The sequence below is a fragment of the Paenarthrobacter sp. JL.01a genome, assembly GCF_025452095.1.
Taxonomy (GTDB): Bacteria; Actinomycetota; Actinomycetes; order Actinomycetales; family Micrococcaceae; genus Arthrobacter.
This window is the reverse complement of record NZ_CP104877.1, coordinates 4,053,402-4,162,792: the sequence shown is the minus strand read 5'-3', so window position 1 is coordinate 4,162,792 and position 109,391 is coordinate 4,053,402. Positions and strand designations below refer to the sequence as shown.

At 63.7% G+C, this 109,391-nt stretch carries 116 protein-coding genes and 1 riboswitch (1 of these 117 only partly in view); of the genes, 59 read left to right on the top strand and 57 right to left on the bottom strand.

Going from position 1 to position 109,391, the window contains the following annotated elements; translation table 11 throughout:
- Nucleotides 1-102: 102 nt before the first annotated feature.
- From N5P29_RS19795 to N5P29_RS19785, 3 genes are all read right to left on the bottom strand, one after another.
- Nucleotides 103-1,917, bottom strand: a complete 1,815-nt coding sequence (locus tag N5P29_RS19795; RefSeq protein ID WP_410007886.1) for an HNH endonuclease signature motif containing protein — start codon at nucleotides 1,915-1,917, stop codon at nucleotides 103-105.
- A 205-nt stretch (nucleotides 1,918-2,122) separates the two neighbouring features.
- Nucleotides 2,123-2,980, bottom strand: a complete 858-nt coding sequence (locus N5P29_RS19790; protein WP_262276475.1) for a class II glutamine amidotransferase — start codon at nucleotides 2,978-2,980, stop codon at nucleotides 2,123-2,125.
- 32 nt (nucleotides 2,981-3,012) lie between these two features.
- Complete coding sequence (locus N5P29_RS19785; protein WP_262276474.1) at nucleotides 3,013-4,413, bottom strand: glutamate decarboxylase; 1,401 nt, start codon at nucleotides 4,411-4,413, stop codon at nucleotides 3,013-3,015.
- A gap of 236 nt (nucleotides 4,414-4,649) precedes the next feature.
- Between N5P29_RS19785 and N5P29_RS19780 the strand changes: the two genes are divergently transcribed.
- Nucleotides 4,650-4,832: a hypothetical protein gene (locus N5P29_RS19780; protein ID WP_262276473.1), complete on the top strand. Its 183-nt coding sequence runs from the start codon at nucleotides 4,650-4,652 to the stop codon at nucleotides 4,830-4,832.
- Between the two features lie 131 nt (nucleotides 4,833-4,963).
- Here N5P29_RS19780 and N5P29_RS19775 read toward each other — a convergent pair whose 3' ends face one another.
- Entirely contained in the window at nucleotides 4,964-6,814 is a 1,851-nt protein-coding gene (locus tag N5P29_RS19775; RefSeq protein WP_262276472.1) for a glycoside hydrolase family 15 protein, read from the bottom strand.
- Between the two features lie 135 nt (nucleotides 6,815-6,949).
- On the opposite strand from N5P29_RS19775, the gene N5P29_RS19770 reads away from it, so the two are divergent.
- The 4 genes from N5P29_RS19770 (at nucleotide 6,950) to N5P29_RS19755 (ending at nucleotide 8,938) form a co-directional block, all read left to right on the top strand.
- Complete coding sequence (locus N5P29_RS19770; RefSeq protein WP_262276471.1) at nucleotides 6,950-7,846, top strand: SDR family oxidoreductase; 897 nt, start codon at nucleotides 6,950-6,952, stop codon at nucleotides 7,844-7,846.
- 119 nt (nucleotides 7,847-7,965) lie between these two features.
- Entirely contained in the window at nucleotides 7,966-8,196 is a 231-nt protein-coding gene (locus tag N5P29_RS19765; RefSeq protein ID WP_262276470.1) for a DUF6458 family protein, read from the top strand.
- A gap of 107 nt (nucleotides 8,197-8,303) precedes the next feature.
- Nucleotides 8,304-8,588 carry a hypothetical protein gene (locus N5P29_RS19760; protein WP_262276469.1) on the top strand — a complete coding sequence of 95 codons (285 nt, stop codon included), beginning with the start codon at nucleotides 8,304-8,306 and terminating at the stop codon, nucleotides 8,586-8,588.
- 116 nt (nucleotides 8,589-8,704) lie between these two features.
- A complete protein-coding gene (locus tag N5P29_RS19755; protein ID WP_262276468.1) occupies nucleotides 8,705-8,938 on the top strand; it encodes a hypothetical protein in 234 nt (77 codons plus the stop codon).
- Here the strand turns inward: N5P29_RS19755 and N5P29_RS19750 are convergent.
- A complete protein-coding gene (locus N5P29_RS19750) occupies nucleotides 8,929-9,522 on the bottom strand; it encodes a histidine phosphatase family protein (RefSeq protein ID WP_262276467.1) in 594 nt (197 codons plus the stop codon). The genes N5P29_RS19755 and N5P29_RS19750 overlap by 10 nt on opposite strands.
- A gap of 225 nt (nucleotides 9,523-9,747) precedes the next feature.
- Between N5P29_RS19750 and N5P29_RS19745 the strand changes: the two genes are divergently transcribed.
- The gene (locus N5P29_RS19745) at nucleotides 9,748-11,247 is read left to right on the top strand and encodes a serine/threonine-protein kinase (protein WP_262276466.1); all 1,500 of its coding nucleotides are present in this window, start codon (nucleotides 9,748-9,750) and stop codon (nucleotides 11,245-11,247) included.
- Nucleotides 11,248-11,260: 13 nt separating this feature from the next.
- On the opposite strand, the gene N5P29_RS19740 is transcribed toward N5P29_RS19745, so the two are convergent.
- The 9 genes from N5P29_RS19740 to N5P29_RS19700 form a co-directional block, all read right to left on the bottom strand.
- Nucleotides 11,261-12,490 (bottom strand): GAF domain-containing sensor histidine kinase, encoded by a 1,230-nt coding sequence (locus N5P29_RS19740; RefSeq protein ID WP_262276465.1) that lies wholly within the window; start codon nucleotides 12,488-12,490, stop codon nucleotides 11,261-11,263.
- A 69-nt stretch (nucleotides 12,491-12,559) separates the two neighbouring features.
- Nucleotides 12,560-12,889 carry a hypothetical protein gene (locus tag N5P29_RS19735; protein ID WP_262276464.1) on the bottom strand — a complete coding sequence of 110 codons (330 nt, stop codon included), beginning with the start codon at nucleotides 12,887-12,889 and terminating at the stop codon, nucleotides 12,560-12,562.
- A complete protein-coding gene (locus tag N5P29_RS19730; RefSeq protein WP_262276463.1) occupies nucleotides 12,886-13,491 on the bottom strand; it encodes an Asp23/Gls24 family envelope stress response protein in 606 nt (201 codons plus the stop codon). Before N5P29_RS19730 ends, N5P29_RS19735 begins: the two co-directional genes overlap by 4 nt.
- Nucleotides 13,488-14,117: an RNA polymerase sigma factor gene (locus N5P29_RS19725; RefSeq protein ID WP_410007885.1), complete on the bottom strand. Its 630-nt coding sequence runs from the start codon at nucleotides 14,115-14,117 to the stop codon at nucleotides 13,488-13,490. The genes N5P29_RS19730 and N5P29_RS19725 overlap by 4 nt, the downstream gene beginning before the upstream one ends.
- A 36-nt stretch (nucleotides 14,118-14,153) precedes the next feature.
- Complete coding sequence (locus tag N5P29_RS19720) at nucleotides 14,154-14,759, bottom strand: hypothetical protein (protein ID WP_262276461.1); 606 nt, start codon at nucleotides 14,757-14,759, stop codon at nucleotides 14,154-14,156.
- 13 nt (nucleotides 14,760-14,772) lie between these two features.
- Nucleotides 14,773-15,354: a hypothetical protein gene (locus N5P29_RS19715; RefSeq protein WP_262276460.1), complete on the bottom strand. Its 582-nt coding sequence runs from the start codon at nucleotides 15,352-15,354 to the stop codon at nucleotides 14,773-14,775.
- A complete protein-coding gene (locus N5P29_RS19710) occupies nucleotides 15,351-15,746 on the bottom strand; it encodes a hypothetical protein (RefSeq protein ID WP_262276459.1) in 396 nt (131 codons plus the stop codon). Before N5P29_RS19710 ends, N5P29_RS19715 begins: the two co-directional genes overlap by 4 nt.
- Nucleotides 15,743-15,934, bottom strand: coding sequence for a DUF2273 domain-containing protein (locus N5P29_RS19705; protein ID WP_018779796.1), 192 nt, complete (start codon nucleotides 15,932-15,934; stop codon nucleotides 15,743-15,745). The genes N5P29_RS19710 and N5P29_RS19705 overlap by 4 nt, the downstream gene beginning before the upstream one ends.
- Nucleotides 15,931-16,413 carry an Asp23/Gls24 family envelope stress response protein gene (locus tag N5P29_RS19700; protein ID WP_262276458.1) on the bottom strand — a complete coding sequence of 161 codons (483 nt, stop codon included), beginning with the start codon at nucleotides 16,411-16,413 and terminating at the stop codon, nucleotides 15,931-15,933. Before N5P29_RS19700 ends, N5P29_RS19705 begins: the two co-directional genes overlap by 4 nt.
- Before the next feature lie 190 nt (nucleotides 16,414-16,603).
- Here N5P29_RS19700 and N5P29_RS19695 point away from each other — a divergent pair, with 190 nt between their 5' ends.
- From N5P29_RS19695 to N5P29_RS19680, 4 genes are all read left to right on the top strand, one after another.
- The gene (locus tag N5P29_RS19695) at nucleotides 16,604-16,873 is read left to right on the top strand and encodes a hypothetical protein (RefSeq protein WP_262276457.1); all 270 of its coding nucleotides are present in this window, start codon (nucleotides 16,604-16,606) and stop codon (nucleotides 16,871-16,873) included.
- Between the two features lie 118 nt (nucleotides 16,874-16,991).
- On the top strand, nucleotides 16,992-17,177 hold the full coding sequence (locus tag N5P29_RS19690) for a hypothetical protein (RefSeq protein WP_262276456.1): 186 nt from the start codon (nucleotides 16,992-16,994) through the stop codon (nucleotides 17,175-17,177).
- 129 nt (nucleotides 17,178-17,306) lie between these two features.
- Complete coding sequence (locus N5P29_RS19685) at nucleotides 17,307-18,107, top strand: DUF1206 domain-containing protein (RefSeq protein ID WP_262276455.1); 801 nt, start codon at nucleotides 17,307-17,309, stop codon at nucleotides 18,105-18,107.
- Nucleotides 18,108-18,188: 81 nt separating this feature from the next.
- Nucleotides 18,189-19,124, top strand: a complete 936-nt coding sequence (locus N5P29_RS19680) for an SDR family oxidoreductase (RefSeq protein ID WP_262276454.1) — start codon at nucleotides 18,189-18,191, stop codon at nucleotides 19,122-19,124.
- A 226-nt stretch (nucleotides 19,125-19,350) separates the two neighbouring features.
- On the opposite strand, the gene N5P29_RS19675 is transcribed toward N5P29_RS19680, so the two are convergent.
- The gene (locus tag N5P29_RS19675; protein ID WP_262276453.1) at nucleotides 19,351-19,611 is read right to left on the bottom strand and encodes a hypothetical protein; all 261 of its coding nucleotides are present in this window, start codon (nucleotides 19,609-19,611) and stop codon (nucleotides 19,351-19,353) included.
- On the bottom strand, nucleotides 19,604-19,873 hold the full coding sequence (locus N5P29_RS19670; protein ID WP_262276452.1) for a GlsB/YeaQ/YmgE family stress response membrane protein: 270 nt from the start codon (nucleotides 19,871-19,873) through the stop codon (nucleotides 19,604-19,606). The genes N5P29_RS19675 and N5P29_RS19670 overlap by 8 nt, the downstream gene beginning before the upstream one ends.
- Nucleotides 19,874-20,081: 208 nt before the next feature.
- Here N5P29_RS19670 and N5P29_RS19665 point away from each other — a divergent pair, with 208 nt between their 5' ends.
- Entirely contained in the window at nucleotides 20,082-20,498 is a 417-nt protein-coding gene (locus tag N5P29_RS19665) for a hypothetical protein (RefSeq protein ID WP_262276451.1), read from the top strand.
- Nucleotides 20,499-20,562: 64 nt separating this feature from the next.
- On the opposite strand, the gene N5P29_RS19660 is transcribed toward N5P29_RS19665, so the two are convergent.
- Nucleotides 20,563-21,267, bottom strand: coding sequence for an alpha/beta fold hydrolase (locus N5P29_RS19660; protein WP_262276450.1), 705 nt, complete (start codon nucleotides 21,265-21,267; stop codon nucleotides 20,563-20,565).
- 153 nt (nucleotides 21,268-21,420) lie between these two features.
- Here N5P29_RS19660 and N5P29_RS19655 point away from each other — a divergent pair, with 153 nt between their 5' ends.
- From N5P29_RS19655 to N5P29_RS19620, 8 genes are all read left to right on the top strand, one after another.
- Entirely contained in the window at nucleotides 21,421-22,917 is a 1,497-nt protein-coding gene (locus N5P29_RS19655; protein WP_262276449.1) for a fumarylacetoacetate hydrolase family protein, read from the top strand.
- Nucleotides 22,910-23,575 carry a GntR family transcriptional regulator gene (locus N5P29_RS19650; protein WP_262276448.1) on the top strand — a complete coding sequence of 222 codons (666 nt, stop codon included), beginning with the start codon at nucleotides 22,910-22,912 and terminating at the stop codon, nucleotides 23,573-23,575. Before N5P29_RS19655 ends, N5P29_RS19650 begins: the two co-directional genes overlap by 8 nt.
- 27 nt (nucleotides 23,576-23,602) lie before the next feature.
- On the top strand, nucleotides 23,603-25,114 hold the full coding sequence (gene hpaE, locus N5P29_RS19645) for a 5-carboxymethyl-2-hydroxymuconate semialdehyde dehydrogenase (protein ID WP_262276447.1): 1,512 nt from the start codon (nucleotides 23,603-23,605) through the stop codon (nucleotides 25,112-25,114).
- A 31-nt stretch (nucleotides 25,115-25,145) separates the two neighbouring features.
- A complete protein-coding gene (hpaD, locus tag N5P29_RS19640) occupies nucleotides 25,146-26,234 on the top strand; it encodes a 3,4-dihydroxyphenylacetate 2,3-dioxygenase (protein ID WP_262276446.1) in 1,089 nt (362 codons plus the stop codon).
- A 4-nt stretch (nucleotides 26,235-26,238) separates the two neighbouring features.
- On the top strand, nucleotides 26,239-27,024 hold the full coding sequence (gene hpaH / locus N5P29_RS19635; protein WP_262276445.1) for a 2-oxo-hept-4-ene-1,7-dioate hydratase: 786 nt from the start codon (nucleotides 26,239-26,241) through the stop codon (nucleotides 27,022-27,024).
- Nucleotides 27,009-27,812, top strand: a complete 804-nt coding sequence (locus tag N5P29_RS19630; RefSeq protein WP_262276444.1) for an HpcH/HpaI aldolase family protein — start codon at nucleotides 27,009-27,011, stop codon at nucleotides 27,810-27,812. The genes hpaH and N5P29_RS19630 overlap by 16 nt, the downstream gene beginning before the upstream one ends.
- Before the next feature lie 86 nt (nucleotides 27,813-27,898).
- On the top strand, nucleotides 27,899-28,708 hold the full coding sequence (locus N5P29_RS19625; protein ID WP_262276443.1) for an aldolase/citrate lyase family protein: 810 nt from the start codon (nucleotides 27,899-27,901) through the stop codon (nucleotides 28,706-28,708).
- A 45-nt stretch (nucleotides 28,709-28,753) separates the two neighbouring features.
- The gene (locus tag N5P29_RS19620; RefSeq protein WP_262276442.1) at nucleotides 28,754-29,188 is read left to right on the top strand and encodes a serine hydrolase family protein; all 435 of its coding nucleotides are present in this window, start codon (nucleotides 28,754-28,756) and stop codon (nucleotides 29,186-29,188) included.
- Here the strand turns inward: N5P29_RS19620 and N5P29_RS19615 are convergent, their stop codons facing one another.
- Together N5P29_RS19615 and N5P29_RS19610 are read right to left on the bottom strand one after the other, a co-directional pair.
- A complete protein-coding gene (locus tag N5P29_RS19615; RefSeq protein WP_262276441.1) occupies nucleotides 29,189-29,548 on the bottom strand; it encodes a nuclear transport factor 2 family protein in 360 nt (119 codons plus the stop codon).
- A 31-nt stretch (nucleotides 29,549-29,579) separates the two neighbouring features.
- Nucleotides 29,580-30,080, bottom strand: a complete 501-nt coding sequence (locus tag N5P29_RS19610; protein WP_262276440.1) for a hypothetical protein — start codon at nucleotides 30,078-30,080, stop codon at nucleotides 29,580-29,582.
- Between the two features lie 286 nt (nucleotides 30,081-30,366).
- On the opposite strand from N5P29_RS19610, the gene N5P29_RS19605 reads away from it, so the two are divergent.
- Together N5P29_RS19605 and N5P29_RS19600 are read left to right on the top strand one after the other, a co-directional pair.
- Complete coding sequence (locus N5P29_RS19605; protein WP_262276439.1) at nucleotides 30,367-31,575, top strand: aspartate transaminase; 1,209 nt, start codon at nucleotides 30,367-30,369, stop codon at nucleotides 31,573-31,575.
- 22 nt (nucleotides 31,576-31,597) lie between these two features.
- Nucleotides 31,598-32,272, top strand: a complete 675-nt coding sequence (locus N5P29_RS19600; RefSeq protein WP_144662078.1) for a 4-carboxy-4-hydroxy-2-oxoadipate aldolase/oxaloacetate decarboxylase — start codon at nucleotides 31,598-31,600, stop codon at nucleotides 32,270-32,272.
- A gap of 194 nt (nucleotides 32,273-32,466) precedes the next feature.
- Here N5P29_RS19600 and N5P29_RS19595 read toward each other — a convergent pair whose 3' ends face one another.
- Together N5P29_RS19595 and N5P29_RS19590 are read right to left on the bottom strand one after the other, a co-directional pair.
- The gene (locus N5P29_RS19595; protein WP_144662079.1) at nucleotides 32,467-32,688 is read right to left on the bottom strand and encodes a hypothetical protein; all 222 of its coding nucleotides are present in this window, start codon (nucleotides 32,686-32,688) and stop codon (nucleotides 32,467-32,469) included.
- A gap of 126 nt (nucleotides 32,689-32,814) precedes the next feature.
- A complete protein-coding gene (locus N5P29_RS19590) occupies nucleotides 32,815-33,759 on the bottom strand; it encodes a LysR substrate-binding domain-containing protein (RefSeq protein ID WP_262276438.1) in 945 nt (314 codons plus the stop codon).
- A gap of 265 nt (nucleotides 33,760-34,024) precedes the next feature.
- On the opposite strand from N5P29_RS19590, the gene N5P29_RS19585 reads away from it, so the two are divergent.
- From N5P29_RS19585 to N5P29_RS19565, 5 genes are all read left to right on the top strand, one after another.
- Nucleotides 34,025-34,813, top strand: coding sequence for a LamB/YcsF family protein (locus N5P29_RS19585; RefSeq protein WP_262276437.1), 789 nt, complete (start codon nucleotides 34,025-34,027; stop codon nucleotides 34,811-34,813).
- A gap of 1 nt (nucleotide 34,814) precedes the next feature.
- Nucleotides 34,815-35,561, top strand: a complete 747-nt coding sequence (locus N5P29_RS19580; protein WP_262276436.1) for a 5-oxoprolinase subunit B family protein — start codon at nucleotides 34,815-34,817, stop codon at nucleotides 35,559-35,561.
- Nucleotides 35,558-36,571, top strand: coding sequence for a 5-oxoprolinase subunit C family protein (locus N5P29_RS19575; RefSeq protein ID WP_262276435.1), 1,014 nt, complete (start codon nucleotides 35,558-35,560; stop codon nucleotides 36,569-36,571). Before N5P29_RS19580 ends, N5P29_RS19575 begins: the two co-directional genes overlap by 4 nt.
- Before the next feature lie 55 nt (nucleotides 36,572-36,626).
- Nucleotides 36,627-37,967: an MFS transporter gene (locus tag N5P29_RS19570; protein WP_262276434.1), complete on the top strand. Its 1,341-nt coding sequence runs from the start codon at nucleotides 36,627-36,629 to the stop codon at nucleotides 37,965-37,967.
- Between the two features lie 65 nt (nucleotides 37,968-38,032).
- A complete protein-coding gene (locus N5P29_RS19565; RefSeq protein ID WP_144662085.1) occupies nucleotides 38,033-38,782 on the top strand; it encodes an SDR family oxidoreductase in 750 nt (249 codons plus the stop codon).
- Between the two features lie 136 nt (nucleotides 38,783-38,918).
- On the opposite strand, the gene N5P29_RS19560 is transcribed toward N5P29_RS19565, so the two are convergent.
- The 4 genes from N5P29_RS19560 to purB all read right to left on the bottom strand — a co-directional run bounded on the left by N5P29_RS19560 (nucleotide 38,919) and on the right by purB (nucleotide 42,485).
- Complete coding sequence (locus N5P29_RS19560) at nucleotides 38,919-39,353, bottom strand: acyl-CoA thioesterase (RefSeq protein ID WP_144662086.1); 435 nt, start codon at nucleotides 39,351-39,353, stop codon at nucleotides 38,919-38,921.
- A gap of 60 nt (nucleotides 39,354-39,413) precedes the next feature.
- On the bottom strand, nucleotides 39,414-39,917 hold the full coding sequence (locus N5P29_RS19555; protein ID WP_262276433.1) for a GNAT family N-acetyltransferase: 504 nt from the start codon (nucleotides 39,915-39,917) through the stop codon (nucleotides 39,414-39,416).
- Between the two features lie 184 nt (nucleotides 39,918-40,101).
- Nucleotides 40,102-40,758, bottom strand: a complete 657-nt coding sequence (locus N5P29_RS19550; protein ID WP_262276432.1) for a histidine phosphatase family protein — start codon at nucleotides 40,756-40,758, stop codon at nucleotides 40,102-40,104.
- A 320-nt stretch (nucleotides 40,759-41,078) separates the two neighbouring features.
- Entirely contained in the window at nucleotides 41,079-42,485 is a 1,407-nt protein-coding gene (gene purB, locus N5P29_RS19545) for an adenylosuccinate lyase (RefSeq protein ID WP_144662089.1), read from the bottom strand.
- A gap of 477 nt (nucleotides 42,486-42,962) precedes the next feature.
- Here purB and N5P29_RS19540 point away from each other — a divergent pair, with 477 nt between their 5' ends.
- Nucleotides 42,963-44,309 (top strand): alpha/beta fold hydrolase, encoded by a 1,347-nt coding sequence (locus tag N5P29_RS19540; RefSeq protein ID WP_262276431.1) that lies wholly within the window; start codon nucleotides 42,963-42,965, stop codon nucleotides 44,307-44,309.
- Between the two features lie 3 nt (nucleotides 44,310-44,312).
- Here the strand turns inward: N5P29_RS19540 and N5P29_RS19535 are convergent, their stop codons facing one another.
- Complete coding sequence (locus N5P29_RS19535; RefSeq protein ID WP_262276430.1) at nucleotides 44,313-44,741, bottom strand: phage holin family protein; 429 nt, start codon at nucleotides 44,739-44,741, stop codon at nucleotides 44,313-44,315.
- 90 nt (nucleotides 44,742-44,831) lie between these two features.
- On the opposite strand from N5P29_RS19535, the gene N5P29_RS19530 reads away from it, so the two are divergent.
- From N5P29_RS19530 to N5P29_RS19510, 5 genes are all read left to right on the top strand, one after another.
- Nucleotides 44,832-45,950 carry a histidinol-phosphate transaminase gene (locus N5P29_RS19530; RefSeq protein WP_262276429.1) on the top strand — a complete coding sequence of 373 codons (1,119 nt, stop codon included), beginning with the start codon at nucleotides 44,832-44,834 and terminating at the stop codon, nucleotides 45,948-45,950.
- A gap of 151 nt (nucleotides 45,951-46,101) precedes the next feature.
- On the top strand, nucleotides 46,102-47,295 hold the full coding sequence (pdhA, locus tag N5P29_RS19525; RefSeq protein WP_410007884.1) for a pyruvate dehydrogenase (acetyl-transferring) E1 component subunit alpha: 1,194 nt from the start codon (nucleotides 46,102-46,104) through the stop codon (nucleotides 47,293-47,295).
- Entirely contained in the window at nucleotides 47,295-48,275 is a 981-nt protein-coding gene (locus tag N5P29_RS19520; RefSeq protein ID WP_262276428.1) for an alpha-ketoacid dehydrogenase subunit beta, read from the top strand. The genes pdhA and N5P29_RS19520 overlap by 1 nt, the downstream gene beginning before the upstream one ends.
- Before the next feature lie 58 nt (nucleotides 48,276-48,333).
- A complete protein-coding gene (locus N5P29_RS19515; protein WP_262276427.1) occupies nucleotides 48,334-49,866 on the top strand; it encodes a 2-oxo acid dehydrogenase subunit E2 in 1,533 nt (510 codons plus the stop codon).
- Nucleotides 49,867-49,903: 37 nt separating this feature from the next.
- Nucleotides 49,904-50,500: a phosphatase PAP2 family protein gene (locus N5P29_RS19510; RefSeq protein ID WP_262278621.1), complete on the top strand. Its 597-nt coding sequence runs from the start codon at nucleotides 49,904-49,906 to the stop codon at nucleotides 50,498-50,500.
- Nucleotides 50,501-50,527: 27 nt separating this feature from the next.
- On the opposite strand, the gene N5P29_RS19505 is transcribed toward N5P29_RS19510, so the two are convergent.
- The 3 genes from N5P29_RS19505 to N5P29_RS19495 form a co-directional block, all read right to left on the bottom strand.
- Nucleotides 50,528-50,839: a hypothetical protein gene (locus tag N5P29_RS19505; protein WP_262278620.1), complete on the bottom strand. Its 312-nt coding sequence runs from the start codon at nucleotides 50,837-50,839 to the stop codon at nucleotides 50,528-50,530.
- 172 nt (nucleotides 50,840-51,011) lie between these two features.
- The gene (locus N5P29_RS19500; protein WP_262276426.1) at nucleotides 51,012-51,440 is read right to left on the bottom strand and encodes a universal stress protein; all 429 of its coding nucleotides are present in this window, start codon (nucleotides 51,438-51,440) and stop codon (nucleotides 51,012-51,014) included.
- Complete coding sequence (locus N5P29_RS19495) at nucleotides 51,437-52,744, bottom strand: aminotransferase-like domain-containing protein (protein ID WP_262276425.1); 1,308 nt, start codon at nucleotides 52,742-52,744, stop codon at nucleotides 51,437-51,439. The genes N5P29_RS19500 and N5P29_RS19495 overlap by 4 nt, the downstream gene beginning before the upstream one ends.
- 110 nt (nucleotides 52,745-52,854) lie before the next feature.
- Here N5P29_RS19495 and N5P29_RS19490 point away from each other — a divergent pair, with 110 nt between their 5' ends.
- The 3 genes from N5P29_RS19490 (at nucleotide 52,855) to N5P29_RS19480 (ending at nucleotide 55,335) form a co-directional block, all read left to right on the top strand.
- Nucleotides 52,855-53,703 (top strand): isocitrate lyase/PEP mutase family protein, encoded by an 849-nt coding sequence (locus N5P29_RS19490; RefSeq protein WP_262276424.1) that lies wholly within the window; start codon nucleotides 52,855-52,857, stop codon nucleotides 53,701-53,703.
- Between the two features lie 92 nt (nucleotides 53,704-53,795).
- Nucleotides 53,796-54,815, top strand: a complete 1,020-nt coding sequence (locus N5P29_RS19485) for a hypothetical protein (RefSeq protein ID WP_262276423.1) — start codon at nucleotides 53,796-53,798, stop codon at nucleotides 54,813-54,815.
- Nucleotides 54,796-55,335 (top strand): hypothetical protein, encoded by a 540-nt coding sequence (locus N5P29_RS19480; RefSeq protein WP_262276422.1) that lies wholly within the window; start codon nucleotides 54,796-54,798, stop codon nucleotides 55,333-55,335. The genes N5P29_RS19485 and N5P29_RS19480 overlap by 20 nt, the downstream gene beginning before the upstream one ends.
- A gap of 103 nt (nucleotides 55,336-55,438) precedes the next feature.
- Here the strand turns inward: N5P29_RS19480 and N5P29_RS19475 are convergent, their stop codons facing one another.
- From N5P29_RS19475 to N5P29_RS19465, 3 genes are all read right to left on the bottom strand, one after another.
- A complete protein-coding gene (locus N5P29_RS19475) occupies nucleotides 55,439-56,029 on the bottom strand; it encodes a GNAT family N-acetyltransferase (protein ID WP_262276421.1) in 591 nt (196 codons plus the stop codon).
- A 34-nt stretch (nucleotides 56,030-56,063) separates the two neighbouring features.
- Nucleotides 56,064-56,867 (bottom strand): GerMN domain-containing protein, encoded by an 804-nt coding sequence (locus tag N5P29_RS19470; protein WP_262276420.1) that lies wholly within the window; start codon nucleotides 56,865-56,867, stop codon nucleotides 56,064-56,066.
- Nucleotides 56,868-57,067: 200 nt separating this feature from the next.
- Complete coding sequence (locus N5P29_RS19465; RefSeq protein ID WP_262276419.1) at nucleotides 57,068-57,637, bottom strand: NAD(P)H-dependent oxidoreductase; 570 nt, start codon at nucleotides 57,635-57,637, stop codon at nucleotides 57,068-57,070.
- A gap of 123 nt (nucleotides 57,638-57,760) precedes the next feature.
- On the opposite strand from N5P29_RS19465, the gene N5P29_RS19460 reads away from it, so the two are divergent.
- The 11 genes from N5P29_RS19460 (at nucleotide 57,761) to N5P29_RS19410 (ending at nucleotide 68,604) form a co-directional block, all read left to right on the top strand.
- Nucleotides 57,761-58,375 (top strand): TetR/AcrR family transcriptional regulator, encoded by a 615-nt coding sequence (locus tag N5P29_RS19460; RefSeq protein WP_262276418.1) that lies wholly within the window; start codon nucleotides 57,761-57,763, stop codon nucleotides 58,373-58,375.
- Between the two features lie 303 nt (nucleotides 58,376-58,678).
- Nucleotides 58,679-59,662, top strand: coding sequence for an ABC transporter permease (locus N5P29_RS19455; RefSeq protein ID WP_144662108.1), 984 nt, complete (start codon nucleotides 58,679-58,681; stop codon nucleotides 59,660-59,662).
- Nucleotides 59,662-60,630 carry an ABC transporter permease gene (locus tag N5P29_RS19450; protein ID WP_262276417.1) on the top strand — a complete coding sequence of 323 codons (969 nt, stop codon included), beginning with the start codon at nucleotides 59,662-59,664 and terminating at the stop codon, nucleotides 60,628-60,630. Before N5P29_RS19455 ends, N5P29_RS19450 begins: the two co-directional genes overlap by 1 nt.
- On the top strand, nucleotides 60,627-62,792 hold the full coding sequence (locus N5P29_RS19445; RefSeq protein ID WP_262276416.1) for a dipeptide ABC transporter ATP-binding protein: 2,166 nt from the start codon (nucleotides 60,627-60,629) through the stop codon (nucleotides 62,790-62,792). The genes N5P29_RS19450 and N5P29_RS19445 overlap by 4 nt, the downstream gene beginning before the upstream one ends.
- A gap of 79 nt (nucleotides 62,793-62,871) precedes the next feature.
- Nucleotides 62,872-64,599, top strand: coding sequence for an ABC transporter family substrate-binding protein (locus N5P29_RS19440; RefSeq protein ID WP_144662111.1), 1,728 nt, complete (start codon nucleotides 62,872-62,874; stop codon nucleotides 64,597-64,599).
- Nucleotides 64,600-64,776: 177 nt separating this feature from the next.
- On the top strand, nucleotides 64,777-65,046 hold the full coding sequence (locus N5P29_RS19435) for a type II toxin-antitoxin system Phd/YefM family antitoxin (protein ID WP_144662112.1): 270 nt from the start codon (nucleotides 64,777-64,779) through the stop codon (nucleotides 65,044-65,046).
- Nucleotides 65,043-65,300, top strand: a complete 258-nt coding sequence (locus N5P29_RS19430) for a type II toxin-antitoxin system RelE family toxin (RefSeq protein WP_262276415.1) — start codon at nucleotides 65,043-65,045, stop codon at nucleotides 65,298-65,300. The genes N5P29_RS19435 and N5P29_RS19430 overlap by 4 nt, the downstream gene beginning before the upstream one ends.
- 14 nt (nucleotides 65,301-65,314) lie before the next feature.
- Nucleotides 65,315-66,385 carry a Gfo/Idh/MocA family protein gene (locus tag N5P29_RS19425; RefSeq protein WP_262276414.1) on the top strand — a complete coding sequence of 357 codons (1,071 nt, stop codon included), beginning with the start codon at nucleotides 65,315-65,317 and terminating at the stop codon, nucleotides 66,383-66,385.
- A 116-nt stretch (nucleotides 66,386-66,501) separates the two neighbouring features.
- The gene (locus N5P29_RS19420) at nucleotides 66,502-67,206 is read left to right on the top strand and encodes a hypothetical protein (RefSeq protein ID WP_262276413.1); all 705 of its coding nucleotides are present in this window, start codon (nucleotides 66,502-66,504) and stop codon (nucleotides 67,204-67,206) included.
- 88 nt (nucleotides 67,207-67,294) lie between these two features.
- Nucleotides 67,295-67,846 carry an RNA polymerase sigma factor gene (locus tag N5P29_RS19415; RefSeq protein WP_262276412.1) on the top strand — a complete coding sequence of 184 codons (552 nt, stop codon included), beginning with the start codon at nucleotides 67,295-67,297 and terminating at the stop codon, nucleotides 67,844-67,846.
- Entirely contained in the window at nucleotides 67,843-68,604 is a 762-nt protein-coding gene (locus tag N5P29_RS19410) for a hypothetical protein (RefSeq protein WP_262276411.1), read from the top strand. Before N5P29_RS19415 ends, N5P29_RS19410 begins: the two co-directional genes overlap by 4 nt.
- 120 nt (nucleotides 68,605-68,724) lie before the next feature.
- Here N5P29_RS19410 and ald read toward each other — a convergent pair whose 3' ends face one another.
- On the bottom strand, nucleotides 68,725-69,843 hold the full coding sequence (gene ald / locus N5P29_RS19405; protein ID WP_262276410.1) for an alanine dehydrogenase: 1,119 nt from the start codon (nucleotides 69,841-69,843) through the stop codon (nucleotides 68,725-68,727).
- Between the two features lie 208 nt (nucleotides 69,844-70,051).
- Between ald and N5P29_RS19400 the strand changes: the two genes are divergently transcribed.
- Nucleotides 70,052-71,266, top strand: coding sequence for a PucR family transcriptional regulator (locus N5P29_RS19400; RefSeq protein ID WP_262276409.1), 1,215 nt, complete (start codon nucleotides 70,052-70,054; stop codon nucleotides 71,264-71,266).
- A gap of 195 nt (nucleotides 71,267-71,461) precedes the next feature.
- On the opposite strand, the gene N5P29_RS19395 is transcribed toward N5P29_RS19400, so the two are convergent.
- Nucleotides 71,462-72,556: a hypothetical protein gene (locus N5P29_RS19395; protein WP_262276408.1), complete on the bottom strand. Its 1,095-nt coding sequence runs from the start codon at nucleotides 72,554-72,556 to the stop codon at nucleotides 71,462-71,464.
- Nucleotides 72,557-72,571: 15 nt separating this feature from the next.
- A riboswitch (cyclic di-AMP (ydaO/yuaA leader) is annotated at nucleotides 72,572-72,722 on the bottom strand.
- Between the two features lie 207 nt (nucleotides 72,723-72,929).
- Here N5P29_RS19395 and N5P29_RS19390 point away from each other — a divergent pair.
- Nucleotides 72,930-73,988 (top strand): ATP-dependent DNA ligase, encoded by a 1,059-nt coding sequence (locus tag N5P29_RS19390; protein WP_262276407.1) that lies wholly within the window; start codon nucleotides 72,930-72,932, stop codon nucleotides 73,986-73,988.
- A gap of 95 nt (nucleotides 73,989-74,083) precedes the next feature.
- Here N5P29_RS19390 and N5P29_RS19385 read toward each other — a convergent pair whose 3' ends face one another.
- From N5P29_RS19385 to ptsP, 6 genes are all read right to left on the bottom strand, one after another.
- Nucleotides 74,084-74,347: a DUF6480 family protein gene (locus N5P29_RS19385; protein WP_262276406.1), complete on the bottom strand. Its 264-nt coding sequence runs from the start codon at nucleotides 74,345-74,347 to the stop codon at nucleotides 74,084-74,086.
- A gap of 135 nt (nucleotides 74,348-74,482) precedes the next feature.
- On the bottom strand, nucleotides 74,483-75,268 hold the full coding sequence (locus N5P29_RS19380) for an alpha/beta fold hydrolase (RefSeq protein ID WP_262276405.1): 786 nt from the start codon (nucleotides 75,266-75,268) through the stop codon (nucleotides 74,483-74,485).
- A gap of 68 nt (nucleotides 75,269-75,336) precedes the next feature.
- On the bottom strand, nucleotides 75,337-75,588 hold the full coding sequence (locus tag N5P29_RS19375) for a hypothetical protein (protein ID WP_262276404.1): 252 nt from the start codon (nucleotides 75,586-75,588) through the stop codon (nucleotides 75,337-75,339).
- 80 nt (nucleotides 75,589-75,668) lie between these two features.
- A complete protein-coding gene (locus N5P29_RS19370) occupies nucleotides 75,669-76,076 on the bottom strand; it encodes a helix-turn-helix domain-containing protein (protein WP_262276403.1) in 408 nt (135 codons plus the stop codon).
- Between the two features lie 32 nt (nucleotides 76,077-76,108).
- Nucleotides 76,109-76,387 (bottom strand): HPr family phosphocarrier protein, encoded by a 279-nt coding sequence (locus N5P29_RS19365; RefSeq protein ID WP_039243297.1) that lies wholly within the window; start codon nucleotides 76,385-76,387, stop codon nucleotides 76,109-76,111.
- A 24-nt stretch (nucleotides 76,388-76,411) separates the two neighbouring features.
- Entirely contained in the window at nucleotides 76,412-78,112 is a 1,701-nt protein-coding gene (ptsP, locus tag N5P29_RS19360; RefSeq protein ID WP_262276402.1) for a phosphoenolpyruvate--protein phosphotransferase, read from the bottom strand.
- A 129-nt stretch (nucleotides 78,113-78,241) separates the two neighbouring features.
- On the opposite strand from ptsP, the gene N5P29_RS19355 reads away from it, so the two are divergent.
- From N5P29_RS19355 to N5P29_RS19345, 3 genes are all read left to right on the top strand, one after another.
- Complete coding sequence (locus N5P29_RS19355; protein WP_144662142.1) at nucleotides 78,242-78,964, top strand: TetR/AcrR family transcriptional regulator; 723 nt, start codon at nucleotides 78,242-78,244, stop codon at nucleotides 78,962-78,964.
- Nucleotides 78,965-79,028: 64 nt separating this feature from the next.
- A complete protein-coding gene (locus N5P29_RS19350) occupies nucleotides 79,029-81,053 on the top strand; it encodes a PTS mannitol transporter subunit IICBA (RefSeq protein WP_262276401.1) in 2,025 nt (674 codons plus the stop codon).
- The gene (locus N5P29_RS19345) at nucleotides 81,053-82,201 is read left to right on the top strand and encodes a mannitol-1-phosphate 5-dehydrogenase (RefSeq protein ID WP_262276400.1); all 1,149 of its coding nucleotides are present in this window, start codon (nucleotides 81,053-81,055) and stop codon (nucleotides 82,199-82,201) included. Before N5P29_RS19350 ends, N5P29_RS19345 begins: the two co-directional genes overlap by 1 nt.
- Before the next feature lie 114 nt (nucleotides 82,202-82,315).
- Here N5P29_RS19345 and cycA read toward each other — a convergent pair whose 3' ends face one another.
- The 5 genes from cycA to N5P29_RS19320 form a co-directional block, all read right to left on the bottom strand.
- Entirely contained in the window at nucleotides 82,316-83,776 is a 1,461-nt protein-coding gene (cycA, locus tag N5P29_RS19340; protein WP_262276399.1) for a D-serine/D-alanine/glycine transporter, read from the bottom strand.
- 155 nt (nucleotides 83,777-83,931) lie between these two features.
- Nucleotides 83,932-84,693 carry an ABC transporter permease gene (locus tag N5P29_RS19335; RefSeq protein WP_262276398.1) on the bottom strand — a complete coding sequence of 254 codons (762 nt, stop codon included), beginning with the start codon at nucleotides 84,691-84,693 and terminating at the stop codon, nucleotides 83,932-83,934.
- On the bottom strand, nucleotides 84,690-85,472 hold the full coding sequence (locus tag N5P29_RS19330) for an ABC transporter ATP-binding protein (protein ID WP_262276397.1): 783 nt from the start codon (nucleotides 85,470-85,472) through the stop codon (nucleotides 84,690-84,692). The genes N5P29_RS19335 and N5P29_RS19330 overlap by 4 nt, the downstream gene beginning before the upstream one ends.
- Nucleotides 85,469-85,834: a DUF1048 domain-containing protein gene (locus N5P29_RS19325; protein ID WP_262276396.1), complete on the bottom strand. Its 366-nt coding sequence runs from the start codon at nucleotides 85,832-85,834 to the stop codon at nucleotides 85,469-85,471. The genes N5P29_RS19330 and N5P29_RS19325 overlap by 4 nt, the downstream gene beginning before the upstream one ends.
- Nucleotide 85,835: 1 nt before the next feature.
- Entirely contained in the window at nucleotides 85,836-86,165 is a 330-nt protein-coding gene (locus N5P29_RS19320; RefSeq protein ID WP_144662159.1) for a PadR family transcriptional regulator, read from the bottom strand.
- A gap of 103 nt (nucleotides 86,166-86,268) precedes the next feature.
- On the opposite strand from N5P29_RS19320, the gene N5P29_RS19315 reads away from it, so the two are divergent.
- The 3 genes from N5P29_RS19315 to N5P29_RS19305 all read left to right on the top strand — a co-directional run bounded on the left by N5P29_RS19315 (nucleotide 86,269) and on the right by N5P29_RS19305 (nucleotide 88,612).
- Entirely contained in the window at nucleotides 86,269-86,775 is a 507-nt protein-coding gene (locus N5P29_RS19315) for a GNAT family N-acetyltransferase (RefSeq protein ID WP_262276395.1), read from the top strand.
- A gap of 122 nt (nucleotides 86,776-86,897) precedes the next feature.
- Nucleotides 86,898-87,341 carry a MarR family winged helix-turn-helix transcriptional regulator gene (locus N5P29_RS19310; protein WP_262276394.1) on the top strand — a complete coding sequence of 148 codons (444 nt, stop codon included), beginning with the start codon at nucleotides 86,898-86,900 and terminating at the stop codon, nucleotides 87,339-87,341.
- 32 nt (nucleotides 87,342-87,373) lie between these two features.
- A complete protein-coding gene (locus tag N5P29_RS19305) occupies nucleotides 87,374-88,612 on the top strand; it encodes an MFS transporter (RefSeq protein WP_262276393.1) in 1,239 nt (412 codons plus the stop codon).
- Between the two features lie 53 nt (nucleotides 88,613-88,665).
- On the opposite strand, the gene N5P29_RS19300 is transcribed toward N5P29_RS19305, so the two are convergent.
- The 3 genes from N5P29_RS19300 to rraA form a co-directional block, all read right to left on the bottom strand.
- Entirely contained in the window at nucleotides 88,666-90,138 is a 1,473-nt protein-coding gene (locus tag N5P29_RS19300) for a sugar porter family MFS transporter (protein ID WP_262276392.1), read from the bottom strand.
- 332 nt (nucleotides 90,139-90,470) lie between these two features.
- On the bottom strand, nucleotides 90,471-92,123 hold the full coding sequence (locus N5P29_RS19295) for an MDR family MFS transporter (RefSeq protein WP_262276391.1): 1,653 nt from the start codon (nucleotides 92,121-92,123) through the stop codon (nucleotides 90,471-90,473).
- A 129-nt stretch (nucleotides 92,124-92,252) separates the two neighbouring features.
- Nucleotides 92,253-92,726, bottom strand: a complete 474-nt coding sequence (rraA, locus tag N5P29_RS19290) for a ribonuclease E activity regulator RraA (protein ID WP_262276390.1) — start codon at nucleotides 92,724-92,726, stop codon at nucleotides 92,253-92,255.
- A gap of 156 nt (nucleotides 92,727-92,882) precedes the next feature.
- On the opposite strand from rraA, the gene N5P29_RS19285 reads away from it, so the two are divergent.
- Nucleotides 92,883-94,184 carry an MFS transporter gene (locus tag N5P29_RS19285; protein ID WP_262276389.1) on the top strand — a complete coding sequence of 434 codons (1,302 nt, stop codon included), beginning with the start codon at nucleotides 92,883-92,885 and terminating at the stop codon, nucleotides 94,182-94,184.
- A gap of 2 nt (nucleotides 94,185-94,186) precedes the next feature.
- Here N5P29_RS19285 and N5P29_RS19280 read toward each other — a convergent pair whose 3' ends face one another.
- The 3 genes from N5P29_RS19280 to N5P29_RS19270 form a co-directional block, all read right to left on the bottom strand.
- Nucleotides 94,187-95,347: an FG-GAP repeat domain-containing protein gene (locus tag N5P29_RS19280; protein WP_262276388.1), complete on the bottom strand. Its 1,161-nt coding sequence runs from the start codon at nucleotides 95,345-95,347 to the stop codon at nucleotides 94,187-94,189.
- A 226-nt stretch (nucleotides 95,348-95,573) separates the two neighbouring features.
- Nucleotides 95,574-96,719 (bottom strand): FG-GAP-like repeat-containing protein, encoded by a 1,146-nt coding sequence (locus N5P29_RS19275; RefSeq protein WP_262276387.1) that lies wholly within the window; start codon nucleotides 96,717-96,719, stop codon nucleotides 95,574-95,576.
- A 50-nt stretch (nucleotides 96,720-96,769) separates the two neighbouring features.
- A complete protein-coding gene (locus tag N5P29_RS19270) occupies nucleotides 96,770-97,897 on the bottom strand; it encodes an FG-GAP repeat domain-containing protein (protein ID WP_262276386.1) in 1,128 nt (375 codons plus the stop codon).
- Between the two features lie 202 nt (nucleotides 97,898-98,099).
- Here N5P29_RS19270 and N5P29_RS19265 point away from each other — a divergent pair, with 202 nt between their 5' ends.
- The 3 genes from N5P29_RS19265 (at nucleotide 98,100) to N5P29_RS19255 (ending at nucleotide 100,786) form a co-directional block, all read left to right on the top strand.
- Complete coding sequence (locus N5P29_RS19265; protein WP_262276385.1) at nucleotides 98,100-98,708, top strand: TetR/AcrR family transcriptional regulator; 609 nt, start codon at nucleotides 98,100-98,102, stop codon at nucleotides 98,706-98,708.
- A 282-nt stretch (nucleotides 98,709-98,990) separates the two neighbouring features.
- Nucleotides 98,991-100,181 (top strand): NAD(P)-dependent malic enzyme, encoded by a 1,191-nt coding sequence (locus N5P29_RS19260; RefSeq protein ID WP_262276384.1) that lies wholly within the window; start codon nucleotides 98,991-98,993, stop codon nucleotides 100,179-100,181.
- Between the two features lie 95 nt (nucleotides 100,182-100,276).
- Nucleotides 100,277-100,786, top strand: coding sequence for a DUF456 domain-containing protein (locus N5P29_RS19255; RefSeq protein WP_262276383.1), 510 nt, complete (start codon nucleotides 100,277-100,279; stop codon nucleotides 100,784-100,786).
- 83 nt (nucleotides 100,787-100,869) lie between these two features.
- On the opposite strand, the gene N5P29_RS19250 is transcribed toward N5P29_RS19255, so the two are convergent.
- On the bottom strand, nucleotides 100,870-101,817 hold the full coding sequence (locus tag N5P29_RS19250) for a polysaccharide deacetylase family protein (protein ID WP_262276382.1): 948 nt from the start codon (nucleotides 101,815-101,817) through the stop codon (nucleotides 100,870-100,872).
- Nucleotides 101,814-103,358 carry a purine-cytosine permease family protein gene (locus tag N5P29_RS19245; protein WP_262276381.1) on the bottom strand — a complete coding sequence of 515 codons (1,545 nt, stop codon included), beginning with the start codon at nucleotides 103,356-103,358 and terminating at the stop codon, nucleotides 101,814-101,816. Before N5P29_RS19245 ends, N5P29_RS19250 begins: the two co-directional genes overlap by 4 nt.
- A 108-nt stretch (nucleotides 103,359-103,466) precedes the next feature.
- Between N5P29_RS19245 and N5P29_RS19240 the strand changes: the two genes are divergently transcribed.
- Nucleotides 103,467-104,945 carry a PucR family transcriptional regulator gene (locus tag N5P29_RS19240; RefSeq protein WP_262276380.1) on the top strand — a complete coding sequence of 493 codons (1,479 nt, stop codon included), beginning with the start codon at nucleotides 103,467-103,469 and terminating at the stop codon, nucleotides 104,943-104,945.
- An 89-nt stretch (nucleotides 104,946-105,034) separates the two neighbouring features.
- Here N5P29_RS19240 and purU read toward each other — a convergent pair whose 3' ends face one another.
- The 4 genes in view from purU to N5P29_RS19220 are tightly spaced (at most 2 nt apart) and all read right to left on the bottom strand, a layout consistent with a single transcriptional unit that may run on beyond the window.
- Nucleotides 105,035-105,934 carry a formyltetrahydrofolate deformylase gene (gene purU, locus N5P29_RS19235; RefSeq protein ID WP_262276379.1) on the bottom strand — a complete coding sequence of 300 codons (900 nt, stop codon included), beginning with the start codon at nucleotides 105,932-105,934 and terminating at the stop codon, nucleotides 105,035-105,037.
- Nucleotides 105,935-105,936: 2 nt separating this feature from the next.
- Nucleotides 105,937-107,328, bottom strand: coding sequence for an L-serine ammonia-lyase (locus N5P29_RS19230; RefSeq protein ID WP_262276378.1), 1,392 nt, complete (start codon nucleotides 107,326-107,328; stop codon nucleotides 105,937-105,939).
- Nucleotides 107,328-107,966 (bottom strand): sarcosine oxidase subunit gamma, encoded by a 639-nt coding sequence (locus tag N5P29_RS19225; RefSeq protein ID WP_262276377.1) that lies wholly within the window; start codon nucleotides 107,964-107,966, stop codon nucleotides 107,328-107,330. Before N5P29_RS19225 ends, N5P29_RS19230 begins: the two co-directional genes overlap by 1 nt.
- Nucleotides 107,959-109,391, bottom strand: partial view of a 2Fe-2S iron-sulfur cluster-binding protein gene (locus N5P29_RS19220; protein ID WP_262276376.1) — the 3' end only. Its footprint extends 1,513 nt past the window's final position; the window shows 1,433 of its 2,946 coding nt (coding positions 1,514-2,946); its start codon lies beyond the right edge, outside the window — the gene reads right to left on this strand; its stop codon occupies nucleotides 107,959-107,961. Before N5P29_RS19220 ends, N5P29_RS19225 begins: the two co-directional genes overlap by 8 nt.

The following is a 109,391-nucleotide window of genomic DNA, read 5'->3' as shown; positions in this document are numbered from 1 at the left end:
CCGGCGCATTGTCTATTTGGGCGCTCCATGCTGCCTGCGCCCCTGCCCGGCTCGTCGTACCGCATGATCCGGCCGTGCGCTGATGCCTGTTCCTGCTCTTGTTTATGTTCGTTGTGGTGTGTGGTGGTGGTTGCGGCGGGGTGTTTGGTGGGGGTCGATGTGGGGTGGGGGGATGAACCGGGGTGTGCCGGTGTCGATGGTGATGCGCCATTGTTCTTTGTGGATGAGGTGGTGGTGGTGGGAGCAGAGGAGGGTGCCGTTTTCTGTTCCTGTGGTGCCGCCGTGTGACCAGTAGGTGATGTGGTGGGTTTCGCACCAGGGTGCGGGCATGGTGCAGTCGGGGAAGGCGCAGCCTTGGTCGCGGGCGGTGATGGCTTTGCGGATGTGGGGTGGGAAGAGGCGGGTGGCGCGGCCGATGTCGAGGATTTGGGAGTCGGTGCCGAGCAGGACGGGGATGATGTCGGCGTCGCAGGCGATTTTGCGGATGGTGTTTGGGTGCAGGGGGCCGGTGAACGTCGCTGTCCCGGTGCTGATGCCGGGGTTGCTTGGTGAGCCGGTGTGGTTGTAGCGCTCGATGGTGTTGAGGAGGTCGCGGTGGTCGATGGTGACGGTGAGTTGGGGTCGGAGTCCGCCGTTGGTGGGTAGTTTTCCGGTGGTCATGGCCACGGCGCAGGCTCCGACGAGTCCGTCGAGGAGTTTCTGGGCCCGGGAGCGCCGGTCCAGTACCGGACCGTGGTTGGCTTCGGGGGCAGTGTCTGGGTCTGCTGTGCCGGTGCTGGTGCCGGGTTCTGTGGTGTCGGCCCCTGTGGTGGTGAGTCGGGGGTTGGTGGCGGTGTTCATGGCGGTGGTGAGGGTTTCGTATTGTTCGGCGGTGGCGAAGATTTCGAGGTGGTGGAGTCCGTAGCGGCGTCGGCGTCGCAGGAATGCGCCTTGGGTGTGGCGGAGGGCTTCTTCGGAGGGTTCGGGGCCGTCTTGGTCGATGCGATCGGTCCAGCGTCGGGTCATGGTGGTGACGAAGTCGGGGTCGGATTGGGTGGCTGTGCGGGTCAGGGCCTGTTCCATCCGGGTGATGGTGTCCTGGTCGGTGAGGTGTTGGATCTTCTCCAGGGCGGTGGCGATGATCGTGGCGGACCGGGAGGGTATCTGGGCTAAGGCGAGGGCTTGGGCGAGGTGTTCGCGCCGGGCGGGGACCTGTTGGCCGGTCATTCCGGTCCCGGGCAGGGCATCTGCTGAGAGAGCGAGCCTGCGCCGGGCTTCGCCGATGCCGATCCGCAACCGTGCCCGAAGGAACTCCGCCGCGTTCCGGTACCCGTCATCAAGAACACTGCCCGCACTAGCGCCAGCACCAGCACCCACGCCCGCCGCAAGGCCTGCACCTGCACCCAATCCGGATCCTGTTCCGACCACGGCACCCCGCCCGGGGGCGGTGGCCGATTCTGTCGCGGAATCCGTGGCGCGTTCGGCGGGTTCGGCCCAACCGGTCAGCCACGGGATTCCGGTCTTTTCCGGCGCGGCCGCCGCCGAGACCTTCCGGGGCTGTGCCAGTGATCGTTGCGCCTGTTGTTCCTGGTTCCGGGTCCGTTCCACGGCTTGGGCCGCAACGATCTGCACGTAATCCAGCGTCCGGGCCAGGTCCTCGACCCTGCCGGCGAAATCCGCCGCCTCCACAAACCCAAACAACAGCGCATCCGCCGCAGCAGAACCACGCAGACCGGCCAACGCCTCCGACGCATCATCAAGGAAAGAGACCGAATCCAAGGCAGACCCGCCGGGTGTCACGCTGCTGGCATCCCCGTCACCAAGCCGGGGCAGAACACGAGCACATAGTGGAAAATCCGCAGGCAGGAAGCCCGCAGAGTCATGGTCGGGCGCGAGCGGAATGGGGGAAGCCGTCTTAGGTTCCTGAAGCTGCCTCATCGACGGCGCTCCTCCTGGATCCGGAGACGTCGTCCCAAGTCCACCAAGCCGCGCAACCCCATCCATGGATCAAGCCTGTCACCGCAGCAAAAACCCCAGAAGCCCCCGCCCACCGTATGTGGACAAACCAACCTATGTGGACAAGCGGCGGCCCCCCAACGGCGGCAGGCCGCCGTCGTGCGTTGCTCGCCAGAGGCGCGGAGACTTACGGCGCCTGCGAAGCCGCCGCCGCTGGTTCGAGGCCGGCGAGGGTGAGGGGATGGGCCGGTGGATCGGGGAAAGCGACGCGGGACGTGACCTCCAGATCCGGTCCGACATGCACCAATTCGCCGGACGCCAGGGGTCGCCAGCCCGGGTTGTCGTCCATGGGTTCGGTGGCAAAGAGGACATGCGCGGACTGGGAGAGCTCGGCGCTGCGGGAGCGGATCCGTTCACTTCGCGCATCGAGCGGACTGGCTTGGGCGGGGCGCCGTTCCAGCATGAACAGATCGTGAGTGGCTGGGTACCTGAGAGCCCACATGTCGGTGGCTGTCGTCAGGATGAAATTGAGGCTGAACACCGGCAGTTCGTCGGCGATCCAACTGACGGCCCCCAATATTCCGGCGCGGACATCCCCACCTGCGGCCCGGGTCTCCGCCGTGATCAGCGCAAAAAGACGCTCGCTGTCCGACTGGCCCCGCACCAGGTCCATGGCCCCGCGCTCAACCAGCTGCGCATCAAGCTTTTCCAGGCCCCGGAGCACCCCGTTGTGGGCGAATAGCCGGCCGTCCTGCTCGAAGGGGTGCGTGTTGACCATGGTGAGGGCCCCGGTGCTGGCGTAACGGACGTGCGCCAGGAAGGTGGTGCTTTTCAGGTCGCGGGCCTCGCGGGCGAAGGCGTGGTCTTCCCATGCGGCCAGCGGTTGCTTGGCCACATGAGGATTCCCCGCGGCATCGAAAGTCCCTATCCCTGCACCATCAGGTTCCCGCCGGCTCTGGACCGAGAGGCTGTCCGGCGCGTTCAACAACCAGAACGTTGCCCGCACTGGTTCGGCACCGGCATGCAGCCCGAAGAGTCGGCACATTGCGGCCTCCTGTCGCAAGAGTCAGAGGTGAATCAGTGGTGGAAGCCCTCAGGCTGTTTGTCGGTGGGCATGGGCGAGGTGAGACTGTCCAGGTAGCCCACGGCTTTGGTGAGGTCGGCCAGGAAGCTGGATGCGAGGTCGCGGGTGAAACCGTTCCTGACGACGATCCTCTGGACTGTCACCTCGCTCAATCCATCCGGCAAGGGGTAGGCCGGCACCAACCACCCGTTCATGCGCAAGCGTTCGGACAGGTGGTGGAGGTTCCAATGCTCTGTGTAACCCTCGGTGAGCTGCCAGGCGAATACGGGGATGTCCGAGCCGTCGCTCCACAGGGTGAAGGCGTCCATGGCCCCGATTTCGCTGGAGAGGTAGAGCGCCACGTCGCGGGACGTGGCCTGGACGGACCTGTACCCGGCAAAGCCGAGCCGCAGGAACAGGTAGTACTGCAGGAGAACCTGTGCGCCCGGCCGGGAAAAGTTCAGGGCGAAGGTGGGCATGTCTCCGCCCAGGTAGCTGACATGGAAAATCAGGTCCTCCGGGAGGGCCTCCGCATCACGCCACACCACCCAGCCCAGGCCCGGGTACACCAAGCCGTATTTGTGGCCGGAGGTGTTGATCGACGCTACGCGGGGAAGCCTGAAATCCCACACCATTTCGGGCTGCAGGAACGGTGCCACCATGGCGCCGGACGCCCCATCGACGTGGATGGGGATGTCCAGGCCGCGGCGCGCCTGGATGTCGTCCAACGCTTCCGAGATGAGCTTTACAGGCTCATAGAACCCTGTGTAGGTGACGCCCAGGATGGCGACGACGCCGATGGTGTTCTCGTCGACGTACTGGTCCAGGTCGTGACCGTCCAGCGTGGGATGTTCGTTGGACACCGGAACAAAACGGGGTTCGACTTCCCAGTAATTGCAGAATTTTTCCCAGCACACCTGGACTGCGGAGCTGAGCACGAGATTGGGTTTGTCCGTTGGCTTGCCTGCTGCGCGGCGTGCGTGTTGCCAGCGGCGTTTCAGGGCCAAGCCGCCCAGCATGCATGCTTCCGAGGATCCGATGGTGGACGTGCCGATGCTTTTCGAAGGATCCGGCGCGTTCCACAGGTCAGCGAGCATTCGCCAGCACCGTGTCTCGATGAGTGCCGTTTGGGGGTATTCGTCCTTGTCGATCATGTTCTTGTCGAACGTTTCCGCGTACAGGGCGGACGCTTCGGTTTCCATCCACGTCCCCACGAACGTTGCCAGGTTCAGCCGGGAATTGCCGTCCAACATCGCTTCGTCGTGGACAACCTGGTAGGCGGTGGCCGGCAGGGATTCGCCCTCGGGCAGGGTGAAGCGGGGAAAGATGGTGGACTCTCCAGGCCTGCTGAACAAAGGATTGAGTTCGACGGCGGTGTCCGGCTCGTGGTGGGTCGTGCGGTGGGCTCTGCTCATGGGCCAGCTCCTTGGATTCGTTCGCGCGGGGCTACTCGTCTGCCGCTCACGCTACCCGGCGTGGGTCGCTCACCCAAGCTTTCCGAACGTTCAACGGCTGCACCTCCAAGAATCCTGGGAAACGGCTCGGAAAGCGGCTGGGACGGCCTTCAGCCATACCTGGGAATTTCCGAAAAGAAATCCTTAAAGCTGACGGGTTGAAGCTTCCCCGTATAAGCGACTGGAAACCATGCCTGGTGATGCGGTCCGCTTGGCTGGACGACGTCGAGGTGGAGGAAGAGGTTCGCAAGGAACGCGCCGACGTCAACCCGCACGCGGTGACTGGAACCGCGGCCCGCGAAGCAATTGCCGCTATCGCAAACGCAGTGACGATGGGACGATCATCGTATGGGCGAACAAGAGAAGCACCAGCCCGCTGAGCCGGCAGGCGTTGCGTCAGAGGATGCGGGAGCACCAACGACCCAACAGATGCGGACCGTCGGGCAACGCAGGCGCGAAGCCGAACGCAAGCTGGACATTCATCTGGAGGAATCCCGCCACAAGGGTGAGGCTACTGAAGACGGGGATCATTCCGAAGCGTAGAGCCGCTGGAGCGCCCGGCGCTGCCGAAGGGGGTGTCGCTCTTGTGTGCCTCCCCGTGATGCAGTTGCAAGGCGCTGTGGATCAGTGGGAAATGGCTGAACGCCTGAGGGGTGTTGCCGAGCTGCCTTCGGGCGCGGGGATCCCATTCTTCACTGAGAAGACCCACGTCATTTCGCAGGCTTAGCAGCCGCTCGAAGAGTTCTGTGGCTTCATCGCTTCGGCCGATACCCAGCAGCGCATCCACCAGCCAGAATGAACACGCCAGGAATACCCCTTCGTTCCCGGGCAGGCCGTCGTGGCCGGATTGGGTCCGGTATCTGAGAACCAGGCCGTCCTCCGTGAGTCCCCTTTGAATGGCATCCACCGTCCCGGCAACGCGCGGATGCCGGTGGGGCAGGAAGCCCACGCGGGGCACCAGCAGCAGGCTCGCGTCCAGTTCCTTGCTGCCGTAGGACTGAACGAAGCTGTTGAGGTCCTCATCGAAGCCCTTGGTCATGACGTCGTTATGGATTTCGCTGCGGAGTGCCGCCCAACGGTCATGCGGGCCGGGCAGTCCGGAGGTCCTCACTGCCTTGACCATGCGGTCCGCGGCGACCCAGGCCATGACCTTGGAATGGGTAAAGTGCTGGCGCGGCCCGCGCATCTCCCACAGTCCGTTGTCTGGCTGGTCCCAGGCCCCTTCAAGGTACTCCATCAACGCCACCTGGATGTCCCAGGAATTGTCCACGGTCCCGTCAGCGGACGCTGCCCGGGTCAGCGAGAGCCCGTCCAGGACTTCGCCCCAGACGTCCAGCTGCAGCTGCGGAGCCGCCGCATTCCCGGTGCGGACGGGTGCTGACCCTTCGTAACCGGACAGCCACGGTATGTCGGCCTCCGGAAGCCTCCGGGCGCCGTCGAGTCCGTACACGATCTGAAGCTGGGACGGGTCCCCGGCGATGGCCCTCAGCAGCCAATCCCGCCAAGCGGATGCCTCTTCCGTGTATCCGGCGGCGAGAAGCGACTGCAGCGTCAGTGTCGCATCCCGCAGCCAGCAGAACCGGTAATCCCAGTTCCGTGGTCCGCCGATCTGCTCGGGCAGGGACGTGGTGGCGGCGGCCACGATGCCGCCGGTGGGTTCGTAAGTGAGCGCTTTGAGGGTGATGAGTGATCTCTCTACCGGCTCCTTGTACTTGCCCACTATCTTGCTCCGGCCGATCCACTCCAGCCAGTACGACTCCGTCGCATTGAGCGCCCGAAGGGGATCGATCCTGCGGGGCTCGCGTTCATGGCTCGGAGCCCAGCGAAGGACAAAGGGGACCTTGTCTCCGGCGCGGACTGTGAAATCGCTGTAGGTCCGGTTGTCGCGCCCAACAAGCGGGGCATGGGTAGTGACGTACGCCGAATCAGGACCTGCCACCGCGCTGATGCCGTGCTTGCTGTGACGCACCCAGGGAATGACGCTGCCGTAGTCGAAGCGCAGGACCAGCTCCATATGCATGTCCACCTCGCCGGACACGCCCTCGACGATCCGCACCAGGTCCACGGCGTCGTCGCGGACCGGCATGAAGTCGATCACCCTCACCGAACCGCCCGCCACTTCCCACACTGTCTCAAGGATGAGGGTGTCGCCCCGGTACTGGCGGCGGGTGCAGGTGCCGCCGTCGGGAGTCCCGGCAGGTGCCAACAGCCACCGTCCCGCCTCGGGCTTGTCCAGCAACGCCGCGAAGCAGGCGGGCGAGTCGAACCGCGGGAGGCACATCCAGTCAATGGACCCGCTTTGTCCTACCAGGGCCGCTGTGTTCAAATCCCCGATGATTGCGTAGTCCTCGATCCTCGCCATGGGACAGATCCTAGTCTGCGTCGCTGGCAGCTGCGGGACAGGCTCGACGGCGGCACTCGGCCGGGCGTCTTGGGTCTGGTCTCCTTTCAGGGTGCGTGCTACCACTGACGTAGGAACAAACCCGGAGGAGATGTTGTGGCCGAAGATCTGCCTGTCCTTGTCGTTGGCGCTACCGGATTCCTGGGTGGCCAAGTGGTGGATGAGCTCCTGAAACGCGGCAAGAAGGTCCGGGCGTTGGTGCGTCCTGGATCGAAAGCCGCCAAGCTTGAGGCCAAAGGCGTGGAAATCGCCCGCGGAGACATGCTGGACACGGCCTCGCTGATCAAGGCCATGACGGGTGTTTCCGGAGCAATTTCGACGGCGGCCGGCTACACAAGGAATGACAGGAACGCCAAGCTCATCGACAGCTACGGAAACAGCAACCTGGCCGTCGCAGCCAAGTATGCCGCCGTCCCACGATTTGTGCTGATCAGTATCCTCACGTGCGACCAGACACCCCAGATCCCGCACTTTTGGAATAAAAAGCTGGCTGAAGACAAGTTCGAGGAGCTCGGGGTTCCGTTCGTCGCGCTGCGGCCGGGTGCCTTCTTTGACCAGGCCGTAGGCATGGGCGGCGATCCCTTCGCGAAGGGCCGTTTTGTGTGGCTTGGCTCCAAGAAGGCCGGGCTGACGTTCGTTTTGGCGAGCGACCTCGCCGCTTACCTGGCGGCCGCCATCGACGCCGACATCGTTGATGGTGAGCGCATCGACATCGGCTGGACGCGGCCCGTGAGCATGCAGGAAGCCGCAGAGCTTGCGGGCAGGCGGGCCGGCAAGCCGGTAAAAGTCATGTCCGTGCCCACTGGCGCAATTACAGGGCTCGGCAAGGCGACCGCCAAGGTCCTGCCGCTGGTGTCGGACATGGCCAGCATGGTGGCGTGGTTCGAGACGGGGAAGTACGTAGCGGACACTTCCCGGCAGGAGCAGGTGTTCGGGACAGTGCCCACTCCTGAGGATGCCATCGGCCGGGTGGCCGAGCGGTACGGCCACTGACGTACCGCCACTAACTGCTGCGGCCTGGCGGCTGGCGGGCAAGGTAAATCGTAAGTATCCTGATGACACGCACCGGCGCTGCCCCTGACCATGCGCCGGACAAACATGAGGAGCACGTTATGAGAATCGGTTCTTCCATTGCCCTGATTGCCATCGGAGCTATTCTGGCGTTCGCGCTCGCCCCGGGAATCATCCCCTTCCTAGACCAGGTCCTGGTTGGCTACATCCTGATCGCGGTCGGCATCATCGGCCTCATCATTTCGATTGCCATGTCCAACAGGACCCGCCGCACAGTAGTCGAGCGGCGCGGTGATCCACACACCGTTGTGGAGCGGCGCCCGGAAATCTAGCAGCCGCAAGCTACGGAGGAAACGCACGACGGCGGGCTATCGCCGTCGTGCGTTTCTTGCCTCAGGCGAGGTTCAGGCCCTGCTGCCCGACGGCGTAGGCTGCTTCCATGGAGCAGACATTCGACATCGAATTGGTGAATCAGAACGAGTACCTGGTGCGATGGGCATCGGAAGGGCAGTCCGGGGAATCGCTGGTCCACACGAATCCCGACTTCCTGGCGGAGGCCGGGCTTGCAGGCTTCGATGAGCAGCTGATTGTGGAAGAGACCGCCACGTACCTGGCCGAACACCAGCCTGTCATCGACTTTCCCCAGACCGTGGACCTGGAAGAAATTGCCGCCGCCTACACGGGCTACACCGAGCAGTTGAAGCAGCGCCTCCAAGCCCGGTAGCGCTTCCGCGTCACGATCGGGGGCTTTCCGCTACTTAACCTTCGTCCTGTCAGCCGGCGTTCGAGGGAGTAGCGGCCATCCACACCTACACACCTGAATCGGTCGCGGCTTGGGCGTTGTCCCTGCAGTCCAGGGCGGAGCTTTGCTTCGACATCGCAGGGATCCATCGCGGGAAGGTCACGATTTACGCCGGGCCCGGAAAAGATGGAAACCAGGCTGTCGCGGTCTTCGACATCCCCGGAGCCGGAACCTTCGTTGGCCGCCATCTCAGCGGCGCCATGGACGAATGGGTGTCCGGCCTGCTGGAGGAGGTCGGGAGGATCGCCCAGGGGAAGCCTGTTCAGGCCTGAAGGTCCGCGGTGATGCGCTCGCCGTTGAAGTATTCCAGCTGCCAACCGTCCGTCGGGTGATGGTGGGCAAGGTTCAGTACCGCGTTCTGGACGCTGTCCAGCGTGCGGCCAACCGCACGGCTAAGGGTCAGTCGGATCAGGGTGCCGTGTGCTACCACCAGCACCCGCTTGCCCGCGAACTCCTTCGCCAGTTCCTCGAGTGCGGCGATCCCCCGCTCCGCGGCGTCGTCGTCGCTCTCGCCGCCACGGAAGCCGCCGGGGATGCGCAGCGCTTCCAGCTCCGGCCCGGCCTGCAATCCCTCCGCCGGCCCGAAGCTGCGCTCAGTCAGGTTCGGGACGAGCCGTGCCACCGTGAGCCCCAGCCCTTCGGCGATGATTTCTGCCGTTTCGGCTGCGCGGCTGAGTGGCGACGCAACCACGGTGTCCCATTGCTGGCCCGACAGGAAGGCGACGGCGTCGCGCGCCTGGCCGCGGCCGACGTCGTTCAAGGGAATATCGGTGGACCCCTGCAACCGGCGCTCCGCGTTCCAATCGGTCTGGCCATGGCGGACGAGGGCGAAAGTCGTAAGGGTCATGCCTTCCATTGTGCCTTGCGGTCCGGCCGGGCGCAGTTCGCTGCGTCACGTAACGTGAACTGCCCATTGTCCTTCCTGTGATTTAATCAGTATCCTGATGACTTATCTGGTGACACCGGATGATGCTGTTTGAGCTGACTTGCTCAAGCCGCCAAGGCTGAAGCAATCGGTCAAGCGGCAATGTGAAATGTTATTGACGGCATTACTTGGTACCGACGGATGGTGTTTGGGTCCGTGACGCGCCAGGTAGTCCCAAAGGACGTGACAATCGTGGGCTACAACGACAAAACCGAGGGCGCAGGCGCTCCCGTTTCTGTGGACGGCGCGGGTGGCAGCGACGCACTTGATGGCCGCTACCAGCTGGGTCCGCTCCTGGGCAGGGGTGCAATGTCCACTGTCTACAGGGCGACGGACCTGGTCCTTGGCCGTGATGTGGCAGTCAAGATTTTCCTTCCCGGCTCGGGCGATGATTCCTTCCGGGCACGGCAGGACACCGAAATGCGGCTACTCGCCGCTTTTGACCACCCGGGTCTCGTTGCGGCCTTCGACGCGGGCGTCGATACGCGCAACGACGAAGAACGTGCCTACTTGGTGATGGAGCTCGCCGAGGGGCGGGATCTGCGTGCCATACTTTCCGGCGGCCCACTCACCGTTCCCGAAACCGCCCGCATCGGCATCCGGATCGCCGGAGCCCTTGGCCAGGTGCATGAACACGGCGTCATCCACCGTGACATCAAACCGGCCAACATCCTGGTGTCCGACGGCGACGGGCTGGCGGAGTCGGTCAAGCTGGCAGACTTCGGGGTTGCGTTGGTGATGAACGACAACCGCCTGACGGCAACGGGATTCACCGTGGGCACCGCCCAGTACCTCAGCCCTGAGCAGGCGCAGGGCTTGCACCTGACCCCCAAGAGCGACATCTATTCGCTGGGCCTGGTGCTCCTGGAATGCCTGACGGGCCATGCGGAGTACCCGGGAACGCCCGTGGAAACGGCCTCGGCCCGCCTGCACAGGGCCCCGCAGGTGCCCTGTGAACTGCCTGCTCCGTTGCGCACCCTCCTGGAGGCCATGACGGACATGGATCCGGAAAAGCGTCCCGCAGCCCAGGAAGTGGAGCAGGCGCTGTCGGAGGAAGGCGTCCAGTCCGGGCGCAGGACCGCGATACTTCCTCCCTTGCCGCAACGGACTCCGCTGAGTGCGACGACGGCCCGGACCCCCAGCGCCCGTGCCGCCCGCCCCGTGGCCATCCGGCCGCGGACCAGGAAGACGGCAACGCTGACCGGCATTCGCGACTTCAGCAAACGCCGGCCCAAGACGGCTCGTGGGGTTGCGGCCGCAGCAGTCGCTATCCCGCTTGCCTTGCTGGCTCTTACCCAGGGGCTCTCCTCGGCTGGCAGCACGACCGATCCGGTGCACTCTCCCAACGACGGCGTATCCCACGCCGACCCGCAGCCGGTGTCTCCGGTCCTGCCGGTGCCGGCTGCTACCTCGCCTGCAGAAGCAGTCGACCTACCTCAGGCGACCACGCCTGAGCAGGTTGCGCAGAACATCCCCGTCCAGAACATCCCCGTTCAGAATGTCCCGGCCCAGAACGGGGCCGTCCAGAACGTACCCGCCCAGAACCAGCCGGTCCTGCCTCCCTCCGATATGAAGGGGCCGGACATCGCCAAGACCAAGAGCGACGGCAAGAGCGGGAAGAAGCCAGAGAAGGGCCAGGACAAGGGCGGAAAGTAACCCCTCCCGGGCGCTATGTTCCGGCGGGGAAGCTCACCGCGATAGTGGTGCCGCCGCCAGCGGTTTCGGAGATGCTGAGGTCCCCGCCGTGGGCTTTGGCGATGCTGCTGCACGTGGCCAGCCCGAGGCCGGTGCCTGGGCCGTCCCCGTCGCGGCGCAGCCGCACCAAGGGTTCCAGGACCTTGTCCCGGTCCTCGGGTTTGATGCCCTTGCCGTTGTCCGCCACATACACCGTTGCGCCGTGGTAGTTCGAAATTCCGCTGACGCTGACCTTGAGGTCGCGCTCCGGGCTGCGGTAGTTCATCGCGTTGGAAATGAGATTCTGCAGGAGCGTCCGCAGCTGCCCGGGGTCGGCGTAAACGGTGATGTCGCGGACATCAACGCTGCCCTCGTTCTCTATCCCGAGGTCCCGGACAACTTCTTCGGTGACCTCACGCAGGGAGACGCGGGCTGGCTGGATGCCACCACCCACACGGGAGTAATTGAGGACGTCTTCCAGCATTCCCAGCATGCGCCGTCCGCTGGCACCGATGCGGTCGAGGTACCGTGCAGCAGGACTGCTGGGCTCGATATCGGGGTCGTCCTCCACCAGTTCCACGTATCCCAGGATGGTGGTCAGTGGAATGCGCAGGTCGTGGCTGACGCGGCCGGCGAATCCGGCAAGCTTGGCGTTGCTGGCCCTGAGTTCGGAGTAGGTGCGGTCCAGCTGGGCCGTGCGGTGCTGAAGTTCCAGGAGCTCAACCACCTGCTTGGCCAGGACTTCGAGCATTCCTACCTGCTCCTGGCTCAGCTCCTTGCTCTGGTCAGAAAAGACACACAGGGTTCCCGGCACGAATCCGGATTCCGTTTGCAGGGGCACAGAGGCATAGAACCGGACGTTGCCGATTTCGCCGGTCACAAAAGGGTTGTCGGCAAAGCGCGGATCCCGGGAGGCGTCCGCCACAACGGTCCGCTCGCGGGAGAGGAAGACCTTGGCGCACATGGAGTCCTCGCGGGAGCAGACTCCGGGTTCCACGCCCCAGGCGCCGATCTGGTGCTGGTACTTGGCGCTGATGATATTGACCACGCCGAACGGGGCACCACACAGCTCGGTGGCGAGCCGCACCAGGTTCTTCAGGGCATTCATGACGGCGTCGTTGGGAAGGAGCGTCGAGTCCACTGCAGGATCAAGGCCGTATTCCTGGAGCTCCCTGTCCCGGCCGAAGTCCGTCGTGAAAGACAGCTGTCCCTGAATTTCCGTCATTGAACCAACCCCCAAGCGTTGTGTGAATTCCCTGCCGATACTACCGGGAGGTCTGCGCTGCGGGTTTACCTACTGACTTATCTTCACCACCAGAATTTCGACGACGGCGCCCGCGTTTCGCAGGTGCCTGCGGACCGCGGCGGCTACTTCCCGGGCTACTTCCGGGGCGGGGCGAAGGATTCCTACGCCTATCCGGGCCTTGACCGCCACGTCGTCACCATGCCCGGAAAGACTGATAAGGGGCTGTGCTTCTCCGGTCACCGCCGCAACCGCCGCCCCGGCGATCGACTGCCACAGCGGCTGGGCAGGGTAGACGGTCGTGACCCCGTCAACGGCCTGGACAACGCCAAGCAGTTCCATGGCCAGGGCGGGAGAATTGCTTTCCATGTGCTCCGTCATGGCTGGTCCTCCTTGACCGCTGTGATGGCCGGGGCAGGAGGCTCCAGCACATCGGTGACCGTGATGTTGATGGCCTGGATGGTGAGTTCAGTCTGGACGGCAAGCACCTCCGCCAGTTCATTCCGCAGGGTCGCCGCGTGCTCTTCCATGGAGTATCCGTAGACCACCGCGATCTCCACGTCGACGTCGATCCCGGCTCCCGGCGTCGTGATGTCGCCTGCCAGGCGGCACTTACCGGCAGCTGTTCCGGGCATGGAGTCGACCACTGAGCGGATCAACGCTGACACGGATCCTTCGGTCTCCCAGAGGGAATCGAGCGGGTCCTCGGAACGCAGCGGGATGCTGCGGCCGGGACGCAGTTCCAAATGGAGGTTGTCCAGGATGTTCTGCATCCAGTCGTCGTTGCCGGATCCTGCCTCGGCCACGTCAGAGGCCAACAGTTCATGGCCCAGTTCGGAGAGCCTGCGCAGGGAAGCCAGGCCGGCCTGGCATTCAGGGCAGCCCTCCACATGTTCGGGATCAGCGATGTATCCCGTGTCCAAATAGGCGCTCAGTTCCGCGAGGCTGTGCCCGCATTCCAAAGCATCGCCGGGGGTTTTCATCGCCACTCCTCCATTGTGCGTGCCAGGGCAATCCGTGCCCTGGCAAGACGGCCACGGACGCTGTCAGGGCTGATGTTCAAGGTCAGGGCGATCTCCTCGTAGCTCAGGTCGTTGAATTCCTTGAGTACCCAACAGCGGCGCTGCTCCTCGGGGAGCCGTTGGAGCGCCGATTTCAACGCGTCAATTCTGGAGGCATTGACCGCAGTGCTTTCAGGATCCGGGATCCGCTGGCTGGAAGGAGCCCCCGCATGGTTCTCCAGCTCGTCCAAGGCAGCGTGGTTGCGCCGTTTTCGGAGGTGGTCAATGCTGCGCGTGCCAACGATGCGAAGCAACCAGCTTTTCACTGCGGCGGGGTCCCGTACAGTGTCCAATTGATTCCATGCCTGCACCAGGCTCTCCTGGACGACGTCGTCAGCGTCCGCCAGGGTGCCCGTCAAACGTCGGGCCGTTGCCCGCATCAAGGGCCCGTGACGCCGGGCGAGGGCTTCGAAAGCGGCAGTGTCGCCATCTGCTGCCCTGCCGGCCAGCAACGCGTCCGGCACCACGTCCAGGTGTTGCTGTGCTGCGGCGGAGGCCGCGGGTGAACCATTCACGTTTCCGCCTTTCCAGTGTTGTGAGTCGGGCATGTCATCCCAAAGGGCCAGGGACTTGGGGATGCCTTCTTACCGGGCCCGGCGCGATCCTGACACCCGGGTTCCGGGACCATTCGTGATTCGGACCAGGGCGGGTGCCGGATGGCCCAGCCAGGCGTCCAGTTCCTGGAGCAACTGGGCCGCCGTGTCGCCGAGCTCCCGGGGGCATGCCCCTTTGCGGGCTTCCAAGCGGAGCCGCAGAGCCGTGCCGCGCCGGGATTCCCACGCCGAGACAGAGGTGCCCAGCACGTCGGGGTGACCAGTGAGGGACTCCCTGACGGCTGCCGATACCAGTCCGGTGTCCACCACGGTTCGGCCTGCACTGCCTTCCGAGTCCTCCGCAAAGCGAGGTGTTTTGCCGCCTCCTTGGGAAGCGATCCAGGCCGCGCCCAGGATGGCGCCGACCAGCAGCACGGCGATTCCCAGCACCAACCACCAGCTCCGGACAGGGTCGGGAAGGGGTGCCGTGCCAACCAGATTGCGGAGTCCATCCCGTGCAGTCGATCCGGAAGTTTTCCAGAACTCTGCAACGCCTGGCAGGGTCCCGGCCGCGATCAGTGCGGCGCCGGCTCCCAGCAGGACGATCCCCAGGATGGTGAGCAGGATGCGGTTGAGCGCCCGATTCGTGTTTCTCATTGCCCCGCCTTTCTCATTGGCCCACAGTTCCTTCGTTCAGAATGCTGACGCTCGACCGCACTGGCCGATCCAGCGCGTAGGCTGCCAGTTCGCCGTCGACCGTTTCCTGGATGTCTGCCGCCTCAAGCGGTTCGCCCGACGTCGGACGCACCTGGACGCGGACGGAACGTCCACCGACGGTGGTGGTCACCTGCCCGGGGGCGAGGCCCGTTGCGTGCCGGACCTTGCGGGACACCGCTGCCGCAATCACCTCGTCATCCACCACGACGGCGGCGCGCTGGCTTCCGATCGCGCGGCGTGGCCGTCGCCCTCTCCCGAAGGCCAGTCCGAACAGCACCAGCGCCAGGATTCCCAGCCCTGCGCCTGATGCCACCATGCCTGCCGGCGTTGTGTTGGCCGGAAGCTCGATCAACCAGCGGAGCATCTGTGCCGGGCTGGCGAGCAAGGGCTGGTCTTTGAGCAGCCACAGCACGGATTCCAGTGCCAGCCAGAGGAAAACGGCTACCAGGAGGGAGGCGGCCACGATGGAGGGGACCGCCCTCGAGGAGTGCGTTTCGCGCCTGACCAAACGGCGGATGGCGGCATCCTCGCTCATTCGACTCTCCTTTCCTTAAGTCGCCCAGGCTTTCCGCCGGTGAGGCGGATGTCTACCCGGCCTATGGCCAAACCGGTGATGGCCGTACCTCGGGCCACGATTTCCTGCCGGGCGGCACGGGCTTGTTCGAAGACTGTGGCCGGACCGGGCTGCGGCTTCCGCGGCGTCGGGGACTGCTTCAGCAGCGGCGGGAGGGACAGCCGGATGGAAACCTTGACGCCAAGCCTTCCCGCGTCATCCTCCACCGTTGCTGAAACGTCTCCCGTACCAACGCGGAACGCCTGGGCAGTGACTGTTTCCACGGTTTTCCGGATCGCCGCGTGGGTGAGCCGGTTGTGTCCTATCCGGTCCGCCGTGTCCGGGAAGCGCTCTGTGGCGCCCGCGCTGCTCATGAGGAGGAGCGCTTGCCCCGCAGGGCATCAAGCACCCCGCGAAGGTCAAGCTTTCCTTCGGCGGAACGGCCCAACACCGCCCCGACTCCCATGAAGAGAGCGGTCAGCAGCAGGCCCCAGAACCCGAAGGCCAGTCCAGCCAGGGCGAGCACCGCTCCTATGGCCAGGCCTGCGATGGTGGGGCTCACGAGACCCTCGGTTCGCGGTCGGCGTCATCGGATTCGGAGTCCTCTGACGGGACGTGGATGTCGGTAATGGTCACGTTCACCTCGGTCACTTCCATGCCCACCAGGTCCTCGATGGCGGAATACACGGCGTCGCGGGCGTTGTCCGCCACCTCCTGGAGCGGGTGCGGGTATTCGACAACCAAGGTCACGTCGACCGCAACCTGGGTCTGGCCTACCTCCACGTTGACTCCTTGGGTGAGGTCCTTTTGTCCCACCTTTTCCCTCAGGCTGCCGATGGCGCGGGCCGCTCCGCCGCCCAGGGCATGCACTCCCGGGATCTCCTGGATGGCGATGCCGGCGATCTTGGCGACGACGCCGTCTGCGACGGTGGTCGCACCGCGGCCGTCCTTGCCCTTGTCCCGGGTGGGTGCGTCCACGACGGCGGCGTTCTGCTTGTTCTTGGCCGGTACGTCTGCCGGGGTGTGCGTTTGGATCGTCATGGCGATGGCTCCTGTCCGTTTGCTTGCGGCGCGTCCTTTACGCCGTCATGAATAAGACGTGCTGACCGGCTGATTCCTCACGCTGAAAATTATGTGATGTGAGTCACTTTCCTGCCGACACGCTGGCTTGCTTAGTTAGTTTGCCATATAACTAGTTTGTCGAGTTACATCTCCTGGAAAGGGCACCAAAATGACCGCAGTAGCTATGGCTGGGACGAAGATGGGGGCTCTGCCGGACACCGCAAAGGAGGTGCCGTCCACTCCGGCGAAGCGGACCGGCCTCTTGGATGTGGTGTGGACGGCGGCGGCCAGCGTGGAAGGACTCCAGTGGGAAATGGATGAAGCTGAAGAGTCCTTGGCCCAGGCGATGCGAAGCGCGATGGAAGCGGGAGCGGGACTCCCGGACCTCGCGATTGCTTCCGGGATGAGCTTCGCGGCCATTGAGAAGCTGATGGAGTAGCCCACCCAGGAAGCTTGAGCCAATCTTGAGATGACACGGCGTCGTTCTTGAGGGCCCTGCCCGATGGTTGAAACATCAGCCATTGGAGCTGATGGGAACTTTCAGGAAGGCGACCGAAATGACTGCTCACATCACCGCCCAGGCCAATGGCGCCAGCGCTGCGGACACGCGCTCCCCGGAGGCGGCAACCCACCCGGAAGACGTGCCGGGCCAGGCCCGTACGGGTGTGGCTGTACGTGAGCCGTTCAACCCCTTGGCCTCAGGACTGCGCAGTATTTGGCCCCAATCCGTCGTCGGATTCTAGGCCCCTTCCGATTGCTTCGGGCAGGCACCCAGGTGCTTGTCCGGCGTCGTTAATGGTCGTGGCTTTCGCGTGACTCCGGTGGGACGATGGTGTCCACCGGAACTAAGGAGGCTTGTCATAAAAGAGGAGATGAGGAAGGCCGCTGACGTGGCCGAGGAAGCCTCAAACTCACGCACTTTCGAGATCATTGCGCGCGCAGGGTACGCCGTCAGCGGCCTGCTGCATGTGTTGATCGGGGTTATCGCGCTTCAGCTGGCCTTCGGCCGCGGCGGCGAAGCCGACGTTTCGGGGGCGGTGGCCTCCCTTGCCAGCCAACCCGTGGGACCCGTGCTTCTGTGGGCCTGCTTTGGAGCCTGCGCGGCGCTCGCGCTGTGGCAATTGGGGAACGCCATCATGGGGGAGCGGACCGCGAGCAAGAAACTGACCAAGAGGCTTTCGGCTGCGGGCCAGGCGCTCGTGTTCGCTGCCCTTGCGGCCACCATTGTCTCGTTCATCATGGGCAAGGGAAAGAACAGCCGGGAGTCCAGCACCGACTTCACGGCCACCCTGATGAGTGCTCCGCTGGGAGTGTTCCTGCTTGTCGCCATCGGTGCGGGCGTGGCCATCACGGGTATTTTCTTCGCCGGGCGCGGCTTCCGGCAGACCTTCAAGCGTGACATCTCCCTGTCCTCGGAGGAAGCGGTCCGGAAGTTTCAAGTGGGCGTGGGCATGGTGGGGTACATAGCCAAGGGCATTGCCCTGTTCCTGGTTGGCCTGCTGGTGGTTATCGCCGCTGTGCGTGCCCAGCCGCAGCAATCCACCGGGCTGGATGGGGGCCTGAAGGCCCTGCGGGAACAGCCGTACGGACCGTACCTGCTGGCCGCGGTCGCCGTCGGGCTGATTGCCTACGGACTCTTCCTGATGGTCAAGGCAAAGTCCCTGCGGACCTGAATCTGCCTGGCCCAGCCGTTTGGGCGCCTTGAGGGGGGTACAGGGCAAACGAACCGTGCAGGCCATCTGAAGGGCAGAACCATGACACATGAAGATCCGCAACGGAACGACCAGCCGCAACCGGCCGGGCACCAGCTGGCCTCCGCGCCCTCGGACCCACGCAAGGGCTATTACGCGGAGGAATTCCCCCAGCAGGAACAGCAGCAGCCGGGCCTGACCAAGCCCCTTGAGCCGCAACCGGACCACGGCGAAAAGAGCTACGTGGGCCACGGCCGGCTGCAGGGAAAGACCGCACTGATCACCGGCGGCGACTCCGGTATAGGTGCCGCCGTGGCCATCGCCTACGCCCGCGAGGGCGCCAACGTAGCCATTAGCTACCTGCCGGAGGAGGAGGAAGACGCGCAGTCGACGGCGGAATGGATCCGTGAGTGCGGGGCGCGGGTTCTCCTGTTGCCCGGTGATGCGCGGGATGAAGGCTTCGCGGCGGACATCGTGGAACGTACCGTGCAGGAACTCGGTGGCCTGGACATCGTGGTGCTGAATGCGGCTTACCAAAAGAACCGGGAAGGCCTGGAAACCGTCCCCACGGAAGAGTTCGACCGCGTCTTCAAGACCAATCTGTACTCGCTCATCTGGACAGCCCAGGCCGCCATTCCCTATCTTCGGCCCGGAGCTTCCATCATCGTCACGGCCTCCATCCAGGCGTTCAACCCCTCGGCCCAGTTGGTGGACTACGCCATGACCAAGGCCGCCCAGGTGGCTTTCACCAAGGCCATGGCCCAAGAGCTTGGCCCCAAGGGTATCCGCGTCAACGCTGTGGCACCGGGCCCCATTTGGACGCCGTTGATTCCCGCAACGGAATGGCCCGACAAGTTGCCTTCCTTCGGCCAGGACACGCCCTTGGGCCGGGCCGGGCAACCTGCGGAACTGGCTCCCGCCTACGTTCTGCTCGCATCCGACGAAGGCTCCTACATTTCCGGAGCAGTGCTGCCCGTTACGGGTGGCAAGGGGCTCTAGATGATCGCGGTCCTGGTCATCGACATGCAGAAGCAGTTGGTACGGAAAATGCGGAAGCTGCGGAAACGGTTCTCAGGGTGTTGACGCGTGGGTACCGGCAGAATGAAATCTATCCGCTGTTGGCGTCGGTCCGGTCGTCCTAGGGCCCGTACCGCCGGAACCCGGAGGCTGCAGCGGCAGTCCTCCGGGTTCCTATGGTGTTCAGTTGTGTAGCCGTGCTTGCGGACTACGGGCGGCTTGAGCCTGATGCTTCCTCGTCCGGTTCGGAGGAGAAAGGCCGGTCCGGCGGTGTGTCCTCGGTGTTCTTGTCGTCCAGTTCGGCATCCGCTGAAGGGACCGTCTTCTCGGCGTAGTCCCCCTCGGTGTAGTCCCCGCCGGCGTCGTCCTTCAGGGTTTCCGGCGACACTCCCGTGTCTCCGTAGTCGCCCTCGGTGTATTGGCCGTCAAGCTCTTCGCTGTTGGCGTCGCGGTTCTGGTGATCAGCCATGGGTAGCCCTGCGGTTGGTGATCAGGCCATAGATCAGCAGCACGATGATCGAGCCACCGATTGCGAGCAGCCAGGTTGTGAGCGAGAAGAATTCCTGCAGGCCTGTGTTGAAGATCAGGCCGCCGAGCCAGCCACCCAGGAGGGCGCCGACGACGCCCAGGATGAGGGTGACGAACCAGCCACCACCCTGACGGCCGGGAAGGATAAGTTTTGCGATAGCTCCGGCCAAAAGACCGAGCAGAAGGAAACCAAAGAAACCCATTTTTGTTCCTGCTTTCTTGTCGTTGGACATCCTGCCGATTGGGTGTCGGTCCGGTACTTCATCTGCAACGCTAGCTGTTCCCAAAGCGAGTAGCAAGTAACCTGACTATTATCGGATGCATGCTGCTGCCGGGCCTGAACGTCCTCGTGACAGGTTCCGGCGCGCGGGATTAGGGTCAATAGCAAACACCTCGGAAGGAGTGGGTGGCGTGAAAGGGAAAGCATTGTTCGCCGTTGGCGTGGCTGTTGGCTACGTGTGGGGGTCGAAGTCCTGGCCGGAGGTATATCGGCGGATCCGCGGCGGTACTGAAAAGGTCATGCAGAATCCTGAGGTTAGGGAAAATGTCCATCAGGCTGCGGATGCGGTGCAGGAATCCGTTCCTGACATCCTCGACAATCTGTTTGCCGCAGGTAAGAAGCTCCTGGAAAGGGTCGAAACCGCGCTTCCGGGGATCCTGGATTCAAAGAACGGGCAAAACGGCGAGGACCGTCCTGCGACTGTGTCCACCGTGAAGGGCGATGTCGTGTCCGATCCCGCCCATGCCGACACCACGGGCGCCGATTGGACCAGTGAAGGCGGGGCTGCCCCCGAAGGCCCCGCAACCAACACGCCGCCAAAGGCGTGACGTAAGCCGACCGCGCGTGGTGCGTTCCGGCGTCGGGCATTAACGCTCGACGCCGGACCGCGCCCTACGCTGTACGGTCGACTGCCTTGAGGACCGCCTCGCCCAATTCGGCGGGTTTGGTGAACTGCGGCCAGTGTCCCGTGGGCAGATCCACGAGCTCCACGTCCTTGATGCGCGACAGTTCCTCAGTGAAGGGGTGGCCGGCGTCCATCATCTCGTTGAGCATCGATGATGGGAACTCGCAGGCGATGACCGTAGCCGGAACGTCGTAGCGCCGGACATCATGGAGGTGCTGCTGGTCGTAGGCGACCCCTCTGGGCTCGGGGATGGCGCGGGCGCGGAATTTTTCCCGCAGCTCCTCCGTCAGGTCCACGAGGTCCGCTTCCTCGAATCCCTCCCATGGCGGCAGCGGGATGTCATCGCCGTCGTCGGGCAGTTCGTCGTTGATCACGCCACCTTCACCCAGCGGCCCGCTGTCCACGTAGACCGCACGGGCAATCCGATCAGGCCGTGAATCAACCACGCCATGGATGATGGCGCCGCCACCGGAGTGGCCCACCAGGACCACCTTGCCCTCCAGCGAATCGACCTTTTCAATGACGGCGTCGATATGCGTCCGGAGGCCTATCCCCGCGCGCGGGCTCTCCCGTGCTTCAAGTCCGGGAAGAGTCAGCGGGTGAACCGTGTGGCCTGCCTCCACCAGGGCCGGCGTTACCTCCTCCCATGACGAAGCGTCCAACCAGAAACCGGGTACCAGGATGATGTCCATGCCGGTACCCTACGGGAGCCCTCTGACAAGATGAACCCTTTTGCTTGGAGGGGGTTGACGGACGTCACTTCACGCGCCATAGTTTTCGTATACGATTTCGTACTCGATAGCTGGGCGATCAGATATCAGGGTTTATTCAGGAGGGAGCGGCTCGTGACACTGGAGTTCCGACCGCAGGAGCTTGGCCAGGACGTACTGGACCGGACGCGCAAAGTCATCGCCGTCCACATCAACTACCCCAGCCGGGCCGCCCAGCGTGGGCGCACGCCCGCGCAGCCGTCCTACTTCCTGAAGCCTTCGTCCTCCCTTGCACTGGGTTCGGCCGAGGCTCCCGGCACGGTGGAACGCCCCGCAGGCTGTGAGCTGCTGGGCTATGAGGGTGAGATCGCGCTGGTCATCGGCAAGGCGGCCCGTCGTGTCGCTGTGGAAGATGCCTGGAGCCACGTCCAGTGGGTGACAGCTTCGAACGATCTCGGGGTTTACGACCTCCGTTACGCGGACAAGGGCTCGAACGTCCGGTCCAAGGGTGGTGACGGCTTCACTCCCGTTGGCCCGGTACTGCTCCCCGCCGACGCCGTCGACCCCACCCAGCTGCGGATCCGCACCTGGCACAACGGCGAACTGGTCCAGGACGACACCACCGAGGAACTGCTCTTTCCCTTCGCCCAACTCGTCGCCGACCTGTCCCAACTGCTGACCCTGGAAGAGGGCGACATCATCCTCACCGGCACCCCGGCGGGCGCGTCCGTCGCCAAGCCGGGGGACGTCGTCGAAATCGAAGTCACCGCTGGTGATTTCAGCACCGGCCGCCTCACCACCAAAGTGACGGAAGGTACGACGCCGTTCGCGGACTTTGGTGCCCAACCCAAGACTGATGACACGCAGCGGGAAGAGGCTTACGGTTCCCGCGCAGCCGCCGGACTGGCGCCCGCTTCCCCGGGTTTGTCGCCTGCGCTGAAGGCCAAGCTCGAGTCCGTTGCCACAGCGACCCTGTCTTCCCAGCTCCGCAAGCGCGGGCTGAACAACGTCAGTATCGACGGCCTGCAGGCCACCCGCCCGGACCGCAAGGTGGTGGGCCTGGCCCGGACCCTGCGCTACGTGCCCAACCGTGAGGACCTCTTCAAGACCCACGGCGGCGGCTTCAATGCCCAGAAACGAGCCATCGACTCGGTGAACGAGGGCGAAATCCTGGTCATGGAAGCCCGTGGCGAAAAGGGAACGGGCACGGTGGGTGACATCCTGGCCCTGCGCGCCCAGGTCCGCGGGGCAGCGGCGATCATCACCGACGGTGGTGTCCGCGACTTTTCCACCGTGGCCGATCTGGAGATGCCCACCTACTTCGCCAACCCTCACCCTGCCGTGCTCGGCCGGCGGCACATTCCCTGGGACACCGACATCACCATCGCCTGCGGCGGCGCCACCGTGCAGCCGGGCGACATCATCGTGGCCGACTCCGACGGCATCCTGGTCATCCCGCCGGCGCTGGCGGAGGAACTCGTGGACGACTGCATCGCCCAGGAGAAGGAAGAGATGTTCATCTTCCAGATGGTCCAGGAGGGTCACAGCGTCGATGGGCTGTACCCGATGAACGCCGAATGGCAGGCCCGCTACAAGGCCTGGGAAGCCACGGAAGGAGCCTACGGTGACTGAAACCGCCGTCGGGAGTTTCGCACAAAGCAAGTCCCAGCAGGCCTATGAAGCCGTGAAGGCGCGGATCGTGGGGGGCACCTACACGCCGGGTTACCGGCTGGTGCTCGCCAAGATCGCCGAGGACCTTGGCTTCAGCGTGGTCCCTGTCCGCGAAGCGATCCGCCGCCTCGAAGCCGAAGGCCTGGTGAAGTTCGAACGCAATGTCGGAGCCACGGTTTCCGGGATCGACCCAACCGAGTACCTCTACACGATGCAGACACTGAGCATCGTCGAAGGCGCGGCGACGGCGTTGTCGGCGCCGCTGATCGACCCCGCCACCATCGCAAGGGCGCGGGCCGTCAACGCCGCGATGCGCGAGTGCCTGGAACACTTCGATCCCGTGCGCTTCACCGCATTGAACCAGGACTTCCACAGCGTCCTCTTTGAACACTGTCCCAATCCGCACATCCTCGACCTCGTGCACCGGGGCTGGAACCGGCTGGCGTCGCTGCGCTCGTCCACGTTCCGCTTCGTGCCCGGCAGGGCCCAGGAATCCGTGCGCGAACACGAGGCCCTGCTCCAGCTCATCGAGTCAGGGGCCGACGCCGACACCATCGAAAAAGCAGCCCGCCAACACCGCGCCGCCACCCTCGACGCCTATCTCGCAACCACCAACTGAAGCTTCGGATCAAAAAGGAAGACAACGATGACGACCTCCGTGGAAACCACCAAGCATTACGTCCCCGAGGACCTGCCCACGCACATCCAGCACTACATCAACGGTGAGTTCGTTGACTCGGTCTCCGGGAAGACCTTCGACGTCTTGGATCCGGTCTCCAACCAGAACTACGCCACCGCCGCTGCAGGCCAGAAGGAAGACATCGACCTCGCCGTGGCTGCGGCCCGGGAAGCGTTCGTCAACGGTCCTTGGCCAAAGATGAAGCCGCGCGAGCGTGCCCGGGTGCTGAACAAGATTGCCGACGCCGTCGAGGCGCAGGAAGCGCGCCTGGCCGAACTCGAAACCTTCGATACCGGCCTGCCGATCACCCAGGCCAAGGGCCAGGCCTTGCGGGCTGCCGAGAACTTCCGGTTCTTCGCCGACCTGATCGTCGCCCAGTTCGACGACGCCATGAAGGTCCCGGGCTCGCAGATCAACTACGTCAACCGCAAGCCGATCGGCGTCGCGGGCCTCATCACCCCGTGGAACACCCCGTTCATGCTCGAGTCCTGGAAGCTGGCCCCGGCTTTGGCAACCGGCAACACCGTGGTCCTGAAGCCGGCCGAGTTCACGCCGCTCTCCGCGTCCCTGTGGGCGCAGATCTTCAAGGACGCCGGCCTCCCTGACGGTGTATTCAACCTGGTGAACGGCCTCGGCGAGGAGGCTGGCGACGCCCTGGTGAAGCACCCGGACGTCCCGCTGATCTCCTTCACCGGCGAGACCACCACGGGCCAGACCATCTTCCGCAACGCCGCGGCCAACCTCAAGGGCCTGTCCATGGAGCTCGGAGGCAAGTCCCCGTGCGTCGTGTTCGCCGATGCAGACCTGGACGCCGCCATTGATTCGGCGCTGTTCGGCGTGTTCTCGTTGAATGGAGAGCGCTGCACGGCCGGATCCCGCATCCTCGTGGAGCGGGCAATCTACGACGAATTCTGCGAGAAGTACGCCGCCCGGGCCAAGAACATCGTGGTGGGCGATCCCCACGATCCCAAGACCCAGGTCGGCGCGCTGGTCCACCCGGAGCATTACCAGAAGGTGGCTTCTTACGTGGAGATCGGCAAGTCCGAGGGTCGGCTCCTTGCCGGCGGCGGCCGACCCGACCACCTCCCCGAAGGCAACTACATCGAACCCACGGTGTTTGCCGACGTCGCGCCTGACGCGCGGATCTTCCAGGAGGAAATCTTCGGTCCCGTCGTGGCCATCACGCCGTTCGAGAACGACGCCGAGGCCCTCGCCTTGGCGAACAACACCAAGTACGGCCTGGCGGCCTACATCTGGACGCAGAACCTGACCCGGGCCCACAACTTCTCGCAGAACGTCGAGGCCGGCATGGTGTGGCTCAACAGCCACAACGTCCGCGACCTGCGTACCCCGTTTGGCGGCGTCAAGGCTTCGGGCCTTGGCCACGAGGGCGGCTACCGCTCGATCGACTTCTACACAGACCAGCAGGCCGTGCACATCACCCTCGGATCCGTCCACACCCCCAAATTCGGCGCCTAACCCTCCCAGCTTTCAACGAAGAGAGACCATCATGAGCAACTTCACCGGCCCCATCCCTACCCCGAGCGTTCCGGCTCCGGACATCGTCCGCTGCGCCTACCTGGAACTTGTGGTCACCGACTTGGAGAAGTCCCGCGCGTTCTACGTGGACCTCCTCGGCCTGCACGTCACCGAGGAAGACGAGAACACCATCTACCTGCGCTCCTTCGAGGAGTTCATCCACCACAACCTGGTGCTCCGCAAGGGCCCGGTCGCCGCAGCCGCCGCCTTCGCGTACCGGGTGAAGTCCCCGGCCGAAGTCGACGCCGCCGAGGCCTACTACCGCGAACTCGGTTGCCGGGTGGAGCGCCGCAAGGAAGGCTTCACCACGGGCGTGGGCGATTCGGTCCGCGTCGAGGACCCGCTGGGCTTCCCCTACGAGTTCTTCTACGACGTCGAACACGTCGAACGCCTCACCCAGCGCTACGACCTCTACTCCGCCGGCGAACTGGTCCGCCTGGACCACTTCAACCAGGTCACCCCGGACGTCCCGCGCGGCCGCAAGTACCTCGAGGACCTCGGCTTCCGCGTCTCCGAAGACATCAAGGATTCCGACGGCGTCACTTACGCCGCGTGGATGCACCGCAAGCAGACCGTGCACGACACCGCCCTGACCGGCGGCAACGGCCCGCGCCTGCACCACATCGCGTTCTCCACCCACGAGAAGCACAACATCATCCAGATCTGCGACAAGATGGGTGCCCTGCGCATCAGCGACCGCATCGAACGCGGCCCCGGACGCCATGGCGTCTCCAACGCGTTCTACCTCTACATCCTGGACCCGGACGGCCACCGCGTGGAGATCTACACCCAGGACTACTACACCGGTGACCCCGACAACCCCACCGTTACCTGGGACGTCCACGACAACCAGCGCCGCGACTGGTGGGGCAACCCCGTCGTCCCGTCCTGGTACACCGAGGCCTCCTTGGTCCTGGACCTCGATGGCAACCCCCAGCCGGTGATCGAACGCGAAGACAAGTCCGAAATGGCTGTCACCGTCGGCGCGGACGGCTTCTCCTACACCCGCCCCACCGAGGGGGCAGCAGCTGACGGCTTCAAACTGGGAGCGCAGGTCTAAAACAATGCTGGACGCGAAGACGATCGAAGCCATTGCCGACGAACTCCTTGAAGCCCACCGGAACCGCAAACCGGTGCCGCGCCTGACCGCCCGCTATCCGGGCATGACAGTGGAGGATTCCTACGCCGTGCAGCAGTTGTGGCGGCAACGGAACGAGGAAGCCGGACGCACGTTGGTGGGGCGGAAGATCGGCCTCACGTCCAAAGCCATGCAGGCCGCCACGGGCATCACGGAGCCGGACTATGGCGCGATTTTCGATGACATGGTCCTGGAAACAGGCTGCTCCGTGGAGTGGGACCAGTACACGCATCCCCGGGTGGAGGTTGAGCTGGCCTTTGTCCTGAAGTCCGGGCTGAAGGGCCCCGGCTGCACTATTTTCGATGTCCTCAACGCCACTGATTACGTGGTTCCGGCCCTCGAGATCCTGGACTCCAGAATCGAAATGGAGGGCCGGACCATCGTGGACACGATCTCGGACAATGCCGCGATGGGTGCCATGGTGGTCGGTGGACGGCCGGTAAAGCCGGACGCCGTCGACCTCCGCTGGGTCTCCGCGATCCTGTACAAGAACCAGACCGTGGAGGAGACCGGGGTGGCCGCCGGCGTGCTGGATCACCCGGCCAACGGGGTGCACTGGCTGGCCAACAAGATCGCCGCGCACGGGGATTCGATGAAGGCCGGCGACATCATCCTGGCCGGTTCCTTCACCCGGCCCCTGTGGGTATACAAGGGCGACACCGTGCACGCCGACTACGGACCCTTGGGAGTTGTGACATGCCACTTCAACTAGGCCCTACTTTCTACTCGGCCCTTGCTGCAGCAGGAAGGCCCCTGGCCGGCATGTGGGTGTGCTCCGGCAGCCCCCTGGTGGCGGAGATCTGCGCGGGTTCGGGCTTGGACTGGGTATTGATCGACGCCGAACACAGCCCCAACGGCCTCGAATCGATCCTGGCCCAACTCCAGGCGGTGTACGGCTACCCTGTCCAGGCCATGGTCCGGCCACCGGTCAACGACACCGTGGTGATCAAGCAATACCTGGACCTCGGAGTGCAGAACCTGCTCATTCCCATGGTCAACTCTGCCTTGGAGGCGGCCGCGGCTGTCGCTGCCGTGCGATACCCGCCGCACGGGGTGCGTGGGGTCGGCTCCGCGCTGGCCCGCGCATCGCGGTGGAACCGGGTCCCGGACTACCTTGCGACGGCGGGTGAAACCGTCAGCGTCACCGTCCAGATCGAATCCACCGCCGCCGTCGACGCCGTCGAGGAGATCCTGGCCGTCGACGGCGTGAACGGGATCTTCCTGGGCCCCTCGGACCTCGCCGCCTCCATGGGCCTGCTGGGACAGCAGGAACATCCCGAGGTGAGGGCCGCCGTCGAACGCTGTATCCATGCCGCCACGGCGGCTGGCAAGCCGGCCGGCGTCAACGCCTTCAACCCCGACACCGCCCGCGCGTATCTCGACGCCGGTGCCTCCTTCGTGCTGGTTGGGGCGGATGTCGCCGTGCTCGCCAGGGCCTCGGAAGCGCTGGCGGCCGAGTTCGTCCGGCCTGTGGATGGCGCCGTGAAACAGAGCTACTAAGGGCTGCGTCACGGTCTGTTTTGCCGGCCTGCAAGGGGGTACAACTGTGGTATCAGCATGCGGTTTCGGACTATGGGAGCTGAGCGATGTCGATCCGTCCAGTGCCACATCCCACGTTCTATTCAGTGCTGGAAACGGAGGAAAGACCCCTGGTGGGCATGTGGGTGTGCTCCGGTAGCCCGTTGGTCGCGGAGATTTGTGCCGGCTCGGGGCTGGACTGGCTGCTGATCGACGCCGAGCACAGTCCCAACGGCATCGAGTCGATCCTGGGGCAGCTCCACAGCGTCAGCGGTTACCCCGTGCAGATCATGGTCCGGCCGCCGGTCAACGATCCTGTGGTCATCAAGCAGTACCTGGACCTCGGCGTGCAGAACCTGCTGGTGCCGATGGTGAATTCGGCGTTGGAGGCCGAGGCCGCTGTGGCAGCTGTCCGGTATCCGCCTTTCGGCGTCCGCGGAGTCGGTTCGGCGATGGCGCGTGCCTCGCGGTGGAACCGCATCCCCGACTACCTTGCCCAGGCCGACGACACCGTGAGTGTCACCGTCCAAGTGGAATCCGAAGCAGCGGCGGCAGCGGTGGAGGAAATCCTCGCCGTGGACGGAGTCGACGGGATCTTCCTCGGCCCGGCGGACCTCGCCGCCTCCATGGGCCTGCTGGGACAGCACGAGAATCCCTTGGTTCGCGCCGTCGTCGAGCATTGCCTCGCTGCCGCGAGCGCCGCCGGCAAGCCCGCCGGAGTCAACGCCTTCAATGAGGAGATCGCGCGGGCGTATCTCGACGCCGGAGCGGCCTTTGCGTTGGTGGGGGCGGACGTGGTGGTGCTGGCGAGGGCTTCGGAGGCTTTCGCGGAGAAGTTCATCGCGGTCTCGGAGAAGGCGGAGCGGGAGAGCTACTGATCCTCCGATAGGCTCAATGAATCTACAGCCTGAGGGGGCAGAGCTATGAAGAGCCGTGTGTTGGTGGTTATTGCGTTGCTGGGGGCGCTGGTTGCCTGTACCCCGGAGCCCGCAGGGCCGAAGGTCCTGGACCGGGAGGCGACGGCGGAAGACAAGTTGCCGGAGTCGGTGGGTCTTAGCGGTGTGGATCTGAACGTTGAGCCGGGGTCGACCCGGCTGTTGGCAATCCACGACGACGTGCAGTACTTCGCGGCCCGGAGTACTACTGCAGGGACAGCCTGCTTGATCGTGGTGCCTGTCGGGCTGACGGATCGGTGGAGGGTGGGCTGCGCAGGGGTCGTCACACGGGACCGGATCGTTACCGTTTCCGGCGCGGACGGTTCAGAAGCGACCTTGATTAACGACGACGTGGACACCTCCCGACCCGAGTACAAAGGACTCGTCAAGATCCACGACAACGTCCTGGTCAGCAGCCGCTGACTACTTCCGGGCCATGTACCACTCCGTGAATTCGCGGGCCCGGCCGTCCTCGGCGAAGCGGATGACCCACAGGTTGTCATACGTGGGCTGGCCGTTGAGGTACGTCGTCAAACCCTGGACGAACGCGGTGTCGCCATCCCTGCCCAGGAGCGTCCACTCGAAGGTCCAGTCCTCGGGCTTGTCGGAGGAGTCGCCGGACCACTCCTTCACGATCTCCTCGTGCCCGCGCCATGCGTTGGGATCATCGGGCCGGGTGTTGTAGACGGCGTCCTCGGTGAATAACGCGCGGATGTCCTCGGGCTGGTTCGAGGTCCACGCGCGTTCGTAGTTGTCCATCCAGGCGTTCACGTCGTTGCTCATGTACCCGTTCTACCGTGCGCCGCGCGAGGGTTCAACGGTGGCCGCGGCCTGCATGGCGGATGTGTTCCGGGGTGAGGCCGGTCAGCGATGCGAGCTCCAGGTCATCGCAGACCTGCGCCCGCAGGGCCATGACGATGAGGGACTCCCGGCGTTCCGTGATCTGCCCGCGATGGCGTTCCGCAGCTTTCAGCTCGTCACTCTTGGCCTTCAAGGCGTCCAATTGTGCCTGCCGGGGGAGGCCGCTCAGGTGGAGATCGTCATAAGCCAACGCGATGGTTCGGACCGTGCGGAGGTTTTCGCCGGTTACCGCTGCAATGGTGGCCAACGTGAGCCCGTCTTCCACGGCTTGGGCGATCAGGTCGTTCCTTGCCGCGGTCAAGGTCCTGATGGAGCTGGCGGCGTGGCTAAGGAGTTGGCGATGAACGCCCAGCGCGTGGACCAGTTTGGCGTGCTCTCCGTCCGAGGCCGCTGCGGGGCGTGCGGGGGAGTTGGCCCGGTACGCGTAGCGTCCGGTGGCTGACCGGGTTTGCATGGGCTCCCTTTCGGTTCGGATGGGCAGTGCTGGTCACTCGAATCTAGGCATCGTTCAGGTGGCCGTGGAAATACCAAAACCGCGTGAACCCATAAGCAAAGCGCATGGATGGTCCTCAGAAAGCTTTCTTGCGGGCCCCATCCGAGGTGAGTTGGACCTAAGTCATAAGACCCCCTTATGGATCCACGCACATTAGGTCTTATCCAGAGCACCCCGGCCCTACTTAGTCTCGAACAAAGGGATCCGCGAATCCGCGCGTCCCGAGTTCCACATTCCTGGAGGAGACATGTCCGAGTTCCTGCCGGCGTCGAGGGTTACCCGCATCAAAGCCTCAGCCAGCGTCGCCGCGGCCGCCCGCGTCCGCGAACTAAAAGCTGAAGGCATCCGGATCATCGACCTCACCGTCGGAGAGCCGGACTTCGACACCCCGGACCACATCAAGGCAGCGGCCATCGAGGCGATCAAGGCCGGGGAGACCAAGTACACCTCGGTCACGGGCACTCCAGAGCTGCAGGCCGCAATCCTGAACAAGATCGAGCGCGATGCAGGCCAGCGTTACGAAGGCAAGCAACTGACCATCGGCGGCGGTGCCAAGCAGGTGCTGTACGTGGCACTGATGGCCTCGCTCAACGAGGGCGATGAAGTCATTGTTCCCGCACCGTACTGGGTGTCCTACCCGGACATGGTCCTGGCAAACGATGGCACTCCGGTGATCGTCGCGTGCGGAGAGGACACAGGTTTCAAGCTCACCCCCGCGGCGCTGGAGGAAGCCATCACGCCCAAGACCAAGTGGCTGATCCTCAACGCGCCATCCAACCCCACGGGAGCCGTCTACTCCCGCGATGAACTCCAGGCGTTGGGGGCAGTGCTGGCCGAACACCCGCAGGTCTTTGTCCTCACCGACGAAATCTATGACGAGGTCCATTTCGGCGAGGGCCGCGTCACCAGCCTGGTCACGGCAGCGCCGGCGTTGAAGGACCGGATCCTGCTGGTCAACGGGGTTTCCAAGGCTTACGCGATGACGGGTTGGCGCCTGGGCTACGGCGTCGGGCCGGCCCCGCTGATCGCGGCGATGAACAAGCTGCAGTCGCAGACCTCCTCCTGCCCGTCGTCGATCAGCCAGGCGGCCGCCGCTGCGGCCCTGAACGGTGACCAGTCCTTCGTCCGCGACAGCGTGGAGGTTTACCGCAAGCGGCGGGATGCCGCCGTCGAGGGTTTGAACTCCATCGACGGACTGTCCGTGGCCCCGGCGGAGGGCGCGTTCTACGCCTACGTGAACTGCGCCGGCGTCATCGGCAAGACCGCACCGGACGGCCGGGTCATCGAAAACGACCAGGATTTCACGCTTTACCTGCTGGACGCCGCGCGCGTCGCCGTCATCCAGGGTTCGGCCTACGGCCTGGGCCCGTACTTCAGGATCTCCTTCGCGACCTCGCTGGAGACCATCAACGACGGCGTGGACTCCATCCGCGATGCCGTCAACGCCCTCTCCTAAGCCCTCACAGAAGGAACCTGAAATGATCCACGTCAAAACCAAATTCGAGCGCCCGGACGCAGATGTCGTCGCGCGCCTCGCCGCCTTTTCCTCCGCTACGATCCACGAGGCCCAGGGCCGTAGGGGTGCGTTGAGCTCAAGGATCAAGCCGATCGACCGCTCCATGTCCTTCTGTGGACCCGCCGTCACCGTGGCTTGTGCCCCGCAGGACAACCTCATGCTTCAGGTTGCCATCCACTACGCGCAGGCAGGTGACGTGGTGCTGGTTGGTGCGCAGGAAATGGCGGAGGCCGGCACCTTCGGCGACGTCCTGGGCAACGCCATGAAGGCCAAGGGGATCGCCGCCATGGTCACCGACTCCGGCGTACGCGACACCCAGGACCTGATCGAACTCGGCCTGCCTGTCTTCTCCGGCAGCGTTTCCATCAAGGGAACTGTCAAGGAAACCCTCGGCCCGATCAACCACCCGATCGTCTTCGGTGACGAAATCATCTACCCGGGCGACATCCTGCGCGGCGACGCTGACGGCGTCGTCGTCGTCCGCCGCGAAGAAGCCGAGGAAGTCATTGCCCTGTCCCAGGCGCGCGACGACCACGAGCGCGAACTCATCAAGCTCTACCACGACGGCGGCAACACCATTGAGCTCTGCGGCCTGACGGAGAAGCTGAAGGAGAAGGGCCTGCTTGTGGAGGACTAGTTCCGTAGCTGAGGGCCGGTCGTCCGTCTGGGAAAGACGTGCGGCCGGCCTTTTGGTGTGGCCTGGGTACAGAAAAGCGCCTTGCCTCGTGCGGTTGCTACGAGGGCAGGGCGCCTTGTGGGTGCTGCGGCTGGGATGGAGGTACGACGGCGGAGGGCCGGGTTGCGTGGTCCTCTCGCCGCAGGAGGTGCGGGTCAGTCGAGGCCGGAGTGCCCGGGGCGGGTGTCCACCAGGTGCCACTCGATGCTGTTCCCGGAGTGTGCCGGCATCAGGGATCCTTCAAACACGAACAGCGGTTCACCAATGCCGCCGACCGGCCGCCAAAAGCCGTTTCGGGGGCAGTGAAAGCCGGTACGTGCGCTGACCGTTCCACGGGTTGGATTAGAGACCCATCCGGAAGTGCTGATCTTTTTCACCGTTCTGTCCTTTGAACAGGCCCGCGGTGTTCCGTGGGCTGTATTTCGAATTTCTTCTTAATTCGATATTAGGAAAGTAAAACGGCTTTGAATAAGACCAATGCTGTCTGTCCGGATAAGACTTTGTTATGGATGCGCCGGCAGCTGCACAGGGTCCGTTCCGTACTTTGAGATGAGCTGTTGGTGCAGCATTTCCTTGACCACCAGGAGCACGGCCGATGCTGCTTCGGACAGGGGCTCGTGGTCCGGGGTGCAGAGGGCGATCTTGCTCTGCAGCCCGGGCTCAACGATCCGCAGGACCTTGAAGTCCTGGTCCGGGAAGAGGGCGTCCGCGGCCGACTTGGGCAGCACCGTGCCGCCGAGGTTGGCGCGGATCAGCCTGGTCAAAGAAGGTACGGATTCCACCTCGCCCACCAGTTTGAGTGGAAGGTCCTGGTCCGCGAGGCCCTTTTCGATGATCTGGCGCAGCGTGTGGTTCTTCTCGGGCAGGAAGAGGCCCACAGTGCTTGCTTCGGCAAGGGTGACAGTGTCCTTGCCGTGGCCCACATCGAGGTCGGGGTGGACCACCAGGTGCAGGTCCTCCACGATCATGGTGGTGAACTGCACCCCGCGGATCTTTCCGGGCTCGTAGATCAGCGCCATGTCCAAGCGCCCGTTCTTGATGGCTTCACTGAGGACACCGCCAAAAATCTCGGTCAGGTGGACCACGATGTCCGGGTAACGGCGGCCGACTTCCCTGATGATCTGGGGTGTGAGGCTGGAGGCCATGCTGTAGGGCGCGATAGCGATGGACACCCTCCCGGATGGCGCAGCGCCGGACGTCGCAACGTCCTGCCGTGCCTGCTCCACCAATCGAAGAATGGACTGCGCATGCCGGTACAACGTGTGCCCGGCGGCAGTGGGTTCAACGCCTTGCTTGCTGCGGATGAGGAGCCTCTGCTTGAGGTCGTTTTCAAGCGCGGAAACCTGCTGGCTCAGGGCCGGTTGGGCGACGTGGAGTGCCGCGGCAGCTTTGGTGATGCTTCCCGAATCGACGATCTGGACGAAGTATGCGAGCTTTCGAGTGTCCATGCTTCTGCCTTCCTGGAGAGCCACGTCCCCGGGTGGCGTGCGTAGGAAAATTCTAGTCGCGTGGTGGATGCGACCCCTGCCACAGTACAGGGTGGCGCAGGTCATAACGGAGAGCTATTACGGGATAGCTAATAGGTCTTTGTGCCGCATGGATGAACGGTGCGAGACTTTTGGAAAGAACTTCAGGCAACACTTTGGAATCGCCAGGCGTTCACCATTTACCCGGAATTAAATTCCCCTGCATAATCCATGGAAAGAGAACCACGTGAACCCGATTATTGATCTTGTAGCGGATCTTGGAGAGGGATTTGGCGCCTACACCATTGGCGACGATTCCGAACTCCTGGAGATCGTCACAAGTGCAAATATCGCCTGCGGGTTTCATGCCGGCGACCCTGACATCATGGCGGCCACTGTGGCTGAATGCGTTCGACGCGGAGTAGGCATTGGGGCCCACCCCAGCTTCCCGGATCTGCGTGGATTCGGCCGCCGGGACATGGGTCTTTCTGCAGGCGAAATCCAGAACGATGTCCTGTACCAGCTGGGTGCGCTGAATGGCTTTGCCGGATTCCACGGCACCAGGGTCACACACCTGGCACCCCATGGCAGGCTCGGCAACCTCGTTGCCGTTCGCCCCGACTACGCACGGGCAGTAGCGGAAGCGGCGGCCCGAGTGGACCGTGAGCTGATTGTCGTGGCCCAGGACGGCGAACTGGCTTCGGCGTCGCGGGAGGCAGGGCTGGACGTAGCGATCGTGGGGATAGTGGACCGCGCCTACCAGGAAGATGGCACGCTGGTTCCCCGCAGCCAGCCCGGCGCGGTTCTGCACGATCCCGCGGAAATCATCGACCGTACCCTCCGCATGGTGGTCGACGGCAAGCTCCGCTGTGCCAACGGCGTGGATATGGATATCGACGTCGACACACTACTCCTGCACGGCGACAACCCGGGGGCTGTTGAACTGGCCCGTCGGATCCGAACGGAACTCACCTCCGCCGGTGTGCGTGTCGCCCCTCTTGCCCAAGTCATGGACGCGAAGAAGAAGGCGGCCTGACATGTCCGTGCTCTCAACGGCCCCCACAGAGGTCTACGAATCCGGTGACTCAGCACTGCGCGTGGTGGCCATTTCCGAGGCCAGCGAAGACAATTGGCTGACGGTCCACCGCCTGGCGGATTGGCTCGAAGGCTGCGGCGCCGAAGGTCTTCACGGCGCCGTGCCAACGTACGATTCCGTCCTGGTGGAGTTCGATCCCGTCCTGGTATCGGCCCGCCAGGTCCGAGCCTTCGTCAAACTCGGGCTCCTTGAACTCGCCCACGCAGACGAGTGGACACAAGCACCCCGGGAGTTCGATGTTCCCGTGGTCTACGGAGGCCAGTACGGTCCGGACCTGGAACGCGTCGCAGAGCACCAGGGAATCTCCGTCGAGGAAGTCATACGGCTCCATAGCGAAAAGACCCACACTGTGCGCTGCCTTGGCGCCCCGGCTGGCTCACCCATGATGGACGGGCCAGCCTTCCCCAAACCCGTACCCAGGCTGAAGGATCCCCGCCTGAGCGTTCCGGCGGGTGCGGTCTCCGTGGCCGGCCGACAGGCAGTGATCGCCCCCGCGGTCGCCCCCGGCGGCTGGTGCGTCATTGGTCAGACACCCTTGTCCGTCCTGAACATCCGGCGTGAACCCCTGGTCCCGTATAAGCCAGGCGACATCATCAGGTTCAGGCAGATCAGCGCTCAGGACTTCGGTGCCTACGCCGGCCGGGATCTGGAGCCACTGGCCTTGGAAAACCTGGAGCCGCAGCCGTGAGCGCCGGGATCCTGGTTCAGCAGCCTGGCAACTCCGTGGTCACGGACCTCGGCAGGACCCGGGGCCCACGCTTCGGTCTCCCCGTTAACGGTGCGCTCGACCAGTACTCCGCCAGGGCAGCCAACATCCTGGCCGGAAACCTGGACAATGACCCCTTGGTGGAGATCACCGCGCTCGATTTCCGCATGAAAGCAAACACCGACCTTCTGATCGCCGTGACGGGTGCGCCCCTTACCCTCACGGTGGGTGGACGGCCCTGCAGCCAGTGGGAACCGGTCTCTGTACGAGCAGGCGAGTCGGTTTCCATCCGCGGAATCAACCGGGGCCTCCGCGCCTACCTGGCTGTCCATGGCTCGCTCGAGGCAGAGACGCTGCTTGGCAGCGCAGCTCCGGATACCGTTGTGGGCTTCGGGCTTCAGCTGAGGGAAGGCACCGCACTGGCCACCCGGCGCAGCGTCGGTCCTGTACGCCAGCCGTACTTCGACCTGCCCCTTTTCCGGCTTGGCCTTGAACGGCCAAGCATGGGCTCAGACTTGTCGGTCGATGTGACCGACGGGCCGGACGTTGCCGAGTTCGGCGCCTCCGGTGATCTGCTCTTCACTTCCGAGTACACCGTCAGCGGACGCAGCAACCACATCGGCCTGCGGCTCGGTGGGGAACTACCGGAAAGAACCTCCAGCGGTGAGGTGCTTTCCCGCGGCGTGCCAGTGGGCGCCGTCGAGGTCCCCTCAAGGGAAGAGCTGCTGGTACTGCACCGGGGACGCGGCGTCACCGCCGGGTATCCCGTTCTCGCAGTGGTTACCAGCACCGGACTGGATGTCCTGGCCCAAGCGCGGCCAGGGGACAAAGTCCGTTTTCGGAAAACCACAGTGGCAGAAGCAACTGCCGCCCACCGGCGCTCGCGGACCCAGCTTGAAACCCTCCGCGAATCCGTCAACACCGTCTTCGGACTCCTCGGCATCGGATGCCGTCCCCAGTGGCAGGACCTGCCAGTTGCGGCATGCAGCTAAAGAACCTGTCGTAATACTCCTAGGCGTTGCTACGCTCATCCCAGTAAGGAAAGTCATGACCGCAAGCACCAACGCTGCGCCAACGCAGCATGAGCGGCTCACGGGCCGCCAAACCCGCAAGGTTGTCACCGCGGGTTGTGTGGGCATCTTCGTGGAACTGTACGACAACGGCATCTTCGCCTTCATGGCGGGAACCTTGGCGCTCGTCTTCCTGGCTCCCGGAAACCCGGACAACGCGCTGCTCTTCGTGTTCGCAGGATATGCGGTCTCGTTCTTCGTCCGCCCGCTGGGTGCCGTCGTCTGCGGCTACCTCGGCGACCGGATCGGCAGGCAGAAACTACTGGTCTTTGTAATCCTGCTGATCAGCGTTGCCACGGCCGGTATCGGTTTGTTGCCCCCTTACGCCGCCATTGGCGTCGCCGCACCCATCCTCCTGGTCCTGCTGCGGCTCCTGCAGGGCTTCTCCGTCGGCGGTGAAGCTGCCGGTGCCATGACGTTCCTCGCCGAGCACGCTCCCGAAGGCAAGCGCGGCATCATCACTTCCTACGCGCAGATCGCCTCGTTCGCAGCGCTGCTTACCGGTACTTTGGTGGCCTACTCCATGTCGCCGTGGCTCACCCAAGCAGCGATCGACGGCGGCGGCTTCGGTTCGTTCGCCTGGCGCATCCCCTTCCTGGTCGCCATCCCCATGGGCATCATCGGCTGGTACATCCGCAAAGCCATCAGCGACACCCCCAACTTCGAAAAGCTGAAGGAAGAGGGCGGCCTTTCCAAGAACCCCCTCAAGGAAGCCTTCCAGTCCAAGGAACACCGCCGTGCCATGCTGCTGGCCCTCTTCATCCCGCTGATGAACGGCTCCGGCTACTACGTCCTGTTCTCCTACATGCCCACGTTCCTCAAGGGCAAGCAACTCAACTTCACCATCGGCGAGGCACTGCTTGTCACGGCCTGCAGCCTGGTTGTCATCTGCATCGCAATCCCCTTCATGGGCGCCCTGTCCGATCGCATTGGCCGAAAGAAAGTCATCGCCGGCTCCGCCATCGCCATGGCCGTTCTCGGCATTCCTTCCTACGCGCTCATCGCCACCGGCCAGATGGGCCTGGCCATCCTCGGCGCCAGCATCATGGCCATCGTCTTCGCCGGCCACACGGCGGTAATCCACATCCTGATCGTCGAGCTCTTCCCCACCCGCGTCCGGTACTCGGCCTACGGACTGGGCTACAACATCTCCTCGGCCCTGTTCGGCGGTACTGCACCGCTGCTCATGACCTGGTTGATCAGCAGCACCAACAACATCTACATGCCGGCGTTCTACGCAGTCATCACAGCCCTGGGCACGCTCATTGCGGTGAGCACCGTCAAGGACCGTGCCCACGAACCGCTCCGCGACGCCTAAGCAGCAAGCAACGGCGGGTGCACTTCACGGAGTGCGCCCGCCCTACTCCCCACTTTGGAGGACCAATGTCTTTTTCCGACTACACCACCGCCCTCGTCACCGGAGCTTCCACCGGCATGGGTGCAGCCATCGCGGAGCGACTGGCAAAGCGTGGACTCACCGTCCACGCCGTGGCACGCAACGCCGAACGCCTCGCTGAACTGGCCGACCGTACCGGAGCAGTCCCGCACGTGGTGGACCTGACCGACACGGCCGCGCTGGCCGCCGTCGTGAGTGAACTCAAGGTTGATGTCCTGGTGAACTGTGCCGGTGTCTCCCGCCCGGGAAACATCCTGGATTCCTCGGAAGCCGACATTGACGAGCTGGTGGACGTGAACCTCCGGGGACTGCTGCAGCTGACCCGCCTGGTCCTCCCCGGCATGGTGGAGCGCGACCTTGGCCACGTGATCAACATCAGCTCGATTGCCGGCGTGTACAACTTCTACGGTCACACCGTCTACCACGCCACCAAAGCGGCTGTGCACCAGATTTCGCGCCAGCTCCGCAACGACACCGTCGGCAAGCGGATCCGCGTCACGGAGATCTGCCCGGGCCGCGTGGAGACGGAGATCTTCGGGCGCAACCTCGGCGGCACGCCGGAGGCTATGGAAGAAGCCTGGAAGACCTACTACGAAGGCTACGAATCGCTTACCACGGACGACATCGTCAACGCCCTGGACTACGCGATCGAGACCCCGCGGCACGTCAACGTTGGAATGCTCGAACTCATGCCGACGTTCCAGGTCCCCGGCGGCCTGGTGTTCGACCGGCGCTGACCTCTTCTGGTCCAGTGCCCTTAGGTTCCGGCGGCACTCACTCCCGTCGCCGGAAATACAAGCTGGCGGCCGCGTATTCGCGGCCGCCAGCACCCGTTTAAGGTGTGTATTCGCCGGGATTACGACGGCGGCTGGTTCAGTCTTCGTCCAGCGTTTCGGTGAGGTGATGCGTGGGGATCCGGTCGCGGTCGTACGTGATTTCGGTGTAGCCGTGGGGCTGTGGTCGCCCGTCGGAGCCAAGGTTGACGAACACGATCTCGTCGATGGTCAGGATGGCCTGCCGCGTGATCATGTTCCGGACCTCGGCGCGCATGGTCAGGGAGGTCCGGCCGAATCGCTTGGCAGTCAACCCCATCTCAATGAGGTCACCCTGGACGGCCGAGCTGACAAAGTTGATTTCGGAGATGTACTTGGTGACCGCGCGGCCGTTGCCCAATTGGAGGATGGCGTAGATCGCTGCTTCTTCATCGATCCACTTCAGCAGGCTGCCGCCGAAGAGTGTGCCATTGGCGTTGAGGTCCTCGGGCCGCACCCATTTGCGGGTGCGGAAGGTGATGTCTGCTTTTTCCATAATCCGAGATTATCGAACCGGCGCAACTCCCTGCTGGATGTTGCGCCGGAGATCCCCCTTCTAGGCCATGGCGGTGTGCGCTGCGCTGTGTGAATCGAGCCGCTTCGAGTAGCAATACGATTCCTCGACGCCAACGTAAGGACCAAAGTTGGGCACCGCGGCAAATCCCGCGCTCTCATAGAAGCTGCGTCCGTCCGACTGGGCCGATCCCGCCTCGGCTGCGATCACGCTGAACCCGTGTGAGTGGGCCTGCGCTTCAAGCGCCGCCAGGATGGAGCTCGCGACTCCCGATCCACGGGCATACGGGACCACGTACAAGCGCTTGATCTCTGCCGTCTTTTCGTCAAGCATCCTCAAACCGCCACAGCCGAGAGGCTGGCCCGAGCATTTTTCGTACGCCACCACAAAGACTGCGGTGTCAGCTTCCGACGGCGGAGGCCCGGGCTCATGGTCAGTGCTTCCGAAGCGCGTATCCAGTTCTGCCTGCTGCGCGGCCCGGAGGTCGGCGCCCACGGGGTTGGCCCAGGTGACCTGCCGGATATTGAGCCGGGGGTTGGTCTGCATTTGTGCCTCGATTCGCCGGGTTTCGGGGAGGTGTCTATGCGTCTTAACCCTAGGCAGGCGGGGTTACCGTGGTGTTTCCTTCGCGTAAGCGTCCGGAGAAATGCTGGCTTCCCGTGTGTTGTGGGGCCTGCTTTGCGGGGATTCCCGTGTGTTTGGGGCGCAGAGCGGGCCTCGCAACGTCGATTTACAGTGCCTCGCCCGTGGGGTCCTCGGCGGTTTGGTCCACCAAAGCCATCCCGCCCACGGGGATCTGGTCCCAGTGCAGCACCTTCCAGCCGTTTTTGGTGTCGCCTTCCAAAGCCACGATTCCGGTGTTGGGCAACTGGTGCGTTTGGGCGAATACGGTGTCGATGTCAGTTGCCCTGCGCCCGGCCCAGCAACGGATGGCAGCGCCGTGACTGACAATCACCGCCGTCCGGTGTCCGGCAGCCACCACCTCCTCTACCGATGCATCGAAGCGGGCGAAGAAGTCGTGTCCGTTGAAAGCTCCGGGCATTCGCACGTCCAAGTCGCCGTCAGTCCAGGCGAAAACAGTGTTCATGTAGCGCAGGTGCGACTCGTGATCGGTCTTCTTCTCCAGGCTGCCGGCCTCAATCTCGTGGACTCCGGCCAGAATCGTTGGTTGCAGGCCTGTGGCTTTCGCCAGCGGAAGCACCGTGCGCTGGGTGCGGAGGAGCGTGGAGGTGTACAAGGCATCGATGGTTTCATCTGCCAGCGCTTCCGGCAGGGCGGCCGCTTGGCGTTCCCCGAGCTCAGTCAATCCTGGACCGGGAAAAGCCGTGTCCAGCTCACCTGCGACGTTGCCTGGGGTTTGTCCGTGCCTGATCAACAGGAGCTTCATGGTGCTCCGCTCCTCACATCGTTCTTTCGGGGTGCTTCTTCCGGGTGCCTCTTTCCTGCCCGGTTGCCTCAAGCCAATCAGTCGCCTGGGCCCTGAAACAGCCCGACACGCCGTGTCCCGGGGCCTGAGCCCGGCTGCGAAGGACAGTACCGGGGAAGGAGCTCGAATCCCGCCGGTGGCCTACGGCGGGTTGCCTGGGCCCTCGGGCCGAGGCGCAGGTGGAAGGGCCGGTCACCGGCAGAAGGGCCGGTTAAACCACGACGGCGGACGGTGCCCCTGGCCCCGCCCGCCGTCGTCGAGCGTTTGTCGCTGAAGTACGCCTACTTCAGGTGGTCCACCAGCTTGTCTGCGATGCCCGTGTACTTGCCCGGGGTCAGCGCAAGCAAGCGTGCCTCGGCGTCAGCGGAAAGCCCGAGGCTCTGGACGAATTCCTGCATGCGGGCGCCGTCCACGCGCTGCCCACGGGTGAGGTCCTTGAGGCGTTCGTACGGGTTTTCCATGCCTTCGACGCCGGCAATTGCCTCGGCGCGCATGACCATTTGGATGGCTTCGCCCAGGACTTCCCAGTTGGTATCGAGGTCGCCTGCCAGGACTTCCTCGGCGACGTCCAGTGCCTTGAGGCCCTTGGCGACGTTCGAGATGGCAAGCAGTGAGTGGCCGAAAGCCACACCGATGTTGCGCTGCGAGGAGGAATCGGTCAGGTCGCGCTGCCAGCGGGACGTAACCAGCGTTGCCGCCAGGGTGTCCAGAAGGCCGTTGGAGATCTCCAGGTTGGCTTCGGCGTTCTCGAAGCGGATCGGGTTTACCTTGTGCGGCATGGTTGAGGAACCCGTAGCGCCGGCAACCGGGATCTGACGGAAGTAGCCGATGGAGATGTAGCTCCAGATGTCCGTGCAGACGTTGTGCAGGATGCGGTTGAAGCGCGCGATGTCGGCGTACAGTTCGGCCTGCCAGTCGTGGCTTTCGATCTGCGTGGTCAGCGGGTTCCACGTGAGGCCCAGGCCTTCAACGAAGGACTTTGCAACAGCTTCCCAATCAGCGCCCGGCACGGATGCGACGTGCGCGGCGTATGTGCCGGTGGCTCCGTTGATCTTGCCAAGGAACTCGGTCTTGGCAATGCGTGAGAGCTGGCGGTTCAAGCGGTGCGCAATGACGGCAAGCTCTTTGCCGAGCGTGGTGGGGGTCGCAGGCTGGCCGTGCGTACGGGACAACATCGGCACCGAGCGGTTTTCTTCCGCCATGGCCTCGATCTGCTTCACCAATGCAGTGGCGTTGGGCAACCAGACATCCTCCACGGCACCCTTGATTCCCACTGCGTAGGAGAGGTTGTTGATGTCCTCGGAGGTGCAGCCGAAGTGGACCATGGCGGTCAGGTTCTCGATACCGATTGCCGGCAAGCGGCGGGCGATGTAGTACTCGACGGCCTTTACGTCGTGAACTGTGACAGCTTCGATCTCGGCGAGCTCGTTGACCGAGGAAGCATCGAATTCCGTGACGATGGCCCGAAGCTGCGCAATCTGGGACTCGGAGAGCGGTCCTGCGCCCGGAAGAACAGACTGGCTGGTCAGGTGGATGAGCCACTCAACTTCGACGTGAACGCGATCGCGGTTCAGCGCGGCCTCGGACAAGTAGTCAACGAGGGGTGCGACGGCGGCACGGTAACGGCCATCAAGGGCGCCAAGGGCCAGGGGTTCGGAAGCGAGGGACACACGAGGGGATTCAGCCATGGTCCCTATTCTTTCATGCCCGGCGCAGAGGCCGCGGTCGATGACGGCGCTATGTGGATGACCCGCAGGTTATCCACATACGCAACTTCGTTCCTTCCTTCCGTCCCTGCCCATCCGTAGCGTTTCGGATACCGATCAGCAGAACGACCACTGGAGTACACCCGCCATGAGCTTCGGCTTGATGCCTGCCACCACCCCGCCAATTTTCGATCCCTCGGAGTGCGCCTCCCGCAGTCACGAAGTCCAGAGGCTCGCATGGCGAATCAAAGTTTGTGTCGACCAGGCAGACAGTGTCCTCGCATCCCTGCGGAAGCTGCAGCTGGACGAATGGCAGTCCCCAGCCGGACGCGCCTTTCGGACCACGGTTGCCATCCACGCCTCCGCGCTGATGCGGACAAGGGAGAGGCTTGACGGCGCAGCAGCTGTAGTCCTGCGGCATTCGCAGAACGTGTCCGTCTCCGGCGAGAGGGGGAAGTGATGACCGATGCAGCTCCCGTAGGGGCCGGAGCAGCACCCAGGCCTTCCCCGCCACCGCCGGACGGCAGCCTTCGTATTCAGGGAGGAGTTGGCGGGATCTCCTTCCAGCTGGAAGAACTGGCGCGCGGAGCTGATCAGCTCGATGCCGTGGTTGGCCAGCTGCTGGGTATCGAGGAAGAGGCCCTCCGCGTTCAGGACGCACTTCTGCCTTATCTCTCCGACTCTTTCGACTCCGGCAGTCTTGCCATCGACGAGGTAGCCGAAAGCCGTAAGGATGTTGGCCGGTCGCGTCAGGCCCTGGGTGAAGTCAGCGCAAGCGTGCGGGCCAGCCATCGGGAGTACGCGGAGACGGAGGTCCGGAACTCGCGGCTCCATCTTCTTGGGCCAGGAGCAATGATGTTCCCGGCCCCGGGTAGCCTCTTCCGCCCGGGACGTGACCTCACTGAGGACGCCCTGAACCTGGTGATCAACCCGGGTTTCGAAGCGGAGCAGGTACTTGGTGCGGTGTTGGGTTTGCCGTTGCTGGCACGGTTCCAGCCCCGTCCGGTCAGCGTGACGAAGGTCGGCGAAACCGCCGAACAGGTGCAGCCTTCCATTGCCGGCAGTCTCCGCCGCCTCGAAAAGGTCTACGATGCGAACGACGGCGAGATCGAGGTAATTGAGTTCGATAACAATGGTTCATCTTCCTGGATGGTCCTGATTCCGGGCACACAACCACACACGCCTTCCAGCAATCCTTTCGACATCCAGGGAATCGGCGAAGCGGTCGGCTTTGGCTCAGAGGATGTCGTCCCCGCAGTGGCGCAGGCCCTGCGCGAAGCGGGGGCCGAGACCGGTGACCCGGTGGTGGCGGTCGGACACAGCCAAGGAGGCGTGCACGCCATGAACTTGAGCCGGAATAAAGCGTTTCTCAGCGAATTCGACCTCAAATTCGTACTCACGGCGGGCGCTCCGGTGGGAGACATTACTCCGGAACCCGGCATCAGTTCCCTTCACCTGGAACACGTGCAGGACTGGGTCCCGGGTACAGATGGCCACATGAACCCGGACACCAAGGACAGGGTGACGGTGACGCTGACAGATGAGGTGAAGACCCCGGACGGCGAAGACCCGGGCCTTGGGCCGGGGCACGATCAAGAGAACTATGCCAAGGGAGCCGAACTTGTCGCCGCCAGCAACGATCCTTCACTGGTGGCATCCACTGCGGCATTCGCCGGCGTGGTCGGAGTCGGCGGCGCAGCGAAGGTCACCAGGTTCAAGCTCACCCGTGATCCACTCCCTGATCATCGGAGCAGCGCGACGGTTCCCGGCCTTCCCGAATCACGATCGACGGCTGGTGCCCGATGATTCCTACCGCTTGCGTGCGCCCGGAATGAGTCCCGCAACCATGGAGATGATGCTGATGATGATTGACGCCAGGATTGCCGTCCAGAAGAAGGAGTCCAAAGTCAGGTGCACAGGTGTAAAGCTGCTCAGCCAGGCAGTGAGGTACAACATGGCCGCGTTGATGACGATCGTGAAAAGGCCCAAGGTCAGGATCGTCACTGGCAGCGAAAGAATCTTCACCAGGGGACGAACGAATGCATTGACCACGCCGAAAATGAGGCCGATGAACAGATACGCCAAAATGATGCCTGCGGTATCGGCGCCCTGCGTCAGCCCCGCCTTTGCCGCTGCCGACTCCGTTGCGGTAGTAGTGATGTCCATGCCCGGCAACAGCCAGGTAGCAACCCAAAGGGCCAGCCCATTAATGAGGACGCGGATGATGAATGAACCCATGGGTCCATCGTTCCACACGGAGCTGTGCCGTGGCTGGGCGGCTTCCCCGGCCTCTCCGCTGGCGGCGAGGGTACAAGTAGGCTTGAAGCCATGACTACTACTGACAACGCACCGGAGGGCGTACTCCCTCGACCGGTCGTGGACAGGCTTCCCAAATACGCCGCAGGTAAACCACCGGCAGCGATTGAAGGCCTCACCAGCTATAAATTGTCGTCCAATGAAAACCCGCTGCCCCCGATTCCTGCAGTGTTGCAGGCAATCGCGGACCAGACCGACATCAACCGCTACCCAGACCCCTTGGCAACGAAGCTCAGGACCGCCCTTGCAGGATTTCTGGATGTCCCGGCTGACGATGTCGTCACCGGCGCCGGAAGCCTCGGGGCGCTTAACCAGATCCTTGCCACGTTCGCAGGGCAGAATGACGATGGCAAAGCCGATGAAGTGATCTATGCCTGGCGTTCGTTCGAGGCTTACCCCATCTGTGTAGGCCTGGCAGGCGCGGCAAGTGTGCAGATTCCCTTGTTGGCAGACGGACGGCACGATCTCGACACCATGGCAGCGGCAGTTACTGTCCGCACCAAGGTGATCCTGTTGTGCACGCCCAACAACCCCACGGGGCCCATCCTCACCGCCGAGGAAACGGAACGCTTTATCCGCTCTGTTCCGCCGCACGTGGTGGTGGTTATTGATGAGGCATATCAGGAATTCGTCCGTGATCCTGAAGCTGTGGATGGCATCAAGCTGTACCGGAAATACCCCAATGTCATAGTTCTCCGGACATTTTCGAAGGCCCATGGGCTGGCTGGCCTCCGCGTGGGATACAGCGTGTCCGGCCCGGCACTCACCCAACACCTCCGGGTCACGGCTACGCCCTTTGCGGTATCGCAGATCGCCGAACGCGCCGCTGTTACCTCGCTCGAGAATTTCGACCAGGTTGTGGAAAGGGTACAAAGCCTCGTGACCGAACGGGATCGTGTGACTTCCGGGTTGCGGGACCTGGGATGGTTTGTCCCGGAGGCTCAAGGCAACTTCATTTGGTTGAATCTGGGCGAGAACAGCGCCGAGTTTGCGGCCTTGGCCGCCGAGCAGGCTTTGTCTGTCCGGGCTTTCGCCAATGAGGGAGTCCGCGTCAGCATCGGTGAGGTGGAAGCCAACACCCGATTCCTGAATCTCTGTGCAGGTTATACAAAGGCGCCGCTGGGTTCCTAGCGGTTAACAAATGCGGAATCCGAACTTACTGCCGATAAAGTAAGGGGCGAAAGCCAAAAGTATGCCCGTTCCGGAATGCATTCCGGAACGGGCATATATCCCAGCGACAGACATTGCCCGGCGGCCAGCCATGGCAAAGCAAGGAGACGGAATGGGCTCGACACAACTGCCCCCCGGGACGGAAGAATCTCTCGCGGCCACCACCGCGTTGGCAGCCGCGCCAGGCGAAGCTACGGACATGGTGCAGTTGCTCGGACCCGACGGGACGTTGGGCTCGGACCCGATCTTCTCGGACTACGCCAAGCGGATCGATCCGGAAAAGCTCCGCGTCTTCTACACGGACATGGCAAAGATCCGTCGCTTTGACCAGGAATCCACCGCGCTCCAGCGCCAGGGCGAGCTCGCCCTGTGGGTTCCCCTGACGGGCCAGGAAGCCGCTCAGATCGGCTCCGGTCACGCCAGCCAACCGCAGGACTACATTTTCCCCACGTACCGTGAGCACGGAGTGGCCCTTGTCCGCAACGTGGACCTGGCGGAGTTGTTGAAGCAGTTCCGGGGCGTCTCGAACGGCGGATGGGATCCGCGCGAAAACAATTTCCACCTCTACACACTTGTACTCGCGGCGCAGACGCTTCATGCCGTTGGCTATGCCATGGGCGTCCAGCGCGACCAGAAAGCAGCGGCGGCCTCGGATTCAACCGACCCCAAAGCCGCAGTCATGGCCTACTTCGGCGACGGTGCCAGCTCTGAGGGCGATGTCCACGAGTCCATGGTGTTTGCAGCCTCCTATAACGCACCGGTGGTGTTCTTCTGCCAAAACAACCACTGGGCAATTTCCGTACCCACCGAGGTCCAGACCAAGGTCCCGCTGTCCAACCGAGCCAAGGGCTATGGTTTCCCGGGTATCCGGGTGGACGGCAATGACGTCATTGCCGTCCATGCCGTCACCGAATGGGCCCTGGAGCACGCCCGCGAAGGGCGTGGCCCGGTCCTGATTGAGGCATACACCTACCGGGTGGGTGCGCACACCACGGCTGATGATCCCACCAAGTACAGGGAGTCCGCCGAAGAAGCCGCCTGGCGGGAAAAGGATCCGCTGGACCGTTTGGAAAAATACCTTCGTGCCGAGGGCCTTGCCGACGACGCGTTCTTTGACCAGGTCAAGGCCGACGGCGACGAATTGGCCAAGTATGTTCGCAGCACCACGCATGGGCTGGAAGTCCCGGACATCCGCCAGGCGTTTGCCAGCGTCTACGCCGAACAGCATCCGCTGATTGCAGAGGAATTGGCCTGGTTCGAGGAGTACTCGGCCGGCTTCGAGAGCGACCAGGAGGCATCCAACTGATGGCAACAATGACCATCGCCAAGGCCATCAACGAGGGTCTCCGCGCAACGTTGACGAAGAACCCCAAGTCGCTCCTGATGGGTGAGGACATCGGCCACCTGGGTGGCGTTTACCGGGTTACTGATGGCCTCATCAAGGAATTCGGCGATGACCGCGTCCTCGACACCCCACTGGCTGAGTCCGGCATCGTGGGCACTGCCATCGGACTTGCCCTCCGGGGTTACTCGCCAGTGTGTGAGATCCAGTTCGACGGCTTCGTCTACCCGGCTTTCAACCAGATCACCACCCAGCTTGCAAAGATCCATGCCCGAAGCCTGGGAAAGCTGACCGTTCCTGTGGTGATCCGGATTCCCTATGGTGGTGGCATTGGCTCCATCGAGCACCACTCAGAGTCGCCGGAAGCACTCTTTGCCCACACCGCGGGCCTGCGCATCATCAGCCCTTCCAACGCCCATGACGCTTACTGGATGATCCAGAAGGCCGTGGAGTGCAAGGATCCGGTGATCTTCTTCGAACCAAAGCGCCGGTATTGGCTCAAGGGCGACGTCGACGTCGAGAGCCCGGGCCTTTCCGAGGACCCGTTCAAGGCCCACGTCGTCCGTGAAGGTACCGACGCCACCATCGTGGCGTACGGCCCGTTGGTGCCCGTCGCGTTGGCGGCAGCAAACGCTGCCACGGAGGACGGACGAAGCGTCGAGGTCATCGACCTCCGTTCCATCTCCCCCTTGGATTTCGACACGGTGGAAGCTTCAGTCAAGAAGACCGGCAGGTTGATTGTCGCCCACGAGGCCCCAACCTTCGGCGGGATCGGCGGTGAGATCGCGGCACGCATCAGCGAGCGGGCGTTCCTGCACCTCGAAGCCCCGGTAATCCGTGTGGGCGGCTTCCACATGCCCTACCCGGTCGCCAAGGTGGAGGAGGACTACTTGCCGGACATCGACAAGATCCTCGAAGCCCTGGACCGCTCCCTGGCCTACTGAAAACCTGCCCTGATCCTGCCCGGCTTCGCTGCCTGGTAACCGGAAATCGAGGACCACTGTGACTGTAAAGAAATTCAACCTGCCGGACGTCGGAGAAGGCCTGACCGAGGCCGAGGTAGTTGCCTGGAAGGTCAAGCCGGGCGACACCGTTGCCATCAACGACGTCCTCTGCGAGATCGAGACCGCCAAGTCGCTCGTTGAGTTGCCGTCCCCGTTTGCCGGCACGGTCACCGAGTTGCTGGTCGAGGAAGGCATCACGGTGGAGGTGGGCACGGCGATCATCGCCGTTTCGGAGGGCCAGGAAGGCGCCAACGACACCGCGCCGGAGGCTCCCGCGGCGGAAGAGACTTTCACCCCCGTTTACGGCAAGCTCACGGCGGAGGCCGGGGAGCAGCCGGCCGGCGGTCCATTGGTGGGTTCCGGACCCAAGGCCGACGCCGTCAAACGCCGTGCCCGCAAACGGCCAACCGGCGCAGTCGTTGAGGCCGCCGGCGTCGCCGAAAACGCCGAAGGTGCCGTCCAGGACAACCAAGCGGTTCTGGCGGCAAAAGCAGCCGAGACACCCGTCCCGCATCGTCCGACGGCGGCACGCGCCGTCGTCGATCCCGTACAGCAGGAGTCGTGGCCGGCGGTGCAGCAGCCGGCAGCGACCCGAGGTGCCGCTATCAGCGGCACCATCAGTGGTCTGGTCAACAAGGTTTTGGCGAAGCCGCCGGTGCGCAAGTTCGCCCGGGATCTTGGCATCGACCTCGCTGATGTCGTCGCTACCGGGCAACGGGGTGAGGTGACCCGGGAGGACCTGGTGAGCTACCAGGCCCAGCGCGATGCTGAGCACGATCAGGCTGACACTTTCTGGGGCGCCTCAAGGAAGCCACAGGACCAGCGGGTGGAGCGCGTTCCCGTCAAGGGCGTGCGCAAAGCGACCGCCAAGGCAATGGTGGACTCAGCGTTCTCGGCGCCCCACGTGAGCATTTTCGTGGATGTTGATGCCAGCCGGACCATGGAGTTCGTCAAGCGCCTGAAGGTTTCCCGCGATTTCGAGGGCATCAAGATCTCGCCGCTGCTCATCCTCGCCAAGGCGGTCATCTGGGCAGCAGCCCGCAACCCCAGCGTCAACGCCACATGGGTGGAAGATGCTGATGGCAAGGGTGGGGCCGAGATCCAGATCAAGCACTTCATGAATCTGGGCATCGCAGCAGCAACCCCGCGCGGGCTCATGGTTCCCAACATCAAAGATGCGCAGGACCTTTCCCTCAAGGAGCTGGCGCTGGCACTTAATGAGCTGGCTACCAAGGCCCGGGCGGGTAAGACTCAGCCTGCCGAGATGCAGGGCGGAACCTTGACCATCACCAACATCGGCGCCTTGGGCATTGATACAGGCACGCCGATCATCAATCCGGGCGAGGTGGCCATCATTGCGTTTGGAACCATCAAGCAGAAGCCGTGGGTACTGGACGGCGAAGTAATTCCGCGGTGGATCACAACCTTGGGCGGTTCCTTCGACCACCGCGTGGTGGACGGCGACTTGTCGGCACGCTTCATGGCAGATGTCGCGGCCATTCTCGAAGAACCGGCGCTGTTGCTTGATTGACCAGAAGACAGAACCGGTACACACGCCTCCGCAGCTGCTGACAGGTCCTTGGCGAACCTTTGCCCGCATTCTGACTGAGGTTTTCCAGCCACCGGTCGTTGTGTTGGTCCTGTTGCTGATAAGCCCGGCAATTGAACCCGGCTTTCCGGGGACCATGTGGTTCGGCTTGCTGGGAGCCTTCTTCGTTTGTGTGCTTCCGCTGGCCTACGTGCTGGTGATGGTGAAGCTGGGCCGGATTTCGGACCATCATGTCAGCGACCGGAGGCAGCGGCCGGCGCTGCTCTTGATGGCTCTGGTCTCTGTCGTGACCGGTTTGGTGGTGCTGCAGTTGATCGGCGGGCCGGTGAGCGTCTCGGTGATGATCATCGCGCTGATCGCCGGGATCGCGGTTTTGGCCGTCGTCAGCGCTTTCTGGAAGATGAGCGGGCACGCCTCCGCACTCGCGGCCGCGGTAGTCATCGCTGTCCTCATGTTCGGACCAGCGTGGCTTCCCCTGTTCGTCCTCGTCCCGGCGGTGGGCTGGTCCCGCTTGGTCCTTCGCGCCCACACCCTGGGTCAGGTCATCGCAGGGTCCTTGTTTGGTGGCATCGTCATCGCCGGACTGTGGTGGCTGCTGCGGGAGCTGATGCTGTAAGGACGGCCGGATCTCCCTGGACTTCGGCTAGAACGCCGGGTAGTTGACCAGCAATGCCTGGAGTTCGGTGGTCGACATGTTGTTTGCCAGCTCAACGCTGATACCCATGGCGACTGCAGCGATCGTGAGCATGGCTACGCACGCCACGGAGAGGAAGCGCCAGTCTTTACGGAACACGCTGCCAATGGTTTCGGGCATCTCCAGGCCCGGGGTGATCATGTTGGGGGCGCTGTCCCAGGAGCCGTCGTCGAGCATTGCGACGATCCGGTTGTTGGCGCGGTCGTAGCGCATGGTGCTGATGTTGTTGCCGTGACGGGCCAGCAGGATGTCGTGGCCCACGCGCTGGCGCGGCTGCAAAGTAAGCAAGAAATGTTCCCCTGAAAGTGAGATGTGGAGGTGGCGCACGCCATTGGGGGCATCTCAATTTTATAACGGTTGCATCAGGGGGTTCGGCCGGAAGGCGCCAAATGCCGGGTGAGTCTCCCCACCCGGCCGCGTGATTCAGCTCGCTTTACGGCTGGTCTGTCTTGGCGATGTAGACGTCGCAAGGGGCGGTGTGGGCAACGGTATTGGCGACACTGCCAAGGACCCGGCCCAACCCCTGCATGCGGCGGTTGCCTACGACGATCAGCCGTGCATCCTGCACTTCAGCTTCCTTGACCAAGGCTTCACCCGGCTTCCCGCGCGCAGCTGAGTAGGTCACTTCAAGGCCCTCATGCGCGAGGCGTTCAGCGACGGTGCGGGCTACGGTTTCGGCTTCAGCGGCATCGGAGACGATCCACTTGTCCGTGCCGATCTCCACCACTTCCGTCCGGTTGCTGTCAAAGGCGCTGACGACGCGCAGGCTCGCGCCAAGCCCAAGGGCCAGCTGTTGCGCAGCCTGCGCCGCCCTCATCGCGGTCTCGCTTCCGTCGACTCCGACAATCACAACTCCGGTCATTGTGCTGCTCCTTCTCTGGTGGCTTGGATGGCTTCGGCCAAGACAGGCGCCAGGCGTCGCACGCCTTCGGCAATGGTATCCGGCGGCACGGCGCTAAAGGCCAGGCGGAGCTTGTTGGAGGGGCCGTCGGCGGGGGAGAAGGCTGCGCCGGGGATAAAGACGACGCCGGCGTCGATCGCCTTGCCGAGCAACGGGTACGTATCCACGCCTTCGGGCAGGGTGACCCAGACGAAGAAACCGCCGGCAGGCCTGGTCCACGTCAGGCCAGCGGGCATGTACTCATCGAGCGCGGACAGCAGGGCCTGGCAGCGCCTGGCGTACAAGGTGCGGTAGGTGTCGATCTGGCCCTTCCAGTCGAAGTCGCGCAGATAGGCCGAGACGAGCATCTGGTTCAGGGGTGGCGGGCACAGCGTCACGGCCTCCGAGGCGAGGTAGAAGCGCCTCTGCAGATGGGCGGGCACAAGGGCCCAGCCAATGCGTAGCCCGGGAGCGAAGATCTTGGAGAACGATCCCAGGTAGATCACGTCATCCGGGTTGTCCGCCCGCATCGGGGTGATCGGGCGGCCATCGAACCGCAGGAGTCCGTAGGGGTTGTCTTCCAGCACGATAATATTCGCGCTACGGCATATATCGACGATCCGTTGGCGGCGCTCTTCCGCCAGAGTAATTCCGGAAGGGTTGTTGAAGTTGGGGATCGTGTAGAGGAACTTGATGTTCTTGCCCTCTGACTGGAGCGCCGCGATCCTGGCCTCAAGAAGCTCAGGTACCAGGCCGTCGTCGTCCATTTCCACAGGTTCCACCTGCACCTGGTAGGCCTCGAACGTGTTCAAGGCGCCAACGTAGGTGGGATTTTCGACGAGGACAACGTCGCCGGGGTTGCAGAAGACCTTGGTGGCGACGTCCTGTGCCGACTGGGATCCCGCGGTGATGACGATGTTCTCGGGAAGGGCGTTGGTGATTCCCTCGGCGGCCATGATCTCGCAGATCTGCGCCCGCAGTTCTTCCGTCCCCTGGCCCCCGCCGTATTGCAGCGCGGTCATGCCTTCTTCGGCGATGATCCGCGCGGCGGTCTGGCCGAGCTTTTCCAAGGGCAGGGACTGAAGATAGGGATTGCCTCCGGCCAGGGAGACAAGCCCCGGCTGCATTGAGATGTCGAAGACATCCCGGACAGCGGATTGCTTGATGTTGGCGGCCCGCGCAGAGAACAGTTCCTCGTGCGGGTGAGCGGCCGTGGCGGCCCGCTCAATGGCGTCGATGGCTTCAGCGGGCAGCGTTGCGCCGGCATCCAGTGTTTCGTGGGTCACAGTCACAGGATACTCCTCGATGTTGCTAGTGAGGCAACACTTGTTTTCAAATCCAACACATTTTTCGGCGCCTGCTTTACGGCACGGGCGGCAGCGGTTGGAATGTAGCTATGACAGCGCACCGGGGATCCGTGACCAAAGCCCAACATTTCCACAAACTCCACGACGCCGGACCTTCTCCCTTGGTTTTGGTCAATGTCTGGGACGCGGCTTCCGCGCGGGTGGTTCAGGAAGCGGGTGCGACGGCGATCGCCACTTCGAGTTCGGCAGTGTCCTGGAGCTTGGGCTTCCGGGACGGCGACCACGTGCCGTGGGGCCTGGCGATGGCTGCGCTGGGACGGATCGCCGGAGCCACCACCTTGCCTGTGACGGCGGACATCGAGACTGGTTACGGGCGCACCGACGACGAGCTCCGCGCCACCATCCACGCAGTCCTCGACGCCGGCGCCGTGGGAATCAACATCGAGGACTCGGCGACGGACCCGCTCACGGACATCGAAGAGCAGTCACGCAGGATCGCCATCATCCGTTTGGTTGCCGACGAGCGCGAAATCCCGCTGTTCATCAACGCCCGAACCGATACGTACCTCTCCGGCCAGTTCCCGGACTCTGCCTACGACGAAACCCTCAAGCGTGCCGAGTCGTACGTCACCGCGGGAGCCGATGGAATCTTCGTACCGGGCGTCGTTGACCTGCACGTCCTGCACGAGCTTTCCAGCCGGATCGCGGCTCCCCTCAACGCGCTGGCGGGTGTGGGGGCGCCGTCGCCCCTGGAACTGCACGACGCCGGGGTACGGCGGGTCAGCATCGGCGGCAACACCGCCAAAGCGGCCTACGCCAAAGTCGCCCGCGTGGCCACCGAGATCCTCGGCGACGGCAACTGGTCCGGCCTCGCCGGTACCCGCAGCCACGACGAAATGGACGCGTTGTTCGAGCAGGGCCCCAAGTACAGCCTGTAAGGGGTCCGTAAAAGACGCACGACGGCGGCACCTGGCTTTATTGTCTGACCCCGCCGATACCGTGGGAACCATGGAAGAGGAGGGGAGGTTTTATGGCACGGCGCAGTGTGCAGTTCTGGCGGATCGAGCAGCTGAACGGGGATGAGCTCGACCGCCCGTTTCCTGCGCGCCGCGTGGCGGAAGTTCTGAAGAAGGCCCAGGACGCCGGAACGGACCGGTACTTCACCAGCGCTGACGGGACGATGATGATCGCCCAAGCGGTGGCGTCCTCGCCGTACCCTGTGCTGCTTCTTGACCGGGTCCGGGAGACCAACCTGCCCAGTGTGGGCGATGCCCTTGGCCACCGCAAGCCTCTTCCCCTCGCACCCGGCGACCATCTGCTGGAGACCACCTACTTCGCCTTCCTCAAGCGCAATGTCATGGCGGTGCTGACCAGCGGAAATGGCCCACGGGCATCCCGGATGGGTGAATACCTTGAGGGCATGCTGGGGCTGGAGCCGACGTTGGTGCCGGTAGTGAGGGAGGACGTAGAGGAAATCCTCACCAGGCTGGAGGTGAGCCGTTTCGAGTTTGCCCTGCCCGCCGAGCGCCTGTCGGGAAAGCTCATGGAAGGGGAATGGGCTGACGTGCTGGAGAGTGCCTCCCGTTTGATGAACCAGGGAACCTTCCGGATTTCCTTGAGTGTGGGCAGGTCCGGTAGTGCCGATGAAAAGCGGCGGATCCGGGAACGCATTCAACGGTTGATCGACCTGTTCCGGCAGGCCGGCTCGGTGGAGCATTTCGACTACGTGGTGGCCGAGGGAAAAGACTCCCTGACCGGTGACCGCGAAGTGGTGGACCTGCTGAAGGAACGGTTCATTTCGCACATTGAGATTGACCCGGATGCTTTCAATGATCCCGGGAAGTCCGCCGCCGAGGCCATTGCCATCCTCAATAAACAGGCGCGCGATAACGAGGCCTTCTTCGCCAGGACACTGCCGGACACCAAGGGAACAGCCGATTCGGGCCTCGTCCCGGACCTCGTCGCGGGAGGAATGGCCACTGTCCGCGCCTCCCTCATTGCGGCCGCTGAACCGAACGACGGAGCCGGTCATGAGCTTGTACGAGGTTGATGTCGACCGTACGGGGCGCCGCAACCCGTTGTGGCGATGGTTCCTGTTGCATCCAACGGCCGACTACCTTTGGGCTGCCCTGGCGGTCTTGCTCTGGACAGGTATCGCTGCTGTGGCAGGCCAACCGCTGATGCTGGAACATGTGGATCCCGGGGCACGGCGAACCCTGTTCCAAACCCTCGCCACGTTGGCCGGTGCTACGGCCGGGCTCACCCTGACGAGTGTTTCCATGCTGATCAACGTGCTCGGAAAAAAGGCCGCCCCTGGCCAGCGGGAACTTCCCTTGGAAAGGCTCTCGGCAACCCACCGACGTCAGATCGGTGAGGTCTTCCTCTTCGCTATTCCCGGGCTCGGCCTTCTGGTGATCGCAGCGCTGGTCACGGTTGTCCTTGAGGGAGATGCGCCCACGGGCCTGTGGATCTCCGAAGCCGTGGCCTTCGCGTTGGCCTTCGCCTCGGTTTTGTCTTTGCTGCGCGTGGCCTGGGCCCTGAGACGGGTGCTGGCCATTGCGACGGCCTAGCGACGGCCAGTCCCCACCCCACAAATCCGTCCCCACCCCGCAAATCCGTCGCGGCCCAACAACGCAACAGCGGCCCAACAACGCATTAGCGGCGCGGGAACGATTACCTGGCGGCCAGCTTCTCTTGGAGCGACAGTTTCACCGTCTTCCACTCGCTGTCGATAATGGAGAACACCACCACGTCCCGAATGGTCCCATCACGCCACAGATCGTGATTGCGCAGAATTCCATCCTGCTTGGCGCCCAACCGGGCCACGGCAGCGCGTGATGCCTGGTTGTGCCAGTGGGTTCTGAACTCAACCGCTATGCAATTCAGGGTTTCGAACGCACGGGTGAGCAGAAGCAGCTTCGCCTCGGTATTGATAGCAGTCCGTTGTGCGCTCTTCGCGAGCCAGGTGGAGCCGATTTCCAGCCGCCTGTTGTCGGCTCTGATGTTGCAGAAGGTGGTCATCCCGCAGATTTCCCCTGTATCCGTCCGGCGGATGGTCCACGGCACCATGCTCCCTGCTTCTTGCAGTGCGAGCCGCTTGTGGATCTCATTCAGCATCTGGTCTGGTGCAGGAATCCGCGTGTACCAGGTATTCCACATCTGACCGTCCTCGACAGCTTTGCATAGTCCGTCGAGGTGTTCTTCGGCCAGGGGTTCCAAATTTACGTGGTGTCCGATCAAAGTTGCTGGCCCCGCAAAGGTCATGGCGCCAGCCTAGCCGCGTCCCGGCGGCCGCCCTTCATCGCACGCTCAGCGCCTCCGTCAGCGTGCGGCCATTGACGTAGATCTCGGCCCGCGAAGCTCCCGTGGCGGACACGACCGTGTGGATCAGCTGGGCCTGGATGCGTGGAATGTCGCACACTCCGGACGGCCGCAGGGATCCACTCAGGTTCACCACCACAGTGGAGCCATTCATGTAGCCGGACAGGAATCTCAGCGATGAACCGGCCAACGAATCGTAGAGGGCAGCGTCGCTGTCCACCGGTAGGCCTGCTTCCAGCAAACGTCCCAGCGCCACGGACAGCGGATCTCCGGGAACCGAAACGCCGCGCACGGGAACCAGGCTGTCGTTGCAGCCGAAGCGCACTCCGCGCGCACCGCCGTCGTCGATTGCGACGTAGTAGACCGCGGGACCGTCGGCGTCCAGCTCCGGGGCCGTGGCGCTCGGTTCAGCGGCGCTGGTGCCAGGCTCTGGAGAAGGCTCGACGACGGGAACCGGCTGCGTCGCACGCGGCACGGCGGTGCCCGAGGAAGCGGGCGACGGTGCCGGAACTGCGGAGGGGGACGGGGGAGGCCCGGCCGGAACCGCGACGGAGGGAACACCTGCAGCGGGGACACTCGGCGCCGCAGGGGAAGGAATCGCGGGCGATGACGCAGCAAGCGAAGGCGAGGCCAGCGAGGGCACGGAAACCGTGGGCGGGGAGTTCAGCGTCGGGAGGGGAGCGGCGTCCGGAACCGTGGTGCAGCCGGCCACCCAAGCACCGAAAGCGAGGCAGGCAGCCGCGATCGCCGTCGTGCTTTTGATTCCCCGTCCGGTACGCATGACAGCCCCGCGCTCCTGTCCCCGTCCACCTGTAGGTCCAACGTTAGGACGGTACGGCGCCACACAACATGCCGCTACGGTGACGGTTCGGACAAGAGTTGGTCACGCCCCAGGTGTCAGCCGCTCTGAACGGAGCAAGCAGAAACGGAAAATGCCCCCGTCCCGCGGACTGCGGGACGGGGGCATTTTCCGGTGAATGACTAGGCTGCTGCTTCTTCGTCATCCTGCACGGCAGTCAGCGGCTCGAAGATGCCCTTGATCTGCTCAACGACCTCGGCGTCGTCCTTCGGGTGCAGTTCAGCGAAGCGGATCATGGAACCCGGGACGGCCAGCTTGACGTCCTCGAGGACCTTGGCGCCGGCGATGCCGACGGCCTTGCGGGCCTCGTCCTGGGCCCAGACGCCGCCGTACTGGCCGAAGGCGGTTCCGACGACGGCGGTCGGCTTACCGGACAGGGCGCCGGCGCCGAACGGGCGGGACAGCCAGTCGATGGCGTTCTTCAGCGATGCCGGGACGGTGCCGTTGTGCTCGGGGGTGACCAGGAGGATGGTGTCGGCCTTGGAGGCTGCCTCGCGGAGGGCGGCGGCTTCGGCGGGAACCTGGCCTTCGACGTCGATGTCTTCGTTGTAGAAGGGGATGTTGCCCAGGGAGTCGTGGATCTGGACTTCCACGTTCTCCGGGGCGTTCAGCTGGATGGCTTCGGCAAGCTTCTTGTTGTGGGAATCGGCGCGCAGGCTGCCGACGAGGGTGAGGACGGTGCTCTTGGACATGGTGTCTCCTTGTGTCGGGCCGGGCTGAGGGTATCCGGCCTGCGGTTTGTGGGGCTTTGGAGCCTTCACCGATACTAAACGGACTACGGTCCGGTTTCTATTCCCGGGTCTATTATGTTTCTTGTGAGCTTCATCCCCCTCCAGCCCGACGCGCCATTGGGGACGCCAGGGCTGCCGCATGAGCGCAGCGACGCCGCGCGGAACCGCGAGCGCCTGCTGTGCGCTGCCCGGGAGCTGGTGGATGAGTTCGGTGCAGACGCGCTGACCATGGACGCCCTCGCGTGCAAGGCCAAGGTGGGTAAGGGGACGGTCTTCAGGCGTTTCGGCAGCAGGGCGGGCCTCATGATGACCCTGTTGAGCGACGCGGAGTCGGACTTCCAACGGGCCTTCATGTTCGGGCCGCCACCATTGGGTCCGGGCGCTTCGCCAAAGGATCGCCTCGTGGCATTTGGCGAGGGCCGGATCTATTTCGTGCTGGAAAACGGTGATTTGCTCAAGGCGGCCGGTGCTGCCACCCGCAACAGATTTGATGTCCCGGCCACGAAGCTTTCGCACCGGCACATGGAGGTTCTGCTGCGGGAGGCCGGCATAGCGGATCCTTGGGTCATGGCCATGTCGCTGACCTACGCGTTGGACCCGGAGCGGATCGTTGACGATGTCTGGGCGCGGGGGATTTCACCACGACGACTCACCGATTCCTGGGGTGAGCTCATCACGAGGCTCTTGGGCGGCAAATAGCCCCGGCCCCACCGCCTGGCAGTGGCGCTTAAGTGACGCCGTCGTCCATTTCGTGACGCAAGCTGCACATAACGATCTGGCTGCAGGCGTTAAAGTGGCGTCGTCGAAGCAAAACGTGAAGCACTTATTGTGGTAGTTTCCTCTTGAATGTGACCCATGCCATACATGGCCCGGTGATCACTGAAGGGGCGCTGGGGGAGCCAAACCACCCGCTGCGCCAATTCGCAGCTGACGCCGGCCACAGCCGGGAACCGCGGAAGGACGAGCTTTGAGTTTTGCCACGATTCGGGGCAGCCACCCGACATGCTGAAATATCTGCTGAAGAGATCGGGCATCTACCTGATCATGATCTTCCTGACCACGAGCGCCGGATATTTCCTGGCAGTGTCCTCCCTCAAGCCGGCCGTCCTGGAGCAGGAAAAAATCCCGCGGCCAACGCCGGAGCAAGTCGCCGCATCCTTCCGTGGCCTCGGGCTCGACCCGGACAAGAACCCCTGGGAGCGCTACGTCGAATGGCTGGGCGGCATCGTGACCCGCTGGGACTGGGGCCGCAGCCCGAACGGCGCCTACGTCAACGCAGAATTTGCGGACCGCGTCATGGTCTCCACCCGGCTCTTCATCGCCTCGATCATCCTGACGCTGATCATCGGCGTGGCACTGGGTGTCTACTCCGCAGCACGCCAGTACAAGTTCCAGGACCGCGTCATCACGTCCTACAGCTACCTGGTCCATATCCTGCCCGCGCCCATCGCCTACTTCCTGGTCCAGCTCGGCGCCATCAGCGTCAATGAGGCCGTCGGCGAGCGCATTTTCTTCGTGACAGGAATTTCGACGCCGGGAATAGACCCGGGTTGGCCGGCTTTCGTTGACCTTGTGGCCCACTACGCCGTGCCCACCTTTGCGATGACCATCTTCGGTTGGGCGGGCTACCAGATTGCCCAGCGGCAATACCTGCTGGACAACGTCAATGCGGACTTCGTCCGCACAGCGAGGGCCAAGGGGCTGACCCGCAACCAGGCCATCAGGAAGCACGCCCTGCGCGTCTCCTTCATTCCGGTGGCGCAGAGCATCGCTTTCACCATCCCGGCCATCTTCACGGGCGGCTTCTTCGCCGAGGCGATCTTCGCCTGGCCGGGGATCGGCCTCTGGAGCATCCAGTCCATCGGCCTGCAGGACGTCAACGTCGCCACGGCCACCCTGGCCTACGGTTCGGTCATCTTCGCCATCGGTGCCATCCTGGCCGACTTCGCCACCACCCTGGTCGATCCGCGAGTGAGGGTCCAGTAATGACAAACATCATTGACCCGATCGCCGAAATCGATGAGACACGGGTAGCCGACCAGGACGTCGTGATCGGCAAGTCCCGCATCATCTTCCGTCGCTTCATGCGGAACCGGACCGCCGTCGCCGGCTTGTTCATCTTCCTGGCGCTGTTCCTGTTCTCCGTCTTCGGCGGGTTCCTGACGCCGTGGGACAAGGAGACCATCGATCCCCTCAACATCGGCATGCCACCCTCGCCTGACCACCTTCTGGGCACCACACAGGCCGGCATCGACCTCATGGCGCTCATCGTCGATGGAACCAGGACCTCGATCCTCATTGGCCTCATCGTGGGCGGCTTGTCCGTGCTGATCTCCGCCGTCTACGGCTGCACCATGGCGTTCTTTGGCGGCAAGGTGGACGCCACCATGCTGTTCATCCTCGAAGCACTCATCATGATGCCCGCCATCCTGGTGGTTGCCGTGGCGACCAGCGGCAGCGGGGGGCTCAAGAACCTTCCCAGCTGGCTGCTGCTGGTGGTTGTGCTGCTGTTCTTCAGTTGGATGGGCACTGCCCGCCTGGTGCGCTCGCTGTCCATGTCCCTCATGCAGCGGGATTACGTCAAAGCCGCCAAGTACATGGGCGTGCCTTCCCGCAGGATCGTTTGGCGCCACCTGGTTCCTAATATCGGCTCCCTGCTGGTCCTCGACTTCACCCGGGGCATTACAGGTGCCATTCTTGCCGAGGTTGCCTTCTCCTTCATTGGCATCGGCATCAAGCTTCCGGACGTCAGTCTCGGCGTCCTCATTGGCCAGGCGACGGGCCAGGTGTCCTCCTTCCCCTGGATGTTCTGGGTACCGCTGATCGTGATGTTCTTCCTGACCGGTTCGCTGGCCATGATGAACGACGGCCTCCGCGACGCCTTCGACCCCAGCTCCAGCTCGATCGGCCGGGCGAAGACGAAGACCAAGACCACGAAGGTGACCAACAAATGAGCACCAACACCTCCCAGAACCCCGCCGAGCGCCTCCGCGACGCCGGACTCTACGCCCCCGGAGACGCCGTCCTCAGCGTCCGCGACCTCAACGTCCGGTTCAACTCCGAAAACGGCGTGGTCCATGCTGTCCGGGGCGTCGACTTCGACCTCATGCCCGGCAAGACGCTGGGCATCGTGGGTGAGTCCGGCTCCGGCAAGTCCGTCACCTCGATGGCCATCATGGGCCTGCTCCCCGAAACAGCGGACATCACCGGCTCGGTGCGCTTCAAGGGCAAGGAACTCCTGGGCCTGGGTGACAAAGCCATGTGCAAGCACCGGGGCAACGACATCGCCATGGTGTTCCAGGACCCGCTGTCCTCCCTGACACCCGTGTACACGGTGGGCAACCAGATCATCGAGGCCCTCACGGTGCACAACCCCACCATGAGCAAGCAGGCCAAAGAAGCCCGCGCCGTCGAACTTTTGCGGATGGTGGGCATCCCGAGTCCCAAGGACCGGCTCAAGGCCTTCCCGCACGAGTTCTCCGGCGGCATGCGCCAGCGCGTCATGATCGCCATCGCGATCGCCAACGATCCGCGGGTGCTCATCGCCGATGAACCCACGACGGCGTTGGACGTCACCATCCAGGCGCAGGTGCTGGAAGTCCTGCACACCGCGCAGGAGGAAACCGGTGCCGCCGTCGTCATGATCACGCACGACCTCGGCGTCGTTGCGGGCATGGCCGACGACATCATGGTCATGTACGCGGGCAAGCCCGTGGAGACCGGCACTGTTGAGGACATCTACTACAACCCGCGGATGCCCTACACGCTGGGCCTGCTCGGCGCCGTGCCCCGCGTGGATTCCTCGGAGAAGCAGTCGCTGGTGCCGATCGAAGGGACACCGCCCAACCTGGCATTGCCCGTTCTCGGGTGCTCCTTCGCAGCACGTTGCCCCATGGTCAGCGATGCCTGCCTGCACGGCGAACCCGAACTGATTCCCGTGCCGGGCTCCGCGGACCAAACGCTCGGCCACAAGGCCGCCTGCATCAAGGCCGATGAACTTTCCGGCGATGCCGACGCGCACAAGATCTTCCACGCGCCGCCCAAGCCGGTATCAAAGTTCGACGCCGTCCCCCGCCTCGAGCGCGAAAAGGTCCTGGAACTCAAGGACGTGAAAAAGCACTTCCCACTGCTCAAGGGTGCCCTGATCAAGCGGCGGATCGGCACGGTCAAGGCCGTGGACGGGCTCAGCTTCGACATCCGTGAGGGCGAGTGCGTCTCGATCGTCGGTGAATCCGGCTGCGGCAAGACCACCACGCTCCTGGAGATCATGGAGTTCCACCCGGACCAGGTGGGTGAGGTTGTCATCGGCGGCGTCAGCAACAAGGCAGCCACCGATCACAAGACCACCATGGCCATGCGCAAAGAGATGCAGATGGTGTTCCAGGACCCCACCGGCGCCTTGGACCCGCGCTTCACCGTGTACGAGGTCCTGGCCGAACCGCTGGAGAACCTGGGCATGCCCAAGGCTGCCGTCCGGAAACGGATCATGGAGCTCATGAAGTTGGTTGGCCTGCAGCCGGACCACGTTAACCGTTTCCCCAACCAGTTCTCCGGCGGGCAGCGCCAACGCATCGGCATTGCCCGGGCGCTCGCCGTCAATCCCAAGCTCGTGGTCCTGGACGAACCCGTCTCGGCCCTCGATGTGTCTGTCCAGGCCGGTGTCATCAACCTGCTGGATAAGCTTCGCGCCGAGCTTGGCCTCAGCTACCTCATGGTGGCGCACGACCTCTCGGTAGTCCGCCACATTTCGGACCGGGTTGCCGTGATGTACCTGGGCAAAATCGTGGAGACGGGCCACGTGGACGACGTCTTCGACAATCCGCGCCACCCGTACACCAGGGCGCTGCTGTCCGCTATTCCGGTGCCGGATCCCGAGGTGGAACGTACCCGCGAACGCATCATTCTGCAGGGCGATCTTCCCAGCCCCCTCGACGCCCCAAAGGGCTGCAACTTTGCTACGCGTTGCCCGGTGTTCGCCGCACTGCCTGCCGAAAAGCAGGCGAAGTGCCTTACTCTGGAGCCGCCACTGGCTTCCGGGAAGGAAGGAGAGCAGGACTTTGCCTGCTTCTTCCCGGATGGAGAAATTGATGCCGACATGCTGGTGGTGCATGCCTGACAACACATGACTCATTTGAATAAATCCCTGGTCTCAAACTCGCAAATGATTTTTCAGTCGTAAACATGAAGGGCACACCATGAAGAAGTACACGACGATCGGCGGCGTAGCACTGGCAGCAGCGCTGATGCTGACCGCTTGCGGCGGGGGAACGCCGTCGGGTCCGGCCTCCCAGAAGGCCGAAGAAGCAGGCGGCGACATCAGCAAACTGATCAGCGTCAACGCCAAGGAAGCCAAGGACCTGGAGCAGGGCGGCACGGTTACCCTCGCTGTGGGCAGTATTGGCCCGGACTTCAACAACAACTCCAATGTGGGCAACAGCGCGGACACTTCCGCTCTGCTGACTCCGGTCAACCCCGTCGGCATGAGCAGTGGCGGCATAGGCGGTTGCTGGAAGCTCGACTTCGATGGCAAGGCTTCACCCAACAAGGACTTCTGCGAGGACGTCAAGAGCGAAGTCAAGGATGGCAAGCAGACCATCACCATCAAGGTCAACGACAAAGCTACCTGGAACGACGGAACTCCGATCGACGTCAAGACCTTCCAGAACACGTGGAACATGCTCAAGGGCGAGGACAAGGCCATTGACATCGTCACCGCGGGCGCCTACGCCTTCGTGGATTCGGTTAAGGCTGGTGCCAACGACAAGGAAGTCATCGTCACCACCACCCAGCCTGTCTACCCGCTGGAAAGCCTGTTCTTCGGCCTGATCCACCCGGCCATCAACACCGCTGACATCTTCAACAAGGGTTTCGCCGGCGAAATGCACCCCGAATGGATGGCAGGCCCGTTCAAGGTGGAGAAGTACGATACGACGGCGAAGACCGTCACCATGGTTCCCAACGACAAGTGGTGGGGCCAGAAGCCCGTCCTGGAAAAGGTCATCTGGCGCCAGATGGAACCGAGCGCAACCATCGCTGCTTTCAAGAACGGTGAAATCGACGCCACCAGCGGACGTACCCTGGGACGCTACAAGCAGCTCGAAGGCACCAAGGACGCCGACGTCCGCCGCGGCCAGCGCCTCTTCGCCGGCGGCCTGAACCTCAACGCCAAGAAGCCCGCGCTGACTGACGTGGCCGTGCGCAAGGCGATCTTCACCGCCGTCGACCGTAAAGCCATCCGCGACGTCCGCTTCAACGGCCTGAACTGGTCGGAAGAAAGCTCGGGCTCGATGATGCTTATGCCGTTCTCCCAGTACTACCAGGACAACTACCCCGTGAAGGACAGCGGGGCGGATGCCGCCAAGAAGGTCCTGACCGACGCCGGCTACGCGCCCAACGACAAGGGCATCATGGCGAAGGACGGCGTTCCTGTTGCCTTCAAGATCACCAACTTCGGCGATGACCCCACCACCGCTGCCACCTCGCAGACCCTGCAGAACCAGCTCAAGGCCGCCGGCATGGACGTGACCATCGATCAGCGCGGTGACGCCGACTTCGGCAAGGTTGTAGGAACCCGCGACTTCGATGTGACCATCTCCGGTTACACCGTGGGCGCGGACGCAACGGATGCGGTCAAGCAGTACTACGACTCCACCACCAACGAGAACGGCCTTGGTGACGCCGAGCTCGATGCCGAGATCAAGCGCCTGGCGACCATCGCAGATGACACCGAGCGCAACAAGGCAGCCATGGAGGTGGAAAAGAAGCACATGGAGAAGTACTTCTCCATGGGAACCGTCCTCAACGGCCCGGAGATCCAGTTCGTGCACAAGGGCCTGGCCAACTACGGCCCGTCCCTGTTCAAGAGCAACTCCAACGTTCCGGACTGGACCACCATCGGTTGGGAAAAGGGCGCCAAGAAGTAGCCTGCCCTCTGTAGTTTCCTGAAGGCCGGGATCTTCCCGAACCCGTTGAACGGTTCGCGGAGATTCCCGGCCTTCCGTCCCACGCTCGCTCACATCCCCCGCGCTTCCCGGAACCGCAACGCCATGTACATAACGTACGAGATGTACATAATGGACAGAAGCGCGTAGTCTGGAAACATGGGTATCGCAGACTACGTCGTGAGTGTCGCTGACCTCCGTGTCCACCTTTCAGACACGATCAACCGCGCCGCCTACGGCCATGAACGGATCAGCATCACCCGTCGAGGCAAGGTTGCTGCGGTGCTCATCAGTGCTGAGGATCTTGAGCGGCTGGAACGTCTCGAAAATGAGGCGGATCTTAGGGCCCTTCATGCCGCCAAAGCGGAAGATGATGGTGCCCGAGTGAGTCTGGATGACCTTCTGGAGGAAAACGGAATCGCTCGGTGAGCCAATACCGGGTCGAGTTCAGCACGGCGGCCGCCAAGCAGATCCGAAAACTGGAGCCGCCTGTTCGCCGCAAAGTGCTGCTGGCCATCGTCGAACTTGAAACCAACCCCCGCCCTGACGGTGTGACGAAGCTCTCCGCGGAGTCGAACGCCTGGCGGATCCGCATCGGGGACTACAGGGTCCTCTACGAAATCCACGACGGCGAACTCGTCGTCATCATTTTCCGGGCTGCCCACCGCCGCGAGGTCTACTGATCTAGCCTTGGGGCATGACTTCACAGCCGATCCGTACCGCCGTCGCAGGCTTTGGGCTCTCCGGCAGCGTCTTCCATGCGCCGTTCATTGAAGCCAACCCGGCCTACGAGCTGAGCGTCATCGCAACCTCGGACCCGCAACGGCAGGCCAAGGCCACGGAGCGCCACCCGGCAGCAAGCATCGTCAACACCCCGGAGGACATCCTCGCGCTCGCAGACCAGCTGGACCTCATCGTCCTCGGCACACCGCCGGCAACCCACTACCCGCTGGCGAAAGCCGCGCTGGAAGCCGGACTCGACGTCGTCGTTGATAAGCCGTTCGTCATCCACAGCAGCCAAGGCGAGGAGCTGATCGCCCTGGCGGCGAAGGAAAGCCGGGTCCTCACGGTCTACCAGAACCGGCGCTGGGACGGCGATTCACTCACCGTGCAGAAACTGCTCGACGCCGGGACGCTGGGTACCGTAACCCGGTTCGAGGTGGGCATGGAGCGTTGGGCGCCTGAGATCGCCAAGGCTTGGAAGGCCAGTGCTACGGCGGAGGACGGCGGCGGGGTCCTGTTCGACCTTGGCACGCACGTCCTGGACCTCGCGCTCCGTTTCTTCGGCCCGGCCACTGTCACCTATGCCGAAATCACCGCAAGACGCCCCCAGGAAAACGCCGACGACGATGTCTTCCTCGCCCTCCGGCACGATTCCGGTGTGATCACCCACGTCACCATCAACCTCAACAGCCACCTCCACGGCCCGCGCTTCAGGATCCTCGGCACCAAGGGCGGCTTCGTGAAGTTCGGCACCGATCCGCAGGAGCCCTTTGTCCTGGGAGGCGGGCGGCCCACGGACCCGGAGTACGGCGTCGAGCCTGAAGAAAACCATGGCACGCTCGAACTGGACGGCGAACGCACAACGGTTCCCACCGAGCGCGGCGCCTACCCTGAGTTTTACCGTCTTCTGGCGGAAAAGCTCGACGACGGCGGCACGGCCTCCGCGCGCCCGGTACCCGTGGACCCGGCCGGCCCGGTGGCGGTCCTGCGGCTGATTGAACAGGCCCGGGCCATGGCTTCAAAAGATTTTTTGGGAAAGGCGTAACCTCACCGAGGTCCCCAGCGATGTAGGGGGTGTGCGGGCCACGTCCGCACCCTGATCATCCGGCAGCTACCCAACAGCTGCCGGGGCAATCCCAAAATCGTTTGTCGGAGGGTTTTATGTCCTTGTTCACTGTCCTTGCCACCAGCAAAGTCGCCGCAGGCGTCCTGGCTGCCGGAGCTGTAGCTGTCGGCGGAACCGGCGTGGCTGCCTTCAATGGCGCCCTTCCCACTGAAATCCAGAAGACCGCGCACGACGTCGTGGGCGCTCCTGCCCCCATCGCCGAGCAGAAGACGGCTGAAGCAGCCGCCGCTGCCGAAACCGCCAAGACCACGGCAACCGACGCCGTCGAGACCGCCAAGGCAACCGCGAACGACGCTGTTGACGCCGGCAAGGCCAAGGCCACGGGCGCCGTCAACGACGCCAAGGCCGCGGTGGAAGACGCTACGTCGCCGGAAGCTTTCGGTCTTTGCAACTCGTTCCTCAACGGTGGCCTCAAGGCAGACACCAAGGTTGCAGGCTTCAAGTCCCTGGCCATCGCCGCTGGTGGCGAAGCCAATGTCCAGGCACACTGCACCGCCGTGGTGGAAGCCGGTAAGGCTGCAGGCCTGAAGGCTGACGGCAGCGCCAAGGCAAATGCCGACGTCGACGCTTCCGTGAAGTCCGAACTTCCGGCCACGCCTGCGGTTCCCGCTGTCCCGGCTGTTCCGGCTACGCCTGCCGTCCCCGCAGTTCCGGCAGTTCCGGCTGTGCCTTCGCTGCCTACCCAGGTTCCCACTGAGGTTCCGGCTGTCAACGGCGCACCCGTCGATTCCGTCCGCTAAGCAAGCAGCGGTTACGGTTTAAAGGCAGGGCTCCTTGGCTTGATGACAGGGAGCCCTGCCACATAACGCGGGATGGAGGCGTCCACGGGTGCTTGAACCCTTGGCTGACGAATACGTGCAGGCGGATCACGACGATCCCGCTCTGCTCTTTACGGCTGCCTACAACGCCTTTTCCGGGCCGGTCTTCGGCTACCTCAAAGCCCGCGGCGTGGACGATCCCGAAGCTGTAACCCAGGACGTCTTCCTGGCCTTGTACCCCAAGTTGGACACCCTTCAAGGCGGGCTGCAGGGTGCCAAGACCTTGCTGTTCACCATCGCGCATGCCCGTTTGGTGGACCATTACCGCAAGCGTGAACGGACCCCCGACTCCACGCCATACGAACCGGACTTCGACGCCCGCAGCTCACCGTCGGCGGAAGAGCAGGCGTTCGGAAGGGCGTCCGGCCTGGGGGTAACGGAACTTTTGGAGGACCTCGCCGAGGATTACCGCGAGGTCCTGGCGCTGAGGGTCGTCGCCGACCTCTCGGTGGAAGAAACAGCGGACATCATGGGCAAGTCCCAGGGGGCCGTAAAACAACTGCAGCGCAGGGCATTGGGTGCACTGAAAAAACGTGCGCTACTAAGGAACGGCACATCATGAGCGACAACACCGCACCGCGTCGGCGCAACGACCAGCAGGCGATCGACTCCCTGCTCGCGGACGCCGGGATGGAGGACACCTCCAGCCTGCGCACAGAACTTCTTGAACTGCGTTCCCTGGCCAACACCGCCCCCATGCCCTCGGATGCCGTCCGGGCCCTGATGGTCGGTGGCCCCGCGGCGACACAAATGATGCCCGCCATGGCTCCTGAGGCAACGCAGCAGACTGCCCCTGTAGACGAGCTGGCCGCACGCCGCAGGAAGAAGGGGCGCGCCGCCGTCGTCGGTCTTGCGGTTGCGGTGTCACTCGCCGGTGGTGCGACGGCGGCAGCAGCCTCCGAGGGCGGAATCCCGGGAGCCTTCGAGCATCTTGGCGCGGCCATCGGCTCGGTGGTCTCGCAGCTCACCCCCGGCTCGGGCAACGCACCCCAACCCCACGTGCCCGCTGGTACGACGCCGGCGCAGGACCCTTCCCACCAGGAAAGCCAGCCCGCCGTGGTTCCGAACCAGCCCACTCCGGCCCCGTCTGCTCCCTTGAGCCCCGCCGGGACACCTCACGCTGATCCGCAGGCCACCCCGGGTCACGGTCAAACCCAGGATCCCAAGGCTCCACGGACCGATCCGGGCAAGGACATCCTTCCCCCGGCTCCGTCGCTTCCGGTCACGCCGCCGGAGATCGATCCCTCCAAGCTGGATCCTACAAAGCTCCGCCCCTCGGACATTCCCGTCCCGGTGCTTCCCACCTTGCCCGCGAAGTGACACTTGGTGGCAATGTTGGGCACCAACATTGCCATTAACTGCCCATTTGGCGCGGTTTAAACCACGACGGCGGGGTGCGGCTTCGCGTGGAAGCCGCACCCCGCCGTCGTGTTTGGTTTGCTAGGCGGAAACCAGGCTGTGCCAGTCGGTGACCAGGGGCAGGTTGTGAGCCTCGGAAACGGAGTGGTGTGCCACGTGGCCGGCGGCGATGTTGAGGCCGGCAGCCAGGGCGGGGTCGCGGTCGAAAGCGGCCTTGACGCCCAGGTTGGCCAGGGCCACGGCGTAGCGCAGGGTGACGTTGGTCAGTGCGTACGTGGAGGTGTTCGGAACAGCGCCAGGCATGTTGGCAACGCAGTAAAAGATCGAGTTGTGGACCTTGTACGTCGGTTCCTGGTGGGTGGTGGGGTGCGTGTCCTCGAAGCAGCCGCCCTGGTCCACGGCGATGTCAACCAGAACCGAGCCCGGCTTCATGCGGGAGACGAGTTCGTTGGTGACCAGCTTGGGGGCCTTGGCGCCCGGGATCAGGACGGAGCCGATCACGAGATCTGCGTCGATGACTGACTTCTCGATCTCGTAGGCGTTGGAGGCAACGGTCTTCAGGCGGCCCTGGTAGAGGGCATCGAGTTCGCGCAGCCGGTTGATGTTGATGTCCATGATGGTGACATCAGCACCGAGACCCAGCGCCATGGCAGCGGCGTTGGTTCCCGCAACGCCGGCGCCGAGGACAACAACCTTGGCCGGACGCACGCCCGGTACGCCGCCCAGGAGGACACCCTTGCCACCGGCCGGAGCCATCAGCGATGAAGCGCCAACAACTACCGACAGGCGGCCTGCGACCTCGGACATCGGGGCGAGCAGCGGAAGCGCGCGGCCTTCCTGCACGGTCTCGTAGGCGATGGCGGTGACGCCGGAGTTGATGAGCTCGGCGGTGAGCTCGGGCTCTGCGGCGAGGTGGAGGTAGGTGAAGAGGATGAGGCCCTTGCGGAAGCGGTGGTACTCGGCAGCGATGGGCTCCTTGACCTTCATGACCATATCAGCGCGGCCCCAGACGTCATCGGCTTCGTTGACGATTTCTGCGCCGGCGATCGAGTATTCCTCGTCGGTGATGCCCGAGCCCAGGCCTGCGCCGCGCTCAACCAGAACGGTGTGTCCGTGGGTGCGGAACTCGTGAACGCCTGCGGCCGTAATGGCTACGCGGAACTCGTTGTTCTTGATTTCTTTGGGGACGCCGATGATCATTTGTTGGCTCCATCGTTAGCGGCCTTTTCGGCCGAATATGTACTGCGGGCTGTGATTCCAGAATAAATCCGGCTGTGAGGCAGGCGACATGAAAGCCGGGCCGCCTCAAGTTCAAAACCCCGGAAAATCAGGGAACTTTGCTGCGTAGGTTCGACATTTGTCGTGTGCTGGAGCGTCAGGTGTCGCCTGATGTTGGTACGCTGTGCGGATGCAGCAGGACGTGGAACAGATCGTGGAACGTGTGGCGCTGAAGCTCGGGCGCGGGCTGTCGCTGGAGGACCTCGACGGCGTCCTCCTGGCCTACAGCTCCAACCAATCCCACGCCGACCGTGTCCGCGTGAATTTCCTCCTGAGCAAGCGCGTTCCGGGGGATGTCAGCGCCTGGCAGCTCTCGCACGGCATCGCCACAGCGGTGCGCCCCGTCGTGGTCCCCGCCAACGACGAACTGGGGATGCTGGGCCGGGTCTGCGTGCCGCTTTTGGTCCGCGGTTTCCGTGTGGGGTACCTGTGGGTGCAGCAAGACCTTGAAGAGCAAAGTGCGACGGCGATCCTCGCCCAATTGCCCGGCGTGCGTGACGAGCTGGACCTGTTGGCGGGCCTGCTCCTTGACTCCAATACGGCCGAGTCCGAGTTCCGGCGAAGGCGTGAGCAGGAGTTCCTCTCGGCTTGCGGCGGTGAGTCGAATGCCGTCGCCGCCGTAGCGGGCTGGAAGGAGATCCAGGGCCGCGGTCCGTGGCAACTGGTGACCATCCTGGACGCGGACGGTGCCCGGTCCGACGTCGACCCCATTGCCGCAACCCTGACGCATCGCTCTGCCGCGCTGCAGTCGACCATCGGCGTGAACGCCGCCTTGTTCAGTGCGGGTACGGAAACCCACTCGGTGGTCCTGTTCCGCGAATCCGGGGGCCGGGCAGACCACGCGCAGGTCCTGGTCCACTACCAGCTGGAGCTCGCCAAGCGTGCCGGCAGGACCGTGGACCGCGTCATCCTGGGGATCAGCGAGCCTTTTCAGGTGATCAGGCAGCTCGCGGGGGCGTACCGGCAATCCAAGGTCGCAGCCCAAGCCGCTGCGGTTGACCTGCAGCTGGGGGAGTTGGTGGACAGCCGGGCGGTTGGTGTGTACCAGCTTTTCGATCGCCTGCTGGCCCCGGGTGGTTGGGACGACACCGGCTCGGTGCATTTCCGGACACTCGAGGATCAGGATAAGAACGGCGAGCTCCTGCCGGTCCTCGAACTCCTCTACGACAACGACGGCGCGGTCCAGGATGTGGCCGCCAAGCTTCACCTCCACCGGAGCAGCATCTACAACAGGCTGGGCCGGATCCGCCAGCTCATCGGTGCTGATCCGCTCAATGGTGCCATCCGGCTCGAGCTCCACGCGGCCCTCAAGGCGCGGCGCTGGGCGGGGCGGCCAAGGATCTGAGGGCCATGTGAATCGGGCCCACTAACCACATGAGGCAGGCACCCTGCACGGGTGCCTGCCTCAGTGGTGGCTAGGAACGCCTTAAGCGCTGGCAACTCCAGCGGCCCCTCCGGCGTCGGAAAGTGGACGTGCGGCTGCTGCTGCAGTACCGGCCGTGCCACCCGGTGTGGACTGTGGTGCGGGGCAAACGGATGCTCATTGCAACACATCCCGGGCAGCGCTCAGGAGCGATTCCAAGGTGGATGCTTGCGGCTTCGGCGTGTTCGGGTTGCCGGTGGGCCGTGGCTTGGAGGTCTCCGTGGGCGTGGGTGTCGGCGTAGGAGTTGCTGTCGTGGTCGGAGTCGGGGTTGTAGTCGGCGTCGGCGTGGCTGGCGGAGTGGTGACCGTGTCCGACGGCACGTCGCTGGGAGCCGGCGCGGGCTGGGCCGGAGTCGTTCCGGGCGCAGGCGTCGAGGTCACGGGCGGTGCAGCAGCCGGGGCTGCCGCCGAAGGTACCCAAACCGGAGCGGCCAAGGAGACGTGCGGTGAGGGAACCGACGACGGCGAAACCGCCGCAGGTGCCTCCGGGACCGTTGCCGGCTGGCCGGCTTCGGACGAGGCTGAACCCGATGACGACGGGGACGACGCCGTGGTGTAGGACGTCCGTGGTGCCGGTGCGGCGGAGCCCGATTGGCGGTCAGCGTTGCCGCCGCTGGCTTGGTTTGTGGGTGCTTCCTGCCCGAAGAAGGGAAGATGCAGGGCCTGACCCACGGATCCTGCGGTCAGGGCGAGTCCCAGCGCGCCGGCAACAATTGCCATGCGCTGGCTCATGTGCTTCACGGACGCGGCTTTCCGCAGGACGGCTTGGGGTTCGCGGCCGAATGTCGAGGTCGCGCCGAGGCCCGCAGCGTTAAGAGGAGCTGGCGTCTTGGGTGCAGCGGCGGCGGCCGCGGGAATGGCCGCAGTGGCCGGATTTTCCTGCCGGACGATCGGGATGGCGGACGTTGAAGGGCCCGGCGTGGTTGAAGCGGGAGCTGCGGCCCGGGCGGCCTCGACAACCGGGATGGCCGCGGTCGCCGGTTCCGGGGGCACGGATTTCGCTGCCAGGGTTTCTGCCGGCTCAATCACGGCGCGGGCTGCCCGTTCCCGCTCAGCGGCGCGGGCGGCGGCGCGCGTGGTGGGAATCGCCGCAGTGGCGGGTTCCGGCGTCGTACTTTCTGTACCGGCGACCTGTCCGCTGGGTTGGGCCCGACGGCGTCCGGTTGGCTTGGTGCGCTCGCGTTCGAGTTGCGCGCGGCGCGTGTTATCCATGGTTGGGGACATGGTTGTGCCTCTCAACGCCTGCGAGGTTAGCTGTCGGGTTCGGACGAGGCCGTCCGGCCGCTGGTTGCGGCTTCACCCCAAGGGCTTGCGGAGAAAACAAGCCCGGAGAACTGTGGGTCCCCCGTCTCTGCCGCGGGTCTGGCGGATCCTGGATTGCGGCAGAGCCCGGCGTCAATCCAGAAGCGGCCCAGCGGAGATTCGGGTCGCCCTACGACCGTACAGTAGCCGGAAAGTAAAGTCACATTAATGTAACGGGCGGAACGTCCGCCCCTTCGAGAGGGCTCTACCGCTTAGGCTTCGGGGCCGGCCGAAGTCCGGAAGGCACTAGCCTTGGGCGCCTACTGGCCGGTAGACATGAGCTATGGACCTGCCTGTGATGCCGCCCGTTTCGCCCATGCTCGCCAAGTCTGTCCCGAACATCCCCGACGTTGGGCATTACGAGCCCAAGTGGGATGGGTTCCGGACCATCGTCTTCAAGGACGGGGACGAGATCATCCTGGGCAGCCGCAACGAAAAGCCCATGACGCGCTACTTCCCGGAGCTCGTTGAAGCCCTGAAGAGGAACCTTCCGGACAAGTGCGTGGTGGACGGCGAGATCATCCTGATCCAGGGCAACAGGCTGGAGTTCGAGGTGTTGCAGCAGCGGATCCATCCCGCGGACAGCCGGGTGCGGATGCTTGCGGAGAAGACGCCGGCGTCGTTGGTGGCGTTCGACCTTCTTGCCCTCGGCGAGGAGGATCTCACGGTAAAGCCCTTCGCAGAGCGACGCGCGGCCTTGGAGAAAGCCCTCGCCAACGCTGAGCCGCCGGTGTACGTCACGCCCGCGGTGACGGACCTGGAGCGGGCGAAGGAATGGTTCGTGCAGCTTGAGGGAGCAGGGCTCGACGGCGTGCTGTCCAAACCGCTCGACGGCACCTATCAGCCGAACAAGCGGGTGATGTTCAAGACCAAGCATGAGCGGACAGCCGACTGTGTCGTTGCCGGCTTCCGCTGGCACAAGACCGCGAAAGTTGTGGGGTCGATGCTCCTGGGGCTCTACGACGACTCGGGCCGGCTCCATCACGTCGGCGTCGTGGCATCATTCCCCATGGCAAAGCGGGAGGCGTTGGTGGCTGAGCTTGAGCCCTATCAAGTGGAGTTTGCCGAGCATCCCTGGGGTGAGTGGGCCAACCAGGAAGCCGGCGGATCCAGGATGCCCGGTGCCCAGAGCCGGTGGAGCGCGGGCAAGGACTTCTCCTTTGTTCCCCTCCGCCCTGAGCTGGTCATTGAGGTGGCCTACGACTACATGGAGGGCGACCGGTTCCGCCACACGACGCAATTCCGCCGGTGGCGGCCGGACCGGACCCCCGAAAGCTGCACGTATTCGCAGCTGGAGGAGCCTGTGGAGTACGACCTCGGGGAGATACTGAACCTCCCGTAGCCGGGTAATGCCAAACACGTTGCCAACCCGCTGTTGCGTCGCTGGCCAGCAACGCAACAGCGGGTTGGCAACGGAGTTAGCTGTGCCGCCGGGTACTACTCCTCGTGCCCTTGGTCGCTGCTCATGCTTCCTTCAGCAGGGGGCGTTTCGCCCGGGGGTACCCCTCCACCGGGCTCGAGTCCCGTGACGATTCCGTCCAGGGGATCCGGGTTGGCTGAGGCTGCGGGATCATCGTCCTCGTCCTGGCGCATGTCGGGGTCCTCGTGGATGCTGTCCGCGTCCGCTGTGGTGTCAATGGGTCCGGTTGCGCCGCTCACGCCGAAGGTTTGGGGATCGTCTTCCGGGTCATAGCTGGTCATGGTGAACCCTTTCGTCAGTAAGGTGAACCAGTTCGTAAGTAAACTTACTAATTTGCTTGCCCCGCCAGCCTAACGTGATCCGGCTTCCCCCAACAAGGGGCACCCGCGTGTGGGGCCGGCGTCGTCCCCAATCCCTCAGCGGTGCTGCGTTGTGGCGTTGACGAAGCTCCGGATGGCATCCGCCACGGCCTTGGGCCGCATGTGCTGGGCTACGTGTCCCACCCCGGGAATCTCAACCAACCGCCCCTGCGCTACGGCCCGCGAAAGCCGGAGCGACCACTCCGGTCCGGCAACCTGGTCCCGGCTTCCGCGGAGAACCAGGACCGGAGCCTGTATCCGGGAGAGCCGTTCCTCCGTCGGGTACTTCATCATCACGGGCAGTTCGGTGAAGTACCAGCGGGGCCCGCAGCGAAGATAATCGCTGAACACGATCCAATTCGAGGAGGGGCTTTCGCGCAGCATCCCGTCCAAACCCAGGGCAATCGACTGCCGCAGGATGTTCTTGTGCCTGGAATCGACAACAGGACCCATCAACACCACGTGCCGTGCACTCTCCGGCCGGTGCAGGGCCGCCTCGATGGCGAACTGCACTCCCATGGAGTGGCCCACCAGAACGTACGAGTCGATCCCGCGCGATGCCAGTGCTTCGGCAATGAAGGCTCCGTAGTCTTCGATCTGGAGTTGCCGTTCCGGCCGCGGCGTCCCGGCGAAACCGGGCAGGTCCAGGGAATACGTGGGCGCGCTCGCGGCCAGCACAGCGTGCAACCGGGCAAGGTAGCGGTGCGAGACTCCAATGCCGTGGATGAGGATGTAGGCCGGTGCCGCCTCCGGGGCAGTGCCCGGCGCGGGTGTGCCTTCCGTCCAGACGATGCGTCCGGTCAGGCCGAGAACCTCGATGTCGGCGGACAGCAGCGCGGTCATGCGGGGCAAGCCAGGTACGGGGATCGTGAAGCCATACCGCTATTGAACCGCATCAGGGACGAAGGCGATTACTCCCTGGTCGCGTCGTCCGATTCAGCCGGGTCTGCTGCCGGACGTGAAGCGTCAGGTGCGGCCGCCGCATCAGCTGCCTCCCGGCGTCGTGCGATTTTCGCCTCGGTCCACATGGTGACCGCTACGAATACCGTGCACGCGAACATGAAAGTGGCTACAAAGTTCAAACCCATGGCCGAGCCCAAGGGTATGGCAAGGGCCAGCGCAGCCAAACCGGCCACGATATGCCACCCCTTGAAATTGCCCACCGATCAAGCGTAACCCCGGCCTTTACGGGTGCCCGCCTGTTGGCTGGGATCGTTGCTTGATCCTTATCACTCGGATACTTTCAGTCGCTTTTTGAAGTCTCCGCGTCGGCGGTTTCGGCCTGCTGGCGCTTCTGGGTTTCCAGCCACGACATGATGGCGGCCTGCCGGATCCGGCGATGCGTTCCCCGGTATTCCACAGGAATCTCGCCGCGGTCGGTCATGTTCCGCAAATAGGTGTGCGAGATCCCGGCAAGCTCCGCCGCCTGCGAGGTGGTGAGCATTTCCTCCACGCTGCTGACCGTCACCGTTTCGCCCCGCCCAAGTCTCGCCAAGAGGTCGACGACGGCGTCCCGGGCCGCGTCCGGCAGGCGGTGGACCGTGCCGTCCACGAACACGGTGATGTCGTCGCTGTCGTTCAGGGAACGCGCCAGGTTCCGGGCGTCGTCGGCGGGAAGGCCCGCTGTGACCCGGGGAGCTATCAATGCCATGGCAGAAGCCTAGCGGCTGGGAAGGGAAGAACTTACTCCGCGTCCAGGTCCGTTTCCAGCAGCTTCACCAGGGCATCCAGTGCTGCTTCGGCGCCGTCACCCTCGGCCCGCAGCACCACGACGTCGCCCTTGGCGGCGCCAAGCGTCATGAGCGACAGGATGCTGGCGGCGTCCATCGCTTCATCTTCGGGCTGGCCCTGCATGGCGATGGTGACGTCCACCGGCTGTTCGCCCGCGGCCTCGGCGAACAGGGCGGCGGGCCGGGCGTGCAGGCCCGAGCGGCTGGCTACGGTTGCTGTGCGTTCTGGCATGGTTTCTCCTGGTGGTGGATCGGGTTAGAGGCCGAGTTCTTCGAGTACGGGGAGCTTGGCCCGGACCCACTCACGGGCTTCGGTGGCGCTGGGTGCGGACAGCGCCAGGCGGGCAAGTTCCTGTGCCTGCTCCAGGGTGACGGTCTTCAGCACTGTCCCGACGGCGGCCAAGGAGCGCGCGGTCATGGACAGTGTGGTGACACCCAGACCGGTAAGGACGACGGCGAGGGCCGGGTCCGCGGCCGCCTCACCACAGACGCCCACGGGCTTGTTGGCGCCTTCGCGGCCGGCGCCTTCCTGGGCCGCGCCTTCCACGGTGAGCTGGACGAGCCGGAGCACCGCGGGCTGCCAGGGCGTGTTCAGTTCTGCGAGGGGGCCCAGCTGTCGGTCGGCAGCCATGGCGTACTGGGTGAGGTCGTTGGTGCCGAGGGAGGCGAAGCCCACCTCGCGCAGGACGGTGGCGCTGGTCAGCGCGGCGGAGGGGACTTCCACCATGACACCCGGGGTCTGGATTCCGGCAGCGGCACAGAGCGAGGCGAAGCGTCCGGCTTCGGCAGCAGTGGAAATCATCGGTGCCATGACCCACACATCGGCTTCGGACTCCGACGCGGCCCGGGCGATTGCCTCAAGCTGGCGCTCCAGGACGCCGGGCGTGGTGAAGTCGGTGCGGTAGCCGCGAACGCCAAGCGCAGGGTTGGGTTCAGTGGCATCCGTGAGGAAGGGGAGGGGCTTGTCGGCGCCGGCATCCAGCGTGCGAAGGACCACCTTCTTCCCGGGGAAGGCATCGAACACGGCTTTGTAGGCGGCGGCTTGCTCGTCCACTGAGGGCTCGGTGTCCCGCTCGAGGAAGCAGAATTCGGTGCGGAACAGGCCAACACCCTGCGCCCCGAGACCTGCTGCCGCCACGGCGTCCTTGGCACCTCCGACGTTGGCGAGGAGCGGCACCAGGTGGCCGTCCGCCGTCGTGCCGTTTCCGTCGAACGAAGCCAGCGTCGCGGAGGTTTCAGCCCACGCGGTTGCTGAGGCGCGGTGCTCCCCGGTGGGTTCAACTGCCACGAAACCGGCCGCGCCGTCCACGTAGACTTCAGTTCCGTCCGCGATGTCGTCCACGCCGTGAGCGGCCACGACGGCGGGCAGGCCGAGCGAGCGGGCGATGATGGCGGTGTGGGACTGGGGGCCGCCGCCCGAGGTGACCAGTGCGAGGACCTTGGACGGGTCCAGCGTGGCAGTATCTGCCGGTGCGAGGTCTTCGGCCACCAGGATGAAGGGGTTGTCGGAGGACGGGATGCCCGGAGCGGGGACGCCGCGGAGTTCGGCCACGATGCGTGCGCGCACGTCAAGCACGTCCGTGGCGCGTTCGGCCATATAGCCGCCGAGGTTGTGCAGCATTTCGGAGACAGAGGCACCGGCTTCCCAGACGGCGCGCTCGGCAGAGGTTCCGGCGTTGATGAGTTTGCCGGCCGACTTCAGGAGCATGGTGTCCTTGGCCATCAGTGCGGTGGCTTCAAGGACTGCTTTGCCGTCGCCGGAGGCGCTGTCCGCCCGGCCCTTGAGCTCGTCGTGGACAGACTGTGCCGCAGCTTTCAGGCGCGCGACGGCATCTTCCGGGCTGACGTCCGCGGCGAGGCGTTCGCCCGAGGGCGGCTCACTCACCGGCTTGGGCATCTGGCGGACGGAACCGATGATGCGGCCAGGGCTAACCCCAACTCCTTGGAAATTCTGCACTGAATCCTCTGTTCCTGCTTGTCGGTCAAGACCCGCCGGCGACGGCACCGGGAGCCTGCAAATTTAGCTTACAAAATTTCCTTGTGAGCTACTTCATATAGCAATGCTATAGGTGCTAGGGTAGCGGTTATGAGTTTCGATGACCAGCTTCCGCCGAAAATTCGGTTGCTTCGCGCAGCTGCCGAATTGCTGGCGAATTCGGAGGGGTCAGCGGTCTCGACGCGCCAGATCACCAAGCTTGCCGGGGTCACGGCGCCAACGCTCTACCACCACTTTGGTGACAAAGAAGGACTGTTTGACGCCGTCGTCTCAGCCGGTTTCGAAGAGTACGTGGCAGGGGAGCGGGATTTTGCACCGTCCGGGGAGCCCTTGGAAGACGTCCGGCGGATGTGGGACAACCACGTCCAGTTCGGGCTGACCCAACCCCACCTGTACTTGGTGATGTTCGGCAACATCAGGCCGGAAAGCCGCCCGGCAATCGTGGCCGATGCTGAAGCGCTCCTGGAAGAGATGCTGAACAAAGCCGCCATCGCCGGTCAGATCAACGTGCCGCCCCGCGAAGCAGCACGCAGCATCCTGGCGGCCAACGTGGGCGTCACGCTCATGCTGATCGCAGAACCGGTGGAAGACCGGAACCTCGAGCTCTCAACGATGACCCGGGATTCCATGATTTTCGCCGTCTCCACGGACACAGCCCGTGGCGCCGCAGCGGAGGACTCCGGTAAGTCCTCGGTAGTTGTTGCGGCAATCGCCCTGAATGCGGCACTGCAGGCCTCGCATTCAGACCAACTGTCCAGCTCTGAACTGAAGCTCTTCCTTGAGTGGCTTCACCGCATTTCCAGCAGCTCCTAGCTGCTCTCTCTCGATCTATATCGACTGACCCCGCGCCGCCGCGGGACACACGTTAGGAATTCACATGGCAACAGAGACCGTTGCGAAGCCCCGCACCAGCCTGCGCGTTGGTGTCCAAAAGTTCGGTACATTCCTCTCCGGCATGATCATGCCCAACATCGGTGCCTTCATCGCCTGGGGTCTGATCACGGCCCTGTTCATCGAAAAGGGCTACCTCCCAGTGCCCCAGCTTGGTGGCTTCGGTACCAACGCCGAAGGTGTTGCCAACGTGGGCCTTGTTGGGCCCATGATCACCTACCTCCTGCCCCTGCTGATCGCGTACACCGGCGGCAAGATGGTCTATGACGTCCGTGGCGGCGTTGTGGGTGCCATTGGAACCATGGGCGTCATTGTTGGCGCCGGGATCCCGATGTTCATCGGTGCCATGATCATGGGTCCCCTTGGTGGCTGGACCATCAAGCAGCTCGACCGCCTGTGGGACGGAAAGATCCGGCCCGGCTTCGAGATGCTGGTCAACAACTTCTCTGCCGGTATCTGGGGTGCTGCATTGGCCCTGCTGGGGTTCTACGGCATTTCACCGTTGGTCGCCGGCTTCAGCAAGGGCGCAGGCAACGTGGTCCAGTTCCTGGTGGACAACGGACTGCTCCCGCTCACGAGCATCTTCATCGAACCCGCCAAGGTGCTCTTCCTCAACAACGCCATCAACCACGGTGTGCTGACTCCGCTGGGTGTCCAGCAGTCCCTTGAGCAGGGCAAGTCCATCCTCTTCCTGCTCGAGGCCAACCCCGGCCCGGGCCTGGGCATCCTGCTCGCGTACATGTTCTTTGGCCGTGGGGCAGCGAAGGCTTCGGCACCCGGTGCCGCGATCATCCACTTCCTGGGCGGTATCCACGAGATCTACTTCCCGTACGTCCTGATGAAGCCGATCCTGATCCTCGCCGCCATCGGTGGCGGCATGACGGGCATTGCAACGCTTGCCCTGACCAACTCCGGCCTGGTTGCCCCGGCAGCCCCGGGTTCCATCATCGCCGTTATCGCGCAGACCTCGCGTGACAGCTACGTTGGGGTGATCCTGGCGGTCGTCCTGGCCACCACCGTCTCCTTCCTGATCGCTTCCCTGATCCTGCGCACCTCCAAGAACAAGGGCGAGGACGACCTCACCGAAGCTACCTCCCGCATGGAAGCCATGAAGGGCAAGAAGAGCTCCGTCTCCTCCGCACTGACCGGCGAGGGCGCCGGTGACCGTGCCGCGGCCCGCGGCGAGGGAACCGTCCTGACCCGTCCTGTCCAGAACATCGTGTTCGCTTGCGACGCCGGTATGGGCTCCAGCGCCATGGGCGCCTCGGTTCTTCGCAACAAGATCAAGGCTGCAGGGTTCCCGGACGTGAAGGTCACCAACTCGGCCATCGCCAACCTGAGCGACAGCTACGACGTCGTCGTGACGCACGAGGACCTCACCGAGAGGGCCCAGCCGCGTACGGCCAGCGCCGTGCACTACTCGGTGGACAACTTCATGAACAGCCCGCGCTACGACGAGATCGTTGAACTCGTGAGGGCCAGCAACAGCGAGGGCGCACCGGCAGAAACCACAGAGACCGCCGCAGCAGCTCCCACCCATGGCGCGCACACCGCTGAGCCGGCTGCCGCCGTCGAAGGTAAAGCCGTGCTGTTGCGTGAAAGCGTAGTCCTGAACGGTACTTCCCGCGACCGCGACAGCGCGATCGACGAGGCCGGACAGCTCCTGCTCGACCGTGGTGCTGTGGACATGAGCTACGTCCACGCGATGCACGAGCGCGAAGAATCCGTATCCACCTACATGGGCAGCTTCCTGGCGATCCCGCACGGCACGAACGCCGCCAAGGAACACATCAACCACTCGGCCGTGTCCATTGTCCGTTACCCGGAGGGCATCGACTGGGGCGGCAAGCAAGTGAAGTTCGTCGTCGGCGTGGCCGGCATCAACAACGAGCACCTCCATATCCTGTCCTCCATTGCCAAGATCTTCACCAACAAGGCACAGGTTGCCCAGTTGGAGCAGGCAACCACGGTGGACGAAGTCCTGGAGCTGTTCGGAAAGGTCAACGCATAGTGAAGGCAGTCCATTTCGGGGCGGGCAATATTGGACGCGGCTTCGTGGGGTTGCTGCTGCACGAAGCAGGCTATGAGGTGGTGTTCGCGGATGTCGCCGAGGCCCTGATCAGCCAGCTCGCGTCCGCGGAGTCGTACGACGTCCATGAAGTAGGCGAGAACCCTGCGGTCAAGACAGTTACTGGCTTCCGGGCCCTTAACTCCGCGACGCAGGAAGCTGCGGTCGTGGAGGAAATCGCGACGGCGGATGTGGTCACCACCGCGGTGGGGCCCCACATCCTGAAGTTCGTTGCCCCGGTGATCGCCCGCGGGCTGGCCGCCCGGCCTGCGGACCTCCCACCCCTCCAGGTGATGGCGTGCGAGAACGCCATCAACGCCACGGATCTCCTGCACACGGAGATCCGGGCGGCCTGGGACGACTCGGCAGGCGACCTGGACGGCGTCGCGGTTTTCGCAAACACCGCAGTGGACCGCATTGTCCCCAACCAGGCAGCGGGCCAAGGCCTGGACGTTACAGTGGAGACCTTCTACGAGTGGGTCATCGACCGCACGCCTTTCACGGGCAATGCACCGGTGATCCCGGCCGCCACGTTCGTGGACGAGCTGGGACCGTACATCGAGCGCAAGCTGTTCACGGTGAACACGGGCCACGCTTCGGCGGCCTACTTCGGGTACCAGGCCGGGCTGGAGAAGATCTCCGACGCCATGGCCGATCCAGCCGTCGCCGCTAAGGTCCGTGCGGTGCTGGAGGAGACCAAGGAACTCCTGGTGGGCAAGCACGGGTTCGAGGAAGCTGCACAGGAAGCGTACGTGCAGAAGATCCTCTCGCGCTTCACCAACCCGCACCTGCCGGACACGGTGGTGCGTGTGGGGCGTGCCCCATTGCGGAAGCTCGGCCGGCACGAGCGTTTTGTGGGCCCGGCGGCTGAACTCGCCGAGCGCGGAGTCACCCCGGTGGCATTGCTTGAGGCCATGTCCGCGGCCCTGCGTTTCGACGACGGAGCCGACGACGAAGCCGTGGAGCTCGTCAAGCTGCTGTCCGAACTGGACGCGGCAGCCGTCGTCGAACGAGTGACAGAACTGACGCCGCAGCACCCGCTGTTCCCAGCCGTGCAGAAGCTGGTGGAGGACCGCCAAGCCGAGCTCTGACCCTCTCTCACATCCCACGCGTTTGAGGGAGACCCTCTCTCACTATTCGCTGTTAAAAGCCCGACGCCGGGCACCCAAGGTGGGTGCCCGGCGTCGGGCTTTCGCTTTTAAGGGTTAGCGCGCTGCCGCGGTTTCGGCTTCCGCCATCGCCTTCCATTCGGCCACGCGGGCCTGGTGAAGCGGTGAGCGGCGGACCACTGCGTAAGCAATGCCCAGGATCGCGAACCAGATGGGCGTCACCAGCAACGCGGTGAGCGTGTCCGGCTGGGTGGTCAGTGCCCACACCAGGAAGGCGAAGAACGCGAACACCACCCACACCATCGGCACGCCGCCGGGCATCTTGAACGCGGAGGCTGCGTGCTGTTCCGGGCGGCGCTTCCGGTACACCAGGTAGCTGGCCAGGATGATCGACCAGACGAACATGAAGCAGACTGCGGACACTGTGGTTACCATGTCGAACGCCACGCCGACGTCCTTGCCCGCGTAGAGGAGGACGACGCCGGCGAGCAACAGGACGCAGGAAAGGAACAGTGCGTTCCGGGGTACTTTGCGGCTGGAGAGGCGGCCGAAGAGCTTGGGTGCATCGCCGTCGTTGGCCAAGCCGTAGACCATGCGCGAGGTCGAGTAGATGCCGGAGTTGGCCGATGACATGGCGGAGGTGAGGACCACGAGGTTCACCACGGTAGCGGCCATGCCCAGGCCCGCCAGCGAGAACATCGCGATGAACGGGCTCTGGCCGGCTTTGAACTCAGTCCATGGGGTGACGGACATGAGGATGATCAGGGCGCCAACGTAGAAGAGCATGACGCGCAGGGGAATGGCATTGATGGCGCGGGGGAGGTTGTGCTCGGGGTTCTTGGTTTCAGCTGCTGCCGTGCCCACGAGTTCGATGCCCACGAAGGCGAAGACGGCGATCTGGAAGCCGGCAACGAAGCCCATGAACTCCTTGGGGAAGAAGCCGCCATGGCTCCACAGGTTGGTGAAGCTGGCCGTACCCGCGTTGGACTGGAAACCGGTGAAGATCATCACCAGGCCTACGACGATCAGCGCCACGATGGCCACGATCTTGATGAGCGCGAACCAGAATTCCGTCTCGCCGAAGGCCTTCACGGTGGGCAGGTTCAGCAGGAGCAGGATGATGATGGTGGCCAGGCCCGGGATCCACAGCTGGATGCCCGGCCATAGCTCGTTGGCGTAACCCGCAATCGCGATGACGTCAGCCACGCCGGTGACAACCCAGCAGAACCAGTAGGTCCAGCCGGTGAAGAAGCCGGCCCACGGACCCAGGAGGTCGCCGGCGAAGTCGCTGAACGATTTGTAGTTCAGGTTGGACAGCAGGAGCTGCCCCATGGCGCGCATGACGAAGAAGAGCATGAAGCCGATGATCATGTACACGAAGATCACAGAGGGACCGGCGACGGAGATGGTCTTGCCGGAGCCCATGAAGAGGCCCGTTCCGATGGCGCCGCCGATGGCCAGGAGCTGGATGTGGCGGTTGCTGAGCGAGCGTGAAAGGTGGGGCTCGCTGTCCCTGCTGGAGGCAGCACGCTGCCCTGTTGTTGTCTGGTCAGACATGAGTGTTCAAGAACCCTTCGGAAGAACCGTCAAAAAGGTGACGGCCGTTACAGATCTGGTTCGATAAAGCTATAGCTTATGTCTGACAAATGGCGAATCGGTCTGCATGGCGAAAGCTCCCTTGTTGAGAGGGAGCTTAGGCCGTTAGTGTGCGGCTACGCGATCTGCCGCTTGTAGGCCGCTGTCGCAAAGGCATAAGCGACGACAAGGATTCCCAGGCACCAAGCCAGCGCGACCCAGATATCGCTTCCCGCCGGTTGTTGGGCAAACAGATCCTGGATGGTGTTCACGATCGACGTCACTGGCTGGTTTTCGGCGAACCAGCGGACCGGTCCCGGCATGGTGTCCGTCGGGACGAAGGCGGAGCTGATGAATGGCAGGAAGATCAGCGGGTAGGAGAATCCTCCCGCGCCATCCACCGACTTCGCCGAAAGGCCGGCGATGATGGCGATCCACGTCAGCGCCAGGGTAAACAACGTCAGGATTCCAGCGACGGCCAGCCAGTCCAGCACATTCGCGGAGGTCCGGAACCCCATGAGCAGCGCAACCCCCACGATGATCAACAACGACAGCCCGTTGGCACCCAGTGACGTAAGGACGTGGGCCCACAGCACCGAGGAGCGAGCGATGGGCATGGACTGGAACCGCTCGAAGATGCCGCTCTGCATGTCCGTGAAAAGCCGGACCGCGGTGTAGGCGATACCCGAAGCGATGGCGATCAGCATGATGCCAGGGAGCAGGTAGTTGACGTAGTTATCCGTGTCGGTCCTGATGGCGCCACCGAAGACGTAGACGAACAGGAGCATCAGGGCAATTGGCGTGATCGCGGTGGTGATGATGGTGTCCACGCTCCTGAAGATGTGACGCATGGAGCGCCCCAGCAGGACTGAGGTGTCTGCGAAGAAATGGGTGTTCATGACCTGTCCTTTACTGACTCGGTGCTGCCGTTGGTTCCTACCAGTGCCAGGAAGATGTCCTCCAGGCTCGGCTGCTTTTCCACGTATTCCACCTTGGCCGGCGGCAGGAGCTGCTTGAGCTCGCCGAGGGTGCCGTTGGCGATGATGCGTCCTTCATGAAGGATGGCTATGCGGTCCGCCAATTGCTCGGCCTCGTCCAAATACTGGGTGGTGAGCAGCACGGTGGTGCCCTTGGTGGCGAGGTTCTTGACGATCTGCCACACCTCAATGCGGGCCTCCGGGTCGAGCCCGGTGGTGGGTTCGTCCAGGAAGATCACCTTCGGGTTGCCGATCAGGCTCATGGCGATGTCCAGGCGCCGCCTCATCCCGCCGGAATACGTCGCCACTTTGCGGGCGCCGGCGTCGCTGAGGCTGAATTGCGCAAGGAGTTCGTCCGCGATCCCGGCCGGGTTCTTCAGATGGCGCAGTTTGGCCACCAGGATGAGGTTCTCCTTCCCGCTGAGGACCTCATCCACCGCGGCGAACTGCCCGGTCAAGCTGATGGACTGCCTCACCTGAAGCGATTCGGAGCCGATGTCGAAACCGTCGACGGCGGCCTGACCGCCGTCGGCTGTCAGCAGCGTCGACAGGATCTTCACCATGGTGGTTTTCCCCGCTCCGTTGGATCCGAGGAGGGCGAAAATACTGCCTTTCGCAACTTCGAAGTCCACGCCCTTGAGTACATGGAGATCCTTGTAGGACTTTTCGATGCCCTTTACCTGGATTGCCGCAGCAGTCATGATTCTGCTTCCTTCGCTTTGTCTATGGCCTTGTTGAGGCGCTCGCGTTCCTTGTCGATCCAGCGTTTTCCGCCGTAGGCCTGGGCGAAGGTTTCGGCGAATTCGATGGGGTCATCTCCGACGATCGCGCTCACCGGCGTGCCGTCCACAGCGGCGCGTTCCCAGAGATCGGCCAGGTCCGTGAACATCTGCACCATGGTGTCGCCTTCTGTCACTCCGCCGTAGTACATGAGGTAGCGGTTGAATGCGGTGGCTACGGTGAGGTACGGCTCGGGCAGGGCATCCAGCCGCGCCTTTGCCTGCTTGTATTGCTTCTTCTGCTCGAGTGATCCGGTGACCAGTTCGATCCATTTTGCTGCCATGTCAGTTTCCTTCCTTGCGGAGCTGTTCCAGCCGTTCGGACAGGAAGCTCCAGGTGTTCCAGAATTCGTTCAGTTCTTTTTTGCCTTGGGCGTTGAGGGTGTACACCTTTCGGGGCGGGCCCTTTTCGGATGGTCGTTTCTCGACGTCCACCAGCCCCTTTTGTTCGATCCTCACCAGCAGCGCGTACACGGTGCCTTCGGCGATCTCGGTAAAGCCCTGTTCCCGGAGCAGCGTGGTGATTTCATATCCGTACGCTGCCTTTCCGGTCAGCAGGGCCAACACGATGCCCTCCAAAGTGCCTTTGAGCATCTCTGTCATTTGCTTGCCCATCGGACACCTCCTTCACTACTCAGTATTGCTAGCTACCACTACATAGTAGAACTAAGTACCGGTACTTAGCAATACTGAATACCGAAGAATTTGGCATGCTGGGGTGGTGACTACGGAACCCGCCGCCTCGCCCACCTTGCTGACTGCCGCCGTCGACTCCGGGACCTTCACCCTTCGACGCGCCCGGAAGGGCGACCTGCCGCAGATCCTGGCCTTGCTGGCGGACGACCAGCTGGGTGCCGCGCGCGAAAGTGCCGACGATTTGGCGCCATACGAGCGGGCTTTTGACGCGATCGACGCCGACCCTGCGCACCTTTTGGTGGTGGGCGAACTGGACGGCGGGGTTGTGGCCACTTTCCAGCTCAGCTATATCCCCGGCCTGTCCCGTCGGGGGTCATGGCGCGCACAGATCGAGGCGGTTCGGGTTTCCGGTGCGCTGCGGGGGCAGGGCGTTGGGGCGCTCATGATCCAGTGGGCCATTGATCAGGCCCGCCAGCGTGGATGCTCGCTCGTTCAGCTCACCACCGACAAATCCCGGGTCGCCGCTCATCGCTTCTATGAGCGGCTCGGTTTTGTCGCGAGCCACGAGGGCATGAAGCTCACCCTCTAACCCCTCACCCAACTAGGGGACAGTAAACGTCGCTACGGACCCCTACTGCGACATTTGCTGCCCCCTGGTTGGGTGCACCAGGGCTTGACTATTAGGGTGCCTAACTATTAGGCTACCTAAATATGAATGATGGCTTCAGTCCCAGACTCATTGACCTTGCGCAGGAATTCCGTGAGGCCCTGCGGTTGGGCGTCTACATGTTCCGCCGCTTGGATCCGGAAGGCGACCTCACCGCCGCGCAGCTAAGCCTTCTTTCGATGATTGAGGGTGCCGGCCTGCGGGTTGGCGACATCGCCAAAAACCTGGGCATCAAGGTCCCAAGCGCGACCGAGCAGATCATCAAGCTTGAGCGTGCCGGCCTGGTGACCCGCCAGCCCGACCCCGATGACTCCCGCGCGGTCAAAGTGGCCATCACCAAAGCCGGGCATGCCGCCGTCGAATCCGCTAACCATCGCCGCAACGCGATGGTGGCGGAGTTGCTGAAGGGCCTCAGCCCGGAGGAAGTGGACGCGCTGGCGGCGGCGCTTCCCGTCATCAGCAAAATCAACAGCTCGTTCCAGAACTAATACCCAGTCACGCACCAACAAGGAGCAATTGAATGTCACGCCAGTTGGCTGACGCTTCAGCAAGCGCCGAAACAACCGTCGAAAACACCCTCGAAGCGGAGAAGGCTTCGTTCCTCAAGCAACCCAAAGCAGTCTGGGCGACAGCGCTCGCCGCAGTCTTTGCCTTCATGGGCATTGGGCTGGTTGATCCGATCCTCCCCGCGATTGCCAGGAACCTCCAGGCGTCCACCAGCGAAGTGTCGTTGCTGTTCACCAGCTACTTCCTGGTGACGGCGATAGCGATGCTGATCAGCGGCTTTGTCTCTTCCAGGATCGGCGGGAAAAAGACGCTCCTCATCGGCCTGGCGATCATTGTGGTCTTCGCATCGTTGTCCGGTCTTTCCGGCAGCGTTGAACAGCTTGTGGGCTTCCGCGCAGGGTGGGGCCTTGGAAATGCGCTGTTCGTTGCAACTGCCTTGGCCGTGATTGTCGGTGTCGCAAGCGGCGGAACGGGAACCGCGATCATCCTCTATGAGGCTGCCCTCGGCCTTGGCATATCGCTTGGGCCGCTGCTGGGCGCCCTCCTTGGCGGGTGGCAGTGGCGTGCACCCTTCTTTGGCACGGCGGTACTGATGGCCATCGCGTTCATTGCCCTGCTGGCGTTGCTCCCCAAGACACCCGCGCCCGCCAGGAAGTCCCGGCTCCGGGATCCGCTCCTGGCTCTCGGGCACAAAGGCCTCCGCACCACGGCCGCCAGCGCCCTCTTTTATAACTACGGCTTCTTCACGATCCTGGCTTTCACGCCTTTCATCCTTGGCATGGATGCCTACGGCATCGGCGGAGTCTTCTTCGGCTGGGGCGTGGCTGTGGCTGTGTTCTCGGTGTTCGTTGCGCCCGTGCTGCAGAAGCGCTTTGGCGCGGTGAACGTCCTGACAGGCACCCTGGCCGTCCTTATGCTCGACTTGATCGGTTTGGGGCTGGCCGCGGGGCACTCGGTGCCTGCCGTCGTCGTGCTGGTGATCGTGGCCGGCGCCCTGCTGGGCATCAACAACACGGTGTACACGGAACTGGCCATGGGCGTCTCAGACTCGCCGCGTCCGGTTGCTTCCGCCGGTTATAACTTTGTCCGCTGGATGGGCGGCGCGCTTGCTCCCTTCGCCGCCGCGCAGCTCGGCGAGCACTTCGGGCCGCAGGTGCCGTTCTTCGCGGGCGCCGTTGCCATGGTGATCGCCATCCTCATCGCGTTCGGGGGTCGGAAGTTCCTGTCGTCCCACGAACCGCACCTGGTTTAGCAATCACAAACAAAGAAGCCCGGCGGATCGCATCCGCCGGGCTTCTTTGTTTGCTATTTGCCTTCGTCCGAAGTGACCGGCAGCGGTGCCACCGGTGCGCCCTTGGGAACGAACAGGGTTTCGGCCTGCTCCAGGGACATGCCGTTCGTTTCGGGAACCTTGAACATCACGAAGAAGAACGACGCCGCCGCGAACGCCGCGTACATGGCATACGTCAGGGGCAGCGAACCTGCCGCCATTATCGGGAAACTCAATGTGATGGCAAAGTTGGCGATCCACTGCGCAGCAGCGGCCAGGCCGAGCGCGCGGGCGCGGATGCGGGACGGGAAGATCTCACCCAGCAGCACCCATACCAGCGGACCCCATGAGGCACCAAAGCTGATCACGAACACGTTGGCCGCGACCAAAGCGATCGGTCCCCACGCGCCGGGAAGGGTGATGTCCGCCCCTGATCCTTGAGCTGAGGAGAAGGCCAATGCCATAACCCCCAGCGATACAGCCATGCCGATGGAGCCGGTGAGCAGGATGGGTCGGCGGCCAATGCGGTCCACCAGCGCGATGGCCACAAGGGTCACCAGAATGTTGGTGACGGACGTGGCAACCGAGATGGTCAGCGAGTCCTTCTCCTGGAAACCGACAGCCTTCCACAGGGTGGTCGAGTAATAGAAGATGACGTTGATGCCAACAAACTGCTGCAGCACCGACAGGATGATGCCGATCCACACCACAGGCAGCAGGCCGAAGCGGTTGCCGCGCAAGGAACCCTTTTTTGTGGAGAGCTTTTCCTGCTGGATGGATTCACGGATCTCGCGGATGTGGCGGTCGATGTCGTCGCCAGGGATCAGTCTGGTGAAGATGGTGCGGGCCTGGTCTTCCTTGCCGTTGAGCACCAGGAAGTGCGGCGACTCGGGCAGGCGGAAAGCGATCCAGCCATAGACGGCGGCGGGAACTGCGCAGGCGATGAACATCCACCGCCACGCTTCAATGCCCAGCCACAGGGTTTCACCGGCACCGCCGGCCGAGTTTGCCAGGACCGCATCGGAGAGCAGCGCGGCAAAGATACCCGTGGTGATGGCCAATTGCTGGAGTGATGCCAAACGGCCGCGGACATGCCTCGGCGAGATTTCCGAGATGTAGGCGGGGGCAATCACAGACGCCAGGCCAATGCCGAGGCCGCCAACCAAGCGCCAGAAGATGAGGTCCCACACGCTGAAGGCCAGGCCGGTTCCAATAGCACTTACCAGAAACAGCAGCGCACCGATCTTCATCGCGGGAATGCGCCCATAACGGTCGGCAACTTTGCCGGCCAGGTAGGCACCCACGGCACAACCGAGCAGTGCCACGGCAACGGCGAATCCGGTGAGTGCCTCGCTCATGGCGAATTCGCCCGCCATGGCATCCACGGCGCCGTTAACCACGGAGGAATCAAAGCCGAAAAGGAAGCCACCCACTGCGCCGGCGACAGCGAGGCCGATCACCTTCCGTGAAACGTGGGGCGCGCCTGCTTCGGTGCTGGGACTGGACATGGGTCTCCCTTGGGAAAGGTGTTGGGGGCTGCGATGCGTGACGTCGTCGGCTGTTCCGACGGGGACGCCGGTGCACTCGCGCTACACAGTGTGGCACGTCATATCCGCCAAGTTCCAGTCAAGTGATGGACGTGACATGCATTCACTTTCTTAACCCAACAGGCTCTGGCTATGCGCTGAACGTTCCCTGGGAGTCAATGCCAGCCTCCTCGGCGGCACGACGCCGCTGCTTGGATCCACTTATTGAACGCAAAGCACGACGGCGGCCCGCGAGGATGGTGACATCCCCAAGGGCCGCCGTCAGGGCGTATGTCGCATGGAACCGCGGTTAGCTAGTGCGCCGGAACTGAATCCTTGGCAGCAGCCTTGGGATCCGTGAGCTTCTTGTTCGGCAGCGCGAAACTGATCAGGAACGCGATGATCATCAGGCCAGCGGCGGTCAGCATCACTACATCGATTGCCTGTGCGAAGCCTTCCGTGATCGGCCGGGTGAGCGTGCTGTTGGCCGCGTGCAACCAGCTGGTGTCGTTCAACGAATCGTTGTTGGCACCGTTCTTGAAGAAGTCGAACAGCTTGGCGTTCGCCGGGTCCGAAGCCACAGCAGGATCCCGCATGACTGCCTGGTAGTCCGGGCTCGATACAGCGTTCTTCATGCCGTCGGCGATCTTGTCAGCAGCCGTGCTGAACAGCATGGAGATGAATACTGCTGTTCCAACAGCGCCGCCCATGGAGCGGAAGAACGCGGCGGTGGACGTGCCGACGCCCATGTCCTTTGGAGGAACGGAAACCTGCATGGCGAGGGTCAGCGGCTGCATGCAGAAGCCGAGTCCGACGCCGAAGAACACGGCGATCAGGCCGGGAACCCATAGCCCGGTGTCGACTCCCAGGACCAGGCCCATCACTGTGGCTGCACCCGCCAGAATGGCAGTACCCAGGATCGGGAAGATCCGGTAGACGCCGGACGAGGAAATCGTGCGTCCAGCGGAGATGGACCCGAAGAGGATGCCCACAGTGAACGTGATCATCATCAGGCCGGCCTCGGTAGGCGTCAAGCCCTTCACCAGCTGCAGGTACATGGGCAGCATGGCGATGGCACCGAACATGCCGATACCGATGATGAAGTTCAACAGCGAGGACAGGCCGAACGTGGAGTTCTTGAAGAGCCGCAACGGGATCAGGGCATAGTCCCCTGCGCGCCGCTCGGCCAGGAGGAAGGCCACGATGCCGATGACGCCAAGGCCGTAGCAAAGCCACGATCCCGCCGAAGCCCAGCCCCACGTGCGTCCCTGCTCTGCCACCAGAAGCAGCGGAACAATGGCCAGCGTGATGGCGGCGGCACCCCAGTAGTCAATCTTCTGCTTGACGTGCCGGGCCGGCAGGTGCAGGAACAGGAAGACCACCACAAGCGCAGCGAGGCCAATGGGAAGGTTGATGAAGAAGACCCAACGCCAGCCGTCAAAGCCCAGGATGTTCGAAGAACCTGCGAAGGCGCCGCCAATGACCGGGCCAAGAACAGACGAGATGCCGAACACCGACATGAAGTAGCCCTGGTACTTGGCCCGGTCCTTCAGGGCGACGATGTCACCGATGATGGTCAGGGCCAGCGCCAGGAGGCCACCGGCGCCCAGGCCCTGGATGCCGCGTGCGATGGCGAGTTCGGTCATGGAGTGCACGGACCCCGCGTACAGCGAGCCGGCCAGGAAGATCAGGATGGCGGTGAGGTACAAGGGCCGCCGGCCGAAGATATCGCTGAGCTTGCCGTACAAGGGCGTGCTGACAGTAGAGGTGATGAGGTACGCCGTGGTGGCCCACGCCTGAAGGGACAGGCCGTCGAGGTCGTTGGCGATGGTGTAGATGGACGTGGACACGATGGTCTGGTCCAGCGAGGACAGGAACATGCCGAGCATGAGTCCCACCATGACGGTGAGTGTCTGACGATGGGTCAGAACTTCACCAGCGGCCCGAACGGGCGTGGAATTGGACATATCTTCTCCAGAGATGGCAGAAAAGTGGGATTAAGCAGGATAGTTGCTTTCAGTAACTATCCTAACGCCCAGTTCATTCCCAGCGGGAAAATATTTCTCCTCCCGGGCCCTCCAAGACGCCCGCCGGTCTCAGCGCTCCAGCAAGATGCCATCCGGATCGCTGTAGATCATGGCTCCCGGCCGGATGCGGACGTCATCGATCACGAGTTCCACGTCGAGCTCCCCGGCACCTGTCTTTGCGCTCTTCCGAGGGTTGCTTCCGAGGGCTTTGACCCCCAAAGGCAAGCGGGCAATTGCTTCGCGGTCCCTGATGGCCCCGTTGATGATCACACCGGCCCAGCCGTTTTCCACAGCACTGTCAGCAATCATGTCCCCCATCAGGGCGGTCCGCAGGGAACCTTGACCGTCAATGACCAGGACCGCGCCCTCACCCGGAGTACCCAGGACGGATTTCACCAATGCATTGTCTTCGAAGCACCGGATGGTGCGGACCGGGCCGCTGAAGTGCGTGTGTCCACCGAGGTTGTGGAACTGGATGGCAAGGGACTCCAGGTCCTCGCCGCGCTCGTCGTAGAGATCGGCTGTATTTATCTGCTCGCTCATAGTGCTCCTTCCAAGTGGTTTGAGGCCACACTAACGCGTCCATGTGACCCGGACCGTGCGTATTTCGAGCTATGTGGATAAACGACGCGACCGCGGTTCAGGTGTCACTGCGCCGCGTTAGGCTGAGTCCACACACAAAATGAGGGGGAAACTGCCATGAGCTTGTCCGACCTTCCGGGGCCGGTGCCGGATCCTGCTGTTGTCCGTGCCGGGGGTACAGCCCTGGCCGATCCTGTGGTCCGTGTCAGGCCTGTGTGGATCACCGGCGTGGTGCTGGTCAACCTTGGCATTAACGCCGCGTTCTTTGGTCCCCTCCAGGTCCTCCTGGGCCAGCAGGCGGCCCACTTCGACGAGGGCCAGAAGGAAGCAATCCTTGCCCTGGTCACCGGATGCGGCGCTGCTGTCTCCATGGTGGCGAACCCCTTGTTCGGAGCTTTCAGTGACCGGACCACGTCCCGTTACGGCCGCCGGGTTCCCTGGGTGCTCATGGGTGCCATCCTCGGCGCCGTGGCCCTGGTTGCCTTGGCCGGTGCGCCCAACGTGGCTGTGATGACTGTCCTGTGGTGCCTCGTGCAGGCCGGTGCCAATGCCATGTACTCGGCCATCACTGCAGCCGTACCGGACAGGGTTCCAGTGCCGCAGCGTGGAACTGTTGGTGGCCTGGCCGCCATGGGGCAGACGGTAGGTATCCTCGTTGGCGCCGTGATCGCCGCCGTCGTGGCCGGAGACTTTGCCGCAGGGTACTGGGTGTGCGCAGCGGCGCTGCTCGCCGGCGTCGTGCTTTATCTCTTCAAGAGCGATGACCAGCCCCTCCCGCCGCAGGAGCGGCCGCCGTTCAGCCTGTGGCAGTTCGTCAAGGGTTTCTGGGTTTCGCCGAAGCGCTACCCGGACTTTGCATGGGCCTGGCTTACGCGGTTGCTGGTCAGCACGGGCAACCACATGATCACCCTGTATCTGCTTTTCTTCCTCAGCGACATTGTCCGCCTCAAGGAAACGCAAGGGATCGAGCCCGAGTTCGGTGTGCTGGTTTTGACAGGGCTTTACGCCGTCATGGTCATCATCACCAGTGTCCTGGGTGGGCGGGTCAGTGACCGGATGGGAAAGCGGAAGCCCTTGGTCATAGCGTCGTCGGTCATCATTGCCGCGGCGTCTCTGATTCTTGCCTTCGCTGCGACGTGGATCGGCGGGCTTGCCGGCGCGGCCGTACTTGGCATCGGCTTTGGGGCCTACCTGGCGGTGGACTTCGCGCTGATCACCCAGGTCCTGCCCACGGCTTTGGACCGCGGCCGGGATCTGGGTGTCATCAACATCGCGAATTCATTGCCCCAAGTGATCGCCCCGGCGATCGCCTTTGTGTTCGTTCAGTACTGGGGCGGCTACGTTTCGCTGTACGTAGCCGCCGCAGTCATCGGGCTTCTGGGCGCCGTGTTCGTGGTGAAGATCAAGAGCGTCGAGTAGGCCTAGAAGACGTAGTTCATGACGTTCCAGCCAGTTCCGACTGTCGCCTGGCCCTTCCAGTAGCCCGCAAACCAACCGCTTATTTGGTAGGCGGCGCCGTTTCCGTAGTACATGACCATTTGCCCGTTGTAGTCGATGCCGTATATGTCAGGGTCGCCGTCGCCGTTGAAATCGCCGAGTCCACCCAGACGGGACATGACCTGCCATCCGTAACCTGTTGTATCGGCACCGAGGAACTTCCCGGTTCGAGGGCCTTCGCTGATCATCAAACCGTTGTACTGATTCTTGTATACGAGGGAGAGCGCCTCGCTGCCAGTAAAGTAGCCAACTGCTGTGAGCAGGCTTGCATTGCCCCACCCAAAGCCAATTTGAGTCGGGGAAAGCCAGCCGCCGCGGCCGTCGCCTGGGTACAGGAACAAATTGTTGGCGGAATCGCGGGCGATGATGTCGTTGGTGCCGTCGCCATTGAAGTCACCCGCACCGATGATGTCCCTGAAGCCCTGCCATCCTTGGCCAACCTGCTTGGCTACGATCCAGCCTCCCGCGCCGTTCCCTGAGTAGAGGAAGAGGCGTCCCTGGGGGTCCCTGGCCATAACATCCACGTTGCCGTCGCCATCGAAGTCGCCGGGTGAGAGAAGGAAGTCATAAATATGCCAGCCTGTTCCGATCACCTGGGGGGCATGCCAATGTCCACGCCCATCCGTTGGGTAGAGCAACAGCTGACCATAGGCATTGCGCGCGAACACATCTGCCGTGCCGTCGCCATTGAAGCCCCAGGAACGGGCCTTGGCGCCAATGACCGTGGGGTTGTGGACGGTCTGGGTTGCGGACGAGGTTGCGTCGAAAGTAGCCGTTATTGAGCCTGACAGGGTATGGCCCACATCAGCGGCAACAGGACTGTATAAGGCTTGGTTAGCGCCGGGGATGACTACGTTGTCGCGAGTCCACTTATAGGTAAAGGTGGGCTGGCCACCTGCCGGCGTTACCTGCGGCGGGCTGTAAAGGATCATATGAAGGCGGCCGCCCAAGGTGGGATCCCCTTGGATCTCCACAGCGTTGAGCCACACTGTGCGAAGTGGTGCTGACACGGCGGGCAGCTGTGGAGCGGCCACGGTAGGCGCGGAAGCGCCGGCAGCTGCAGCCGGCGTCAAGATCAGTGCCACGGACAGTGCGACTGTTAGAAAGTGTCTGGTTCTGCGGCGCGCGGGCGCGCGCAGGACAGGGTTGAGACCCAAGGATTCCCCCAAGAGATAAGGCGGCACGGAGATGGCCGAAAGAGATCAATTGGGATGACACTACCGCCTGCAGGAGCGCTGGCATAGAGGGTGCCCATTTATGGCGAAGGGCCCCGTCCGGATGTCTCCGTACGGGGCCCTCAATGCCTAAAAACTAGAACAGGTCCGTGAATCCGCCCCAGCCCCAGCCGACCACAGCACTTCCCGCCCAGCCGGCGGAACCGTTGCCGTAGTAGGCGCGCAACTGCCCGGCGCCGTCCACGGCAAAGACGTCCGGCTTTCCGTCACCGTTGACGTCACCTGCGCTGCCGATCTTGCTCATGCCGCCCCAGCCCTGGCCGACGACGGCCATGCCGTTCCAGCCCCCGGCGCCGTTGCCGCTGTAAAGCCTCAGGTTGCCGGCAGAGTCCCGGCCCAGGATGTCCACGTTGGTGTCGCCGTCGAAGTCGCCCGGGGTGATGATCGCATCCAGCGCGTTCCAGCCCTGGCCGATCACGGTCCGCGGCAACCAGCCGCCATGTCCGTCGCCGGGGTAGAGGTAAAGGACTCCGTTGGCGTCGCGGGCCATGATGTCGTTGGTGCCGTCGCTGTTGAAGTCACCCGGGGCCACCAGCGAGGTGAAGATGTTCCACCCCGTCCCGATCTTCCGGGGACCGTTCCAACCGCCGGCACCGTTGCCGCTGTAGAGGTACAGGCCCCCTGCCGAGTCCCGGCCCACGACATCGTTGTTGCCGTCGCCGTCGAAGTCGCCCGGTGCCAGCACGGTGGGGAAGATGTTCCATCCAACGCCCACGGTTCGCGCCGGTTCCCAGGCGTTGTTGATCCGCGGGTACATGAGGAGGGTGCCGTCGGAGCGGCGTGCGAGCAGTTCGAAGGCGCCGCGGCCCGTAAAGCCGTTGGGCCGGTTGGAGTCGGAAATGGGCGCGGTCTCCGCGCTTGCTACTTCCATGTCCTGACACGGGTAGGCGGCCACGAGGTGGGCGGCGATGGTCTTTCCACGGTCTTCCTCGCCCAGGACGTACTTGGGCCACGTGGGATGGTCCGTAGCGACTTCGCCGTCCCGGGTCCAGTAGATCCGCGTATCGGGACCGGCTCCGGCGCCGCACCCTTTATAGGCATAGGGGTCCCACGTGACAGTGAGCGTTGATCCGACGAAAGGTGCACCGGTGATGACGGGCGGTTCCGGATCCATGGTGGCCATGGCGGGCGCGGGCCCCGCAAAGACGGCTGCGACCATCGCAGCCACTGTCGCGGCAACCGCTCGACGCACGCCAGACCCCAGGCGTGATGGAGCGTACATTGTGTCCTCCCCAGACTTTATGGGGTTAATGGTACAGCGTCCGTAGTTTTCTAGAAGATTGCTGTGAACCAGCCGAAGCCTGCGCCCGCGGCTTCTGATCCCTTCCAGCCGGCCCGACCGTCGCTGTAGTACGTCAGCAGGCGGCCCTGTTGGTCCACTCCGTAGACATCGGGGAAGCCGTCACCGTTGAAGTCGCCGGCAGCGCCCACATACTTGAGTGCGTTCCAGCCAACGCCGACCATCCAGGACCGCGACCAGCCACCGGCGCCGTTGCCCGTGTAAACGAACAGGTACCCGTTGCTGTCGCGCGCCAGCAGGTCCACGTTCCCGTCACCGTTGAAGTCGCCGGGAGTCACCAAGGCGTTCATCACATTCCAACCGGTTCCGACGGCGGTCCGCGGCAACCAGCCTCCGGCACCGTTGCCCGGGTAAAGATAGAGGGTGCCGCCGGGTTCCCGGGCGAGGATGTCGTTGTTGCCGTCGCCGTTGAAGTCGCCCGGGCCGATGATGGCGTCAAAAATGTTCCAGCCGTTGCCGATGGCTCGCGCGGGCTTCCATCCGCCCGCCCCGTCGCCGCTGAACAGGTAGAGTCCGCCGGCGGAATCACGGACCATCATGTCGCTCTTGCCGTCTCCGTCGAAGTCGCCGGGGGAGAAGACAGTATTGAAGATGTTGAAGCCGTAGCCCACGGTCCGGGGCGCGTCCCACGCAGCGCCGGTGCGTCCGTACAGAAGAAGTGACCCGTCGTTTGCCCGGGTCAGGAGTTCGAAGCTGCGGCCGGTGAATCCTGCCGCGCGGTTCACGGCACCAACCGGCCGGGTCTCGGCGCTGTGCAGGGATTCCCCGCCGCAAGCGGTCTTGCTGGCCGTGACGTGCACGGCCATCCGCGAGCCCGTGTCGTCAGCTTCGAGGTTGTAGCTTGTCGCCGTTTCGCCGGCAACGAGGAAGCCGTCCCGGGTCCAGTAGATCGAGTAGTCGGGGCCTTTGCCGCCTCCGCAACCGTAGAAAGTGTACGGGCCGATGTCCGCGTTCAGCTGTTTGCCCACGAACGGTTGACCGTTGAGTAGCGGATCGGGTCCGTTGCTGGGAGCCGCCGACGCCGGCAAAGGGCTAAGTGCCATGGCCGCTACTGTGGCGGTCAGCAGCGCTGCTGCCATCCGGCGTCGTAATGTCCCCATACGTTCCTCCTGTGGGTCTGAACCTGCATGAAAGTGTATGCGGGCAGGGGCGCGATTTCCGGGACCGGCAGCTCGTGGAGCTCCGTGGGAGGCTCTCAGGGAACGGTCATGTTGCTCCCGTATCATTGATGCGATCGGCCAGCCGCGGGTCTTTCACGCCGGCCGGCCACCGCCTTGTCAGCCTGCCAAGAGATCGCCGGAAATGCCCGTAACCAACTCACTGGAACCGTACTCCCTTGACCTGACCACGGGGCTTCCCCGTATGGCTGCTGCGCCCACCACCCCGCGGCAGCAGCTCCGCTATGCCCGCATCCTGAAGACGGCCGAGGGCTTCGCGCAGCGGCAGTTCGACACGTTGAGCCTTTCCGATGTTGCTGCCCGTGCCGACGTACCGCTGGGAACTCTCTACCGGTACTTTCCCTCCACGGCCCACCTGATGCTGGCCGTCTACAGGCAGCAGCTGCGGGAGTTGCGGGAGGGGGCCCGTCAGCGCGAAGGCAAGGGCCACGCGCTCGCGGGTTTGATGATGGAGATTTTCCACCTCCGCGTGATGCAGCCCGGTGTGGAGCATTGCCTGATCCGCCCCGCTGGCAAGGATGACGACACGGCCCAGTTGTTGCGCGAAGTCGATGCGCTCTCGGAGGAAGTCGTGGGTTCCCTGAGCAAGGACACCGGCAAGGACACAGTGAAGGCCAGGATTTTGCTGCACTTGGTCAGCGGGTTGGTCCAGGCGGTCCGCTGCCGCAGGTTGTCCTTGTTCGAAGCCGAGAAGGACCTGAAGAGGGCGTGCTCCCTCATGTCCGGCGAATAGCGAAACAATCCAACGGTGGTCTAGACCGATTGCCGCCCAAAACACGGTTTCTCGCGTGATGTAGCTCACTATTAGCGTTGGTTGAACGTTTTACTCTCGAATCGTCTCTTTTGGTATTGAATCTTGTACCCCTCGGGCCTCCCTAGGCTGGAACTACCGAAGCGGCTAGCAGCCCCCTATCTGCAGAAGCAACGCCGGACCAGCCACCCTTGGTCCGCACATCAGTTCTGTTCCTGCCCGAACCATGCCGTGGGTCCACGGCTAGCCTGAGGAGACAAAGACGTGTCCATCGAGACAATTGCAACTGACAACGACGCCCTGGTACTGAGCGAAGAAGAGATCTTCGCAGCCCACGAAGGCGGCAAGCTGACCATTTCCAGCACCGTGCCGCTGAACAACAAGCGTGACCTCTCCATCGCATACACCCCGGGCGTTGCCCAGGTGAGCCGCGCAATCCACGCCGACCCCAAGCTTGCCCGCACCCACACCTGGGCCGAGCGCCTTGTTGTAGTGGTCAGCGACGGCACTGCGGTGCTGGGGCTCGGCAACATCGGCCCCAGTGCGTCCCTTCCCGTCATGGAGGGCAAGTCCGCCCTGTTCAAGTCCTTCGGAGACCTCGACTCCATTCCGCTGGTCCTGAACACCACGGATGTGGACGAGATCATCGAGACCCTGGTCCGCCTCCGCCCGAGCTTTGGCGCAGTGAACCTCGAGGACATCTCCGCACCCCGCTGCTTCGAACTCGAAGAGCGCCTCATCGAAGCCCTCGACTGCCCCGTCATGCACGATGACCAGCACGGCACCGCCGTCGTGGTTCTCGCTGCCCTGACCAACGCAGCCAAGGTGACCAAGCGCGAGCTCCAGGGCCTGAAGGTTGTTGTCTCCGGTGCCGGTGCCGCAGGTATCGCCATCGCCGAGATCCTCCTGGCTGTCGGCATCGAGGATGTGATCCTCCTTGACTCCAAGGGCGTGGTCAACGCCGAGCGCGCCGACCTCGCCGCCGACCCCTCCAGTGTCAAGGCCCGCATGGCCCAGCGCACCAACCCGCGTGGCGTCACCGGCGGCCCGGGCGAGGGACTGACCGGCGCCGATGTGTTTGTTGGCGTTTCTTCTTCCAAGCTGGACGAAGAGCACCTGAAGCTCATGAACGACCAGTCGATCGTGTTCGCCCTGTCCAACCCGGACCCGGAGGTCCTGCCCGAGGTCGCACAGCAGTACGCAGCCGTTGTTGCCACCGGCCGCAGCGACTTCCCGAACCAGATCAACAACGTTTTGGCTTTCCCGGGAATCTTCCGCGGTGCACTGGATGCCAAGGCACGCCGCATCACGCCCGCCATGAAGATCGCCGCTGCCAACGCCATTGCTGAGCTGGCCGCCGAAGACCTCTCCGCGGAGTACATCGTGCCGAGCCCGCTCGACGCCCGTGTGGCTCCTGCGGTGACCGCGGCTGTTGCCGCTGCAGTCGCCGAGTAGCGGCTACCAACGCAAGAACGACGACGGCGACGCCTCCCGTGCTGGGGAGCGTCGCCGTCGTTCTTGGTTTCCAAGGCACCCCTAGACTGGGTGCCATGAACGCCGAACTCATCGTGACCATCCTCTGCGGCCTGGCCATTGCCGTGGGCGTGGTCGGAACCATCATTCCCGTCTTGCCGGGCAGCATCCTGATCGGCGCCAGCCTGCTGGTGTGGGCCATCTGGGGCGGGGCCGGGCCCATGGGCTGGGTGATCTTCGCAGTGGGAATGCTGTTCGTCGTGGCGGGGATGGCCGCCAGCGCTGTGTTGACCGGGCGCAAAATGAAGCAGCATGGAATCCCCAACAGGTCCGTCCTGATCGGCGTGGTTGTTGGTGTGGTGGGTATGTTCGTCATACCTGTGGTGGGGCTCTTTGTGGGGTTCGCCGTGGGGCTTCTGCTGAGTGAAGTCCTGCGCACCCGCAATGTCCAGGTTGCCTTGCGTTCCAGCGGGGCGGCGCTGAAAGCCACAGGGATCGGGATGCTGGTGGAGTTTGCCCTGGCCTGCGCTGCCGCGAGTACGTGGATCATCGGGGTGTGGGTTGAGGCGGTGTACGGCGGCCCCTGACGGCTCGCCGAGACGGCATTTAATGACAATGCGAGGCGCTCGGACTGTCATCAAATGCCACCTCGGCGGATGCGGCGGAGGGCTTAGTGGAGAGTGGGCACCTGAACCCGTGCCGGGCGGAAAGTTGCTCCTGCCCCGGGGAAGAGGGGGACATCGATCCGCGCATGCGTGTGGATCTCCTGCACTGTGTCCTTGGTGTGCTGCGCGATCTCCGCAAGGGTTGTCACCCACATGCCATCCAGATCCTTGACCCGCTCAATCAGCTCTTCCAGTGCCACGGCACGGGATGGCCTGCCTGAGATGAACGGGTGGTTCGTCAGGACAAAGCAGCTGCCCTGGGCATGGTGGGCCTGCGCTTCGAGGGTCCACATCTCCAGCGCCTTGGCGGGGCTCTCGATAACGCCGCTGCCCGTAACGCCCGGATAGAAGCCGTATTGCTCCCAATCGTCCAAAGCCCAGTCCACTGGGATCTCCACGATGTCGCGGGGATCGCCGTCGGCGACGGAAAGGCGGTAGGGGGCATCGCCGTCGAGCAGGCTTGAATCGTAAAGGAAGCCGCGGTCAGCAAGGAGCGCCGCTGACTGCCAGTTCAATTCCCACCACGGTGCGCGGTAACCAACGGGACGGACGCCGGCGACATTGGCCAATGCTTCAAGGCCCCGGTCGAGGTAGCTGGCCTCAGTGGCGGCGTCGATTCCCCGCATTGGCTCGTGGAGGTAACCGTGATGGGCAATTTCATGGCCGCCATCGGCGATCCTGCGCACGACGTCCGGATAGCTTTCTGCCGTGAAGCCCGGGATGAAGAACGTTCCCTTGATGCCCTGGCGGTCCAGGATCTGCAGCAAGCGTGGAACAGCGATCTTCGGGCCGTACGACTGGTGGCTCATGAGGGACATGCGCCTGGTGCTGGAGGGATCGTGGGCGATGGTGCAGGACTCGGCGTCGACATCGAACGTGAAGGATGCCGCTGCCTTGTATCCGGAAGGCCACGTAACGGGGTGGAGGGAATCAGCGAAAGCCGGCTGGTTCATGCTGTGGTCCTTTCAACGGCCAGCGCGGGTGCAGGCTGAGTGAGTGAAACGTGGTTTGAGTCGGCCAGAAGGTACCTCTTGTGGGCCTGCGGACCCAGGATTGCGTACACGATGGCGCTGCTGAGTCCGCCGGCCAGCCATGAGAGGTCCCAGCCGCCCAGGGCAACAGCGATCGGCCCTTGCATGGCTGGAACCAGGCCGTACATGAACAGCCACGTGGAGAAGATGCCCGCCAGGAGAGAGACGATTCCCGCCCAGTTGACCACCGGCAGCCTGTGTGTGCCGACCGGGTCGAAGAGGCGGTCCACCTTGGCCGGCCAGCGGCGGTCCAGCCAGAAGTAATGCACCAGCATGACGCCGCCCCAGGCGGCGACCCACGCTACCAGGCCGATCAGCCAGGCATCGAGCACTGCTGCGAAGTCCTCCTGGAAGATGAAAAAGATGACGGCGATCAGAGAAAAAATGCCGACGAAAATGTTGAGCTTGCGGCGGCTGATCTTGATGTCCAACGCCTGCGTGGCCACGGAGAACGTGTAGATGTTAAGGATGTTCGTGGCAATGGGACCGTGCAGCACCATGAGCAGAACGGGCAACGCCATGACACCGAAGTTCTGCACGATCAGCTTGCCGGGGTCGATTTCGCCGCTGTTGGTTGCCAGGCTTGCCCCAAGTACGCCCAGCCATACGACAGGGATGAACTGGCCGAGCACAGAGGCAAGGTAGACCTTGCGCTTGGGAACAGAGGTGCTGACAAAGCGTGAGTAGTCTGCGGCGTAGGTGAACCAGGTGATGCCCCAGCCAATGCCGATGGCGGTCATGACGGCGCTCATGGCGGCGATCCTCTCGGATCCTTCCAGGATGTTGCCGGCCGGGCCGGCATAGCCCCAGTCGATCTTCATGCCGAACCAGGCGACAGCTGACATGACGGCCAGGATGATGATGGTGGGCGGGACCGTCCACTTCTCAAAGGCTGCGATGGCTTTGTAGCCGAACCATGCGATGGCCACCTGCGCGGCCATGATGGCCGTCGCGACGCCGATTTTCCAGGCGTAGTTCTTTGCCTCGGGGTCCACCCAGCCGAGGGTTCCGAAGAGCGCCATCACCAGGTCAAGGATGATCCACGTGTTCACCGCGCACCAGCCAATCACCAGGAGGGCCTGGATGGCCGCGGGAAGATAGTTGCCGCGGCGACCAAAGGCGGCACGGGCCAGGACCATGCCCGTAGCGCCGGTCTTTTGGCCGAGCAGTACGAAGCAGCCGAACAGGAGCATGCCGATCAGGTTTCCCAGGACCAGGACGATCACCGTGTCGGCGAAACCGAGGCCCAGATGGATGCCGAGTGCACCCAGGACCCAGTTGATCGGGGCGAGGTTGGCGCCGGCCCAGATCCAGAACTGTCCGGAAACTTTGCGTGTGCGGTCGGACTCGGGGATGGGCTGGAGCCAGGCTTCGCTGTCATGGCCCGGCGCCGTTGCCGGACCTGACTGCGCTGAGCCCGCAGGGGATGGGGTGGAAGACGCGGGGGAGAGGTTGTCTTGCATGGGGAGAGCCTCCGTGTGTGAAAGGGACTCTCCCAGCGTATGTGGGTCAGATCACAGCAACAAGATACGATGTGTCTAAACGAAACGCCAACAACCATACGGAGTGTCATGCCAATCTTCTTGGGTGCTGCTTTGGAGTATGCAAGCCTCAAAGCCGCCGATCCGCGCCTTCTCAATCAAGTCCCCGAGGCACTCGAGAGATCTGTCAGGTGGGTCCACTCGAGCGAAGTCCTGGATATCGCGCCTCTGCTGAGCGGCGGTGAACTGCTCCTCAGCGGCGGCCAGGCGCTCGCCGGCGCGGGAGAAGAACGGCAGGCTGAATACGTGCGGGGATTGGCCGGGCGTGGGATTGCTGCGCTGGCACTCGAAACCGGCCCGGCACTGCCCGAGGTCCCCGCCGTCATGCTCGACGAGGCCCAGGCTGCAGGGCTGCCGCTGATCGAACTTCGCCGGGTAGTCCCGTTTGTTGCCGTTATGCAGGAAATCAATTCCCTTCTCGTCAGCGAATCCGTGGCGCAGCTCCAGCGGGGTGACCAGGCGAGCCACGCCATGGCAGCCGAACTCGCCCACGGCGCAGGGCTGGACCAACTCCTTGCCGTGCTGGCAGAAAAGGCCTTGGTTGGCGCGCGGCTGGTCTCGCCTTCGGGTCTGACTCTTGGTGCGGCGGGACCACTGGCGACTGACGACGCCGGTGACGTCACTTCAGTGGACGTACCGGTGCGGGGCGTGCTGGCCGCCCGCCTTGAACTGCACGTGCCCGACGGCGGCGACCCCGGGATGGCGCGCGTGGCGGGGGAGCGTTGTGTCGACATCCTGGGGTTGGCCCTCATGCAACGAATGCCGCCCGGACTGAAGGAGCTCGCGGGGATCGAGCTCATGCGGGCCATTAATTCCGGAAGCCAGTCATGGCAATTGCGGCAACTCGGCCCCGCCGCGGGCTTCGCCGTCAACGGTGCGGTGGCCGCCGTCGTAATCCGCTCGACAGGAGCCGGGAATCTGCGTGCCGCGGTGGACGAATTGCTGAACACCAGGGTGGCGCACAGCGCGAGCTATGCGGACAATGCCGAGCTGATTGCGCTTGCGGCCTGGCCTGCAGGGGGAAAGGCCGGACGCACGGCGTTGCTTGAAGCGCTGCGCTCACTCGAAATGCCCGCAGGTTCGGCGATGGCTGTTGGTCCGCTCGGAATGGGGATCGATGAGGCGCCCTGGTCGCTCGCGGAAGCGAGACGGACACTTGACCTGCCGTGCTCGGGGGACGGGGTAGCAGACTCTGAGGCGTTCGCCGTTGAGCTGCTTGCCGGCCCGTATTTGGAGCCGGCGGTACGGGAGAGTTTCGTGCAGCGGCAGCTGGGTGCCGTCGTCGAACATGACCGCTTGAGGCGGTCCGGGCTTTTGGCAACGCTGACCGTATGGCTGGACACCGGATGCAACACGGCCCAAGCGGCACGCGAACTTCATCTGGAACGGCAGTCCCTGCATCACCGGCTGCAACGGATCTTCGAGCTCTGCGGTGGTGACCCGCGGGGAACAGGCCGCCTGGCGGCGTTGCATCTCGCGACGCGGTTGGCGCGGCTTCAAGCCCCCTGACGCGAAATCGCGGGACCGCTGCCCGGTTCGCCGTTGAGGAACAGCGAACAGGCAGCGGACCCGCGAAGTCGGTTCGTGCAAGCAAGGACCTACTTCAGCACGATCGTCCTGTTCCCGTTGAGGATGATCCGTCCTTCGCAGTGCCAGCGAACGGCGTTGCTGAGGGCCTTGCATTCGGTGTCCCGGCCGGCGGCTACGAGATCGTCCGGCCCGAACGTGTGGTCCACTTCCACAACCTGTTGGGCGATGATGGGACCTTCGTCCAGTTCGCCGTTGACGTAGTGGGCTGTGGCACCCACGGTTTTCACGCCACGCGCGTATGCCTGGTGGTAGGGCTTGGCACCCTTGAAGCTCGGCAGGAACGAGTGGTGGATGTTGATGGCGCGGCCATCGAGCTTGCGTGCCAGATCATCGCTGAGGACCTGCATGTAGCGGGCCAGCACCACGAGCTCAACATCCAGCTCGTCGATGATCTCCAGCAGTCGGGCCTCGGCGGCAGGCTTGGTGGCAGCCGTGACGGGCACATGGAAGAACGGGATTCCGTGCCATTCGGCCAAACCCTGGTGGTCGGTGTGGTTGGACACGACGCCCACCACATCGATGGGCAATTCACCTATACGCGCCCGGAACAAGAGGTCGTTCAGGCAGTGTCCGAACTTTGACACCATGATCAGCACGCGCCGCTTGGATCCCTGGCGTTCAAGCTGCCAGTTCATGCCGTACTTCTCGCCGACCGGGCAGAACGCGGCACGCAGGGTCTCCAGCGTGGACTCGTCCCCGTCCGATGCGAAGTGCACGCGCATGAAGAAGTGGCCTTCGGCGCGGTCTCCGAACTGCTTGTTGTCGATGATGTCGCAGCCGTGTTCCAGCAGGAAGCCGGAAACGGCATGCACGATTCCGGGACCCTCAGGGCAGTCCAGGGTCAGGACGTGCTCCACGGTGGTGTCACCGCCGGAAGAAACGGCGGTTTCAGTTTGGATGGCAGTCATGCTCAGCACTCCACTACATTGACGGCGAGGCCTCCACGGGAGGTCTCTTTATACTTGGATTTCATGTCGGCGCCGGTCTCGCGCATGGTCTTGATGGCTTTGTCCAGGGAGACCTTGTGGCTGCCATCGCCGTGCAGGGCGAGGCGCGCGGCGTTGATGGCCTTGACGCTGGCGATCGCGTTGCGTTCGATGCAGGGAATCTGCACCAGCCCGCCCACGGGATCACACGTCAGGCCCAGGTTGTGCTCGATCCCCACTTCTGCGGCGTTCTCCACTTGTTCCGGAGTCCCGCCGAGGACTTCGCAGAGCCCGGCCGCGGCCATGGAGCAGGCAGAACCCACCTCGCCTTGGCAGCCAACTTCGGCACCGGAGATGGAAGCGTTGATTTTGAACAGGATTCCGACGGCGGCCGCCGCCAGCAGGAACCGTACGACGCCGTCGTCGTTGGCTCCCGGAACGAACTTGGTGTAGTAGTGCAGCACGGCCGGAACGATGCCCGCTGCCCCATTGGTGGGCGCCGTGACGATCCGTCCGCCGGCGGCGTTTTCCTCGTTCACGGCAAGGGCGAACAGGTTGACCCATTCCATTGCGAGGAGCGGGTCGGCTGAGTTTGCGCCGTTCAGGCCGGCGTCGGTTTCGGACAGCTTCTTGAACAACGACGGCGCCCGTCGCCTGACCTTCAGGCCTCCCGGCAGGATGCCCTCGGCTGAGCAGCCGTTGTCCACGCATTCGCGCATGACGGCCCAGATACCCAGGAGCCGCTCCCGAAGCTCTTCCTCGGAACGCCACACCAATTCGTTGGCCAGCATGATGTCCGAGATCGACTTGCCTTCACGTTCGCAGATGGCCAGCAGTTCATCTGCGGTGGAGAAGGGGTAGGGCAGGACGGTGTCGTCCGCGACGACCTTGTCGGCCCCGGAGGCGTCTCCGTCCACCACGAAGCCGCCACCGATGGAGTAGTAGCTGCGTTCCCGCAGTACCGTCCCTGTATGGTCCAGGGCGCGGAAAGTCATGCCGTTGGGGTGGGCCGGAAGGGACTTGCGGCGGTGGAGGACGACGTCCTCATCCCAGTTGAAGTCCACCCGGTGGTCGCCGCCCAACCGAAGTTCGGCGTCGAGGGCGGCTGCCGCAACCTGGTCATCCGCGGTGCGGGTGTCAACGGTCTCGGGGGAGTGCCCCTGCAGTCCCAGCACCACGGCTTTGTCCGAGCCGTGGCCACGGCCGGTGGCGCCCAGGGAGCCGAAAAGCTCAGCCTGGACGCGCACCGTTGCCGGAAGCTGGCCGGACGATTCAAGACCATCCGTGAACTGCTTTGCCGCGCGCATCGGGCCCACCGTGTGTGACGATGACGGCCCGATGCCCACGGAAAACAGGTCGAGCACACTCAGTGCCATTACGGGACCTCAGGGGATGCGTACTCCCGCATGGCGTCCAGGATCCAGCGGCCCAGGAAGTCGGCGAACGAGGCCCGGGGAAGAATCCGGTAGGACTCGTCCGAGGTCTTCCAGAGCACCACCGGGATGTGTGCGAGTTCCGTGGAAAGGGCCGTCCCGGCTTTGAAGACGCGGGGGTGGAGGTCCAGGGAGCACGTCTTTTCCAGCACCGCGCGGGCGTGGCTGCCGGAGAGCTCGAACGTGGTGCGGTTGGCGGACAGATCCACTACCTGGCCGGAGTCGCCGCCCATGGTAGTGGTCAGGTCGCCCACCAGGGAGCCGCCGAGCGAGTCGTGGGACTCCTCGGGGGCCACTACCAGGAACTCGGTGGGGCCGAGCCAAATGGTGCTGGTTGCACCGGAGGCTACTACCTCACCGCTGGCGGCAGGCAAGCCGCCGGTCACGGACGCAACCCGGGCACCGGCGTCGGACGTCCTGTCGACGCGCACGCCCACCATGGTCTGGTAGGGGATTTCCGTGAGAGTGACCGTTCCGGGAACGGAACCGGAGGTGAAAGCGTCACTGAGGTGCTCTGCCGGGCTGCGGCGGGCGCCCCGGAGGCTGCTCACGATTTCTGCGGGTGCTGCTGTTTCAGCCATCTTTGCGGGTCCCTTCAGCATCAAAAAGTACGGTTTCGCCAACAACCACGTCCACCAGTTGGTCGCCCAGGGAAGCCTGGAGCGTCTCACCGATGCGGTTGCGGCCGTTCTGGATCAGCGCCAGGCCGAAGGAACGGCCAAGGGCGGCGCTGTGGTAGCTCGAGGTCACGAAGCCTTCCATGGGAACGGGGCCGTTGGCGGGGTTGACCGCGATGCCCTTCTCCACGAGCTGGGTGCCTTCGGGAAGCCTCAGCGAGTGGTCGGCCGGAAGGACGCTCACCAGGTGCTTGCGGTCCTCGCGGCTGGCGTCTTGGCGTAGGTAGGAACGCTTGCCGATGAAGTCCTTGGCCTTGGAAACAATCCAGTCCATGCCGGCGTCCTGGGGAGTGACCGTGCCATCGGTGTCCTGGCCGACGATCGGGTAGCCCTTCTCGGCGCGGAGCACGTGCATGGTTTCGGTGCCGTACGGGGTGATGTTGAACTCGGCACCAGCGGCAGCAACGGCTTCCCAGGTGTTGAGGCCGTACCAGGAGGGAACGTTGATTTCGTAGGCCAGTTCACCGGAGAAGGAGATCCGGCAGACGCGGGCCTGAACTCCGGAGGCCAGCGTGGTTTCGCGGAACGTCATGAACGGGAAGTTTTCCGCTTCCAGCCCACCGTTTTCGGCAAGCTGCGGGGCCACCTTCGCGAGGACTGCCCGGGACTTGGGACCGACGACGGCGATGGTGCTCCATTGCTCCGTCACGGAGGTGAAGACCACATCGAGTTCCGGCCACTCCGTCTGGTGCCACTCCTCCAGCCAGTCCAGGACCTTGGCTGCGCCACCGGTGGTGGTGGTCATGAAGTAGGTGTCTTCGTCCAGGCGAAGGGTCACGCCGTCGTCGAAGATCATGCCGTCCAGCGTGCACATGACGCCGTAGCGGGCCGATCCGGGAGCGAGCTTCTTGAAAGCGTTGGTGTAGACACGGTTCAGGAATTCGCCGGAGTCCTTGCCACGGATTTCGATCTTGCCGAGGGTGGTGGCGTCCATGAAGCCCACGGAGTCGCGGACTGCGGCGCACTCGCGCAGTACCGCGGTGTCCATGTCCTCGCCGTCCTGCGGGTAGTACCAGGGGCGCTTCCACTGTCCAACGTCTTCGAACAGTGCACCCTGGGCAACGTGCCACGGGTGGATGGACGTTACGCGGGCGGGGTCGAAGAGCTCGCCGCGCTGGCGGCCGGCCAGGGCTGCGAAGGCGACCGGGGTGAACGGGGCACGGTACGCGGTGGTGCCGATCTCGCCAATTCCCGGAACAGAATCCGCGCCGCCGTGCTTGAGCGCTGCGGCGATGACACCGATCGCGTTGACGCCGGAGGTCTTGCCTTGGTCGTTGGCCGTGCTGATGGAGGTGTACCGCTTGACGTGTTCCACCGAGCGCATGCCCG

Bases quoted from the DNA above. Each gene is read 5' to 3' on its own strand.
- N5P29_RS19795 (WP_410007886.1), bottom strand. From the start codon at position 1,917: ATGAGGCAGCTTCAGGAACCTAAGACGGCTTCCCCCATTCCGCTCGCG.
- N5P29_RS19790 (WP_262276475.1), bottom strand. From the start codon at position 2,980: ATGTGCCGACTCTTCGGGCTGCATGCCGGTGCCGAACCAGTGCGGGCA.
- N5P29_RS19785 (WP_262276474.1), bottom strand. From the start codon at position 4,413: ATGAGCAGAGCCCACCGCACGACCCACCACGAGCCGGACACCGCCGTC.
- N5P29_RS19775 (WP_262276472.1), bottom strand. From the start codon at position 6,814: ATGGCGAGGATCGAGGACTACGCAATCATCGGGGATTTGAACACAGCG.
- N5P29_RS19765 (WP_262276470.1), top strand. From the start codon at position 7,966: ATGAGAATCGGTTCTTCCATTGCCCTGATTGCCATCGGAGCTATTCTG.
- N5P29_RS19760 (WP_262276469.1), top strand. From the start codon at position 8,304: ATGGAGCAGACATTCGACATCGAATTGGTGAATCAGAACGAGTACCTG.
- N5P29_RS19750 (WP_262276467.1), bottom strand. From the start codon at position 9,522: ATGGAAGGCATGACCCTTACGACTTTCGCCCTCGTCCGCCATGGCCAG.
- N5P29_RS19740 (WP_262276465.1), bottom strand. From the start codon at position 12,490: ATGACGGAAATTCAGGGACAGCTGTCTTTCACGACGGACTTCGGCCGG.
- N5P29_RS19735 (WP_262276464.1), bottom strand. From the start codon at position 12,889: ATGACGGAGCACATGGAAAGCAATTCTCCCGCCCTGGCCATGGAACTG.
- N5P29_RS19730 (WP_262276463.1), bottom strand. From the start codon at position 13,491: ATGAAAACCCCCGGCGATGCTTTGGAATGCGGGCACAGCCTCGCGGAA.
- N5P29_RS19725 (WP_410007885.1), bottom strand. From the start codon at position 14,117: ATGCCCGACTCACAACACTGGAAAGGCGGAAACGTGAATGGTTCACCC.
- N5P29_RS19720 (WP_262276461.1), bottom strand. From the start codon at position 14,759: ATGAGAAACACGAATCGGGCGCTCAACCGCATCCTGCTCACCATCCTG.
- N5P29_RS19715 (WP_262276460.1), bottom strand. From the start codon at position 15,354: ATGAGCGAGGATGCCGCCATCCGCCGTTTGGTCAGGCGCGAAACGCAC.
- N5P29_RS19710 (WP_262276459.1), bottom strand. From the start codon at position 15,746: ATGAGCAGCGCGGGCGCCACAGAGCGCTTCCCGGACACGGCGGACCGG.
- N5P29_RS19700 (WP_262276458.1), bottom strand. From the start codon at position 16,413: ATGACGATCCAAACGCACACCCCGGCAGACGTACCGGCCAAGAACAAG.
- N5P29_RS19695 (WP_262276457.1), top strand. From the start codon at position 16,604: ATGACCGCAGTAGCTATGGCTGGGACGAAGATGGGGGCTCTGCCGGAC.
- N5P29_RS19690 (WP_262276456.1), top strand. From the start codon at position 16,992: ATGACTGCTCACATCACCGCCCAGGCCAATGGCGCCAGCGCTGCGGAC.
- N5P29_RS19685 (WP_262276455.1), top strand. From the start codon at position 17,307: ATGAGGAAGGCCGCTGACGTGGCCGAGGAAGCCTCAAACTCACGCACT.
- N5P29_RS19680 (WP_262276454.1), top strand. From the start codon at position 18,189: ATGACACATGAAGATCCGCAACGGAACGACCAGCCGCAACCGGCCGGG.
- N5P29_RS19675 (WP_262276453.1), bottom strand. From the start codon at position 19,611: ATGGCTGATCACCAGAACCGCGACGCCAACAGCGAAGAGCTTGACGGC.
- N5P29_RS19670 (WP_262276452.1), bottom strand. From the start codon at position 19,873: ATGGGTTTCTTTGGTTTCCTTCTGCTCGGTCTTTTGGCCGGAGCTATC.
- N5P29_RS19660 (WP_262276450.1), bottom strand. From the start codon at position 21,267: ATGGACATCATCCTGGTACCCGGTTTCTGGTTGGACGCTTCGTCATGG.
- hpaE (WP_262276447.1), top strand. From the start codon at position 23,603: ATGACGACCTCCGTGGAAACCACCAAGCATTACGTCCCCGAGGACCTG.
- hpaD (WP_262276446.1), top strand. From the start codon at position 25,146: ATGAGCAACTTCACCGGCCCCATCCCTACCCCGAGCGTTCCGGCTCCG.
- hpaH (WP_262276445.1), top strand. From the start codon at position 26,239: ATGCTGGACGCGAAGACGATCGAAGCCATTGCCGACGAACTCCTTGAA.
- N5P29_RS19630 (WP_262276444.1), top strand. From the start codon at position 27,009: ATGCCACTTCAACTAGGCCCTACTTTCTACTCGGCCCTTGCTGCAGCA.
- N5P29_RS19625 (WP_262276443.1), top strand. From the start codon at position 27,899: ATGTCGATCCGTCCAGTGCCACATCCCACGTTCTATTCAGTGCTGGAA.
- N5P29_RS19620 (WP_262276442.1), top strand. From the start codon at position 28,754: ATGAAGAGCCGTGTGTTGGTGGTTATTGCGTTGCTGGGGGCGCTGGTT.
- N5P29_RS19615 (WP_262276441.1), bottom strand. From the start codon at position 29,548: ATGAGCAACGACGTGAACGCCTGGATGGACAACTACGAACGCGCGTGG.
- N5P29_RS19610 (WP_262276440.1), bottom strand. From the start codon at position 30,080: ATGCAAACCCGGTCAGCCACCGGACGCTACGCGTACCGGGCCAACTCC.
- N5P29_RS19605 (WP_262276439.1), top strand. From the start codon at position 30,367: ATGTCCGAGTTCCTGCCGGCGTCGAGGGTTACCCGCATCAAAGCCTCA.
- N5P29_RS19600 (WP_144662078.1), top strand. From the start codon at position 31,598: ATGATCCACGTCAAAACCAAATTCGAGCGCCCGGACGCAGATGTCGTC.
- N5P29_RS19590 (WP_262276438.1), bottom strand. From the start codon at position 33,759: ATGGACACTCGAAAGCTCGCATACTTCGTCCAGATCGTCGATTCGGGA.
- N5P29_RS19580 (WP_262276436.1), top strand. From the start codon at position 34,815: ATGTCCGTGCTCTCAACGGCCCCCACAGAGGTCTACGAATCCGGTGAC.
- N5P29_RS19570 (WP_262276434.1), top strand. From the start codon at position 36,627: ATGACCGCAAGCACCAACGCTGCGCCAACGCAGCATGAGCGGCTCACG.
- N5P29_RS19565 (WP_144662085.1), top strand. From the start codon at position 38,033: ATGTCTTTTTCCGACTACACCACCGCCCTCGTCACCGGAGCTTCCACC.
- N5P29_RS19560 (WP_144662086.1), bottom strand. From the start codon at position 39,353: ATGGAAAAAGCAGACATCACCTTCCGCACCCGCAAATGGGTGCGGCCC.
- N5P29_RS19555 (WP_262276433.1), bottom strand. From the start codon at position 39,917: ATGCAGACCAACCCCCGGCTCAATATCCGGCAGGTCACCTGGGCCAAC.
- N5P29_RS19550 (WP_262276432.1), bottom strand. From the start codon at position 40,758: ATGAAGCTCCTGTTGATCAGGCACGGACAAACCCCAGGCAACGTCGCA.
- purB (WP_144662089.1), bottom strand. From the start codon at position 42,485: ATGGCTGAATCCCCTCGTGTGTCCCTCGCTTCCGAACCCCTGGCCCTT.
- N5P29_RS19540 (WP_262276431.1), top strand. From the start codon at position 42,963: ATGACCGATGCAGCTCCCGTAGGGGCCGGAGCAGCACCCAGGCCTTCC.
- N5P29_RS19535 (WP_262276430.1), bottom strand. From the start codon at position 44,741: ATGGGTTCATTCATCATCCGCGTCCTCATTAATGGGCTGGCCCTTTGG.
- N5P29_RS19530 (WP_262276429.1), top strand. From the start codon at position 44,832: ATGACTACTACTGACAACGCACCGGAGGGCGTACTCCCTCGACCGGTC.
- pdhA (WP_410007884.1), top strand. From the start codon at position 46,102: ATGGGCTCGACACAACTGCCCCCCGGGACGGAAGAATCTCTCGCGGCC.
- N5P29_RS19520 (WP_262276428.1), top strand. From the start codon at position 47,295: ATGGCAACAATGACCATCGCCAAGGCCATCAACGAGGGTCTCCGCGCA.
- N5P29_RS19500 (WP_262276426.1), bottom strand. From the start codon at position 51,440: ATGACCGGAGTTGTGATTGTCGGAGTCGACGGAAGCGAGACCGCGATG.
- N5P29_RS19490 (WP_262276424.1), top strand. From the start codon at position 52,855: ATGACAGCGCACCGGGGATCCGTGACCAAAGCCCAACATTTCCACAAA.
- N5P29_RS19485 (WP_262276423.1), top strand. From the start codon at position 53,796: ATGGCACGGCGCAGTGTGCAGTTCTGGCGGATCGAGCAGCTGAACGGG.
- N5P29_RS19480 (WP_262276422.1), top strand. From the start codon at position 54,796: ATGAGCTTGTACGAGGTTGATGTCGACCGTACGGGGCGCCGCAACCCG.
- N5P29_RS19475 (WP_262276421.1), bottom strand. From the start codon at position 56,029: ATGACCTTTGCGGGGCCAGCAACTTTGATCGGACACCACGTAAATTTG.
- N5P29_RS19470 (WP_262276420.1), bottom strand. From the start codon at position 56,867: ATGCGTACCGGACGGGGAATCAAAAGCACGACGGCGATCGCGGCTGCC.
- N5P29_RS19465 (WP_262276419.1), bottom strand. From the start codon at position 57,637: ATGTCCAAGAGCACCGTCCTCACCCTCGTCGGCAGCCTGCGCGCCGAT.
- N5P29_RS19455 (WP_144662108.1), top strand. From the start codon at position 58,679: ATGCTGAAATATCTGCTGAAGAGATCGGGCATCTACCTGATCATGATC.
- N5P29_RS19450 (WP_262276417.1), top strand. From the start codon at position 59,662: ATGACAAACATCATTGACCCGATCGCCGAAATCGATGAGACACGGGTA.
- N5P29_RS19445 (WP_262276416.1), top strand. From the start codon at position 60,627: ATGAGCACCAACACCTCCCAGAACCCCGCCGAGCGCCTCCGCGACGCC.
- N5P29_RS19440 (WP_144662111.1), top strand. From the start codon at position 62,872: ATGAAGAAGTACACGACGATCGGCGGCGTAGCACTGGCAGCAGCGCTG.
- N5P29_RS19435 (WP_144662112.1), top strand. From the start codon at position 64,777: ATGGGTATCGCAGACTACGTCGTGAGTGTCGCTGACCTCCGTGTCCAC.
- N5P29_RS19425 (WP_262276414.1), top strand. From the start codon at position 65,315: ATGACTTCACAGCCGATCCGTACCGCCGTCGCAGGCTTTGGGCTCTCC.
- N5P29_RS19420 (WP_262276413.1), top strand. From the start codon at position 66,502: ATGTCCTTGTTCACTGTCCTTGCCACCAGCAAAGTCGCCGCAGGCGTC.
- N5P29_RS19410 (WP_262276411.1), top strand. From the start codon at position 67,843: ATGAGCGACAACACCGCACCGCGTCGGCGCAACGACCAGCAGGCGATC.
- ald (WP_262276410.1), bottom strand. From the start codon at position 69,843: ATGATCATCGGCGTCCCCAAAGAAATCAAGAACAACGAGTTCCGCGTA.
- N5P29_RS19400 (WP_262276409.1), top strand. From the start codon at position 70,052: ATGCAGCAGGACGTGGAACAGATCGTGGAACGTGTGGCGCTGAAGCTC.
- N5P29_RS19395 (WP_262276408.1), bottom strand. From the start codon at position 72,556: ATGGATAACACGCGCCGCGCGCAACTCGAACGCGAGCGCACCAAGCCA.
- N5P29_RS19390 (WP_262276407.1), top strand. From the start codon at position 72,930: ATGGACCTGCCTGTGATGCCGCCCGTTTCGCCCATGCTCGCCAAGTCT.
- N5P29_RS19385 (WP_262276406.1), bottom strand. From the start codon at position 74,347: ATGACCAGCTATGACCCGGAAGACGATCCCCAAACCTTCGGCGTGAGC.
- N5P29_RS19380 (WP_262276405.1), bottom strand. From the start codon at position 75,268: ATGACCGCGCTGCTGTCCGCCGACATCGAGGTTCTCGGCCTGACCGGA.
- N5P29_RS19370 (WP_262276403.1), bottom strand. From the start codon at position 76,076: ATGGCATTGATAGCTCCCCGGGTCACAGCGGGCCTTCCCGCCGACGAC.
- N5P29_RS19365 (WP_039243297.1), bottom strand. From the start codon at position 76,387: ATGCCAGAACGCACAGCAACCGTAGCCAGCCGCTCGGGCCTGCACGCC.
- N5P29_RS19355 (WP_144662142.1), top strand. From the start codon at position 78,242: ATGAGTTTCGATGACCAGCTTCCGCCGAAAATTCGGTTGCTTCGCGCA.
- N5P29_RS19350 (WP_262276401.1), top strand. From the start codon at position 79,029: ATGGCAACAGAGACCGTTGCGAAGCCCCGCACCAGCCTGCGCGTTGGT.
- cycA (WP_262276399.1), bottom strand. From the start codon at position 83,776: ATGTCTGACCAGACAACAACAGGGCAGCGTGCTGCCTCCAGCAGGGAC.
- N5P29_RS19335 (WP_262276398.1), bottom strand. From the start codon at position 84,693: ATGAACACCCATTTCTTCGCAGACACCTCAGTCCTGCTGGGGCGCTCC.
- N5P29_RS19330 (WP_262276397.1), bottom strand. From the start codon at position 85,472: ATGACTGCTGCGGCAATCCAGGTAAAGGGCATCGAAAAGTCCTACAAG.
- N5P29_RS19325 (WP_262276396.1), bottom strand. From the start codon at position 85,834: ATGGCAGCAAAATGGATCGAACTGGTCACCGGATCACTCGAGCAGAAG.
- N5P29_RS19320 (WP_144662159.1), bottom strand. From the start codon at position 86,165: ATGGGCAAGCAAATGACAGAGATGCTCAAAGGCACTTTGGAGGGCATC.
- N5P29_RS19310 (WP_262276394.1), top strand. From the start codon at position 86,898: ATGAATGATGGCTTCAGTCCCAGACTCATTGACCTTGCGCAGGAATTC.
- N5P29_RS19305 (WP_262276393.1), top strand. From the start codon at position 87,374: ATGTCACGCCAGTTGGCTGACGCTTCAGCAAGCGCCGAAACAACCGTC.
- N5P29_RS19300 (WP_262276392.1), bottom strand. From the start codon at position 90,138: ATGTCCAGTCCCAGCACCGAAGCAGGCGCGCCCCACGTTTCACGGAAG.
- N5P29_RS19295 (WP_262276391.1), bottom strand. From the start codon at position 92,123: ATGTCCAATTCCACGCCCGTTCGGGCCGCTGGTGAAGTTCTGACCCAT.
- rraA (WP_262276390.1), bottom strand. From the start codon at position 92,726: ATGAGCGAGCAGATAAATACAGCCGATCTCTACGACGAGCGCGGCGAG.
- N5P29_RS19285 (WP_262276389.1), top strand. From the start codon at position 92,883: ATGAGCTTGTCCGACCTTCCGGGGCCGGTGCCGGATCCTGCTGTTGTC.
- N5P29_RS19275 (WP_262276387.1), bottom strand. From the start codon at position 96,719: ATGTACGCTCCATCACGCCTGGGGTCTGGCGTGCGTCGAGCGGTTGCC.
- N5P29_RS19270 (WP_262276386.1), bottom strand. From the start codon at position 97,897: ATGGGGACATTACGACGCCGGATGGCAGCAGCGCTGCTGACCGCCACA.
- N5P29_RS19265 (WP_262276385.1), top strand. From the start codon at position 98,100: ATGCCCGTAACCAACTCACTGGAACCGTACTCCCTTGACCTGACCACG.
- N5P29_RS19255 (WP_262276383.1), top strand. From the start codon at position 100,277: ATGAACGCCGAACTCATCGTGACCATCCTCTGCGGCCTGGCCATTGCC.
- N5P29_RS19250 (WP_262276382.1), bottom strand. From the start codon at position 101,817: ATGAACCAGCCGGCTTTCGCTGATTCCCTCCACCCCGTTACGTGGCCT.
- N5P29_RS19245 (WP_262276381.1), bottom strand. From the start codon at position 103,358: ATGCAAGACAACCTCTCCCCCGCGTCTTCCACCCCATCCCCTGCGGGC.
- N5P29_RS19240 (WP_262276380.1), top strand. From the start codon at position 103,467: ATGCCAATCTTCTTGGGTGCTGCTTTGGAGTATGCAAGCCTCAAAGCC.
- purU (WP_262276379.1), bottom strand. From the start codon at position 105,934: ATGACTGCCATCCAAACTGAAACCGCCGTTTCTTCCGGCGGTGACACC.
- N5P29_RS19230 (WP_262276378.1), bottom strand. From the start codon at position 107,328: ATGGCACTGAGTGTGCTCGACCTGTTTTCCGTGGGCATCGGGCCGTCA.
- N5P29_RS19225 (WP_262276377.1), bottom strand. From the start codon at position 107,966: ATGGCTGAAACAGCAGCACCCGCAGAAATCGTGAGCAGCCTCCGGGGC.